Source organism: uncultured Cellulomonas sp. (assembly GCF_963527515.1).
In the GTDB taxonomy this organism is placed as follows: Bacteria; Actinomycetota; Actinomycetes; order Actinomycetales; family Cellulomonadaceae; genus Cellulomonas.
In genome coordinates this window covers 57,224-170,893 of sequence record NZ_CAURTV010000001.1, presented here as the reverse complement: position 1 = coordinate 170,893, position 113,670 = coordinate 57,224, and the positions used below count along the sequence as shown (strand labels likewise).

Genomic DNA, 113,670 nt, shown 5'->3' with positions numbered 1-113,670 from the left:
GCGAGGAGCAGCGGTCGGTGCGCGGTGGCCAGCGCCGCGGCGATCTCCCGCACGACGCCGTCGGCGAAGGCCCCCCGCACCTCGAGCGGCGCGGGCAGGCGCGGGGTCACGGACGGCGGCACCGGGCCGGTGTCGAGCGTCGCCACGTCGTACGGGATCGCGAGCACGGTCGGCACGCGGTAGGTCAGCGCGTGCTCGACGGCGATGACGGTCGTCGCGGCGGCATCGGTGCGGCCCACGGTGTACGTGCGGGCACCGACGGCCGCGGCCATGGCGATCTGGTCGACGTCCCACGGGCGTGGACCCGACGTCGGCTCGTCGCCGACGACGAGCACGAGCGGCACGTGGGCCTGCACCGCCTCCGCGAGGGCGGTCAGGGTGTTGGTGAACCCGGCTCCGTAGGTGGTCGTCGCGGCGGCGAGCCTGCCGGACGCGCGGTGGAAGGCGTCGGCGGCGACCACCGCACCGGCCTCGTGCCGCACCGGGACGAAGCGGGCGTCGGTCTGACGGTTCAAGGCGTCGAGGAAGTACGCGTTGCCGTTGCCCATGACCCCGAAGACGTGGTCGACGTGCGCGGCGAGCGTGACCGCGACGTGAGCGGAAACCGTCGGCATCGAAGAGGGCCTCCCGGACCGGGTCGACCGCGTCGTTGCGGTCTCGCAGGGATAATATACGATCCATCGCACCTCGACATCGGCGTCAGGGGAGTCGGTCCATGCAGTTCCACCACCACGGCTACGTGTCAGGCGATCCCCGCGTGCAGCCCGCGGCGGGCGTCGGCCTCGACCGGCCCGCCGAGCTCCCCGACGAGGTGGACGTCCTCATCGTCGGCGCCGGGCCAGCGGGGATGATCGCGGCCGCGCAGCTCTCCCACTTCCCCCAGGTCGTCACGCGCATCGTCGACCAGCGCCCGGGTCGGCTCGCGATCGGGCAGGCGGACGGCATCCAGGCGCGCAGCGTCGAGACGTTCCAGGCGTTCGGGTTCGCGGGCCGGATCGCCGAGGAGGCCTACCGCATCACCGAGATGTGCTTCTGGCACCCGGACCCGCACGACGCGTCGCGCATCGTCCGGGGCGAGCGGCCGGCCGACGACCCCGGCGGCATCAGCGAGTTCCCGCACCTCATCGTCAACCAGGCGCGGGTGTTGGACTACTTCGCCGAGTACATGGCGCACTCACCCAGCCGCACGGCGCCGGACTACGGCTACGAGTTCCGGGGCCTGGAGCGATCGGAGGACCACGTCACGGTCACGCTCGAGCGGGCCGGCCAGGAGAAGGTGGTGCGGGCGAAGTACGTCCTGGGTGCCGACGGCGCCCGCAGCCGGGTGCGCGCCGCGATCGGCTGCACCATGGAGGGCACCTCGGCGTTCCACGCGTGGGGCGTCATGGACGTCCTGGCCGTGACCGACTTCCCGGACATCCGCCTCAAGTGCGCGATCCAGTCCGGTGCGGGCGGCAGCATCCTGCTCATCCCGCGGGAGGGCGGCCACCTCTTCCGCATGTACGTCGACCTCGGGGAGGTGGATCCCGACGCCCACCACGAGGTGCGCAGCACGACGATCGAGCAGATCGTCGCCCGGGCGAACGAGATCCTGCACCCGTACACGCTCGACGTCCGGCACGTCGCCTGGCACAGCGTCTACGAGGTGGGTCACCGGCTGACCGACCGGTTCGACGACGTCCCTCGCGAGGAGGTCGGCACGCGCGCTCCCCGCATCTTCATCGCGGGCGACGCCTGCCACACCCACAGCGCCAAGGCGGGCCAGGGCATGAACGTCTCCATGCAGGACGGGTTCAACCTGGCGTGGAAGCTCGGCTACGTCCTGACCGGTCGCAGCCCCGAGAGCCTGCTCGCCACCTACTCCGCGGAGCGTCAGGTCGTGGCGCAGCACCTCATCGACTTCGACAAGGAGTGGTCCTCGCTCATGGCGAAGACCCCTGAGGAGCTGGGCGACCCCGGGCGGCTGGCCGACTTCTACGTGCGCACGACGGAGTTCCTCTTCGGGTTCATGACGCAGTACGCACCCTCGATGGTCGTCGCCGAGCCGATCCACCAGGCCCTGGCCACGGGCTTCCCGGTGGGCAAGCGGTTCAGGTCCGCCCCCGTGGTCCGCGTCGCGGACGCCAACCCGCTGCACCTCGGGCACCAGCACCGCGCCGACGGCCGCTGGCGCGTGTACGCGTTCGCCGACCGGGACGCCTCCGCGCTCACGGCCTGGGCCGAGCGGGTGGCCGGCTCAGAGGTGCGGGAGGACGTCCTCGACGTCAAGGTCGTCTACCAGCAGCGGCACGTCGACGTGGACATCGCGGACGTGCCGGAGCTCTTCCTGCCCCGGACGGGGCCCTTCCGGCTCGTCGACCACGAGAACGTCTTCGCGGCGCATCCCGACGAGGACATCTTCGAGGTGCGGGGCGTCGACCGTGCCGGGTGCGTCGTCGTCGTCCGGCCCGACCAGTACGTCGCGGCGGTCCTGCCGCTGGGTGCCACGGACGAGCTGGCGGCGTTCTTCCGGCAGCACCTGCTGTAGAGAGCTACGCGGCGTCGTGCGCGAGCCGCGCAGGCGTCTCGTCGTCGAACTCCGCGAAGAAGCCGGCCACCCGGTCGGTCAGCTCACCCATGCCGTCGCAGGCGAACAGGATCGGCTGGTAGTGGCTGATGTCGTACGCCAGCGTTGCCATCTGGTGGAAGTCGACCGGGCGGATGTCGGCGCCCCGGAACTCATCGATCTCGCCGTAGGACGAGAGCAGGCCGGCGCCGTAGGCCCGCAGCTCGCCGTCCTCGTACATCACGCCGAACTCGATGGTGAACCAGAAGACGTCGGCGACGTACTGCAGCCCCTCGGGGGTCTCGCACCGCCGAGCGGCCTCCCCGGCGCGACGCTTGACCTCGGCGATCGCGGGGTTGGCCAGCAGGTTGCAGTGCCCCACGACCTCGTGGATCACGTCCGGCTCCGGCGTGTACAGCGGCTGGGACGGGTGCCGGAGGTACTGGGTCGAGTGGAACACCCCGTCCGCGAGCGACCCGTAGAAGACGTCGAGGGGGACCAGCCCCGCGGCCGGGTGGAGCCGGAAGCCGCTCAGCGGGTCCAGGCCGGCACTGACCTCGTCGAGCTGCGGCACGTGGTCGGTGGGCAGGGCGAGCGCCTCCTTGCCCTCGAGGTAGCCGCGGATCGCGAGCCGCTCGTGCTTGGGCGCCAGCTCGCGGCACACGGTCCGCCAGATGTCGTTCTCGGAGTCCGTGTACTCGACGCGCGGCACGGGGTCCCCGGGCTGCCACCCCAGCGCCGGGCCGGCGATCTCCTCCCGGCGGCGGCGGTACTCCTGGTCCTGCGCACCGGGATGGTCGTCCGCCAGGTGCACCGTGACCTTGCCGTCCTCGTCGGCGGTGACGGGGGCGTAGAGCTGTCCTTCGTCGAACATGCGACCCGTTCTACGCCTGAACGGCCCGCGACGCATCCCCCCGCCCGGCAGCCTGATCGGCCAGGCTGCCGGACGGGGGTCAGCGGGTCAGAGGGCGGTCAGAGGAACCACTGCTGGTTCGCCCCGCCGTGGCAGTCCCACAGGTTCACACGCTGCCCGTCGTGGACGGGTGTGCCGCCCACGGCGTCGAGGCAACGACCGGACTGCGGGTTCTTCAGCGCGCGGCTCCCCGAGTCGTACGCCCACTTCTGGGCGCCGGTGCCGTTGCACGTCCAGAGCTGCACGACGGTCCCGTTGGCGGTACCACCGCCGCTCACGTCGAGGCACTTGCCCAGCGCGCGGACCGTGCCGTCGGAGCCGCGGGTCCACTGCTGGGCGGCGTTGCCGTTGCAGCCGACGACCTGGATCGGGTTGCCGTCGTGCGTCTGCGCCCAGGGCACGTCGAGGCAGAGCGAGTTCGCGACGCGGAGGGTGCCTGTCCCGGTGGGCAGCGAACCGCCGCCCCCGCCGCCGCCGGTGCCCGAGCCGTTGTCGTAGACGCGGACGTAGTCGACCTTCATCTGCTGCGGGAACTGGGTCGAGCCGTCCGGGTAGCCGGGCCACTGGCCGCCCACGGCCACGTTGAGGATGAGGAAGTAGGCCTTGTCGAACACCCAGGCGTTGCCGCCGACGCTGGCGCGCGTGACCTGGTGGAAGACGTTCCCGTCGACCGACCACGTGATCGAGCCGGGCTTCCAGTCCACGGCGTACGTGTGGAAGGTGTCGGCGAACGACCAGTTCTGCGGGTGCTGGTAGGCGCCGGTGATGCCGCCGCCGCCCGAGTAGCCGGGTCCGTGCACCGTGCCGTAGATGCGGTGCGGCTCCTTGCCGACGTTCTCCATGATGTCGATCTCGCCGGAGGACGGCCACGACGTCTGCGGGAAGTCGGCGCCGAGCATCCAGAACGCCGGCCAGATGCCCTGGCCGCGGGGGATCTGCATCCGTGCCTCGACGCGGCCGTACTTCACCTCGACCTTGTCGTTGCTCTGCAGCCGCGCGGACGTGTAGGACCCGTCGCCCTCGCGCCGGGCCGTGATGACCAGGTTGCCCTGCCCGTCGAGCGCGGAGTTGTTCCGCGACGTCGTGTAGTTCTGCAGCTCGGCGTTGCCCCAGCCGCCGGCCCCGGTGTCGTAGCTCCAGACGGCGGAGTCGGGTGCGCTGCCGGCGGACCCGTTGAACTCCTGCGACCAGATGACGTCGCCGATCGCCGCCTCGGCCGTGGTGGCCGTCGAGGCCACGAGCCCCGCGGCGACCAGGGCGGCGGCGCCGAGTGCTGCGGCCAGTCCTCGCGCGCGATGGGTGGCGGTGCGTGGGTGTGCGTGGTGCATCGTTGCCTCCTGGAAGCCGGTCGGCGATCGGACACGGCCGTGGTCGGCGCCCGCCCGATGACACGTGTCACGACGCTGCGCACGTGGGGGGCGACATGTCCGTTTGGGGCCGACAGTAACGGCGATTGTTACTGACTGGCAAGTAACTCTTACGGGCGACGGTCACCCGAACGAGGCGTCAAGTTCCGGGCCCGCATGGTCGAAGTCAGAAGATGGCCTTCGGTCCGACCCAGAACTACGACGACGCGAGCCTGGGCGTCTGGAAGGGTCACCCGGTCCTGGCGGCAGCCATCCGGATGCTGATCTCCTCGGTTCCCGTCGTCCTGTCGGTCGGGCTCGGGCTGGTGGCCGTGCACTGGTTCCCGCCGCGCCGGCTCGGCGTGAACCCGTGGATCTGGCTGCTCGTCGAGCTCTGCTGCGCGACCGCGGTCCTGCTCCTGGCGACGCGGCTGGCTCGCCGGTTCCTGCCGTTGGCGACCCTGCTGCGCCTCACGCTGTACTTCCCGGACCGTGCACCGTCGCGGCTCGCGGTGGCCATGAGCCACTACTCGCCCAACGCGCTGCAGGCGCGGTTGGTGGCGTCCCGGCGCCCGCGCGGTCTGCGGCCGGACGACGAGCACGCCGCGCGCATCCTGCGCCTCGTCGCCGCCATCAGCGATCACGACCGGCTCACCCGCGGGCACAGCGAGCGCGTCCAGGCGTACTCGGCGCTGATCGGCAGGGAGCTCGGCCTCTCGGGGCCGGAGGCCGCCAAGCTCAGCTGGGCCGCCCTGCTGCACGACGTCGGCAAGCTGCGGGTCCCCGCGACCCTCCTGAGCAAGCCGGGCGAGCCCACGACGTCGGAGTGGGCCGTGCTCGCCGGCCACCCCGAGGCCGGCATGGAGATCGCCCAGCCGCTGGCCGAGTGGCTCGGTCCGTGGCTGGACGTGATCGGCCAGCACCACGAGCGCTGGGACGGCGACGGCTACCCGAGCGGGCTGGCCGGCACCGCGATCAGCCGGGGCGCCCGGATCGTCGCGGTCGCCGACGCCTACGACGTGATCACCACGGCGCGCTCCTACAAGCGCGCCCTGCCCGCGGCCGCGGCCCGCGCCGAGCTGGCGCGGTGCGCCGGCGAGCAGTTCGATCCCCAGGTGGTCCGGGCGTTCCTCGCCATCGGTCTGGGCCGGCTCCGCCGGGTCGCCGGGCCCCTGAGCATCCTCTCGGTCCTGCCCGGCGTCCCCACCTTCGCCGCCGACCTGCCCTCCGTCGTGCAGAGGTTCACCACGGTGGGCGCACTCAAGAGCACCGGAGCGATCGGTCTGGTGCTGTCGGTCTCCACGGCGACCGCGGGAGGGACCCTCGCCGACGCCCTGCGCCCGTCCGAGCCGGTCGCGTCGATCCCGGCCGGTACGTCCGCCGTCGCACCGGTGGCGGACGAGAGCGTCGCGACGGACTTGCCCACCTCCATCGCCGTGGCCGACGAGCCGCCGGCCACCCCGACCGACCCGGAAGCGACGGAACTTGTGCCGGAGGTGGTGGTCGCGGAACCCCCGGTCCTTTCGCCGCTCGACCAGGTCGCCGAAGGCGTCGAGGGCACGTCGCCGACGGACGACTCCGAGGGCCGGGCCGCCAAGCGGCAGAACGTCGAGAAGGCGAAGAAGACCGAGCAGGAGCTGGAGCGGGCCGAGCAGGCCGAGGGGAGCTAGCGGGGCTCAGGGTCGGCACTGCGGTGTGCTGGTCCCTCGTCAGGGTCCCGGCTGCACCAGCGTGACGACCCGGGCGGCGAACCAGTCCGCCTCGGCGAGGTCGTGGGTGATGAGGAGGGTGGTCCGCCCGGCGCACCTCTCGCGGACCCACGTCATGACCTGGATCCTGCCTCCGGTGTCGAGACCGGTGAACGGCTCGTCCAGGACGAGGAGCTCCGCGTCGGCCAGCAGCGCCCGGACGATGGTGACCCGGCGTCGTTGCCCGCCCGACAGCTCGCGCACCGGCTTGGTGAGATCGGTGCCGTCCAGGCCCACGCGGCGGAGCGCGTCGGTGATCGCGCCGGGCGAGGTGGAGCGGGGCAGCACCAGGCGCACGTTGGCGACGGCCGAGAGCTGCTCGCAGAGCCGGTCCTCCTGGAAGACGGCGGCGCGGCGGCGGCCGTCCATCCCCAGGACCTCCCCGGAGCAGGGGACGGTGAGGCCGAGCAGGACACGCGAGAGCGTCGTCTTGCCGGACCCGTTGGGACCGGTGAGCGCGGTGACGCGGCCCTCGTCCAGCTCGAGGTCGACCGCGTCGAGCACCACCTCGGAGCCGAACCGGTGGCTGACGCCGCGCAGCGCGATCACGCGAGGGACCTTTCCGCCCACCGCAGGCCCGCCACGAGGAGCTTCTCGACGCCGAAGCTCACCGCGACGATCACGGCGGTCCACGCGAACAGGTCCGCGCTGCTGAGCAGGATCTTCGCCTCGTAGAGCCGCTCGCCGATGCTGCCGTCGGCGAGGCCGATGACCTCGGCGGCGATGCCGCTCTTCCAGGCCAGACCGACCCCGGTGCGGCAGGCGGCGGTGAAGAACGGCAGGACGGCGGGGACGTCCATGGCGGGCAGCCGCCGCAGCCGGGGCACCCCGAACACGTCGGCGACCTCCAGCAGGGCGCGGTCGCGGTGCCGGATGCCCTCCAGGACGTTGGTGTAGATGATCGGCAGGACCATGAGGAAGCTGATGACCAGCGCGAGCTGGTCGCTGCTCACCCAGATCAGCACCAGGATGATGAAGCTCACCACGGGGGTGCTGCGGACGGCGGCGAGCGCCGGGGTCACCAGCGCGTCGACGATCCGCGACGAGGCGGCGAAGGTCGCGCCGAGCACGCCGAGCACGGAGGCCGCCACGAAGCCCCCGGCGATGCGGGCGAACGAGGTCCAGATGGTGCCCCAGAAGTCCGCGGTCAGGCTCAGCTCGCCGAGCCGGACGACGACGCTCGCCGGCGAGGCGAGCAGCACCTCGTGGCCGACGGCGAGCGCGGACACCTGCCAGACGACGACCCAGAAGGCGACGACCGCCAGGGGGCGCACGGCGCCCCGGGCGAGGGTCGCCGTGCCCTCAGCGGCGGAGGTAGAAGTCATCCTCGGGCACGTTCCCGCCGACGGAGGCCGGGTCGGCGTCGAACAGGACCTGCAGGTAGCCACCCAGGAGGGTCTTCAGCTCGGCACCGTCGACGAAGGTGATGTGGGACGCGGGGATGGCGGCCTGGGCGATGGGCGCCGACGGGGCGATGCCGGCGGCCGCCACCAGGACGGCCGCCTCGGCGGCATGCTCGTTGGTGAACCGCGTGGACGCCTCGTAGTCGGTGAGGAAGTCCGCGACCGCGTCCGGGTGCTCCTCGGCGAAGGCGGTCCGGACGACCACGACACCGGTGACCAGCTCGGAGTCCGGGTGGACCTCGGCCCACTCGTCCGTGAGGTCCAGCGCGGTGCGGATGGTCGGGTCCTTCGTCGTCACGACGGTCGCGAACGGCTGCGGGAGCATCGCGATCGCACCCGGCGTCGTCGCCAGCAGGGCAGCGACCTCGGTGTGCTCGCTGCGGTACTCGATCGTCAGATCGGTCGCCGGGTCCAGCCCGTGGCTGGTCAGCAGGTGCTCCAGCACGTACTGCGGCGAGGCGCCCTTCCCGGAGGCGTACACGGTCCTGCCGGCCAGGTCGGCGATGCTGTGCACCGTGTCACCGGCCTCGACGATGTCCAGGACACCCAGGGTGCTGATCGCGGCGACCTGGATCGTGGCGGCGTCGTCGTCGAGCGTCCGGTTGTACAGGACGGCAGCGAGGTTCGACGGGAGCAGGGCGACGTCGACCCCGCCCTGCACGACCAGAGGGACGACCTCGTCCGGCGATCCGTACATCGTCACGCGGTAGTCCTGCGCGCCCTCGCCCGCCTCCGCCTCGCTCATCAGGTGGACCAGGCCCATGGTGGTGGGGCCCTTGAGCGACGCGATGCGGATGGTGATCGGCTCTGCCGTGGGAGCTGCCGTGGGAGCTGCCGTCAGGACGGCCGTGGGGGCGGCCGCCGGCGCGGTGCCGCCGCAGCCCGCGAGCAGGCCGAACGCGCACAGCACGGCGGCTGCGACCGCTGCGGGTCGCGTCATCGGATCAGCCCTCCGTGGTCACTGCCGCGTCCCGGAACGGGGCGTAGCTGGTGTGCAGGAGGTGGTGGGCGGTCTCGGAGTTGGGTTCGCCGTAGAACTCGTCGTACAGCCGGAGCACGTCGGGGTTCTCGTGGGACTTGCGCAGGTGGGAGGCGCGGTCGATGTTGACCAGCACCTTCTGCCGGGCCGCCATCTCGCCGACCTTGCCGGGGACGGGGTGCCCGGCACCGTTGATGCACCCGCCCGGGCAGGCCATGACCTCGATGAGGTCGTAGCCCACGTCCTCGCCTGCGGCGATGCGCCGGGCGAGCGGCTCGATGTTGTTCAGGCCGGAGACCACCGCGACGCGCACGGTCACGCCACCGCCGGTCACGGTCGTCTCCTTGATGCCCTCGAAGCCGCGGACCTCCTCGAAGTCGAGCCTGTCGAGCAGCGGCTCCCCGGTGAGCTTCTCGACGGCCATCCGCAGCGTGGCCTCCGCCACCCCGCCCGAGGCGCCGAACAGGATGCCGGCTCCGGTGACCCGCTTGTAGGGCTCGTCGAACTCCGCGGGCGTGATGTCGGCCGGCTCGAGGCGCAGCATCTCGATCATCTCGAGGAACTCGGTGGTGGTGAGCACGGCGTCGACGTCGCGGATGCCGTCTGGGGCGAACTCCGGCCGGGCGGCCTCGTACTTCTTGGCCAGGCACGGGACGATCGACACCACGTACAGCTCGTCGAGGCTGACACCGGCCTGCTGGGCGAAGTGGTTCTTGACCGTCGCGCCCATCATCTGCTGCGGGGACCTGCAGCTGGACAGGTGGGGGATCAGGTCGGGGAAACGGCGCTCGACGAGGTTGACCCAGCCGGGGCAGCACGACGTGAAGTGCGGCATCACGCCGCCGGAGGAGACTCGGCCGAGGAACTCGGTCGTCTCCTCCATGATCGTGAGGTCGGCGGCGAAGGTGAAGTCGAACACCTTGTCGAAGCCGATCTTGCGCATGAGCCCGGCGATGAAGGCCGACGCCGCGTCGAACGGCAGGCCGAAGTGCTCGGCGACCACGGTGCGCACGGCCGGGGCGACGAAGCCGACGACGACCTTCGTCGGGTCGTTGATGGCTGTGAACACGTCACCGCGCTCGCGCACGTAGTCCAGCGCGCCGCACGGGCACGCCCGGACGCACTGGCCGCACGAGACGCAGTCCGTCAGGCCGAGGGGCTGGCCGTTGTGGGTGCCGACGGTCAGCCGGCCCTCGTGGAACTGGAACGCCAGGACGCCCGGTCCCTCGATCTCGGCGCAGGCGGCGACGCACAGCCCGCACGAGATGCACTTGTTGTCGTCGCGGATGATGAAGGGGTGGTCCTGGGTGAGCGGGACGTACGGGCGCACGTGCAGGGGGGTGGCGAAGACGACGTCGTGGGCGCTGGCCTCCTGCCGCAGCGAGCAGGCGTTCTGCGTGGCGCAGCCGCAGCGCAGGCAGCGGGCGGCCTCGGCCCTGGCCTGCTCCTCCGTCAGCCCCAGCTCGACCTCGACGAAGCTGCCGGTCCGCTGCGAGGGCACGAGCGAGGGCATGGTGGCGCGGACGAGCCGGGGGAGGTCCTCGAACTCCGCGCGGGGCAGGTCCTCGAGCGACCCGCGGCTGCAGGTGTAGTCCTCGTGGCTGGGCAGCACCGACCCGCGCGTGACGAACTCGTCCATGGCGCGGGCCGCACGACGCCCGGCAGCGACCGCCTGGATCACGGTCGCCGGTCCCGTCACGCAGTCGCCGCCGGAGAAGATCTTCCCCTCGCTCGTCTGCATGGTGTGGCCGTCGATGTCGACGTCGCCCCACTTGTTCAGCCGGACGGGGAGGTCGTTGAACAGGAAGCCGGTGTCGGTGCTCTGGCCGATGGCCCCGATGACGGTGTCGGCCGCGATGACGAAGTCGCTGCCCTCGACGGCGACCGGCCGGCGGCGACCCGACCGGTCGGGATCGCCCAGCGCCATGGTCAGGCAGTGCAGCTGCAGGCCCGTCTCGCCCGCGCTGATCTTCGTCGGCGCGGTCAGGGCGACCAGCTCGATGCCCTCGTGCAGCGCCTCCTCGACCTCGAACGGCTCGGCCGGCATCTCGTCCCGGGTGCGCCGGTAGACGATCCGGACGTTCGTGGCTCCCTGACGCAGCGCGGTCCGGGCGCAGTCGATCGCGGTGTTCCCGCCGCCGAGCACCACGACATCGTCGCCGAGCGTGACCTCGACACCCTTGGTGACCTGCTCGAGGTAGTGGATGCCGAGCCAGACGCCGTCGAGGTTCTCGCCGTCGACCCGCAGCGGTGACGCCCGCCAGGACCCGATGGCCAGGTAGACCGCGTCGAAGTCGCGCTGCAGGTCCTCCAGCCGCAGGTGGGTGCCGAGCGCCTGACCGGTGACGATCTGGACGCCCATGGCCTGGATGACGCCGATCTCCTGATCGAGCGTGGTCTTGGGCAGCCGGTAGGCGGGGATGCCGTACCGCGTCATGCCGCCGGCGTGGTCCTGCTTCTCGTAGACCGTGACGGCATGCCCGTCGAGCGCGCTGTAGTAGGCGGCGGACAGCCCCGAGGGACCGGCTCCGACGACGGCGATCCGCTTGCCGGTCGGTTCGGCGACGCGCGGGATCCACGGCGTCTCGCGGGCCATGTCCCAGTCGGACGCGAACCGCTTGACGGCGTTGATGGCCACCGGCTCGTCGGTGAGGTTGCGCCGGCACTCCGACTCGCACGGGTGGGGGCACACGCGGCCGCACACCGACGGGAACGGGTTGCGGTCCCGGATCACGCGGATGGCAGCCTCGTAGTTGCCGTCCGCCACGTGGCTCAGGTAGGTCTGGATGTCGATGTTCCCCGGGCACGCGACGACGCACGGCGCCACGCAGTCGGCGTTGTGGTCGCACAGCAGCTGCTCGAGACGCACCTTGCGGTAGGCCTCGAGGCGGGGCGAGTGCGTGGTGATCACCATGCCGGCCGTGACGGGGGTGAGGCACGCCTTCACGTCCCGCGGGGCGTCCGTGCCGAGCTCGACCACGCACAGGCCGCAGCTGCCGTTCGACCGCTTGAGCCGGATGTCGTGGCAGAGGGACGGGACGTCGATCCCCTCGTTGGTCAGCGCCTGGAGGATCGTCAGCCCGCCGAGGACTTCGATGTCGCGGTCGTTGACCGTGACCGTGAACCGCTCGCTGTCCGAGATCTCGCGCACGCCAGCCCTCCAGGGGTGTGACTCAGTGCAACGAGGGCAGGGTGCCGACGCTGGCACGGTGTCCACCGGTCGTCCTCGACGATGGATACAGGGCGGACACTAGGTCCGCGCCGCGGCCCCACCCCGGGACCTTCTGCCCAGGTCAGGGCCGGGCACGCTCCGGTATCGGCGTGATCAGCGCCAGCCCTCGGGCAGCTGCTGCGTGTCGGTGCACAGGATCTCGCCGTCCATCGGGTTGTTCACCCACACGGCAGGGAGCCCGTCGTCGGTGGCCTCCACCTCGACGTCCCCGGCCTCGCCCACCTCGATGCAGAACCGCCACCGCTCGGCGTCGGCGGGCACCTCGTCCAGGCCGACCGGTTCGATGTCGAAGCCGATGCCGACCACCTGGAGCGGGAACGGCGTGACGCCGACGCCGCTGACCGAGTCCCCGGGTGCCAGGCGGGTGCCCTGGAGCTCCCACGGGCTCTCGAGCGTGACGTCGTCGGGGGTCGCGTAGGACCGCTTGGACAGCTCGACCACCCCGTCGGCGTAGGCGTCCACGGTCACGCGCTCGTCGTCGACGACGTATGCCGAGGAGAAGCTGCCCTCCCCGGGCATGCGGTCCAGGACGGTCACCGGGACGTCACCGTCGTTGGTCACGGTGTACTCGACCCGCAGACCCTGCGCCTCGCTGAGCGTCGCCTCGAGCCGCACGCCGTCGACCTCGGCCGCACGGTCCGGCGACTGCGGCCCGGCCGGTGAGCAGCCGCCGACGAACGCCAGCACGACGCACGCGGAGCCGATCACACCGGCGGCTGGAGTCATGCCTCGCTGCGCCACGGTGGTCAGTACCTCTCCCGGTCGGGGATGCCCAGCTCGTCACGGAAGGCGTTCTCGGTGATCAACGGGTCGGGCTGGATGTCCTCGGGGTCGACCCCGCTGGTGTCGAACGGCAGGCCCACGTTCTGGCGCTCGCCGTTGTTGACCATGTCCGGCGGCTCACCGGGCCCCGCCTGGTTGTACTCGCCGTCCGGCCAGCTGCCGTCACCGAACTGGAAGATGTGCCCCAGCTCGTGGTAGAGCACCACCACCGGGGTCTTCTCGTCGCCCGAGCTGCTGAGGAAGTAGTCCGGGTTGTACTCGATCGCGTAGCCGTCGTCGTTCAGGTCGTTGCCGTCGCGGTACGCGGTGCCGTTGCGCTCGTCGAACTCGTGGATCTCCAGGCCGGTCTTGCTGTCCCACGCCCACCACGGCAGGTCGCTGTCCTCGTACTGCTGACCGAGGGTGTTCAGGGCGTGCTGGCCCGTCGGGCTCGAGCGCATCATCTCCAGGTCAGCCTGGACGCGGGCGACGAACTCCGGTGAGCCGATGACCTCGATGTGCTCGCCTGCGGTCGGGCTGTACTCGACCACCACGACGTGCCCCGACCCGGTGGTGTCGTCCTTGCCGACGAACAGGTCGTCGTACCCGCCCTGTCCGTGCACCTCGTCCACGCCGTCGCCGCCGAACAGGACGTCCGCGCCGGTGCCACCGAGGAGCACGTCGTCGCCGCCACCTCCAGAGACGGTGTCGTTGCCACCACCGCCGACCACGCGGTCGTCACCCTGGGCGCCTTCGAGGTAGTCGTTGCCCTCGCCGCCCTCGAGCTGGTCAGCGCCGTCCATGCCGTACACGACGTCGTTGCCGTGGCCACCCGAGAGACGGTCGTCACCGCGCCGACCGTCGAGGTAGTCGCGTCCGGCACCACCGGACAGGAAGTCGTTGCCGGCACCGGCCTCGATGGAGTCCTCGCCCTGGCCGCCGAAGTAGTCGTTGGGCCCCAGCGAGGACCCACCGTCGATGCGGTCGTCACCGGCGCCGCCGAGGAAGCGCAGGTGGACCGTGGTGCCCTCGGGGACGGTGATCCGGTCCTGGCCGGCACCGGCGTTGAGCACCACAGCCTGTCCCCGGGGGACCCGGTACACCGTGTCCGGCTCGATGGTCACGATCGTCTCGCCCGTGGCGGGGTCGATGGTCACGGTGATGACGTCGTTGCCGTGGGTGCCGGTGATGAGCGTGGTGTCGCCGAGGCTGATCATCGACGACTCCCGGTTCCACGAGCTGTCCGGCGCGTCCCACCCGGGGGTGCTCGACGACGCGATGCTCGACCACGGGAGGCGGAGCGCGGCCACCGCCGACGTGGTGCTGCGGATCGCCGTCCTGGCCTCCTGCACAGCCGCGACCGCCCGGCGCTTCAGCAGGCCGGCCTGCGCGACCTCCTCCGCGATCCGGGCCTTGTCGTCGGTCCCCTCCTCGGGGGTGAACAGCACCGTCGGGCCGAGGTCGAGCACCGCCATGCGGCCGCGCAGCCGCCCGAGCGAGGCGGACAGGTCCCGTTGGATCCCCTCCACGTCGGTCACGAGCCCGTCCACCGTCGAGGACGTCGCCTCGCACATGGCGGCCACCTCGCGCAGCGCACCCACCAGCGAGGGCGCGTACTGCAGGTAGCTGGTGGCCATGGGTGTGGACCAGGACTCGGTGACGGTGGTGATGCCGCGCTCGAGGTCGACGGCCGTGGTGCGCAACGCGGTGCGCAGACCGAGCCAGGCGGTCGACGAGTCGACCAGCGAGCCCGTGCTGAGGTCCAGGTCCCAGACGTCCCGCCGGAACTCGATCACGGGCGCGGCCCGTCCGGCGCGTCACCCGTGTTGGCGTCCACGTTCTGCGCGGCCACCAGCAGCAGGGCCTCGCCGTCGACCTCCAGGGTCGAGGCGAGGTCGGCGACGAGGGCGGTCACGTCCCCGACCAGGCCGTCCAGCATCGTCGCCAGCGACCCGCTGTCGTCCGCCTCGCCGAGCGCGTCGCTGCCGATCGCCACGGAGGCGAGCGTCGTCCGCGGGGAGGACAGCCCGATGGCAGCGGTGAGCTGGCCGTTGCCGAACGTCGCGACGACGGCGGGGTCGATCGTGATCATCCGGGCAGCCTAGTCAGCAGGTGGGCGCGAGACGCTCCGATCGGGATCGGCGGCCGTCGCCCGGAACAGCACGAGCAACAGCGGGGCGGGCAGCACGTACGTCGGAGGATCCGGCACGTGGACCGGCAGGTCCTGAAGTCGCGCGGCCGGACGAGAGCAAATGCCCACGAAGGCCGCAACGAGCCTGCTACTTTCACGCGAACCGCCAGTGTCGGCGGCCTGCGGACAGGGGTGCTCGGTGCACACAAGATGGCGACGAACGTGTCTGGTACTCGCGACTTCCGGCGCCGTGGGGGTCACGCTCCTCGCCTCGCCGGGCACGGCATCCCCTGGGGCTGCACCGCCCGTCCCGCCATCGGACGAACCGACCGTGGTGGAGGTGGAACGCACGCGGCCGACGGGCCGCGTCGCAATTGAGGCTCCACTCGCAGCGGACCTGCGAACCATCGCCGCCGAGCGTGGGCTCAGCTATGCACGGGCGGTCGCGCTGTACGCGTGGCAGAACGACTTCGCTCGGTTGATCGAAGAAGCGCGCACCACGTTCCCGGACACGTATGTCTCCGCCGAGATCACGCACGACAAGGCCGCGCCCGCGTGGATCGCCTTCACCCACGTCCCGACGGAATGGGTGCACGAACGTCTGTCGACGCTGCCCGTGGCGGTCGACGTGCGGCAAGTAGACGCTCTCACCGAGATTGAGCAGAACGTCCGCGTGCAGCAGGTCCACTACGCCGTCCGCGCACTTCCCGGGGTCGCCGAGGTGACCTCGTCGATCGAGCCGCTCACGGGTGATGTGGCCGTGACGTACTCCCGCTCTGCGGCGACCTCGCGCCAGGCGACAGTCCCTGACTCCCTCGCCGCGAGCCTGCCCGACGAGATTCTCGCCGAGGTCTCCCTCGAGGAGGTTGCAGGGCCGATCCGAGGAGAAGAAGCCACCCTCTACGGTGGCGCCCAGCTCACGAGAAGCGGCGCCAACTGGTGCACGTCCGGATTCACCGTGTCGAAGAATGGCGTCCGGGGCATTCTCACCGCCGCGCACTGCGACACGCCGTTGAACTACGGTGCATCGATCCCGCTCTACCCGCAGCAGTCGACCACGGGTTCGCAGGGCGACCTGCGGTGGCTGAGCACGTCCGAGTCGGTGACGAACCGGGTGTACATCTCCGCGACAGCGTCCGTGGCGATCTCTTCGACCGGGTCGCCGGTGGTGGGCCAGACGCTCTCGTTCTATGGCCGGAAGACGGGCGCCAGCACGGACGAGGTGTACAAGCTCAACGAGTGCTCGGGAAGCTACTGCAACATGACGATGATGCACCGGCACAAGACGGATGGCGGAGACAGCGGGGGCCCGTGGCGCAGCGGCAGCACCGCGTACGGCGTCCACCACGGCTATAAGAGCTACCTGGCCATCGGGCGGTCGCTGTTCAGCCGCGTCGGCCTAGCGAACGTTCACCTCGGGGTAGCGATCCGGACCTCGCCATGAGGGCTGGGACCCTCCTGACGTTCGCGCTGCTGATCCTGGTCGCAGGAGTAGCGGGCTGCTCGAGAGGAGCCGACGTCGTGGAGGGTCCGGACGGCACCCGGCTGCTCGTCGCATCCGGTGAGGCGCCACGAATGGAGGCGCTCGGCACGGGGAGGTTGACGCGTGGCGAGGACGGCTGCCTCTATCTGGCCGGCGACGGCTACCAGGACCTGCTCGTCTGGCCCGCGGGGACCCGGCTGGCCGACGACGAGGCGGCGGTGCACGTCCCTGGAGCAGAGCCCGTGGTGATCGGGTCGGATGTCGAGCTTGTCGGGGGAGGGGTGGCGGCCGACGAGCGAACACTCCCGGAGCTGCCTGGTGAGTGCATGGCGGACACGGTCTTCCTCGTCAGTTCGGTGGACGCCGGCTGAGGGGCCCGGGTGCCTGGCACGACGATCCTCGCGACACGCCTTACGCGGATCAAGCCGACGCTGCGTGCTTGGCCTGTGGGCCATGCGGCGCAAAACAGCAGTTCAGAAGCAAATTTCCTGGGTGCCCCGAGTGGGATTCGAACCCACACACGCAGGCGGAATCGTGATGCACGGCGATGAACCGAGAGCGTGATTTCGGACGTTGACCTGCAACGATACCGAGCCTCACTCGGAACTATGGTGAACCGCGGGTACCGTTCTCTATGACACGCCTATGACACGCGAAGCGGTTGAACCACACCTATGACGACCAACCGGAACGGCTTCGGCTCCATCACGAGACTCCCTTCCAAGCGCTACCGCGCGCGCTACACGGTTCCCGGAACGTTCCCTCAGGTGTGGGCCAGCGCACCCGAGACGTTTACGCGGAAGGTCGACGCCGAGGTCTGGTTGGCCCGGCAGCGCACAGCGCTCGAGGACGGTGTCGTCAGGCCGAAGGCGATCGCCACGCGGCTGACTCTTCGTGAGTACGCCGAGACGTGGGTGCAGGACCGACGCAACGGGTCGGGCGAACCGCTCCGCGGGTCAACGCGCCGCGTCTACGAGCACTACCTCACGCAGCACGTCTACCCGGCTCTGGGGACGAAGCGTCTCGCTGAACTAACGGGGGAGACGATCGCGAGCTGGTACCGGCAGTTGCTCCCGGATCGGCCGACCCTCCGGGCGCGCACCTACGCGTTGCTCAGAGGCATCCTCGCAACGGCTGTCCAGGACGACCTCATCGCCGAGAATCCCTGTCGCATCCGTGGCGCCGGGAGGTCAAAGCCAGCGGCGAAGAAGCACGTCGCTTCTCCTGCGCAGATCGCTGAGCTCGTAGCCGCCATGCCGGACCGCCTCGCACTGTCGGTCCTTCTCGGCGCATGGTGTCAGCTTCGGAATGGCGAGGTGCTTGAGCTTCGCAGGAAGGACATCACCCCGAAAGTCGTGCTGGTCACCCGCGGACTTACCTGGGTCGACGGCCAGCCGATCGTTGGTCCGCCCAAGACCGACGCGGGCATCCGTGGCATCAGCGTTCCTCCACACATCGCCGCGGCGGTAGCACACCATCTGGACGCTCATACCGCCCGAGAAGCCGATGCTTTGCTCTTCCCCGGTCGGAGCGAGGGGACTCAGCAGATGCACTCATCGACATACGCCTACTATTTCAAGCAGGCGGTAAGGAAGACCACAGTCCCGGCCGACTTCCGCTTCCACTGGCTCCGCCACACGGGACTGACGCTGGCCGCGCAGTCCGGTGCCACGCTCGCGGAGTTGCAGGCTCGTGCGGGTCATTCGACGCCGTCGACGGTCATGCTCTACCAGCACGCCACCACGGTTCGCGACCAAGCACTGGCAGCTGCACTCTCCGAACTTGCGCAACAGTAGGTGCAGTTCCGGCCGGCCCTCGCTTCACGCCACGATCGGCTCACGCCGGGCACTGACGACAAAGACGCCGCATCGAGAGCTTGTTCACTCTCCCGTGTCGCGAGTATGTGCCACGCTTTGAGGCGATGCGACGGGGCATCGGATCCCGCGCCTGACGAGAGGTGCGAGCATGGCGCCGAATAGGAATGTCGTCCCCAATCCAGAGGGTGGTTGGGACGTCACAGGTGCGGGCAAGCGGGCCTCGGCTCACACTGAGACACAGGCCGAGGCGATCGCGAGGGCGAAGCAAATCGTCGGTAACGCGGGCGGTGGCGAGGTCAGCATCCACGGTCGAGACGGGAAGGTGCGCGAGAAGGACACTGTCGAGCCGGGCAACGACCCCCGAGACATCCCAGGCTGAGCATCGCAGATCGGTCGCAACTCGAAGAACGCCTCTGACCACCAGGTGGCGGGGGAGCCGAAAGACGGAGGCCGGGTCAGTTGACCTCTTGCGTCAATGACCGTCTGCGCAAGTCATGGGGGCGCGCGACCACGCGCGACGCCAGCGCAGACATCGCCGGACGCGGACGGGTTGCCGGCACGGCGCGGGTGCCGGGGACTGGCGCGTCGCCGTGCCAGGGACGTCGGCGCGCCGCCCGAGGTCCCTGCCGCGCCTCCCTCACCCGCCCCTGCGCCATCAGCCGCGCCTGCGGCCCCTGTTCCACGCCGCGGTCTGGGCCACCGCGACGACAGCCAAGTCCGCCGGCCAGCGCTGGGCCGAGCACCACCCGCGGATCTTCACCGAGTCCAAGGTCGAGCAGCGCGCACACCTGGCGACTCGGTAAATGCTGGCGCGACGGTTCTTCTGGGTCGGTCTGCCGGGCGGCCAGGTCGTCATCTACCGCCCCGCTGCGCCCGAGCGCGGACCGATACGCGACCGCGCCTGGAGAATCGAGATGGACCTGGGCAGGTCGGTCGCTGCTGCTCAGGAGCTCGACCAGTGACCGGCCCCGACCTACCTGGGACCAGTGGGCACTCGGCCCGGCGGTCGCGGTCGCCACCTGGGCGGACTGCACCCGCCGCAGGTCGGCGCCGTCGTTCTGTCTCCGGACCACCGCGTCCTGGCTACCGGCTACAGCGGGTACCCCCCGGCGCGCCGGATGCTTGAGCGCCGGAGCGTGCCCACGCGGGGAGTTCTCCTACGACGAGATCCCCGCCTCGCGTGCGTACGTCGGCGTGCCATCACCCCGCAGCGCCCTGCACGCCGAGGAGAACGCCATCGTGCACGTCGGCGGGACTGACCGGCTCGGAGCGACCGTCTACGTGACCGACGAGCCCTGCTCGAACTGCCGTCGTTTCCGCGCGGGAGCGGGCGTCGCGCGGGTCGTGTGGCCCGACGGCGACATCAGATACCTGGGGGACCAGTGAGCACCACGACGGCGCGCGCGCGAGGTCGTCAGCGACTGACCCGCATCACCGTCGCCATGACCCTTGTCGCGCTCGTGGCGACCCGGGCCGTACCAGCGCTGACCGCCGCGCTCTAGACCTGCGGTCGCCCAACCGGCCGGCCCGTGCCAGTGCTGGAGTCACGGGCCGACCCGCTCTCCAGCAGCCACGGCAGCATGAGTTCGTCGGAACGGCGTGAGACGAGATCGAGCAGCTGCGGGTCGTCGATGACGTGAGCGAGGACCGACAGCGCGAGCAGCGAGGACATCGCTGCGGCGTGCAGCACCTGGTAGTTCACCTCCGCCGACACACGGCGCTCTGGAAGCAGCTCGAACTGCTCAGAGCTCCCGTCGAGGTAGCCGGTCACGGACCTGAACGTCACGTGCGTCGCCTGGGACAGCAACGAGTAGATCAGCTCGAGGAACTCCTCGTGGTCGACCGCCCTCATCATCTTGCCGAAGTTCGGCCGACCGTGGACCTTCGGCGGAGTGCTCAGCTCGAGATGATCCATCCACACATGGTCGCCCGCACGCTGCGCGAACCGAACTTGAAAGTCGTGCATGCTCGCACGCACGCCTGCGCTCAGAAGCGCGTGACCACCGGGCGTCAGGTAGACCCACTGCGCGGTCACGGCGTGCTCGAACGCGGCACGGACGAGCGGGACTGCCTCGTGCTCGAACCCACTGGCGGCGGTGGCCGAGTAGGCCTCGGCGTACCTGATGGCCTGCCGGCAGACGCTATAGACGGTCAGGAACAGTCGATCGTTCTCCACCGGCACCCGGATCTGCTCAGGCGGCACGGCGAGCAGGGCAGCCTCCGCGATCCAGGCTTTGAGCGCTCGGGTCGTCGGCTTCATAGGCGAAGCCTGCCATCACACCGTCAGGCGAGCGGCAAACCGCACATCTACATGGCATGAGCCCGGAGCCGCGCCGCGGTGTCGAGGTGGCCGAGGCGATCCGCCGCTGTCGGACGTGCCCGGCCTGGCGATGTGTCCCGGTCGCCGGGCAGGTGCACCCTCGGTTGGGGATCTAGGGCGGGCGGAAGTATGGCGACCCGCCGCGTCGGCACAGACGGACCTCGCGCGCTGGTACTACTGGTGCGTGCACGAAGAGGACATCGACGGCGTAGCTGCTCTGACCCGCGCGGGCGCAGCTGGGTTCGTCGCCCTGTCAGCCTTGTACGACCCTGCGCTCGGCGTGATCGCCGCCGCCGCGTTGCCCGCCGTCGATTCCGCGATCGACCGTGTCCGGACGTTCAAGCGCGCGGTCTGCGGGTACACGATCCAAGTCGGAGCGGACGCAGCGGGAGTTACGCCGGACGATCTGGTCGCGCAGCTCGTCGAGACGCCGACGCGTCTCCTGCTGCTCGGCTCGGCGATGGAAGCTGCCGCCGAGTCCGCCTGGCAACACAAGTTCCGCGTTCTGGGTCGCGGCCTGGCGACTGGTGCCGTGCTCGACGACGACGCCCGGGTGATGGAAGAAGTTGCGTGGGTCCGCATCATGCGGAGCATTGAGGCGCCGCATCTGCGCATTCTGCAGTACCTGAGTCGGCAGGACCCGGAGCACCCGGGGCACATCATCGCGGCAAACCGATCCGAGCTACAGACGAGATCCGGGTTTCGCGAACTCATCATGCCCACGCTCGCAGCGTTGGAGAGAGACAGCTTGATCAAACCGACGGACGGGTCGGAGTTCGATTCTCATTTCCGAGCGCGGTGGGGCCTGACTGCCGGACGTGATCGCTCGGCTTATGTCCGGGGCGAGCTGCTGCTGCCGTGCCTTGCCCGGTTTCGCGCTGCCGGGGCCGAGGACACCTAGCGCATGCCCGCCGTGGGGTCGCTGGTGACCCGTGGGTGCTCTGGGGCCGCCGGGCCGGTCTAGCAGCGGAACGCTGGCAACGGCGCTCGGAATGGCAGAGGGAGGATTCGTCACCCCGCGCCCGGGCGGGTCGCCCGGTGGGACCGCAGCGCGCTGCCATGCTCCGAGCCATGAAGCCTCCGTGGGTGCTCGTCGGCGTGCTGGCCGTGCTGCTGGTCGGCTACGTCGTGAACGATCGGATCATGGCGTGGGACGACGACCAGAAGTGGCAGCACTGTTCCGAACTGCGAGCGCAAGAGGGGGCGGACTGGATCGACTGCCTGGGCGATCCCGCTAACGACCGCTGGCCTGTCGAGTTCTAGGCGCACCAACCATGGCGGCTCCCTACGTTGACGACCACACGCTGCGCGCGCACGCCGTCGTCTACGCACGCCGCGCTCGAGCGCAGGTCGAGGCGTTCGCTGAAGCCGACCAACGACAGAGCACGGCGTTCATGCACACTAAGCACCGCGAGTCGATCGGCACGTTGGACCCAGGCGACGCGACCACACGTTTCACCTATGGGCGCGTGTGGGATCTCGGGACCGAGCACTACCTCGCGTTCGTTCTGCTCGCGCAGGTCGCTAGGGCAGTCGACCGCCTCGGCCTCGACGTCCCCGCGTACCCGGGACCGTTGCCCATCAAGCTGCTGCGCAACCTCGACGAGCACTGGGACGAGATCGACGGGTCGGCGCTGCGAGCGCTGCGGGATCTCGAACCGACGGTTGCGAGGGGGCAAGTTTGGTTCGGCGGCGGCCTGGTGAAGATCGGTCACGCGACCACCGAGGAACTGCTCGCCTGGTTGGACGGCGTCGACAGCATCGTGCGTGCGGCGGCCGAGCGCGCCGGGAAGCCAATGCCGAGCGACGACGACGACGTCGACCTGTCGTCGCAGTGAGCCGTAACGTCGCGCGCACCCGGTCGGCGGGCACCCGCGCGAGCAAGTACCGGTCGTGCCGTACTGCCCAGTACGGGCGGCGGCTGACAGTGGAGCGGGCGCCCATGCCCATAGGTGTCTACGGGTGGCACCTCAGGTGCGAGGTAGCACATACGTGGCACGGCACAAGAAGACCGACCCGAAAATTGTCTGACCTGCGGTACTGATAGTGGGCGATACTGGGATCGAACCAGTGACCTCTTCCGTGTCAGAGATCGGGAGGGGGTCCGCGAGCATCCGCTGACGTCCATCCGTGCAGGTCAGAGCGTTACGGTGCAGTCGGTGGACGCCGCCGGACACCCCCGAACGCGTGCTGGTTGGCGTACGCAGTTGGCGTACGGCTCAAGTCGGGGCGGCCATGTGTCGTGCCGCCGTCTCGGAGGTGCGGATTCGGCAGAACAACGCCGTCACGAGCTGGCAATGCCCATTGCCTCATCGGAGAGATCACCAGACTCGCTGACGTTTACGCGATGCAGCGGGGCACCTGACGTTCAGCGTTCGCATCGCTCTTCCAGGAGCTGGCTGGGGATGCGCGCGTGCGCGGTGGCGGGCACAGCACACTCGTGATGTCCTCGATGCAGTCAGCAGCCAGGAAGGTGTCACCATGCAGTACCGCACGCTCGGCAACAGCGGAACGATCGTCTCGGCGCAGTGCCTTGGCACCATGACGTTCGGCGCCGAGGCGGACGAGCGGACGTCCGGCGAGATCTTGACGACTTTCGTCGAGCGCGGCGGGACGTTCGTCGACACCGCCGATGTCTACTCGCGCGGCGGCTCTGAGGAGATCCTCGGACGCTGGCTCGCCTCCCACCCCACGGACGCACGGCAGCTCGTCGTGGCTACCAAGGGGCGGTTCGCGATGGGAGACGGGCCGAACGACCTGGGCCTGTCTCGTCGCCATCTTCGCCAGGCGCTCGACGCGTCACTGCGTCGGCTCGGTGTCGAGCACATTGACCTCTACCAGATGCACGCCTGGGACGCGCTCACCCCTGTGGAGGAGACGCTCGGGTTCCTCGACGAGGCCGTCGTCGCGGGCAAGATCTCGTACTACGGATTCTCCAACTACCTCGGATGGCAGCTCACGAAGGCTGTCCACGTCGCGCGTTCGCACCACTGGTCGTCGCCCGTCACGCTGCAGCCGCAGTACAACCTGCTGGTACGCGACATCGAGCACGAGGTCGTTCCCGCAGCGCTCGACGCCGGGCTCGGGCTGTTGCCGTGGTCGCCGTTGGCCGGCGGCTGGCTCTCCGGGAAGTACGCGCGGGATGTCCCCCCGCAGGGCGCGACCCGGCTGGGCGAGGATCCCGCCCGAGGCATGGAAGCGTGGGAGGCACGCAACGCCGACGACAGGACGTGGCGTGTCATCGACGCCGTCCGGGAGGTCGCCGACGCCCGCGAGGTGACCATGTCCCAGGTCGCCTTGGCATGGCTCGCGGGCCGCCCGGCGGTCACCTCGGTCATCATCGGAGCCCGCACCAGCGAGCAGCTTGGCGACAACCTGGTCGCCGCCGATCTGCTGCTCACCGACGACGAGCTCAAGCGGCTGACCGAGGTCAGCGCCCCCAGGGTCGACGACTACCCCTACGGCGCCGCAGGCGTGGCGCAACGGCACCGGGGTGGGTTCTGATCCACTCAGCTCGCCCACGACTCAGAGCGCACCGTGATCGGGTTGGGAGGCCGGCCCTGCCGACGGCGCTCGCGCGACGGTCCGACGCCCCGGCGGGCACGCCCCGCGCTAAGGGAGGAATCGGTCGATCCAGCGCAGTGCCGGGCCGACGACGGGGCGCTCGTGCCACCCGCCTGCGATCGCGAACTCCCGTGCCCGTCGCAGGATCGATCGCCCACGTGTCGCGGCTGTCGGGTGCGTGCGATGGTGCTGGTCTCTCGCGCGTCGGTGCAGATCGCGGGCACAGGCACCGCAGACGGTCACCTCGTGGTGGTCGCCGAGCCTGACGAGCTCGTCGTCGGGAAACGCGGAGCCGCAGCACCAACAGCGGGGCTCGTCTGCTCCGGCCAGGTCGGGCCGGGTCATCGCAGCACAGACGACAGCTGCTCCACGGTGGGCGATCCCGCAAGCCCGTCCGGCGTGCCGAAGAGGCGGCACGACAGACCGCCGAGCGTCGCGCCCGGTGCTCGGAACGGGTCGCGACCGTTCACCAGGATCGTCGGTGACCCTGCGAACCCGGACACCGCGGCGCCCTCGGCCGTGTCCACCTGCACGTAGGAGATCGGCTGATCTGCACGCCCGACCGCAGTCAGCGCCTCTCGCAGCCGCTCGTCGGCGAGTCGCCAGTGCGGGCACTGATAGAAGTACAGCAGCTCCACATCCACGGCGTCATCGTCCCACCCCGAGGCGACGGTGGGACCGCTCACGCGTTGACCCCCAACTCTCCGGGCGCCAGGCGAGCTCACCGATGCTGGGCTGCCCGCCGTGCCATTGCGACCCAGGATGCGTCGGGCCCCCTTCGTCGACAGGAGCCACGCGGCCAGCATCGCGAGCGGCGATTTCAACGAACCTTGATGCGATGACAACGGGGGACAGCTGGCGGTGGGGCGACCCTAGGCCTGCGGGCGTGCCTACCGCGCTCGTCTTCCTGTGCCCCGCCTGAGGCCCCCGACCCGGGCGGGGCACAGGTATAGACCTCGCCAGTGGCCGCCCCCGGAGCTCCGGCGCGGAGCGCATGCTGCTCTGGGAACAGACCAGAGGCGCTGTCTGCCCGAGGAGGTGCCGCGACCGCAGACGGTCTGCAGGACGTCTGCGATCTCCGGACTCTCCGCGCCGCGTCGTCGATGCCTAGGACAGCGCAGTGGGCGTGGACAGCCAACCGGACGCTCGGGAAGTCGTTGGAGGGTCGCCAGGGAGTAGTCGCTGCACGCGAGGGACGCCCAGGATGACGGCGTCTTGCGGGGTGCGATTGGGCTACATCGTCGATGAAGTTTCGATGGAGGTTGCTCCCCAGGACCTACAGGTCCCAGGTGTGCGGGCCTGCGGACGTCGACAGTTCTGACGGAACCGTCTTCGAGGAGCTCACATGCACCCCACCCTTGTCCGTCTGCCCGCCGTCGTGGCGCTTGCTGCGTCGCTCACCGTCGTTCCCGCAGCTGCGTTCGCGACGGCGCCCGACGCGGTGCAGCAGGGCACCAGTTCGGGCTCCGAGGCGGGTGCAGAACCCCAGGAGTCTGCGACAGGGTCCTCCACCCACGACATGGAAGAGATGGAGGGTGCGGACGGCGTGGACGACATGGAGGGCATGCCGGACATGGAGGGGATGGACCACGGCGGCGCCGCCGTGGAGACCGGCGACGAGCCGGCCGGCGAGCACAGCGAGCACAACCCGAGCACTGAGGACGGCGGTGGCCACGCAGACGCGGCCCCGCCGACGTCCCGCCCGCGCGTGGCCGTGCTGTCGGCCTTCGCCGGCGTGAACGCGGTTGTGCTGGGTGCCGCAGCGGTACTGCGGCGACGTGACCGCGACCGGCCACGCCACCGGCCCCGCCCGGCCGCCACCCCCGCCGCTGCCTAACCCTCGCGAAGGACACCACGATGACCACGCTCACTCCGCCGCCCGAGGTCGACGTCGTCGACGAGGACGTTACGCTCGGCCCGGATCTGACCCCGCCGCCGGTGGGCCGCAACCTCATGACGATCCCGTGGATCGCCCGCTCGCTGCGCTCCGGCTGGTACCCGAAGATCTTCCAGATCCCCGTCGCTGCGGTCTTCGGACTGGTCGCCTACCAGCTGCTGGTCGGCCCCGACGTGGCCCACGAGAACGCCGGCACTGCCCTGATGTGGGTGCTGTGGTGGCCGGTCATCCCGATCGTATTCGTGCTGCTCGGCCGCTTCTGGTGCGCCGTGTGCCCCTTCGGCGCGATCTCCGACTTCGCGCAGAAGTGGGTCGGCGTCAACCGGCCGGTTCCCAACTTCTTGAAGAACTACGGCATCTGGATCATCGACGCGTCATTCCTGGCGATCACCTGGGCCGACCACGTCTGGGGCGTCGTGGAGTCCCCGTGGGGTTCCGGGGTCCTCCTCCTGCTGCTGACCACCGCCGTGATCGCCTCCGGTGCCCTGTTCCAGCGACGCACGTTCTGCCGGTACCTGTGCTTCCTCGGCGGCCTGTCGGGCAACTACGCCCGCACCGGCATGGTCGAGCTGCGTGCCGACTCCGACATCTGCAGGACCTGCAAGGCCAAAGCCGTCTGCTACAACGGCAACGACAAGGTGGCCGGGTGCCCGCTGTTCACCTTCCCTCGCACGATGGAGGACTCGGCGAACTGCAACCTGTGCGCGAACTGCATCAAGTCCTGCCCCAACGACGCGATCCAGGTCCGGCTGCGCAAGCCCACCAGCGAGCTGTGGTTCATCACGAAGCCCAAGATCGAGCAGTCGATGCTCGCCATGGCGATCATGGGCATCGTCCTGATCCAAAACGTCACCATGCTCGAGGTCTGGAACAGCGTCCTTGCCGAGATCGAGGCGCTCACGGGGATCACCAGCTACGCCGTGATCTTCACCGTGGCGTTCGCCGTCGCTGTGTCGGTGCCCGTCGGCCTGCTTGCCCTCGCATCTCGCATCGCAGCCGGCCGCAACCTCGAAGACACCAAGATGAACTTCGCTCGCTTCGGGTACGCGCTCATCCCCCTGGACGTGGCCGCGCACCTCGCGCACAACCTGTTCCACCTGCTCGCCGAGGGCGGCTCGGTCTACTACACGGTCGCCAACCTGTTCGGTGCCGGCGTCAGCGGTGACCCGGCACTGATGAGCACGGGCACCATCCAGGTGCTGCAGTTCGCGCTCCTGGCCCTCGGGATCGCCGGCTCCATCTACACCGCGAAGCGGATCTCCTACCGCCGGTACCGCACCGCCGCCCGCAGGCGCTCCACGCTGACGCCCTACGTCGCGATCATCGCGCTGCTCGGCGCGATCAACGTGTGGATGTTCCTCCTGCCCATGGCCCACCGCATGTGAGCAGTGGGCACCGCCTTCCCGATCATCACCCTCTCACCGCGACCCCAGGAGGCCGACCCATGCCTGCGCCCCGCTCGACGGCACACGAGACGACCACGGACCCATCCACACCCACAGCGCTCCGAGTCGCCATCGTCGGCGCCGGCCCGGCCGGCATCTACGCCGCCGACATCCTGTCCAAGGCCGGCCTTGACGTCAGCATCGACCTCTTCGAGCGGCTGCCGGCGCCGTTCGGCCTGGTGCGCTACGGCGTCGCGCCCGACCACCCGCGGATCAAGCAGATCATCGTCGCCCTGCACAAGATCCTCGACCGCGGCGACATCCGCCTGCTGGCGAACGTGGACTACGGCACGGACGTGACCCTGGACGACCTGCGCCGGTTCTACGACGCGGTCATCTTCTCCACGGGCTCCATCCGGGACGCCGCACTGCCGGTCCCGGGGATCGACCTCGAGGGCTCCTACGGCGCCGCGGACTTCGTGTCCTGGTACGACGGGCACCCGGACGTCCCGCGCACGTGGCCGCTGAACTCCCAGCACGTCGCCGTCCTCGGCGCGGGCAACGTGGCGCTCGACGTGGCTCGCATCCTGGCCAAGCACGCCGACGACCTGCTGCCCACAGAGATTCCCGCGAACGTCTACGACCAGCTGAAGGCGTCGCCCGTCACGGACGTGCACGTGTTCGCTCGGCGTGGCCCCGCGCAGGTCAAGTTCTCGCCCCTGGAGCTCCGCGAGCTCGGCCACGTCCCGGACGTCGACGTCATCGTCTACCCCGAGGACTTCGACTTCGACGAGGGCTCGATGGCCGCCATCCACTCCTCGAACCAGACCAAGCAGGTGGTCAAGACCCTGACGGACTGGACGCTGAAGGAGGCAGAGGAGAACACCGCCAGCCGGCGCATCCACCTGCACTTCCTGCACAAGCCGGTCGAGGTCCTCGGCGAAGACGGCAAGGTCATCGCGCTGCGCACCGAGCGCACCGCCCTGAACGGGGACGGCAACGTGTCCGGCACCGGCGAGCTGCACGACTGGCCCGTCCAGGCCGTCTACCGCGCGGTCGGGTACTTCGGCTCGCCGCTGGCGGACATCCCCTTCGACGACGTCGCCGGCGTGATCCCCAACCGTGAGGGCCGCGTCGTTGACGCTGACGGTCAGCACCTCCCGGGCGTCTATGCCACGGGCTGGATCAAGCGCGGACCGGTCGGTCTCATCGGGCACACGAAGTCCGATGCGTCCGAGACGATCAAGCACCTCGTCTCGGACGTCGACCGCCTGCAGCGACCCGAGCACCCTGACCCCCGGGCACTCACGGCACTGCTCATCGAACGCGGCATCGACCCCATCGAGTGGTCCGGCTGGCAGCTTCTCGACGCCTACGAGCAGTCGCTCGGAGCGGCGCACGGCCGCGAGCGCATCAAGGTCGTTCCCCGAGAGGAAATGGTTGCTGTCAGCCGCCGTCAGCCGTGAGCGTGAGCTTGGGCGGTGGGGGCTGAGCCGCGGGCTGTGCGCCGGGTCCGTGGTTTCACCACGGCCGAGCTGCGCCGTAGCGCGGTCCAGGCTCCCGCCGCCAGTACGGCGAGCCAGCCAAGACCCAGCACGAGGTATCCGGCCTCGTCGAATGTCGACGTGAGCGCGGCGTCGGTCAGGACTCGGATCCCGCCGTAGCCAGGCAGGACCTCCGCCCACCCCGGGGGCGCACCTCGGAGCATCGGGCTCTGAGCAATGCCCAGGTCCATGAAAGGCAGCAGGAACGCGACGAAGACACCGCTCACCCGGCCCAGAACGGGCCCGATGATCACTCCGAGGAAGGCGTACGTCAACGCCACCAGGAGGTTCGCCATGCCGTAGAGCACCCACTGGTGCGCATCGAAGACCAGCGCCGTCACGGCGAGCGAGGCCACCGTGGCCAGGGTCGCCGCCATCGAGACCACCGTGAGCCGAGCACTCGCCAAAGTGCTGGAACGCATGCCGGCAAGGGTCAGCCGCTGATCGCCGGAGCGGGCGTCGAGTGCGAGGAACAGTCCCGCCAGGGTGGCCAGGGACGCCACGGCGATCGGTGCCATCGTGCCGGCGTGCATGTGCGCGGGGTCCATCGCCCGGGTCACGAGCGTGCCGCCCTCGTTGAGGACGACGGGCGTCGAGCCGGAGGGTGTGATCGCGTCGGCGAGCAGGACGAACACCGCCGGCACGACCGCGAGAAGCACCCACAGCACCGGGTTGCGACGCCACTCCCGCAGGCCGGTGCCGAGCGCTGCGCGCAGCTGGTCCGGCCGGGAGCCGGCGGCGAGCGTTCGCCGCGCGGCCGCCTGGCCCGGTGGCCGAAGAACCACGAGCGCGACCGTCGCGGATGCGGCGGTCCACGCGAGTGCCCACCCGAGATCCCCTATTCGGCCCTCGTGCCCGGACGGGACGCCGACCATCCACAAGGACACGAAGTGCGTCGGTAGCGCGCGGGAGATCGGTTGCGTCGACCCGCTCAGCGTCGGACCGAAGAAGACGTCCAGGATCCAGATGAATAGGATCAGCACCGTGCCGTTCACCGGGTTGCGCACCCGGGACCCGACCGCCGCGCCGATGCCGAGATAGATCACTGAGAACATCACGGTCCCCGCGACCACGCGGCCCGGGTCCTCCAGGCCTGACGTTGCGACGAGTGCCAGCAGCGCGGCCGCGGACGCGAGCGACGCGATGATCAGGCCGCACAGGACGCGTGCCTGTGCGAGCCGGCGACCGGGCAGCCCGGCGAGCACGAGGCGACGGTCGGTGTCCCGACCGGCCGAGACCTGGAAGTACATGGCGAGTGCGGAGATGAAGGCCGAGGCCCATCCCGCGGTCACCGCCTCGATGGCGGGCGCGCCCCCCTGCCCACCCAAGAGGCGAGCCGCGTCGGCGAGCGCAGGAGCCGCGGCGACGACGAAGGCCACAGGCACGAGGACGAGCACCAGCAGGTTCGTCCTGTTGCGTGCGTAGTCGGCAAGGAACCCGCGGACGAGTGCAGGGATCATCGTGGCACCGCCCGTCCATCGCGCAGGTCCAGGATGCGGTCGAAACGCTCCTCGTCGGCGACGAAGTGACTGATGATGAGGACGCTTCGCCCGGCGATCCTGCGATCTGCGACGAGGTCCCAGAAGCGTAGGTACGTATCCCAGTCGAAGCCGGCGTAAGGCTCGTCGAGCAGGAGGACCTCGGGGTCGGCGAGCAGCGCGAGACCCAGGTTGAGCTTGGCGGTCGTGCCTCCAGATAGCTGACTCACGCGCGCTCGTGCGTATCGCTCAAAGCCGAGCGCCGCGTAGATCGAGGCTCGTGACTCACGTTCCACCCGGCCGGCGATCCCGTAGGCATGGCCGAAGAGCTCAAAGTGCTCGTCGCACGTCAGTCGCTCGTAAAGCTGAGGAACCTGCGGGCAGTAGCCGAGCCGCGTCGCGCGCTCGACCTCGCCGGCGTCAGGAGCGAGGGCGCCCACGAGGATCTTCATCAGCGTGGACTTGCCCGATCCGTTCTCACCGACGAGACCCACGACTTCTCCCTTGTGCATGGAGAAGTTGACGCCCGCGAGGACGGGGACGGCTCGCCGCGCGGGCCACGAGCCGCGCCTGTACGCCTTGTCGATGCCGTGCGCGGCGAGAACGACACCTCCGGATCCGGTCAACTGCGACGAAGCGTCCATGACCGTGACTCCTTCCATACCCCCTGGGGGTATGCGAGTCACGCTAGCACTCCGACGAGCGAGCGGATGCGGCCGGGGCGATGAAGATCTAGTCAAGGTCCGGTGCGATCCGCGGCACCGCAGATTCGTCGGATCCGTCGGATCCGTCGACCGAGGATCACCGAGATGAGATCGCCCGTCGGCTGGGCTGACCTTGGGTGTGCACGTGCCGCCGCCCCACAACCTTTATGGAGCGTTGATCGTTCCTCCACGAGACACCTGCTCGCCTCGCGAATGCTTAGGCTATGGACTCCGTGAAGGAACAGCCGCTCGTCGTACCGAGCGCTTCAGCGACAGATCACCCCTCCGGTGTGCGCACCCTGTGGACAGCGCTCAACGGCGCCCTCGGTGCCGTCTCTGGCGTGGCGCCGCACATCCTGCACCACGTCGGTCCGCTGGTGGGCACAGCGCTGGTGGCAGGAGCGGGGGGCACGCTCGTCTTCGGCGTGCTGGGGCTGGCGTTGTCCGTGCCATTCCTGATCCGGCTCCACAGGCGATTCTCGAGCTGGTGGGCGCCCGCCCTGGCTCTCGCGCTGTTCGCAGGGATGTTCGCACTGTCGACGTTCGTCGTCGGCCCTCGCCTGAGCGGCGTCGATTCGCCCCCACAGGACGTCTCGCCAACGGAGCACGCGGGCCACCACGAGTCGCCCTCGGACAACTGAGTCTCAGACAGGGGCATCAGTCGGGTGCGCCGGGCCATGCTCCCGTCGGATAGGCGCATGCCGGCGCGCGACGTCCCAGAGCCGGCGGGAGCGTGACCGTCAGCGCACCGGGACCGCCGCGACCCGCTGGGACACGGTGCTGGTGGCCCGGGGGTTCTCCTCGAGCGAGACAGCCTGGAAGTTCCGCAGGCGCAAGCTGTTGGTGACTACGAAGACCGACGAGAACGCCATGGCCGCCCCCGCGATCAGCGGGTTGAGCAACCCGGAGATGGCGAGGGGGATCGCGGCCACGTTGTACGCGAACGCCCAGAAGAGGTTGCCCTTGATCGTGGACAGCGTCCTACGCGACAGACGCACGGCGTCGACCGCAGCCCGAAGATCACCCCGAACGAGCGTCAGGTCGCTCGCCTCGATGGCGACGTCCGTTCCAGTGCCCATCGCGATACCCAGGTCCGACTGAGCGAGGGCTGCGGCGTCATTCACCCCGTCGCCCACCATCGCGACGACCCGTCCGCTCTCCTGCATCTCGCGCACTACGCGGACCTTGTCCTCCGGCAGAACTTCGGCGACGACCTCGTCGATCCCGACCTCGGCGCCGACCGCCCTGGCCGCCCGGTAGTTGTCACCGGTCAGCAGAACCGGTCGCAGGCCGAGCGCCTTGAGCTCGGCGACCGCCTGACGGGACGTCGGCTTGAGCGTGTCGGACACGATGAGTAGACCGCGAAGTGCGCCGTCCCATCCGACGGCCACAACGGTGCGCCCGGCCGACTCAGCAGCCTCGAGAATCGGTCCCAGCTCGGAGTCGAGGTGGAGGCCCCACTGCTTCGCCATCCACGACACCCGCCCTGCAGCGACAGCATGCCCGTCGACGACCCCGGAGACGCCCAGACCTTGGGTGTTCGCGAACTGTTCCACGGTAGGCAGGATGCTCACTTCGCTTCGCGCCCCTGCTGTGATGGCCCGCGCGATCGGGTGCTCGGAAGCGTCCTCGAGCGCTCCGGCGATGCGCAGCACCTCGTCGCGCGTGGAGGTGCCGGCGGGTCGTACCTCCACGAGCTGCATCTGCCCGCTCGTCACGGTTCCCGTCTTGTCCAGGACGATCGTGTCGACCTGGCGGGTGGACTCCAGCACCTCGGGTCCCTTGATCAGGATGCCCAGCTGGGCGCCCCGGCCGGTACCCACCATGAGAGCGGTGGGCGTGGCCAGGCCGAGCGCGCAGGGGCAGGCGATGATGAGCACGGCCACGGCGGCGGTGAACGCAGCCTCCGCCCCAGCGCCTGCCCCGAGCCAGAACCCGAGCGTGGCGACCGCGAGGCCGATCACGATCGGCACGAACACCGCAGAGATCCTGTCCGCGAGACGTTGCACCGGCGCCTTTCCGGTCTGCGCCTCCTCCACCAGGCGAGCCATCTGGGCGAGTTCGGTGTCGGCTCCGACCCGAGTTGCGCGGACGAGGAGCCTGCCACCGGCGTTCACTGTGGCGCCCACGACGGTGTCACCCGGTCCGACCTCCACCGGCACCGGCTCGCCGGTGAGCATCGACGCGTCGACGGCCGACGCACCCTCGACGACCATGCCGTCGGTCGCGACCTTCTCCCCGGGCCGAACGACGAAGATGTCACCGACGACCAGGTCAGTCACGGCTATCCGCACCTCGGTCCCGCCGCGCACGACTCCGACGTCTTTGGCTCCGAGCTCCATGAGCGCGCGAAGTGCCGCGCCCGAGCGCTTCTTGGCGCCTGCCTCGAAGTAGCGCCCGAGGAGGATGAAGACCGTGACGGCTGCCGCGACCTCGAGGTAGATCTCGTGGCCTCCGCCACCGCGGTCCGGCACGATGTCGAACGCCATGCGCATTCCCGGCCTGCCGGCTGCCCCGAGGAACAGCGCGTACAGGGACCACCCGAAGGCTGCCAGGACCCCGACACTGATGAGGGTGTCCATGGTCGCCGCCGCGTGCCGGGCGTTCGCCCAGGCGGCGCGGTGGAACGGCCACGCTCCCCAGACGACGACGGGTGCGGCGAGGGTCAGCGACAGCCACTGCCAGTTGTCGAACTGCAGCGGCTCGACCATCGAGAGAATCAGGACGGGCGCGGTGAGGACGGCCGAGAGCGTGAGCCGGTGCCGTAGGGCCGCCGTCTCGTCTTCGACCTCGGCGTCCGGACCAGCAGCCGGCTCGGATCGGTTGGTCTCACGAGGGCGGGCGCTGTAGCCCGTCGCCTCGACGACAGCGACGGCCTCGTCGATCGTGGTGCCTTCAGGCAGCGTGAGCGTGGCCTTCTCGGTCGCGTAGTTGACGCTCGCCTCGACGCCAGGCATGCGGTTGAGCCGCTTCTCGATCCGTGCGGCGCAGGACGAGCAGGTCATCCCGCCGATCTCGAGCTCAATGGCCCGGGTCACCGGGCCTCCGTTCTGGTGGTCACTCGTGGTCGGCCGGCATGTCAGCGGGCTGGTCTACCGAGGACGGTGACGGGTTGATGTCGATCGGCCCGATGGTGGCCCCGACGCCGAGTCCGACGCCGAGGGCCGCCGCCAGAACGAGCCCGAATCCTGCAAGCCGTCCCGCATCGTTCACGCCGATTCGCCGACGAGCTCGTATCCCGCCTCGTCCACGGCAGCGCGGACATCGTCCAGAGAGAGCTCTGCGTCGCTGCTGACGACGACGCGGGATGTGCCGTCGTGCACCAGGGCGATGTCGACGCTCTGAACGCCGGGGAGCTTGGTGATCTCGGTTGTGACCGACGAGACGCAGTGTCCGCAGGTCATTCCGGCGACCTCGTAGTTGGTGGTGCTCATGGCGTTCTCCTCTGAGTGGGTGTGTGCTGACGAGGATCAATGATACCCCCTGGGGGTATCGGCAGTTGTCGTCGATCGTGAGCCGCGCGGATGACCCGCACCGAGCGGGGAAGGGGGTGCTAGGAGGTGTGGTGGTGGCCGACGGGCTCGTCCCTATCGCCGTAGGGGGCGTCGGACGCCTCATCGCTGCCCTTGCTGCCGTGCCCGGAGTGCCCGGAATGACCGCCCAACATCATGGCGACCATCATGAGCGGGCACGAGAGGAGGACTGCGTACCGCAGGGCTTCCCCGGCCGAGTTCCCGAAGAGCAGCAAGACACCAAACAATCCCGCCGCGATTAGCGCCATCCACTTCACATGCGCGAGCCCGCCGTGGTTCATCGTCATCCAACCCTTCGATACACCGGTCCGCTGTCTGCCGTCGGTCCCGCATGGAGCCCGGCTGCCTGCGGGAGAACCCGCTGCCTGAAAGCGTGCGTCGAGAGGCACGCATGTACGGCTGAGGCCGCGTCAAGAACCGCTGAAGAAGCCGCTCTGGTCAACTTCTCTGAATGCGCCATCGGTGGTCAGAGAGAAGAAGAGGTGGCTACCGAGTGCAGCGCATCGGCGGGCGCGATCGCTCCGGGCCGGTGCTGCTCTGCTCGTCGGCCGGCTCGCACTATTGCGACAGACCCGATTGCTATGCCGATTAGCGCCCAGAGTTGGGGCTGCGTCAGCCCACCGAGCGCCGGGGAGTTGATGCGCAGGAACTCCACCAGGAACCGGGACACGCCGGAGAGCACGAGGTAGGCCCCGAATACTCCGATCGGTGCCAGGCGGCGCTCGAGGCGCCAGAGGATCACGGCGATCAGTACGGCGGCGAGCGTCTCGTACAGCTGCGTCGGGTGCACGGGAACGGTCGATGGAACGACGCCGTCCGGGAAGGCGACGCCCCACGGCAGCGTGGTGGGTGTGCCGTAGGTGCCGTCTCCGGACAGGAAGCAGCCGATCCGACCGATGCCGTAGGCGAGGGCGAGCGGCGCTGCCGCGGCGCCCGCCACCTCGGCCGTGGGTAGCCCGTGGCGCCGGATGACCACGAGTGCCGCGATGACACCGCCGATCAGACCGCCGTACCAGGTGAAGCCCATGCCGCCCAGGTGGTGCAGGCTGAAGTCGGACAGGTGCTCCAAGACGTAGTAAGCCTTGGCGCCGACGAATCCCCAGATGGTGGCCCACAGCACCAGCGAGGTGGCGGAATCCTTGGGGAGTCCGAGGCGGGCGAAAGCCCGGCCGAGAAGCCAGATCGCGACGATCGCGGCGACGGCTTTGCTGACGCCGTAGCTCTGCACTTGGAAACTGCCGATCGAGAACAGCACCGGTAGCACGTGTGTCTCCCCCTTCTGGACCCGGCGGCTGTGCCGTCGGCCGATGGCGCGACGAGGCGCCCGACGACCACGCTGGGCCCTGATCTCCTCGGGTCCGGCTGTCGTGCGATCAACGTTCGATGAAAGCCACTCGAGCACTGACGACCGGCCAGCGGCGGCAGGTGCGCGCACTCCCGGGCACCGGAACATGTCGGGGGAGATGTCGCGACGGCCTTGGCCTGCGATCTTCAGCACCTCTTCATCGATTGCCGCTCGGTTCTTGATGACGGCTGGCGAGAGTGGGCACTAGGCGCCGAGCGGCGCCCGATCGAACGGCAGGAGATCGCCATGGTTCCGTGGTGCGCGCAGATGGGTGCGGCTGGCTGGGTGTCGATGGTCGCGTTCTGGTTGGTCGTCGTCGGGCTCGCGGTGTGGTCAGTGAGCCGCCTGTTCCCCGCACAGGTCGCCAGCGATCCTCGGGCGATCCTTGAGAGCCGACTTGCGTCGGGGGAGATCTCGCCGGAGACCTATAGGTCCCTCATCGGCGAGCTCGACGGGCCATCGCTGGCAGGAAAAGAGGGGTTCTGATGAAGGGTCACACGAGGTACATGGTCATCGCTGGGGCCGCGGGCCTGGTGGGACTCCTCCTGTTCGGTGTGAGCGTGACGGAGGCGCTCCTCTGGGCGTTCGTGCTGGTCTGCCCGGTGATGTTGATCGTGATGCTCTTCACGATGCGTGCGGAGGAACACCAGCATGGCCCTGCGGATCGGGAGAGCGGCGCACACGGGAACAGGACACCGGAGCACAAGACCTTCGGCCCGCGGTACCCGCACGGGCGTCTGCGCGGCTGACACCAGATCGGGTTCGGCGTGTCGGGCTGCGCCTACGGGGATGTCGTCAGGCAGCGATCAGGAAGCTGCCGGCGGCAGGTCGATGTCGAATGACGATCCGTGACCCAGGCCCGCGCTGTGAGCCGCGACCGTCCCGCCGTGCGCGACCACGATCGCGCGAACGATCGCGAGGCCGATCCCCGAACCGCCGCGATCCCGGTCGCGTGCCGTGTCCACCCGGTAGAAGCGTTCGAACACGAGGCTGAGCTGACTGGGGTCGATGCCCTCCCCGGTGTCGGCGACCGTAAGCCGGACGAGACCCGTCTCGGTCAGGTGCGCGCCGAGGCACACGGATCCGCCGCGGGGTGTGTGTCGTAGGGCGTTGTCGAGCAGGTTGCCCAGCACCTGGCTCATCCGGTCGGCGTCGACCGCGAGAGGAGGCAGCCCGGGCTGGACATCAAGGGTGAGTTCGACGCCGGCGGTGGCGAATCGGCTTCTCGCGGCGTCGAACGCCGTGGTCAGGAGTGCGTCCGCGGAGGTTGGTGCGAGAACAAGGTTGCGTGCCCCCTGCTCCGCCTTCGTCACTGCCGCGAGGTCGGCGGCGAGGCGCGCCAGTCGAGCGCCCTGGTCGCGCAGCACCCTCACGGTCTGCGGCGTCATCGTGGCCACTCCGTCCTCGATCCCCTCCAGGTAGGCGCCGATGACCGCGACGGGGGTGCGGACCTCGTGTGCGACGTCGGCGAGCAGCCGTTTCCGGAGGGCGTCGCTGTCCTCGAGCTGGCGCGCCATGTCGTTGAAGGCGTCGGCGAGCTGGTCGAACTCGACACCGAGCGACGGGCGGGCAACGCGGGAGTCGAGATGTCCCGCCGCGATACGGGTCGCTGCCGCGGACAGGGTGCCGAGGGAGGCCGCGATGCGCCGGGTCAGGAACACGCTCACGGCGAGCGATGCGACCACGGATGCTGCGAGGGCGATGGCCAAGGCCAGTGCGCTGGCTGACTGGAAGGCCTCTTCGGCGTGCAGCACGGCCATGGGTTCTGCCTCGACGCCCGCCTCGACCATGTGCCGGTGGAAGACCACGGGTCCGACCGCCCCAGCGACGATCCACGCGGTGACGCCACCGGCCAGGACGACGAGGGTCATGGCCGCCAGGAGCCTGCCGGCGAGCCCCCATCTAGGCGACCTCATCCGCCGGTTCCGATGCGGTAGCCGACACCCCGGACGGTGCGGACGTAGCGCTGCGCGTCGGCCGTGTCGCCGAGCTTCTGCCGCACGTGCAGCACGTGGACGTCGACCAGGTGCTCGTCGCCGACCCAGTTGTCGCCCCACACGGCCTCGATCAGGACGCGGCGGCTGAAAACGATGTGCGGGCTGCCGGCAAGCGCGGCCAGCACATTGAACTCTGTCCGAGTGAGCGGCACGGGGTCGCCGTCCAGGAGGACCTCGCGGCCGGGCAGGTCGATCGAGAGGGCGCCGATGCGCAGCGGCTCGCTCGCTGCTGTGGGGCCGTCGGCGGCGCGTCGCGGTCTGCGGAGCAGAGCGGCGATGCGTGCCTGTAGCTCGCGCGGGCTGAACGGCTTGGTCATGTAGTCATCGGCGCCGACCGACAGGCCGATCAAGGTGTCGATCTCCTCGCTGCGTGCGGTGAGCATCACCACGTAGCAGTCGGAGAACGTGCGCAGCTGGCGGCAGACCTCCACGCCGTCCATCCCGGGAAGTCCGAGGTCCAGCACCACGACGTCCGGATCGACCGAGCGGGCAGCGGTGAGGCCCTCGGGTCCGTCATGGGCCAGGTGCACCTCGAAGCCGTCCCGTTCGAGGTAGCCGGCGACGAGCGCGGCCAGGGCCTTCTCGTCGTCAATCACTAGGGCGCGTCGGGGGGACGGCATCTGCTGGGCCATGGAGCCCATTGTGGACGGAGCCGTCGGCCGTCTCGCGGGACCACCTAGCCCGGCTCGACGTCTTCATCAAACGCTCATGAAACCGCGACGGCAGCACAGCACGAGTCAGAGACCGTGGAGCCAGCACCGCAGCCCATCACCCGTTGGAGACTCCGTGAACGACCAGACATCGACGCCACCGGTACCGGTAGTCGTCGTCCACGCCGAGGCGTGCCACCTCTGTGACGACGCTGTCGAGGCGCTCACCGACCTGTCCAGGACGCTGCCCCTCGAGGTGCGGGTCGTCGAGTTGGAGTCCGCGGAGGGGGCGTCGCTGGTGGCTGTCCACCGTCCCGCGATGAACCCTCTCGTGCTGGTCGACGGCGCGTACTTCAGCGCCGGGCGGCTGCCGCGCAAGAAGCTGGCCAAGGTGCTCGAGCGGCGTACCTCCCAGCACAACTCATCCGTGGGGGCATGAGGTGGGCGCCGAGCTCTTGACCACGGGCAGCATCCTGGCCGCGTTCTTCGCCGGCGGTGTGGCTCTGTTCGCGCCGTGCTGCATCGTGTTCCTGGCACCCAGCTACCTGGCCGGTGCGATCAAGAACCGCCGGTGGCGCCTGCTGCCGCTGACCTTCATCTTCGCCGCGGGCCTGGCCCTGGTGCTGGTGCCGATCACGCTCGGCATGAGCCTGCTCTCCGGTGCGATCGCGAGGTACCACGGCCCGCTGTACTGGGCGGGCGGGCTGCTCATGATCGCCCTGGCCGTGCTCGCGCTATCGGGGAAGATGTGGTCGCTGCCGAGCTTCCTGCGCGCCCCGGACACCAGCCGCGGCGACTCGGCCAGCTTCTTCGCGCTCGGTGTCTTCTCCGGCGTGGCCTCCAGCTGCTGCGCTCCCGTCCTCGCCGGTGTCATGACCCTGTCCGCGCTGTCCGGCTCCGCTATCGGCGGGCTGACGCTGGGACTGGCCTACGTCTTCGGCATGGTCTTCCCGCTCTTCGTGATGGCGCTGATCTGGGACAAGGCGAGGCTGGGGGAGCGCAAGCTCCTGCGCGCCAGGCTGGTGCGCATCCGCATCGCCGGCCGCGTCATCGTGACCAACACGCTCAACATCGCGGTGGCCGTCGGCTTCGTCGTGATGGGCGTGTTCATCATCGCCCTGGCCGGCGACGCGAACATGACCGGCGGCACGCAGGCCCAGGACACGGCCGCGAGCACGCTCACCGACGTCTTCCTGGCGGTGCAGCGGTTCGTGAGCCCGGTCCCGGAACCCATCCTGGGGGCCGGGCTGTTGGCCCTCGTCGGCCTGTTCGTCGTGGCGATGCTCTCCGAACGTCGCCGCCGAGCCGGCCGAGCGCCCGACGGCGCCACGTCCCAGGTGCCACCTGAGCCCGTCGACGGGCACCCGTCGCTGGGCGATGCGGCGAACGACGCCGGAGTCCCGTCCTGTCACTCCACGCCCACCACCACGCCTACACAGCAAGGAACAGCGCGATGACCTCCGGAACCGCCAGCCGTCGCCAGGCCGAGCACCAGCACAGGCTCGAGGAGCTCAGGCAGAACGAGACCCGAACCAAGCGCCGCCGTCGACGCTTCGGCCTGGCCGCGTGGGCCGCAGGCTTCCTGGTCGTCGCGACGCTGGTCACTGTGGCGTTGCTCAGCTCCCGCCCGGTCGTCTCGGCGGAGACGCGCCAAGCTCCTGGGTTCACCCTCCCGACCTCGGACGGGCAGACGGTCTCGCTCTCGTCGTTCCTCGGTGAACCCGTGATCCTCTACTTCAACGAGGGTGCTGGGTGCGATGCGTGCCTGCAGCAGATGGCTGAGATCGAGAAGGAGCCCGGCTTCGCGGCGGCTGGCATCACTGTGCTGCCGATCGTCATGAACACCGCCGAGCAGATCAACGCCGATCGCGACCGGCTCGGCGTGGCCACCCCGTTCCTGCTGGACGACGGCAAGATCTCGAAGGCCTACGGAACCCTCGGCACCGGCATGCACGAGGGCCTTCCGGGCCACGGGTTCGTCCTCATCGACGCCGACGGCGTCCAGCAGTGGTACGGGAACTACCCCTCCATGTGGCTCGAGCCCAAGGAGCTGCTCGACGAGGCCACGAGCCGGCTCTAGGCAGAACCCCTCCCTCGCCCGACCAACCCGAGACAACGGAGAACGACATGACCGCTTGCTGCAAAGAGAACGGCACCGCCGACCAGTGCTGCCGCGAGGAGTCCGCGGGGCGCGATGACGCCGCGGCACAGCCAGCGCAGGATCACGCGTGCGCCGGTCACCACCAGATGGAGACACGCACGCAGCCCTGACCCTGTCGGCGTCGCCGCCGGGGGACGACCGGCGGCGACGCATGACCTAGTCCCTCCACGCGACCGACTTCATGAGACCTTCAGAGTTGAACGGGATGTTTCCTGCAGTCGCCCGCGTTGTGCCAGGCATTGGGTACCCCCTAGGGGTATGCACCGCAGGTGGCCCGACGAGACGTAGGAGCGGTCATGAAGGTCGAGACGACAGTCCTGGAAGTGGGGGGCCTGCACTGGGCAACCTCCGAGCCCATCGTTGAGCGGGCGTTAGCCCGGCGCCCCGGCGTCCTGAATGTGGAGGCCAACGCGCTGGCCCAGACAGCGAACGTCACCTACGACGCCGACGAGACCTCCCTGGCCCAGCTCGTCGGCTGGGTCACCGAGTGCGGCTACCACTGCGAGGGGCGCTCGGTCCCGCAGCACATCTGCGAGCCGATGGACGACCCCGCCAGCAGGACGCCCGCGTCCAGCGCTGATCACGCCACGCCGTCCCACGACGCCGGGTCCGCGCACGAGCACCATGGAGGCCACGGTGCGCCCGCGCCGATGTCGGTGCAGGACACGATGGGCCACGGCGGTCACCACGGTGGCGGCTCGATGGCGGACATGGTCCGCGACATGCGCAACCGCTTCCTGGTCGCGCTGCTGCTGTCGATCCCGATCCTGCTGTGGTCGCCGATCGGTCGCGAGCTGCTCGGGTTCTCGGCCGGCACCCCGTTCGGCCTGCGCGACGACGTGTTCAGCCTGCTGCTCTCGCTGCCGGTGATCTTCTACTCGGCCTGGATCTTCTTCGACGGCGCCTACCGGGCGCTGCGAGCGCGGACGCTCGACATGATGGTCCTGGTCGCGGTCGGTGTCGGCACCGGGTGGCTCTACAGCCTGTGGATCACCCTGACCGGCGGCGGTGAGGTCTTCTACGAGGCCGCCACCGTCCTGACAACGTTCGTCCTGCTGGGCCACTGGGTCGAGATGCGAGCCCGGGGCGGCGCGAACGACGCCGTCCGGACACTGCTCGAGCTCGCTCCCGACACAGCCGTCGTGCTGCGCGACGGATCCGAGGTCGAGGTGCCCACGGCTGACGTGGTCGTCGGAGACCTGGTCCTCGTGCGGCCCGGAGCGAAGGTCCCCGTGGACGCAGTCGTCGAAGCGGGGGAGTCCGAGGTCGACGAGTCGATGGTTACCGGCGAGAGCCTGCCGGTGCCGAAGGCTCCCGGGTCGCAGGTCATCGGTGCATCGATCAACACCACCGGGACCCTCCGCGTGCGGGCCGCCAAGGTCGGCTCGGACACAGCCCTGGCGCAGATCGTCGCCATGGTCCAGGAGGCGCAGAACTCCAAGGCGCCGGGACAGCGCCTGGCCGATCGCGCAGCGTTCTGGCTCGTGCTCGTCGCGCTGGTCGGGGGGACCGTCACGTTCCTCGCCTGGACCCTCGCCGGGGCCAGCGTGCCCACCGCGATGCTGTTCGCCATCACCGTGGTCGTGATCACCTGCCCCGACGCCCTGGGCCTTGCCACACCAACCGCCATCATGGTCGGCACCGGCCTGGGCGCCCGCCGCGGCGTCCTGTTCAAGAACGCGACCGCACTGGAGACCTCGGCACGCATCGACACCGTCGTGATGGACAAGACCGGCACCCTGACCAAGGGCGAGCCCGAGGTCACGGACCTGATCGTCGACCACCTTCCCGAGCTGGAAGTCCTCGCACTGGCGGCCGCCGTAGAACGCGAGTCGGAACACCCACTGGCACGCGCCGTCGTCGAGCATGCCGTACACCTCGGTGCCGCGGTGCTCACCGCCGACGACTTCCGGAACGTCCCCGGTCACGGCGCCGGCGCCACGGTGAACGGTCACCGAGTGCTGGTCGGCAACCAGAGACTGATGTCCGCCGAGGGTGTGACGCTCGGGGACCTGTCCACCCGGCGCGACGCGCTCGCGCAGTCGGGCAGGACCGCCGTGCTCGTCGCGGTCGACGGACGCCTGGTCGGCGTCATCGCCCTGGCCGACGCCGTCCGCGAGACCGCCGCCGCAGCCGTGGCCGCCTTGCACGAGGCGCGCATCGAGGTCGTCATGCTGACCGGGGACAACGAAGCGACCGCCCGCCGCATCGCCGGCCAGCTCGGCATCGACACCGTCGTGGCCGAAGTGCTGCCGGGCGACAAGGCCGACCAGGTCGCCCGCCTGCAGGCCGCCGGCCGGAAGGTCGCGATGGTGGGCGACGGCGTCAACGACGCCCCCGCCCTGGCCAAGGCCGACCTCGGGATCGCGATCGGCGCCGGCACGGACGTCGCCATCGAGACCGCGGACGTCGTCCTGATGCGATCCGACCCGCTCGACGTGGCGATCGCGCTGCGGATCGGCAGGGGCACGTTGCGCAAGATGCGGCAGAACCTGGGCTGGGCGATCGGCTACAACGCCCTCGCGCTCCCCATCGCCGCAGGCGTGCTCTACCCGTCGCTCGGCGTGTCGCTGAGCCCCGAGATCGCCGCTCTCACGATGTCCGGATCCTCGGTGATCGTCGCCGTCAACGCCCTCCTGCTCAAGCGGCTGCCGCTCCCCGCGGCACCGGGGACCCGCGAGCTCACGCCCACGATCGTGACGGAAGCCCTCAGCGAGGCAGCAGGACGGTGAAGGCGCTCCCCCTGCCGGGGCCGGGGCTCGCGGCGGTGATCGTGCCGCCGTGGGCATGGGTCAGGGCCAGGGAGATGGCCAGCCCGATGCCCGAACCGCCGTGCCCGCGATCGCGGGCCGTGTCGACCCGGTAGAAGCGCTCGAAGACATGCGGGAGATGCTCGGCGGCGATCCCGTCACCGGTATCGGACACGGTGAAGCGAACCCCGCCGTCCGACGTACGCCCCGCCGCGACCGTCACACGCCCGCCCGCGGGCGTGTGACGGATCGCGTTGCTGACAAGATTGTCGAGGACCTGACCCATGCGCAGCGGGTCGACCTCCAGGTCGGGCAGGTTCTGCTGGACGTCCCCGTCGAGGTGGACCGCGCTTTCGCTGGCCCTCTCCCGGCCCGCGCCGACGGCGGAGCTCACCAGGTCGACCGGCGCGGTGGCGCAGAGCTCGAGATGCAGGTCACCGCTCTCGGCCTGGGTGACCGCGGCCAGGTCTTCGGCGATCCGAGTCAGACGCAAGGCCTGCTCCCGAAGCAGCTCGATAGTCGTGGCATCGAGAGGGCGAACGCCGTCCTCCACCGCCTCGAGGTAGGCCGTGATCGTGGCGACGGGGGTGCGGACCTCGTGCGCCACATCAGCTAACAGGCGCTCGCGCAGTCGATCGCTGTCCTGGAGCCGCTCGGCCATGTGGTTGAACGAGACGGCGACCTCGTCGAGCTCCGGCCCCATCTCCGGTGGTGCGACTCGGGCGTCGTAGCGACCAGAGCCGACGCGCGCCGCCGCGTCCGACAGCGACGACAGAGACCGGCCGATCCGGCGCGTGAAGACCAGACTCACCGCGATCGATGCGAGCGCGGCCGCTGCGATGGCGACGGCGAGTGCGATGGCGCTGGCGTATCGAAACGCCTCCTCCGCGTGCAGGATCGCTTCGTCCTGGTCCCGCAGGTCGGCGTGCATCAGGTGCTCGTGGAACAGAGGAGGGCCGACGAGGGCGACGATCGTGGCCGCCGTGAGCGCACCGACCGTGAGGACGAGCACGCTTCCGACCTGGAGGCGAGTGGCCAGGCTCCACCGAGCCGCCCGGCGCGGGACCTCGCGATTCATGTGCCCGCACCGATGCGGTAACCAACGCCGCGGACCGTGCGGATGAACCGTTGTCGCTCCGCCTCGCCGCCGAGCTTCTTGCGGACGTGGAGCACATGCACGTCGACCAGGTGCTCGTCGCCCACCCACCCCGGGCCCCAGACCTCGTCGATCAGCGACCTCCTGCTCAGCACGGTCTTCGGGCGGCGCGCGAGGGCCGCGAGCACGTCGAACTCCGTGCGCGTCAACAGGATCTGCTCAGTGCCGACGCGAACCTCGCGGCTCTCCGGATCGACGGTGAGCGATCCGATCACGATGACGGGGGACGCCTCGATGACGGGCGCCGGAACGCGTCGTGGCCGCCGCAGAAGCGTGTTCGCTCGCGCCACGAGCTCGCGGGGGCTGAACGGTTTGGTCATGTAGTCGTCCGCCCCGACCCTGAGCCCGCGCAGCGTGTCGACCTCCTTGGCGCGCGCGGTCAACATGATGACGTAGCAGTCCGAGAACGTCCGCAGCTGTTGGCACACCTCGACACCATCCAGACCCGGGAGACCGAGGTCGAGGACGACCAGATCCGGGTCGATCTCCCGCAGCAGTGGGACAGCCTCGGCACCGTCGTGCACCTGGTGCACCTCAAAGCCGTCGCGCTCCAGGTAGCCGGTGATGACATTGGCGAGCGGCTCTTCGTCGTCGACGACCACGACGCGGCGTACTGCCACGCTCTGTGCTGGGCTGATCACCAGGCCCATTGTTACGGAGCGCACACCTCGATCGTCGACCTTCATCAAACCTTGATGCAACGACGACGCTAGCGACAGGGTCACGAGCGAAGGTAGATGGCCTACATGTTTCGCAACCGCTCGAGGGAGACCTGACCGATGAACCCGATGCGCCGCCGATTGACCGCCGCGGCCACAGCTGTCGCCCTCTCCGTCGCCCTGGCAGCCTGCTCCAGCAGCACGGACTCGGGCGACTCCCCGACCAACGGAGAGAGCGCGCAGAGCGCGGCGGCGACTCACAACGACGCAGACACGCAGTTCGCGCAGCTGATGATCCTCCACCACGAGGGCGCCGTCGAGATGGCTGAGGTCGCCGTCGAACGCGCTTCGACGCCAGAGGTGAAGGCGCTCGCCGAGCGGATCCAGGCCGCACAGGGCCCCGAGATCGACCTGATGACCGGCTGGCTCACCAGCTGGGGCGAAGAGACCGGGCACGACACGGACATGGGTGGCATGGACATGGGCGGGATGGACATGGATGGCATGAGCCAGTCCGAGGTCATGGAGGAGCTCGACGCACTCGAGGGTGCCGAGTTCGACCGAGCATTCCTCGAGCGCATGGTGGCGCACCACCGCGGCGCCATCGAGATGTCCGAGCAGGAGAAGGCCGAGGGCTCGAACCCCGACGCGATGGCCCTCGCCGGCACCATCATCGACGCCCAGACAGCGGAGATCACGGAGATGCAGAACCTGCTGGCCGGTCTCTGACGGAGCTCGGGACGTTCGCCCCTACGTGGACAGGTCGGGCCGGCGCAGCGTGGAACGAGGAGGTCGGTGCTCGCGCCTGGCCTCACGACCGAGAGGTGGTTCGTCATGATGTGGTGGGGACACGGCGGATGGGGCGCTGGTGGTTGGGTGACGATGGCGCTGATGATGCTGGTCTTCTGGGGCTTGGTCGCGGCGCTCGTCGTCTGGATCGTGCGCAGCGCCTCCGGCACCCAGCAGGTTCCGGGGGGCTCTGATCGAACGCTCCCGAGTCCCGACAGCGTGCTTGCGGACCGGTTCGCTCGCGGTGAGATCGACGAGGCCGAGTTCACCAGCCGGCGAGCCGCGCTGCATGGACCGGGGACGCGGCAGCCACGGGATCAGTGAGGGAAGCAAGCCTGCGTCCGCGTACGGCATAGCGTCTGGCCGTTCGTCCTGCGCTCATGAAGGTTTCATGAAGTCAGGCGGGTGACGGCCGGACGCGACCGGATCGATGCCTACCATCGTCGGAGCCGGGACACCCCTGGCACGGTCTTCTGGTGGGCGCCGAGCCCTGCCACCGCCCGAAGACTCCGCAGATCATCGATGGCAGGGACGGGGGAACCAAGATCGTGGACGCTCCAGCAGCGTCCTTGGGGTGAAGCCAGCACCACTGGCCGGGCGACTCTCTCCCGAACCCGACAGCTCACCTCGCAGGCGTCCGAGAGGACACCCATGCCCGCACGCCACCGCGCCGCCCGCCGCCCGCTGACTGCCCTCGACGACCTCGCCGCGGCATCCGCCGACGGCATGGCGACGGCCGGCAGACGATCAGCAGCCGCCGTCATCACCTCCGGTCTCGTCATGTCGATGTCCGGCACCCCCGCCTTCGCGGCGCGCACCTCGGAAGCCGGCTCGCTCAGCGGCTCGGTGGACACCGCGCGACTGACGCAGGACGCCCGCGCGGTTCTCGAGCAGCAGGTGGTTGCGCCCTCGAACGTCGAATGGACATTCGAGGCGCCCGCCGTGACCGCCGTTGCGCCGGCCCCCGCGCCGGAGCCGGAGCCGGAGCCGGAGCCGCAGGTTTCTCGGTCCCGTGAGCGCGCAGCCGCACCGGCCGCGGCGACAGCGACCGCCGAGCCCACGGTCGCCGTGCCGGCGAGCGCCAACGGCAACGCGATCGTCGAGATCGCCGCCCGCTACGTCGGGGTGCCCTACGTCTACGGCGGCTCGACCCCCGACGGCTTCGACTGCTCCGGCTTCACGTCCTACGTCTTCGCGCAGGTCGGCATCTCGCTGCCGCGCACCTCCTCCGCGCAGCGCAACGTCGGCACCGTCGTCTCGCGCGCCGACGCGCAGCCCGGCGATCTGATCTGGTCCCCGGGCCACATCGCGATCTACGCGGGTGACGGCCTCCAGGTCGACGCCCCCCGCCCCGGCAAGACGATCCAGATCAGGGAGATCTGGCAGTCCAGCCCGATCTTCATCCGAGTGGGCTGACGGTCCGTTGCCCGGCAATCCCGACACTTCACTGCGGCCTGTACTTCCCGGTGGAAGTGGCACTGCGGCTCGGCCGTCCAAGCCCGGCCTGACAGCGTGCTCCCTATGCGTGGGCGAGACTCTGGGCGACTCTGACGAGCGTGCAGGCGGCCAGCTCGCTCGCCTCCGCGAGCTCGACTCGCTCGGCGTCGCGCGTCTGACGTTGGCCGAGTGCCTCGACGAGTGCAATCGAGGCGACGTCATCGTCGCCCGTTCTGCGCGATCAGGGCGGCGCCGATCGGGCCGCCCTGTGTGGCTGGAGCGGGTCGCTGGCGATGAGTTGACCGGCGCGCTGGCGAACTGGCTCGACCAGGGCGGACCTGGACGCGCGCCCATGCCCGCCAGCCTCGAGCCGCTCGTCATCGACAGGTCGAAGGAGCATGCGGGCCAGGTGTCGCCCTAGTCGTCCCGCCAGCATCAGTTGGTGATACTCCTCGGCCGCTTCCCAGCGCCGCGAGAAACACGTCAGGCGGAGGCGGAGGCGGTCGCGGGAGCGCTTCGCCGACCCCCAGATGCGGCTCCGATGGGGCATCTTCATGGAACCTTGACGGCGTCGCAGGCAGGAGTTCGTCATCCACGCCGATGATCGAAGAGGCGCGACGGTCGCGCACGGCCGCTACGGCCGATCCCTGTGAAGAGACAGGCGGGCCATGACGACCACGAAGCGCTGGCCGGACATCGATGACGTCACCGCTTCGGCCCGACGGACGGCCGCGTGAGCTCGTCGCTCAGGGAAGGACCGCTCCCCACGCGGCGCTCTCTGCGCCACGAGGACCGTAGATCTGTTGGAACGCGGGTCGCTCGGAACCGAAACCCTGCGTCGCTGGTGAGGGCCGGATTGCTCGCGACGATGGTGGCTGTGTTCGTTGCACTGCAACCGTGGGGGGATCCGGGTCCTGCCCAAGCGTCCGCTCCGGTGGTCACGGGACCCACGACCGTGCAGGTGCTGAGCGCTCCAGACTCTCCGACTCCGCCGGCGTCCTTGCTGAGCGCTGAGAACCCTCGCGAAGGCGGGGTCGTCGCGTCGCGGATGGCCGACCGCGCCGAGCTGCCGGACTGCACCGGGATCTTCAGCGGCCGCGGGAGCAACGGGCGCCTGGCCAAGTCCGACCTGTGCGACCTGTGGCAGAAGCCGTACAGGGACCGTGCGGACGCGGTCGCGACCATCACCGACCTGAACTCCGCCTACACCGCCCGGTTCGGCGAGCCGATCTGCCTGTCGTCCGGGTATCGCACCATCGAGGAACAAGCAGCGCTTCGCTCCCAGAAGGGTGGCCTGGCGGCACCTGCCGGCCAGAGCAACCACGGGTGGGGCCTCGCGGTCGACCTGTGCCCCGAGGCATACGCCGGAGAGCGGGGGAGGTGGCTTCATGACGTCGGTCCCGTCTACGGGTGGGCGAACCCCGACTGGGCGCACCGCGGCGGAGACGGCCCATACGAGCCCTGGCACTGGGAGTTCGTCCCTGGAGTCGAGGCACTGGCCGACGGCTTCTGAGCGTGGCAGGCGTCCGCCGGCCGGGGACCTTGACGCGGGTTGCCAGGGCGGCCCGAATCCCGAGCGCACTGCTCGCCCTGAATGCCGCACGCCAACTCCGTGCAGGCCTGCGCGAGCAGGAGTTCCGTCGGGACGCGCGTCTTCAGCAAATCTTCGTCGTTCGGCAAGCGAAAACGCCTTGCCGATAGCCCATCGTGGGCAAGCCCGACCCCCGGTGCCGGTTCGGGAAGACCCGAACGCGTCTGGCGCGGGCCTCGAAGCACAACACCTAGGAGCCCACGTGAGCCCAGACGGCAAGCGTTCGAACGACCGAGCAGCCCGCAAGGAACGCCTGCTGCAGCTCCAGGCCGCCCAGAAGCGCGCGGAGCGCCGTCGGACGGTGCTCATCGTCGGGATCGTGGCCGCAACGCTGCTCGCACTGATCATTCCCACGGTCGTCATCCTCACCAACGAGCAGCGGCGCAATGATGCCGTCGAGGCCGTGGCGAGCGCCCCCATCGAGGGTGAGCAGGAACTCCCGGTGTCGGCGGCCACGCACGTCGAAGGAGACGTGCAGTACGCGGACGTCACCCAGCCGACCGCCGAGCCCACGCCCGCACTCGAGGACCTGGCCGAGCAGGGCACGCTGCTGCCCCCCGTCGGCGGGGACCACGACCCGCTCCCGCAGACTTGCGGGTTCTACAGCGAGCCGATCCGAGACGAGAATGCCGTGCACTCCCTCGAGCACGGCGCGGTGTGGATCGCCTACCGGCCAGGCCTCGGCGACGCCGGAGCGGAGAGACTGCGCGTACTGGCTGACGAGAACCCCTACCTGCTGGTCAGCCCCTACGAAGGACTGGCGGCACCGCTGGTCGCCACGGCCTGGGGCGTCCGACTGGAGCTTCCTTCTGTCGACGACGCGCGACTGGAGCCGTTCCTCACCCGCTACCTCCAGGGAGAGCAAGCCCCCGAGCCCGGCGCCTCGTGCGAGGGCGTCGGTGGGTAGAGCCACGAAGGGCGAGGCGCGTGTCACGCCCGAGGGGCGAGAGGCCAGGACCGAGATCAGGAGCACCCAGTTCCCGCCTGATCGGGAGCGATCGGATGCAGGCCGGGGTGAACCAGAGGTCGCGGTCGCGTGTCACGCCCTCGGGGCGCGACGTCACGCACGTAGCCTGCGGGCGGCCGCGCCTGACACCCTGCTCCCGATCCCGGCCACCCCGCACATGTCGACGCGCTTTCGCGGTACGCCGCCGCCCCCTTCCGCCGTGTCCACCCGTCGCCTCAGGCGGCGGGTGGGTGCGGTTCTCCTCGCCGCCGTGATCGCACTGATGGGTACCGGAGGGGCGAGCTACGCCGACGGCATCGACGACCGCCGTGCAGAAGCGGAGCGCCGCAGTGCCGCCGCCGAGCGACGCGCCGAGGAGCTGGAGGCGTCCATCGAGGGACTCAGCAGCGAGCTGAGTCAGGCGGCCCTCGACCTCCAGGCCACCGAAGCACGCCTTCCCGAGGCAAAGGCCGAGCTGGAAGCTGCCCGCGCCGCCCTGGAGGCCACCCAGCGTGAGGCAGCCATGGTCGCCAGCCGACTGCAGGACGCGACCGACCTTCGAGGCAGCCTGACGGCCACCATCGCTGCTGACCGTGCCGACGAGGCCGAGCTTCGTGACGCCCTGGGTGCGATGGCGCGCGAGGCGTACCGCGGCGGACCCGGTCTCTCCGCCCTGGACGTCATGCTCGACGCCGAGAACGCCACCGACTTCCTCGACAACGCCCGCCTCGTCGACGCGGCCCTGGCGAGTCAGTCGCGGATCCTGAACGAGCTGCGCGAGGTGGACGCCACCAATCGCAACAGCGAGGCCCGCCTGAGTGCCGTCACCGACCGCGTGGCCGTGCTCAAGCAGCAGGCCGAAGCCAAGGTTGTCGCCGCCGACGAGGCCCGGAGCGTCGCGCAGGCGCACGAGGACGAGATCACCCAGCTCATCGCGGACCAGAGCGCCAAGCGGGACGTGATCGCGGCGCTCAAGTCCCAGGCCGAGACCGAGCAGGCTGAGATCGACGCCCAGCAGGCGGCCATCGAGCGCGACCTCGTCGCGATCATCGCCGAGCAACGGGCCGCCCGCGAGGCTGCCGAGGCAGCGGCACGGGCCGCCGCCGAGGCTGCCGCGAGAGCCGCCGCAGAAGCGGCCGGCCGAGAGCCACCACCCCCACCTCCGCCGACGCCGGTGCAACCGCCGTCGGGGTCCGTCTCTGGAGCTCTGTTCGGCAACCCGACCGCGATCAACCCGATGTACGTCACGTCGGAGTACGGGATGCGGCTGCACCCAATTCTTGGGTACGTGCGCCTACACGCCGGCATCGACCTGCGGACCGGGTGCAACACCGCTCTGTACGCGCCGCGCGCCGGGACCGTGCTCTGGTCGCAGTGGCGCAACGGCTTCGGCAACCAGGTGATGCTCGACTACGGGACGGTCCAGGGGAACGCGGTGATGAGCAGCTCCAACCACCTCACCCGCTCGGTTGTCAAAGCCGGACAGAGCGTCGCCAAGGGCCAGCTCATCGGCTACTCCGGCAACACCGGGTTGTCCGGCGCCTGCCACCTGCACTTCGAGGTGTACGTCAACGGCTCGACTGTGAACCCACGACCATTGCTGGGCCTCTAGCTGGCGTCATCGCACTCGCCCACTAGCCATGTCGATCGTTGGTCAACCCGACGACGCGGCAGGCCCCAAGAACCGGATCACCGGCGAGGTCGCGAGGACGGTTTCATGAAACCTTGATCGAACCTCGAGCAGTGGCTCGCAGACCGTGGGTGACACTGGGTGGATCAGCGAGAGGCAAGGGAGTGCCCGTGTATGTTCCACCCCGTCCACTTGTGCGGATCACCCTTGTGCAGACGTCTGCGTGCCACCTCTGTGACGAGGCGAGCACGATCCTGGCTGAGCTTGCCAAGGACCACCCGATCGAGGTCGACGTGCTGGGCGCTCGCTCCGACGTCGGGCGGTACCTCGTCGAACGACACCGTCCGCCACTCGCACCATTGGTCCTCGTCGACGACGTGTACTTCTCCGCCGGCCGGCTCCCGCGCCGCAAGCTCGAGCGGACGCTTACGGCGCTGTCCACTCGCGACGCGAGAGTCGCAGGCTGAGGGGCCGCTCGGCTGCGAAGTCGGATCCGTCTCGCACGCCCACTTCACGCCGGCCGAGGGTCTCGACGAGAGCAACCGCGGTGACATCTTCGCCCGGTCAGCGCGATCCGTACGGCATCGATCAAGTCGGCCGGTGTGGCTCGAGCGGGTGGCCGGCGAGGAGTCGACCGACGCCCTGGCGACGTGGCTCACTTGAGGCAGGCCTGGACAGGAGCACCTCCCTAGCGCTCACGAGCAGCATGTAATCGACAGACCGAAAGGTTGAAATGATGCCTCTTGAACTCACCTGCCACGCATGCGACGTCGTCTTGAGCGCCGGGTCCGAGGACGAACTCGTCGACCTTGCCACCGAACACGCGTCGAGCGTCCACGGACATACACCTCCACGTGAGCACGTCGTCACCCGCATCCGGCGGCACAACCCCTAGATCAGGGCCGTCGTCGGGCGTCCGACCGAGCACGTTTCAGCGTCGCGTGGGAGTGCCCTGCGGCTAGTCGGTCAGTGGCACGGCGGCCCGGATCGAGGTGACGACGTCAAGGATCGCTCGGGTGGTGGCGTCTGCTCCGTTCTCGTCGGCGATCATCCCGAGGTGGTCGACGTCGTCAATGACGCGGTGGGCGCTGGCGGTGGACAGAGTTGCCAAAGCATCCTGCGCGACCAACGCGTCGGCGTCATGGCCGATGCCCGCGGTCAAGACGACCAACGGCTTGCCGGCGAAGTCACGCAGCGATGCCGCTTCCCGGGTGGAGGAGCCGCCCTGGCCGTACTCCTCGATCGTGCTGCGCACGTCACTCGGAGTCGGCTGGTCGATCAGGCGGGTGAGGCCGAGACGGGCTGAGGTAGAGACCAGCGTGACAGCACGGTTGGCGAGATCGGAAGAACCCCCGTCGTCTGCCGCTGTCGCCGTCGCGTCCGCTTCGGATGCCGGGGCCGTGGAGTCCACCAGCACCATGCCGGCGACCTCGTCGGGGTAGCGCGCGGCGAAGGTCAGGACGTAGAGGCCGCCGAAGGAGTGACCTGCCAGCAGATACGGTCCCGGGACGTGAGCGCGCTCCAGCAGGGTGTGCAGGTCGGTGGCGATCTGCGTCGCGTCCTGGCGGGTCTCAGCGGGCCCGCTCCAGCCGCGCCCCGCCCGGTCGTAGACGCAGACCCGGGTCTCGTGAGCAACGGTGGGTGTGATGAGGCCGAGCTGCGCGGAGACCATGCCGGCACCTGGTTCGAGGACGACTGTCGGGCTGCCGGAGCCGGTGCAGCTCAGGTGCAGGCTGTGCCCGCCGACGTCGAAGAGCTGACCAGGCATGGCGTTGGCGCTCGCCTCCACGGCCGCGCGCACGGTCTGGTAGCCGCCGCCGAGCGAGGCGAGCGCCAGGACGGCGAGCACGGGGTAGACCAGCCAGCGTCGGCTCGGGCTGTGCAGGTGTCGACGGGCGCAGACGAGCATCCAGGCGGCCAAGGACAGCATGACGGGAGGCCACACCCAGCTGAGGAACTCGAGGACCGAGGAGCCGAACGCGATCAGGACGAGGCCGCTCAGCCCCATGACCAGGGCAGGAGCCGCGGCCCACCTCTGTGGCTGGTCGGTGAAGCGCGTCGAGAGCACGGCCAACAGCGCCCAGCCCAGCGCCAGCCCGCACAGGACCGCACCGGTGAGCCCAGCCTCGGTCGGTGGGATGAACGGGGCAGCCACGAGGAGTGCAGCCGCAAGGAGGCCGGCGGCGAACGTGCCAGCCACGATCCAGCCGATGTGCCCCCTAGACGCACGGGGCCGGACGACTGGGGGGCTCATCCGAGTCGTGGACGGCGCGGCCTCGGGAGCGGGAGGAGTGGCGATGGTGGTCATGGCTGCCTTCTTCCGACGTCGAGCGGCGGACGTCGTGGCTCGGTGGTAGGTGGGTCAGGGAGACGATGTCTCCTCTCCAGCGTGGGGCGGGAGCAGCCTGGCCACCAGGACGCGTTGTTGACGATTTCGGCCACCGCGCCCGCGGCGTACGGTCGGCAGATGGAGTCCCGATGACCGGGTCGACGGACCCGCACTTGCGCGAGCCGGCGGTCGCCCCGGCCGTCGCACGAGGCGTCGTCATCGTGACCTTCGACGGAGCCCAGATACTCGATGTCACAGGTCCGCTAGAGGTGTTCTCGACCGCGTCTCGACTCTTGCCCGCCGCCCGGTACCGCGGGCAGGTCGTGACCACCCGAGGCGGCGCGGTCCGTCCCAGCTGCGGTTTGGAGTTCGCGTCCACCCCGGTCGGCGACGTCACCGGTCCAATCGACACCCTCGTCGTCGCCGGCGGCGCCGACATGGGCACCGTCGTCACGGACGCCGAGCTTCTCGGCGAGGTCCGACGGCTCGCCACCGACGCCCGTCGCGTGACGTCCGTCTGCTCCGGCGCGTTCGTGCTCGCGGCAGCCGGCCTGCTAGCGGGACGACGTGCCACCACCCACTGGGCCGAGTGCGGACTACTCGGCGACACCTACGCGGACGTCACCGTCGACCGCGACGCCATCTACGTGCACGACGGCAACGTGTGGACCTCCGCGGGCGTCACCGCCGGCATCGACCTGGCGCTCGCGCTGGTTGCCGACGACCACGGCCATCAGGCTGCGGCCACCGTCGCACGGCAGTTGGTCGTCTACCTGCAGCGCTCCGGTGGGCAGGCGCAGTTCTCCGCTCTGCTGGCCGGACAGACCGCCGACACGGAACCGGTCCGTGACCTCCTGGCGTGGATCCGCGACCACCTGGCCGACGACCTCTCGGTCCCCGCGCTGGCCCGTCACGTCAACCTCTCCGAACGGCAGTTCACCCGTGTCTTCAAGTCAGAGGTGGGGGAGACGGCGGCGTCGCACGTCGAAGCTGTTCGGCTCGAGTCCGCCTGCCGTCTGCTCGAGACCACCAGCAGGACCATCGAGCAGATCGCCAAGGCGTGCGGTTTCGGAACACCCGAGTCCATGAACCGGAGCTTTCAGCGACGGCTCGGTACGACGCCAGGCGCACATCGCCACCACTTCCGTGAGACAGCCTCGGACCGCGGTCGTTGACCTGGTGCGCTCGTTAAGACAGCACACCTGCCTGCGGCGAAGTCCAGGTCGCACGTCGCGGAGCAGCGGCACGACCGATCGAAATGAGCGGGAGAAGCGCGGTTCGTGGCGTCGACGCGCATTGACCTCTTGAGTGTCAGGCAGAAGAACGGCGTCCGTCTGCGTCCGCCAGCGATCGTTTGCGCAGGTCGTGAGCCATCGCGGACCCTGACGAACGCCAGCGAACGCGAGCGAACGCAAACGGGTTGCTACACGATCCAAGGTCCTGTCAGAGCCGTTCTCAGCCTTGAGCTGATGCATGGCCATGCATGCAGCGTGTGAGCCCTCAGTCGAGTCGTGGTTCAGAGGCCCCGACCGGTCTCCCGGTCAAGTTCGGCTAAGACTCGCTGAGGCGTGAGAAGCAAGCTCATGAGCCCCACGACGTACCGGGCCCACGCTTCCGGCTGTTGACTGTCGTCGAACGCGGCTGCCGCTTCGAACTGCCGCCGCAGGTTCACGGGCAGTCGCTGCGCGAGAGGCGCGGCCAGTTCACGCGCTCTTCCCCTCTTCGGGGACGCTGTGCCGCGCCCCCAAGTGGGGCGAGACCCGGCAGGAGACGGCGACGTCGCGGCAGCAAGCTCGAGCTCATCCACGGCGACATCGGCCCAACCGGAATCATCGCCGGACAGCGATGGGATCGCGATCTGCTGTGTGGAGGCTATTGCGGACCGGCCGAGCGCGAGTGAGAGTGCGCCAGGGTCCTCGTGGTAGTTGAGGTAGCGGGCAACATCGACTCCAGGTGGACAGACTTCGCCCAAGACAACGTCGCCGACAAAATCGCTCGGGTCGATGAGCCATCCTTCCCGCACCGTGATGCTGGGCACGAGGCGGACGCGGTAAAGGTAGAACTGGCTGCCGTGATCCGCCTGGTGGTCGATGCGTCGCAGCATGTTGTGGATGGCTGCTTCGTAGGTGCCGACATGCAGCGCCTTGGCTCTCTGCCGTTCGGCCCAGGCGGCGACGTGATGGTCCCCGCCCATCCTTAACCGGGTCTCCTGAGTCAGTTCCGCCGCGGGATTGAAGTCGTGCTTCGGCCAATCCGATTGAGTACTGGTGTGATACCAGACGAGTTCGGCGACGACTTCGTCCGCCAAGGCGGGATCGTCCGGGTCGACCGTCACGCGTGGCGCAGTCGCCACTTCGCAGGTGACGCCGCAACCTGGACAGAATTCCCGGGCTTGTTCCCACCGATCGATCCAGTCGAGATCGACAACCCACCGGCGACCGCATTGCCCGCAGAGCAGGTAGCGGCCGCGGGAGAAGTCAATCGGTCGTTCCACGTCTCATTCTCTCCCGAACGCCGGTGCCGATGCTTGGACGTCGAGTGTGTTTAGGATGATGGGTACGGTCGACGAACTCGATCGGCGGCCCATTCCCGGTGCGCTATCCGGCAGGTGAGTGCTGTTCTGACTCCATCTCCACAGCGCAGCCCTTGGGGTGCGAGGTCGACATCGACGCCTCGTAGCCACCGGTCGACCGACCCGTGCGTGTCCGCCACGCTGGACACATGGACGTCACGGACCCCGCCGAGTGCCGCCGCCGCTTCGGGTCCGGCCGGCGAGCCGTCCTGGCTTCAACCGGGGCCGACGACCAGCCGCACCTCGTGCCGGTGACATTCGCACTCCTCGACGACACCGTCCTCGTCCACGCCGTCGACCACAAACCCAAGCGGACTACTGCCCTGCGACGGCTCCGCACCATTGCCGAGAACCCGCGGGTCGCGTTCCTGGTGGACCGATACGACGACGACTGGGCTCGGATGTGGTGGGTCCGGGCGGACGCTGAAGCCACCGTCATCAGGGACGGCGACCGACATGGTCGCGCACTGGCCGCGCTGGCCGCCCGCTACCAGCAGTACACCGAGATCGAGCCGACCGCGCCCGTTGTGTGGGCGACGGTGCACCGCTGGACGGGCTGGTCGGCCACGGGGGCCTGAGAAGAACCCGCCCGCTGCACATTTCGCACCCTTGCCAGGTGTCGGGGAGGTCGGTCTACTGAGCTGGGACAGGAGCTAGCCACATTCACCGGTCGTCACGGGCTGCAGCTCGAGCGCGCCAAACCGGTGGACCGTTGTCGGCCCCACCGATGCCTCGGTGTCCGTGTAGTCCCGTCGGGTAGTTCGCTGCTCTCGTCATCTTCGGAGTCCACGCTCTCGATCCCGCCGTCGTAGCGATCTCAACCCGCGCCGGCCGCATCGGTGAACATGACGGTGGAGAAGACGTAGCCGGCATCGGGCTGGACGGGGACCGTCGCCGTCGTGCACGTCACAGGTCGTCTTCGAGGCTCCAGGCTGCAGGAGCCCTTGAGCCCGGAAGCACGAGGGGATCTACTCTCCGCGTGACCTCTTCTCCCCAGACGCCGAGCACGCGCGATCAGCTCGAGGCTGCGATTCAACTTGGGGTCCCGGTAGACGCGCTTGACGCACTCGCGGGTTTGGCATTCCTGGGTGGACCGTTCGCTGAACTGGCCGAACTACGCGAGCAGTACGAGCTACTTGTTGGGGGAGCTGCGGCGAACCTCGACGTGCTCAGTGCACGCGGCTGGAGCATTGGATCGATGCCGACGCGGGTGTTGGCTCAGGCGACGGCGCTTAGTGATGCCGGTAAGGGCGAAGAGGGTGACCTGTTGCTCGCGGACCTGTGGGACGACGACACACGGACCGGGCGTGTTGTAGCGCGGGTTGGAAGCCTCGGGGCGGCCGACAATCACATGCGCGAGATGTCACAGCATCGGCGACGCCTTCTTCTGAAGGCTCGCGCGCATCATCATTCAGGCTCGTACGAGGCGTCAGTGCCGCTCCTCTTGGCCCAGGTGGAGGGAATCACCGCCGACGTGGCCGAAGGGCGCTTGTTCTTCTCTACGAGTAAGCAGCGGATGGCTGATGTGGAGGATTCCGCGCGACTGGTGTCTCTTCCCGCGGCGCTACCCGCCCAACGAGTCCCGTTCGTCGCCGGTCTTCATGAGACACAGGCGCGGGGATCGCTGTCGCGGCACGGGATCTTGCACGGTCGCGAGCTGGCCTACGACACCAAGGTGATCAGTGCCAAGTGCTGGTCGCTGCTCGACGCAATCTGCGAGTGGGCGATGCCGCTCGCAAGCGCCATCGCTGTCGAGCGGAGGGCCGCAGCTCAGGGAGAGCGAGCCGGCAGCGGTGACGTGAACGAGCAGGGCCAACGACTCGACGATCGTGAGTTCAAGGAGACACGCGAAGCGCTGCGGTGGGTCTCGACATGCCAAATGGGTCACCACCGGAAGGACGGACGATTCCACGCTCGGATCCTGGCGAAGCTGCTCGGGCCGAAGGACTTCGTGCGCCATGGTCTTGCCGAAGAACACGGGTTGCGTAGTCAGGTCGACTTGAATGGCCAGGAATGGTGGGGATGGCGCACCACGGTCAGTGGCTGGGTCTTGGCACTGGCACTTGTGGCGCTAGACGGCAACTACCTGGAGTACCAGTACGCCGGCGCGCGCGAACCAGCACAGGGGCCCGGAGCCGATCCGGCCACTTGGGGTGACCTCTGGGGCAACTCGCCCGACTGGAGGAGTCTGGAGGGCGTCTGACGTCTCGGCCGAGAACTTCGCGCCCGTCTGCCGACTGTCGTGAAGTTTGGGCGCTTGTCGACGGGTTCCCGAGCAGGGGTTATGCCCCGCGGTGGCCGTGACCGTCCTGACCCCAACCCAAGCATGCGCGACGGCAACCTCGCGCGCCGCATCGGCCACCCACCGGGTCGCTTGAGCCGATTGCCGGCGGCTGGGTCTGAACACCCCGTCGACGTCGGGGCGGCACATCGCCACCTCACCCGAGCACTCGAGGGCCAAGTACTGCTCCTGACCGGGCATCAGGGTCGCCCGGCTACTCCTTGAGGCGCCGGGCCACCTCGCGTGGCACGACATCGAACGCGCGCTCTGCGAACCCTTCGCGACGCAGGTGCAGCCTGTGTAGCTGCGGTTCCTTCGTGCCGAACTCACGCACCCGGGACATATCTTCGTCGTGGCGCCCGACGCCGTACACGTCGAGCAGCCCGAACCGCCTTAGCATCCGGTGTGCGTCGAACGTGTCCCGGCTCAGCCCGTACCGGGCCAGACGCGTGCTTGCAGGGATGGCAACCCACCCTGGCTGGAGCCCGGGCACAGTGAGGGACCCTAAGCCGCACGCGGCCATCAGCAGCAGGGCGATCTCGCTGTCCTCGAGCAGGTGGACCCACCCGTTGCTGATGAACGTATAGGGCAGCGACATCGGGTTGTTCTTCGCGGTGGGCACCGTGTACCGCACGGCGGCTGGCACGAGGAGCCCACCTTCGCGCAGCGGGACGAATCCTTCGTAGGTGCCCTTCGGCTTTCCGTCGTTGGGCAACTCGATCAGGCCCGCGGCCTGCAGAGAGCGCAGCGCGGCGTGCACTGTGCGCAGCCGGTCGTCACGGTCGCTGGCTGCCATCCGCGGAGCACCCTGCTTCTTGAGGCGACCCGCGACCAAGTCGACCCACCCCAAGTCGCCCATCAGCGGTAGGTCGGTCGCGGGCGTCGCTGTCCGCCGCACGGCCTTGTGCGCTACGGCGAGGATCGTCAGGTACAGCCGCAGCGCCGCCCCGCGCGAGTCCAGGATGCGTGTCGCGGACGGCCGGTGTTCCCGTCCGGGAGGCTTGCGGTCGCTGATCGGCACCGCGGGGTCGGTCGATCGCCAGGAGAACTCGCGTCGGATGAGCAGGTCAGCGGGAACTACACCGGCCAGCCGCTCGAGGTTGTCGGTGGCCCACTGCGCCGACAGGAGCCACCCTTCGCCGGAACTGGTAGCCGAGGACCGGACCGCGAGGCGTCGCGCGCGCTTGGCCAGTAGGGCCCGTTCGGTGCTCCCGGGGCTAGGCGTGAGGTCGAAGTCGGCCAGGATGCCCACGAGTTCTCCCGTATCGAACCGAACCGATCAACCCGCCTGACTACGACTTCGTTGCTTCGAAGCGATGACTCTTCGCCTGGCGGGTTGTCCTGCGGTGCAAGTGTAGTTGACCGGGTCCAGAAACAGGGCCATACCTGTCACCAGAACGTCACGACTCACCGACAGGGAGCACCACGATGGCCGCCAAGACCCCCACCGCCTCTTCACCTGCGACTCCTGCAGCTGCGAGCTCGACGTACTTACTGACGGTACGTTCGGCGGTGATCTGGGCCATTGCGCTTCTGTGCGGCGCGGCCGCGGCCGCCGTCGCGGTGTGGTCGGTGCACGACGCGCACGTCGCCGTCCAGGTCCTCGTCGGCCTCGGAACCGGTGTCGGCGGCGCATTGGGAGCGGCTGCGACGCTGAACCAGCTCATCGCACCGGGGGACCCGTAGGTGTGAGCAGCGACGCCGTCACTTGGTGGGCGATCGGAGACGCGGGAAGCCTGAACCGGTTTCTGGACAGTTGCGCCGACGTGATCCAGGTAGCGGCGGCCGTGGCAGCGCAACGGGGATGTGGTTCACGGTCGTGAGACGTGGGCGTAGCCAGCGTCGACCGAGGACCCGGAACTGGGGTCCGGTCGTCGAGTGAGTGTCGCCGGGTGTTAGGCGCTCGCACGAGAGAACTGTGGGGCGGGTTCGCCGGGCTCGGCGAAGAGTCACCGATGGGGCCGCCTGCAGTAGGACGGGCGACGTCCTGAGGGTTACTTCCTGTACTCGAGGTCGCAAGTTGGATTAGGCGCCGGTGCCCCCGTGGCGGCCTCGCACGGGGGCGGCGGTCAACCGACCGCATCTCGCGGGCAAGGCGTCCATGTCGGTATCGCGCGTTGACCGGCGTCGGAGGTGACGCGCCCACTAACGTGCTGGTTGAAGCACTAATCCGACGGTCGTCAAGCTGGAGACGAGAATGCTCGAGGTCGACGCGCGGCTCGCCGAGGCCGTTCTTGACGCCGTCGCAGGATGGAGCGAATGGTGCTATCGGCGAGTCGAGAGTGTCCATCCAATGGAAGGTGAGAGGGGGAGGATTAGGCACTCAATGGACTGTTCGCCTCCGCCCGATCCAAGACTCGCGTACGTACGGCGAGATCGAGGCAAGCGCCGAATCTCGCGCGTCACCGGAGCGGTCTTGGTACCGATGACCTTCGTTGCCAAGGGGCCTCTCCGCGAATTCGACACCAAGACGGCGGATGGCCTTCCGATTCCGATTCTCACCATGGGCGAGAACGCGGCGCTCGCCAAGGCGGTCGTCGAACTTGCCTTCGAGCTGAGCCGCGTCGACGTGACGGACGAGCTGAGGTCCGCGATCGAGATCCTTGTCGGCCCTGTGTCCCACCATGGCTCAACAGATGCCGAGTCGGCCGACCGTCTCATTGCAACCGGAACGGTCGACGGCCGTCGACTGTGGAGCGAGGACTCGCCACCGACGATTGCACTTGCTCTCTTGAACGACTTTCGTCGCGGTTTTCTACTCGTTGGCCTGCTGCCGGCGAAGCGCGCTGGTGAGCGACAGGTGCTGAAGTTCTCGTTCCATTGGGGTGTCACGCCGGCCGGCAAGGGCAGTTTTCTTGGCCGCGTCGCCGCGGGATTCGGGCTGCGCAGTCGCACGCTTGAGCTCCGGACGACTGGCGCGAGCGACACGAGCTCGTACCACCTGGAGTTTCACACGCCGCCGCAGATCGATTGCCAACGCCTCGAGCTTCCTCCATGCCCGGGGAGGCCCGATGGGTCTCAAAAGGATGACCGCACCCTGATCTCCGTCGCGCACGCGCATGACAGCTACGACCGGCCGCCGGAGTCGCCAGCCACCGTCGAGTTGTCTGTTGCTCGTTCCCGCGTCTGGACCACTGCTCTACTGTCCGCGGCTACTACCGCGATCATGGTCTGGCTTGCGATCTTCCTTCCCGGCGCCAAAGGTGCCCTGCTCGAGTCCTCCGACGGGGCGGCGGCTCTCCTCCTCGCGGTTCCGGCAGTGGTGATTGGGTTCGCGGCTGGCGGCACAGAGAGCGCGCTGGCTGTCTGGCTGCTCGGGCCGCTGAGGTTGGCGATGATCGGATGCGCGGCGGGGCTCATGTCGGTTGCCGGCAGTATCGTCGGCGAACTGCACGAGTCGTTCATCTCAGTCCTGTGGTGGACAGTGGCAGTCGCGGCAACTGTGCTGGTTGGGCTGATGGTGATCGGGCCATCCGTGGCGCGGGAGCGAACCTGAACCATCACTCGTTCGCCGCAGGACTCGTATGCTGAAGATGTTGGTAGAGGAGGAATCGCGATGAGTGAGCGAGACGTCAACGCGGCGGCAACGACGCCGAGGGCCGATGCCCGCCGTCCCGATCTGCTGCCTACTGTCAAGGGCGGCGAGATCACGACGATCGCCCTAGCTCGCACGCCGACGGACGGCGGTCGCGCCGCATACCGAGTGTTCCGTAGCCGGTCTTCAAAGATCGGTCACGATCGCAGCAAGTAGACGCCGCGCAAGTTGAGAACGGGAGCGCTGCAGGCTGCGACTCGAGGCCGCCTGCCTCAGCGACCTGTGCGTCCATGCGATGGTGCGCACGTGGACACGGAAGTCGGGCCCGTCGTGTGGTTCCTCGACGTCGACGGCGTGCTCAACGCGTCGCCAGCCGACCCTGCGACGGAAGGTTCAAAGGTCATCTGGGTCGACAGCACATTGGTGCGTTTTCTTTGAGCCCGCAGACGCAGGTGAGTGACGCGCTCGAAGGTGGTCGGCGATCGCGGGCTGTCGCTCGCCCCACCGCGGGCTCAGAAAGCCCATCCCTGCACCTGCATAAGGGTAAACACCGCCGTGACGACTGCCAGCAGACCACCGCCTATGACCGCCCACCGTCGGTAAGGCGAAGGCGGCGATGCCCCCGCACCAGTGTTCGTGATCGAACTCCCGCGGTCCGCATTGTTGATTGTGAGGTTCTTGATCTTGCTCCGGTCGCCGTAGATCACGACCGACACTGAGTCGGATGTGGCCTCCGACGAAGGCACGATCGCGTCCGGGGCCTTGATGAGCTCCATCTGAGCAGTCAGGGACACAAGCGACGTGCGAACGCCCTCCACGATGCCTATGAAGACGACCGGCGAAGCAGCCCAGTAGATGCGTTCGACATGGCCGTTCCAGTTCCCCATGTCGTTCATGTAGACGACGAGATCGTCGGCACCGGGCGGCGCGAGTCGGACCACGTCGCCGCGCGGAGTGACCTTCGCGAGGTGCTCGATCTCAGAGATGGACATCCGGAGGTCCAGCTCGTTTGTCACATGATCGCGTGCGAAGTCCGGAAGCCGAAACGGAGCTAGGGCCTGCCCTTTCACGTGCGCGTTGTGCGTAACACCGTCCATCAGCAGCGGGACGGAGACTCGTCGGTACCCTGGCAGTGAGTCGTCACGGCCGTACCCGTCCAGTTCTCGCCTAGCCCAGTCCACGAGCTCCTGAGATCCGGTCTGCCCGCCTAGGACGAGCACTTCGCGCAGAAGAGCCGTGAGCGAGTTGCTGTCATTCAGCGCACGCTTCTGGAGCTTCCGAATCGGGTTGCCATGCCGGCTCTTGTACACGGGAGACAAGGTAGTCATCGGCGCGGATGTGGCCTGAGACGCCACGCCCTTCGAGCGTGTGCCTAGACGTCTGACGACGGCGTGACGGATCCGTGGGTGGCGGAGTCTCCCGTCGCGACCGTCTCGTCGGCGGTGGCGCCTCAAGCATCTAGTGGTATGTCAAGGCTGACAGTGGACGGCGCACTGTCGCCAATGACGTTCGCCCTCATCGCAGTGCAGGACGACACCCGCCGGCGAAGGCAGAGAGCGAATGCCAGATTCTGCTCCGGCCAGGCGGCTCGGCGTCCGCCGCAGCGTGAGGTACCAGCTCCGGCGCTCGGTCAGACCCAGTCGGCGTGCTTCACATGGAGTGAGCGCGGCTGATCACTAACGCTCCCGGCGTGGACGCTAGTGCCGATGCGGTATTGGAGTGGCCGGATCCAACGGTGATTCGCTCCGCGGCATCGCGGTAGTGGACAAGTGCACGCTCGTGGAGCGCTGGTGTGACGGCAACGCTCGTCCCTCGCAGTTTTGCGGCGGCGAGCTCGGGAGAGTCGGTGATCTGTTCGCCGGTGAGGTTGGCAGCCCGGATCCGGACGTGGCCCGAGCGAGCGAGGCGGTTGTAGGTCATCGAGTTCCAGGCGGCGATCTGGCTCATCGTCTCGACAGCCCCGTTGACCACTGCACCCACAGCGCGACGATCAAGTTCGTGGCTCGCCACCAGACCAAGAGAAGACCCGGTCAGTGGTGCCGTCTGAGCGAGGAGATGGCGCACGGCGAGTGCATCGGCGCGAACCGTCGGGTCACCCGGGCCGGGCGAGATGACGTCGTGGAGATCGCCGAGTACGCGCTGCCATGCTCGAGCGCGGACGATCTGCGGCACCTGGGCGAGCGCTGGGTCGTCGGCTACCTGTCGCAGATCGACACCGTAGAAGGCGGCACAGTGGGCGTTGACCGCGAGCCCGACGCCGGCGAAGTCGTGCAGTGTCGTGACGGAGAAGTCCGGATGGGAAAGGGCGCCCCAGGCCGATCGGCGGAGCCGGCCGATTCGATCGGCGAGCTCGAGGAGCTCGTTGGCCCTGCGGATGGACGGGTTGGCCAGGCCGATTTCGTCGAGAGGGCCGGCCCCGGTCCGATCCTTCGCCTGGTGCACTGCATCGGCTGCCCATGCGCGTGCTTCGTCGAAGGCTGGGATCCAGCGCCGCACACTTGACCAATGCGTTCCGGCCTGTCCGACGCGCAAGCCGAGAGTGTCCGCTCCGCTCAGCACGGCCCCCGTCAAGTCCGCGACGCGGCCAAGTGCTCGTCGGCGGGCGGCGAAGTCCCACACGAGAGGACCGTCGGGGGAGCGCGACGACCCGGCTGCGTCGGTGTGCGTCGCGAGCAGGTCAACCGCCGCGCCGAGCGCCCTGGCTGCGTCGGACCAAGGGTGGTCGATCGGCTGCGGGATCGGGGGCAGGCGGTGGTCCTTGTCTTCGAGCGTCGGGATAGCGGTGACCATACGCAATGCGGCGTACTCGACGGGGTCTGTGCCCTGCGGGGGTGCGCTGGTGCCGTAAATCGTCGTCGCTCTCGCGGGGTTGACCAGGTGCCAGACGTGCCGCTCTATCGCGTCGAGTAGACCGTGGAACGACGCAACAGCGAGGTGGGCGTCTCGGAGGTCGTTGAATCGGTGGGCCGCGGTCTGGGAGGCGCCGGCGTGGATGTGTCGCGCGGCTTGCTCCATCAGCGCGCCATACGTGGTCACGGCCGGACGCCAGCGATCTTCGCGTGGGCGGTTCGTAGGCGGTGCTCGACGCGAGTGAGGCATGAGAGCTCGGCGCCGTCGACGCTCCGCTCCGCGAGGAGGTGGCTGACGTCGAGCGCGAGGTCGATGAGCCTCTGAACGACGTCGCGCGCCGCCTGGTGATCTTCGCCCGGCCGGAGGGGGCCGAGATCCATCGCCGGCGCGTCGGCGGCGAGGCCTTCGTGCAGCCACTCCAGCTCGTCGCGAGCTTCGCGCAGGTCCATCGCGATGTAGGCAAGCTCGACTCCGTCAGCGAAGTACGCGACGAGGCTTAGGCGAAGTGTTGAGTGGCCGGCCGTGTAGAGCAGCGACCAGAGTCCTGACCACGTCGCGGGCGTCTGCTCGAGCAGTGCTCCTGCGGGTGCAATCCATCCGACAGACATCGTTCCTCCGGGGAGTCCTCGTTCGGCGCCCGTACTCAATTGCGACTTTGGTGCCAGCCGCCCAGCGTCCGAGCGATCAGTGCCCGGGCTGTGGACAACCAGTCGCGTTCCGGCCCGTGTGATCGATCGACGGGGATGTTGATGACGACGGATCACAGATGTAGGTGCGCCAACGGGCGCGTAACACGCGAGGTCGAGCAGCGACGAGCTCGAAGAGGGTCGCGTGGATGGAAATGGGCCATGACACCTCTGGCACCACGGGTCGATCACATGAGCTCGGGCTCGCGTGTTACGCACCGCCGGGCGCACTACACGGCATGGGAGTCGCCGTTCCAACGCCGATCGGTGCCGCGTCGTGGTGATGACGTTGCATCGACTGACCGCCGGGGCGGGCTATCAGTACCTGTTGCGGCACACGGCGTCGGGGGACTGCGACCGTTCGGGGGCGACGTCGCTGACGGACTACTACACCGCGTCCGGGAACCCGGCCGGCCGGTGGCTGGGGTCGGGACTGCCGGGTGTCGGAGGAGCGGAGGGCATCGGACTCGAGGTTGGTGATGTGGTGGAGGAGCAGCCCATGGCTCGGTTGTTCGGGCAGGGGTGTGACCCGGCGACCGGCACCCCGCTGGGGCGCGCCCACGTGATCGGCGATCCGGTGGCCAAGCGGGTCGACGCGCAGGTCAAGGCGTTGGCGGAGGGCATGGATGCTGCAGCGCGGAGGGCGGCGATCGATGCGATCACCCGGGTGGAGCTGGCCCGGGGTGCGCCGAAGGCGGTGGCGGGGTTCGACATGACGTTCACTCCGCCGAAGTCGGTCTCGACGTTGTGGGCGGTCGCCGACGACCGCATCCAGGCCACGGTGCTGGCCGCCCACCGGGCCGCGGTCAGCCAGTCGTTGGGGTTCCTGGAGGACCGGGCGTTGTTCACGCGCACGGGGCACGCTGGGTGCCGGCAGGAGTCGACTCTGGGTGCGATCGCGGCCGGGTTCGACCATTGGGACTCCCGGGCCGGTGACCCGAACCTGCACACCCATCTGGTGGTCGCGAACAAGGTGCAGGGCGCCGACGGGGCGTGGCGGTCGCTGGATTCCCGGGCGTTGCACCACGCGACGGTCGCGATTTCGGAGGTGTACGACGCGTTGATGGCTGACGAGCTGGCCCGGCGACTGCCGGTGCGGTGGGGGTGGCGGCACCGCGGTGCGCGCCGCAGCCCCCGCCTGGAGATCGACGGCGTCGAGGACGCGTTGATGGGGGAGTTCTCGACTCGGTCGCGTCGCATCGATGAGGCGATGACCGATGAGGTCGCCCGGTTCGCCGCCAGCCACGGCCGAACGCCGAACCGGATCGAGATCACGCGGCTCCGTCAAACGGTCACCCGTGCGACTCGACCCAGCAAGCACGTCCGCCCCCTCGGGGAGCTGCTGACGGCATGGCGCCGACGCGCCACCACCCTCACCGGACGCACCCCGGAGGAACTCACCGAGGCGGTCCTGCAGCGCGGCCGGGCCGTTCCCTTGCACGCAGCCCGGATCCCCAGCGCGGTGGTGGACCGGGTCGCGCAGGTGGTGCTGGCGGGTGTGATGGAGCGCCGCTCGACCTGGACGCGGTGGAACGTACTGGCCGAATCCGCGCGGGTGACCCGCGGGTTCGTGATGGCCAGCCCGAGTGACCGGTTCGCCCTGCTCGATGCCGTCACCACCGCCGCACTGCGCGACGCGATCTCGACCGCGCCGCCCGCGTTGTTCGTGTCCGGGTCGCGCTACCGGCGCGGGGACGGCTCATCGGTCTTCGAACGCTCCGATGAGGATCGGTTCACCGACCGGCGGGTCTTGGACGCCGAAGCGCGGTTGCTCGCGGCCGCCGAAGCCAACGATGCCCCAGCGACGACTGCGGCCGCGGTGGTCGTGGCTGCCGCGGACGGCAGCACCAGGCTCGCCCCTGATCAGAGGGACGTCGTGGACCAGGTCACGAGGTCCGGGCGGCGTTTGGACGTACTTGTAGGACCGGCGGGCTCGGGCAAGACGACCACCTTGCGCGGGGTTCGCCGCGCCTGGGAGCACACCTACGGGCGCGGCTCCGTGATGGGGCTCGCGCCCTCCGCCTCGGCGGCGGCCGAGCTGGCCCGAGCGTTGGGCATTGGGTGTGAGAACACGGCGAAGTGGATCTTCGAGTCCGCAGGTGACGGTTCCCAGCGGCGCAACGCCCTGACCGAACGACTGACTACCGCCCGCGAGGCCGCCGCACGTGACGGCATCGTGCAGGTGCAGCGCACTATCTCTACGGTTCTTGCCGCGCAGGCCGCGGAGGCGGCGCGGTGGTCTCTGCGGCCTGGGCAGCTGGTGATCGTTGACGAAGCCTCCCTGGCGGGGACGTTCGCCTTGGACATCATCGTCACTCAGGCGGGCCGCGCGGACGCCAAGGTGCTGCTCGTCGGAGACCATGGGCAGCTGTCCGCGATCGACGCCGGTGGGGCGTTCGCGCTGCTCGCCGACCGCACCCGCGCCGCCCGGCTCACCTCGCTGTGGCGGTTCAGCCACCCCTGGGAAGCCGCCGCCAGCCTCGGCCTGCGTGACGGCGACACCAGCGTCCTCCAGGACTACGCCGACCACGACCGGGTCCACGCCGGCGCAGCCGAAGCGATGCTCGAGGACGCCTACACCGCCTGGGCCGACGACCTCGACGACGGCATCGACTCCATCCTGCTCGCCCCCGACGCACGCACCGTTGCCGCCCTCAATGCTCGCGCCCACCGCGACCGCGTGGCTGATGGTCTGGTCGCCGCGACCGGCGTGGCGTCCGCGGCGGGGGAGGAGCTCGGTGTGGGGGATCGGATCGTCACCCGCCGTAACGAGCGCACCCTTCGCCCGCTGGGCGCCGGGCGTCACGCTTACGTGCGCAACGGTGACCTGTGGACCATCACTCATACCCACCCCGACGGATCCCTCACCGCGACCCGGACGCGCTCCGCCATCAGCGCGGGATCCAGCTCGGTGCTCCTGCCAGCGCAGTATGTCGCCCAGGACGTGGACCTCGGGTACGCCAGCACGACCCACCGCGCCCAGGGCATCACCGTCGACCACGCCCACGTGCTGGCCCACCCCGGGATGGCCCGCGAGAACCTGTACGTCGCGATGACCCGCGGCCGACACGCCAACCACGTCTACGTCGCCCTGGACGGGGTCGACCCCGACTGCGACGACCTTCCCGATGCCCCGACCAACAGCACCGGAGGCGACGTCCTAGCCGCGATCATCGGCACGACGAGCGCCGGGCAGTCCGCAACCACGCAGATCGCCGCCGAACAGAACGCTGCAGGCTCGTTGCACAGGCTCGAGCCCATCCGGCGCACCCTGCTCGCCGAAGCATCTCGGAACCGCTGGACCGCGATGCTGGCCAGGGCCGGACTCAGCGCAGAGACCGTGCAGGCCCTGCAGGCTTCCCCCGAGTCCGGGGCGCTGTTCGCAACGCTTGACCGCGTTGCCACGCTCACCGCCAAGCCCGCCTCCGTTGCCAGCGAACTGGTCGCTTCGGCGGCCGCCGACCCCTCCGTCGATGCGCTAACCCGCGAGGCCCGCCGCTGGATACACGCCCACGCCGAGCACCCACAAGATGTCCCCGCCACGGTCAGTACGGCTGGCCTCGACGACCATGGCCTCGCCCTGGCGGCCACCATCCAGGACCTGATCAGCCAGCGAGCCGCCGCCCTGACCGACGCCGTCCTCGACGAGAAGCCCGCCTGGCTCGACCAACTCGGACCCGAACCTCGCGACGCCCACGCGCGAGCCGCGTGGCTCGCCCAAATCACCGCCTCCGTCGCCCACCTCGACCTGCAGCGGCCGCATGAACTCCGCAGCCAGTCGAGGGTGCCGAGCGCCGCGGCGGCCCCTGCTGTTCGCGAAGGAGTGTCGATCTGATGGCCCGACCACGCCGCGGGACGTCCGCTGCCCAACAGGCGTTCTTTCCCCGGCGCGTCCTGATGGCACCTATCGGACCGCCGACGCCGATCGTGTGGTGCGCGTTCAGCGAGACCGACCAAGAGCTCTTACTCGAGGATCTCGACGTCTGGGTGACGTGGCTGACAGAGCGCTACCGGCTCGACCACCGGACCGTGCCCCCGTGCTGGACCCGGCACCCCGAACTCATCGAGGAACTGTCTGCACTCCAGCTCGCATGGCAGGGCGCGTACTCCATGAGCGCGCTCCCCGACGCGCCGCTGAACTGGCACGAGCGCTTCGCTGCCGCCCGACTTCGAATCAGCGACTGGGTGTCCCGCGCCGGATGCCGGCCAGACGCACACCGCGAGATGTAGCCAACCATTGCGCCGCTCTCCGCCGGGCCGCCGAGTCACCGATCGCGTTGCAGGGCTACCGCTCGCGGTCGGTCAACAGACGCCCGCGCTCCGCCGTTGCTGTCGAGATGCATGTCGAGATGCAAGATAGTTTGAAAATCGGGCCCGAATACTTTAAGTACGGCCAGGTCTGGGGCTTGCGGTAGTTTCGCGCCCGCGGCGTGGGCGGGTTGCTTCCGGGCGAGTGGACTGGGTCCTCGTTCCGTGCCTCGATGCGCGGTGCTCAGCCTGGGTCGGCGGAGGTCAGCAGGAGCTGCATCGCGTAGACGTCGGCGAAGTTCGACGGTCCGTTGCGTGTCGACTCGTACAGGGAGTTGGCACGGAAGTAGCTCATGTTGACCGCGAGGGGGTCACCCGAGAGCGTCACGCTGTACGCCGACCCACCGCGCAGGTGCACCGGGAGGAAGCTCGACCCGTTGATGGCCGACCAGCTCCCGGTGTGCGACATGACCAGTACTCCCTCGGCCACAAGATCGCCCGTTGCCTCATCACGGATTCGCGCCATCGTCACGCCGCTGCTGACGCCCGAGGTCAGCGAGCCCCCGACGGCCGCCTGGACCTGGAACAGGTAGTCGCCCGTGGCCTGCGGTCGGAAGTGCGCAGTGAGCGCGTCCCCGGCTCGGGTGCCCCAGTCGCGGTAGTAGACACCGTTCGCGTTCTCGGTCCGGACACCCCCGGTCGCTTCGAAGTCCACACCGGTGCGCTTCTCGACCCGTGAGTAGTCCTGGCCCCAGTAGCACTGCGGTTTCGCGTGCTGGGAGGTGGTGCCGCTGGATCGGTAGCGCAGCCGGACGCTGTAGCAGTACGACTCGCGCGTCAGGCCGGTGGACGTCTGGTCGAGCCAGGCGAAGGAATCTTCTGAGGCCTCCAGGTCCGAAGCCACAATCTCCCCGTCGCGCAGTACGTCCAGCCGGACGCGTGCCGGGTCCTCACCGGCAAGGTCGATGCCCACCTCGAGGCGGTCGCCTGTCGAGGACGGGGCGACCCACGACACGGCGGGCGTTCGTGGGCCGTAGAGCGCTTCGGGGTCCGTGGCATCGACGACTACGAGCGTTTCGGCGTGCTGAGTCGGCTGACCGAGGCGAACCTCGAGGGTCGAGGTTCCCTCGTCCAGCATCTCCGCTGTGATCGCTGTCCCGGTAGCGAGTTCCTGGCCGTCCAGTGCCATTCCTGTGACGGTGTATGCGCCGGTTGCGGTGTCGCTTGCGGGGAGCTGCAGGTTGACGTCGAGCTGGTGTCCCTGGTACTCGACGCCGGAAAGTGTCAGGCGGTCAGACCCGGGCAGGTGGCGCTGGCGCAGCTGGGCGGGGAAGAACGGTGCGACATGCAACCCGTCAGGGCGCGCGTCGATACCGAAGGTGGTGTGTTGCACGAGCGACAGCATTCCTGCCACGCTCCAGAGCTGGCGTTCGGAGTTGATGGGCGTCTCCGTGCCGCCGGTCAGGACGTTCATGTTCTCCAGGTTCGAACCGAACAGGGCGGCGCTGCGGATCATCGACTCGGCGGAAGCCGCCACGGCAGCGTCGTTGTGGGTCTGTGCTGCGGCCCTCGCCAAGTAGGCGCTGACGAAGGGCCAGATGCCGAGGTTGTGGTATGCCCCGATGCCCTGCTGCTGGGGCCACAGGACCGGCGGCCCGTACGGCGTGAACGGGTATCCCTGGACGGCCTGCTGTGCCTGATCGGGTGTTGCGATGCCCGTCACCACGGCGAGGGACGTGCCGAGGGCGTCGAAACGGTCGACAGGTGACTGGTCCAGCGTCGTTGTCAGCATCTGGGAGAACTGTCCGTGGCCCGGCAGCCAGAGCCGCTCGCGCACGGCCGCCAGCAGGTCGTCGGCCCATCCGCGGTAGCGTGCCGCCGCCTCGCCGTGCCCGGCATCACGGGCGAGCAGCGCAGCCGCGTCGAGCGCGATCCAGTGCACGACGTTTGTGGACAGGGACTCCGACATCGCGATGTCGGCCACGTCGTCTGCCGTCCACGCCGGGTAGCTCTGCTCACGCCAGTCGAGGAACGACTGCTCCCCGCGGTAGAGGCCCGTCTTCGGGTCGTGGATGACCCGGCGGTCGTGCTCGACGGTGTTCACGATGGCCTCGTACGCCTGGGCGGCGAACGCCTGACGTTCGCTGTCGGGCAACCAGTCGAGCACCTCGAGCGCGCCCATGACCCAGGTGACGCGGTCGGTGGAGTTCGGGTAGCTGCCACCGGTCCCGGTGTCCTGGACGATCTGGGTTCCGCCCGACCCGTCGCGCCGCTCGCTCAGCTTGAACAGCAGGGTGTCGCGCATGCGCTCGGGGTCGAGCGCGGCCAGGCCGAGGTCGGCGGAGTACGCGACGTCGCGGGTCCAGACGTAGCTCCAGTCCTTGCCGGTCTGGTAGCAGCCGTTCCCGCAGGCGATGGGCGCGCCACCGTCGTACGCCGGGTCGGAGACCACGTCGACTTCGTTGGCCCGTGCCTCGTCGACCGCTAGGGCGTACAGCCCGTCGAGTAGCACCGAGCCTGAACGCAGGGTCGGCTTGCCGGCGACCTCGGTGAACCGGCGCGTGTCTGTGCGGGACGTCTCGAGCCGGTAACTGCGCCGGCAGTCGTCGCTCACGTGTGTCACGGTCATGACCGCGGTGCCCGTCGCGTCCGCGTAGCTCCCCGACGTGAGGGCCGGGTCGCAGCCGGTCCCAACGTCCGTCGAGGCGAAGGCTGCGGACGGCGCACCGGACAGGCCCACAACCAATGCCACGATTGCGGCGAGCTTCACCGCTACCGGCCGTCGGCAGGTCTCACGACGTGCGAGTCCGAGCAGGTCCAAGTGTTGAGCGATTGCCGTCACGGCGCGCCTTTCCGCACGCCACCTCATCGTGGCGCGCCACCACAGCCCCCCTGGCGCGGCGATGACACTTTTCTAACACACGGCACATCGAGTACGTGATGGGCGATGCCGAAGCTCGCGCCCGGCGCCGACCGCGAGCAAAAAGAGGAAGGCTCCACCGACCAGATGTGACGGCGGCCGGGGCGCGCACTCAGGTTCCTGGGGCAAGTCATACCAAGTGCTCACAACGTCGCGGGAGCGTTTGACACGTCTCACAGCGCGTACATAGATTCGCCACTGCCGGATCTTCAGACGCGCAGGGGCGTCCTCCAGCCGGCGGGGGACCTGGGGGTGCGCGTCAGGTCGTGAAGCGTCGACCGTTCAGGGCCGAGCGGGACGCTCCACCTCTCACGCGTGGCCTCGTCATCCGCGCGTCGGTACACGACGGCACCGCAATCCTTGGTGGCTCCCATGCCTGTTCTTCGTCATGCCCGCGGCACGTCATTCACGCGTCCTGGCGCTCCACCCACTCGTCGGCGGTCCACCGTGCTGGTGGCGTTGGGCACCGGCGCTGTCCTGATGTTGGCTCCGGCAGGTCCCGCGCTCGCCGCGCCCGACGATCCCGATGCCCAGCGCGGCGCGGAGATCGAGCAGCTCCAGCGTGAACGTCAGGAACGGGCGAAGACGGGAGGTGACCAGCAGGGCACGTTGGACCAGCCCTTGGCGGCTGAGGCGAAGGAGTGGCCGGACCCGACCGGTGCGCTGCCGCACCCGGAGAACCCCCTCGACAAGGACGCTTTGCCGACGCTGACCGTCAGCGGCGTCACGCCGACTGCTGACGGTGCGCTGTTCGACCTCGGCGGGTTCGTCGGCCAGGTCCGGCTCTTCACGGACGACCTGGCCAAGGTCTCGGTCCGGGCCAAGGACAAGGAGGAGTTCTTCTCCCCAGGCATCGTCAAGCGTGACTGGGCCCCGGTGGAGTTCACCGTGGAGGACTCGGCCACGACATATCGGATCGTCACGTCCGACCTGACGGTCGAGGTGCTCAAGGAGCGCTTCGGTGTCCGCATGCTCGACGCCGCCGGCAACGTCATCAACGAGGACGACATGCGGTACGGCTCCGGGTATGAGAACGGCAAGCCGTACGTGGTCAAGAAGACCGACCCGGACGAGGACTTCTATGGGTTCGGGGAGCAGACCCGCGGACTGAACAAGCGCGGCGAGAGCATGCGCATGTGGAACACCGACAACTACTCGTTCCCGGTCACAGCCCCGTACGTGTACGCCACGATCCCGTTCTTCTACGGCCTCAAGGGTGACGACCACGCCTACGGGATCTTCTTCGACAACACGCACCGCTCGTACTACGAGATGGCCAGCGAGGCCGACGACTACTACTACTTCTACGCCGACGGCGGGGACCTGACGTACTACTTCTTCAACGGTCCGTCGATCGCCGACATCCTGACGCGCTACACCGAGCTCACCGGTCGCCAGCCCTTGCCTGCCGAGTGGACGATGGGGTGGCAGCAGAGCAAGTGGGGCTACGTCCCCGGCCAGCGGTTGGTCGAGGTCGCGCAGGAGTACCGCGACCGCAAGATCCCGCTGGACGCCGTGAACTTCGACATCGACTACATGGACGGCTGGCGCGTCTTCACCTGGAACGAGGAGGACTTCCCGCCCGAGGAGCTAGACGCCCAGCTCGAGGCCCTCGGCGTCAAGACCGTGGTGATCAACGACCCGGGCGTGAAGGTCGACGACAACTACGACGTCTACCTGCAAGGGAACGACCTGGACGCCTGGGTGACCGGTCCGAACTTCACCGACTACATCGGTGACGTCTGGGCCGGGTCGTCGAAGTTCCCCGACTTCACGCGCTCGGACGTGCGCGACTGGTGGGCCGGGCTGCACGGAAACCTCCTCGACCGCGGCGTCGAAGGACTGTGGCTCGACATGAACGAGCCGGCCGTCTTCAGCGAGCCGTACCACACCGCCCCGATCGACGTGGAGTTCAACCACGGCACCCTCCAGCACACCGAGGTGCACAACATCTACGGGTTCCTCGAGACGCAGTCGACCGTGCAGGGATACAACCAGTTCAAGCCCGGCGTTCGGCCGTTCGTCCTGACCCGTGACACCTACGCCGGTGGCCAGCGCTACGCGGCGCTGTGGACCGGGGACAACGTGTCCAGCTGGGAGCACCTCGCGCTGACCATCCCGCAGAACTCCAACATCGGGATCTCGGGTATCGCGCAGGTCGGCAACGACATCGGCGGGTTCGCCGGGACCACCACCCCCGAGCTGATGGCCCGGTGGATGCAGGTCGGAGCCTTCATCCCGTTCTCCCGCGTGCACTACGACAACACCTTCCAGGAGGACCAGCCAGGCCAGGAGCCCTGGGCGTTCGGCCCGCAGGTGGAAGCGATCGGCAAGCGGTACATCGAGCTTCGCTACCGCCTCCTGCCGTACCTCTACAACGCCTACCGTGACGCCGAGCTGAGCGGCGAGCCCGTGCAGCAGCCGCTGATCTACCAGTTCCAGGACGACGCGAACGTGCGGGACATCGACGACCAGTACATGTTCGGCGAGAACCTCATGGTCGCCCCGGTGGTCACCGAGGGGCAGCGCTCCCGGTCGGTGTACCTGCCGGCCGGCAGCAGGTGGACAGACTGGTGGACCGGCTCGACGTTCAACGGTGGCCAGACCATCACCCGGGTGGCGCCCCTGGGCACCATGCCGCTGTACGTGCGGTCCGACTCGATCGTGCCGATGCGGGAGGTGCAGCAGCACACCGGTGAGAAGCCGCTGACCGACCTCGAGGTGCACGCCTGGGTCGACGGCTCGGCCAGCACCCTGTTCTACGAGGACGACGGCTGGACGCAGGACAAGACGCAGGGCGAGTACGACGAGACACGGTTCACCGCGACCCGGTCTGCGGGGGGCTCCGTGCGGCTGCAGCAGGAGGTGGTGCACGACGGGTACGACTCGGCGATCACCACGGTCACGCTCAAGGTGCACGACGTGCCGCGCCCGCTGTCGACGGCGGTCGTCGGCAAGGTCACCCAGTCCCGTCCCGGCGTCATGCGACCCGACGGTGGCATCACCGCCGAGACGCTGCCCGTCACCTACGACGCCGACAAGCGCGTCGCCACCGTCACCATCCCGGCCACGACCACGGAGCCCGTCACGCTGCAGTTCAGCGGACGCTCCGGGGCCCTTCGCTGAGCAGGAGCCAGACCATGAATGTTCGACACCGAAGCACACGGCGTGCGGCCCTGGTGCTGGCAGTCGGCGCGGCAGTCGTCGCGTACCCCGCGCCGGCGCTCGCCGTCCCGCCGCCACCGGTCGGGCCCAGTCCTGCCGCTGTGGCGGGCCCGAGCCTGCGCGCCGCGCTCACGAACGAGCGGATCTACTCGCTCATGACGGACCGGTTCGCCAACGGCGACCCGTCCAATGACACCGGCGGGGTTCCGGGCGGTCCGCTCGACAACGGGTACGACCCGACCAGCCGCGCCTACTACAACGGCGGAGACCTGAAGGGGGTCACCTCCAAGCTGGACTACATCCAGTCGCTCGGGATGACCTCCATCTGGATCACCCCACCGATGTACAACGACTGGATCTTCGGTGAAGCGCCGAACCAGACCGCGTCGTATCACGGGTACTGGATCACCAAGTTCGACCAGGTCGACCCGCACGTCGGCACCGAGCAGGATCTGCGCGACCTCGTCGACGCCGCCCACGCCAAGGGCATGAAGGTGTTCTTCGACATCGTCGCCAACCACACCGGCGACGTCATCACCTACGAAGAGGGCGAGTCCCAGCCGTACATCCCGAAGTCCGAGGTGCCGTACAAGGACGCGGCGGGCGAGCCGTTCGACGACCGGGACTACGCCCAGCAGCCGGACTTCCCGGCACTCGACCCGCAGGTGAGCTTCCCGTACACCCCGACCTTCCGGCAGCCGGGGGACGAGGTGGCCAAGTCACCGGCCTGGCTCAACGACGTGACGATGTACCACAACCGTGGGGAGACGACCTTCGAGGGGGAGAACTCGCTGTACGGCGACTTCTTCGGCCTGGACGACCTGTTCACCGAGCGCCCGGAGGTCTCCGAAGGGTTCGTGCAGATCTACCGCAAGTGGATCGACGACTACGGCATCGACGGCTACCGCATCGACACCACCCGTCACGTCAACGGCGAGTTCTGGCAGGCGTTCAACGACGGGATCCTCGACTACGCCCGCGCCAACGGGAAGCCGGAGTTCTTCATGTTCGGCGAAGCCGCCGTGGAGGACGAGGTCGAGCTGTCCATGTACACAACCAGGGACAAGTACCAGTCGGTGTTGGACTTCTCGTTCCAAGGCCAGGCGCGTGCGTTCGCGTCCCAGTCGACTGCTCCGGCATCGTCGCTGCGCGAGCTGTTCGCGAACGACGACTGGTTCACCGACCACGACTCGAACGCCTACCAGCTCACCACGTTCGTGGACAACCACGACCGCGGCCGGATCGGCTGGATGATCCGGGCCGACAACCCGGGCAGCTCCGACTGGGAGCAGCTACGCCGCATGGAGCTGGCCCACGAGCTGCTGTTCCTGGCCCGCGGCAACCCGGTCGTCTACTACGGCGACGAGCAGGGCTTCGCCTCCGAAGGTGACCAGGACGGCATGGACCAATTCGCCCGGCAGAGCATGTTCGCCTCGCAGGTGCCCGAGTACCTCGACGACGACCTCATCGGGACGATCTCGACGATGGCGCAGGACAACTGGGACACCCGGCACCCGATGTTCCGGTACATCCAGCGGCTCAGCAACGTCACCGAGGCCCACCCGGCTCTGCGCAACGGCACCCAGGTGGAGCGGTACGCCTCGGGCGAAGCGGGCGTGTACGCGTTCAGCCGCATCGGCGCCACCGAGCAGGTCGAGTACGTCGTCGCGCTGAACAACAGCACCGAGGACAAGACGGTGGCGATCCCGACCTACTCGGCCGAGATGCCGTTTGCTCGGGTGTACCCGGCAGGGAACACGACGCTGCAGACCGCAGCCGACTCGACCCTGACCGTCACCGTGCCTCGCCTGTCCGCGCAGGTGTTCAAGGCATCCGTGCCCGTGGCAGCCAGTCAGGCGGCACCGACGGTCCGGATCACCAACCTGCCCGTCGGGCCCGGGGTCAGCGGACGCCAGCAGATCGAGGCGACCGTGACGGGCAACGGGTACGCGACGGTGTCCTTTGCCGTCCGGGTCGCCGGAACCCAGGAATGGACCCTCATCGGCTCCGACGACAACCCGAACTACTCGGTCTACTACGACGTCACCGCGCACCCGCTCGGCACACGCCTGCAGTTCGCCGCCGTGGTGACCGACAACTCCGGCCACACCAGTACCTCACCCACCGTCACCCGGGTGGTCCGTAACCCGGCCTGACCCAAGCGTCGCTGACCGCACCCCCCCGTCCCGAAGTGGGGGTGCGGTCACGCGCGACCGCTCATGCCGCAGCTCGGGCACGCACGTGACCCACGATCCCTGCCGGACCCCCTGCGTCTTGAGCCCCACTGGGACGTGCATCCCCCGCGCCCGGAGGACGCGAAGTGCGCGCGGTCGTCCATACAGAACGTCTCGGGCAACCCGGTCACGCGTGGTCGTCATCGCGTTGTTCCGCAGCTCACAGCACCCCGGTGCCGGACGTCCCGAAGCCCTGGGCACACAGGAGGGCCGGGCCGCGAGCCGTGCACCGGCCGGGGCAACGGCCCAGGGTGCGTCAGCGCTGACATCCGGCGCCTCGAAGTCGCGGCGCCGCAGCTCGTAGTTTGACCGCAAGCAGCTGCGGAGGCGGCTTTCAGCAAAGTAGGACGCTCACCGTCGGTCAATCAGCCCCGCATCTCGACAATGCAAGTGTCGAGATGCAGATAGTTTGAAAATCGGGCCTCCTTACTTCAAATACGGCTTGGCCCGACGGTCGACGCGTCAGCCACGTCGGCGAACGCCTCGCGCGGGTCCGGCGTTTCGTCCGTGGCCTTGACCCACTCGGCGTCGATGTGGTCAAGCCATCGGACTTCGGCTTCCGCCTGGTGTCGTCGACGCCTGAAGACTGATCAGGGATCGACGGCTGAAATCTGACCACCTTGCCGCGATCCTGCGGAGGGTGATCGGTGTGGAGGACTGGGCAGAGGTCCGTCGGCTGCGTCGCGTCGAGGGCATGGCGATCTCGGCGATCGCGCGCCGGCTCGGGATCGCGCGGAACACGGTCAAGAAGGCGCTCGCCTCTGATCGTCCGCCGAAGTACGAGCGGCCAGCGCGCGGGTCGCTGGCCGATCCGGTCGAGGCGCAGGTCCGTGAGCTGTTAGTCGCGTGCCCGACGATGCCGGCGACGGTGATCGCGCAGCGGATCGGCTGGGAGCACTCGCTGACCGTGCTCAAGGACCGGGTGCGGGTGCTGCGGCCGTACTATCTGCCGCCGGACCCGGCCACGCGCACCAGCTACGACCCGGGCGCTCGGGTCCAGTGCGATCTGTGGTTCCCGCCGGTCGACGTGCCGCTCGGGGCGGGGCAGGTCGGCTCACCGCCGGTGCTGGTGATGGTCGCGGGCTACTCGCGGATGACCTTCGCGACGATGCTGCCCTCCCGCCAGGCGCCCGATCTGATCGCTGGGCACTGGTCGTTGCTGCAGCTCATGGGTGCGGTCCCTAAGGAGTTGGTCTGGGACAACGAGGCCGCGGTCGGGTCCTGGCGGGCCGGCAAGCCGAAGCTCACGGACGACTTCGAGGCGTTCCGCGGGATCTTGGGGATCGGGGTCCATCAGTGTCGGCCGCGTGACCCGGAGTCCAAGGGTCTGGTGGAACGCGCGAACGGCTACTTGGAGACCTCGTTCCTGCCCGGGCGCACCTTCACCGGCCCGGACGACTTCAACACCCAGCTGCTCGACTGGCTGAGGCTGGCCAACGCGCGCAAGCATCGGGTGCTCGGCTGCCGGCCGGAGCAGCGGTGGGAGGCGGACCGGGCAGCGATGCTCGCCCTGCCGCCGGTGACCCCTCAGCTGGGCTGGCGCACGAGGGTGCGGTTGCCGCGAGACCACTACGTCCGGTTGGGCTCCAACGACTACTCGGTCGACCCGGTCGCGGTCGGCCGGTTCGTCGAGGTCCACGCCGACCTCGAGCAGGTCACCGTGCGCCTCGGCACCAAGACCGTGTCGTCCCATCCGCGCTGCTGGGCGCGTTGGCAGACCATCACCGACCCGGCCCACCGCGACGCTGCGCTGGCGATGGCCCAGGTCGCAGCCCACCGGCCGGCCGCTGCACCCGCCGACGACGTCGAGCAACGTGACCTGAGCGCCTACGACGCGGCGTTCGGCTTGACGGACGTGGCCTGATGGGCGCCGCGACCAAGACCAACACCCGCGACGTGTCCGCCGAGCTCGCGTTCCTCACCCGCGCGTTGAAGGCACCGACCCTGCGTGAAGCGGTCGACCGGCTCGCTGAACGCGCCCGGGCCGAGTCCTGGACCCACGAGGAGTTCCTCGCGGCCTGCCTGCAACGCGAGGTCGCCGCCCGCGAAGCCCACGGCGGCGAAGGGCGCATCCGCGCCGCACGGTTCCCGGGGCGCAAGTCGTTGGAGGACTTCGACTACGAGCACGCCCGCGGCCTGCCCCGCGACCAGATCGCCCACCTGGGCACCCTGGACTTCGTGGCCGCCCGGGAGAACGTCGTGTTCCTCGGCCCGCCCGGCACCGGCAAGACCCACCTCGCGACCGGGATCGCGATCCGCGCCTGCCAAGCCGGGCACCGGGTCCTGTTCGCGACCGCCTCCGAGTGGGTCGACCGGCTCGCGACGGCCCACCACGACGGACGCCTGCAAGACGAGCTCCGCCGCCTGGGCCGCTACCCGCTGCTGGTCATCGACGAGGTCGGCTACATCCCGTTCGAACCCGAAGCAGCGAACCTGTTCTTCCAACTCGTCTCCGCCCGCTACGAACGCGCCTCGCTGATCGTCACGAGCAACAAGCCGTTCGGCCGCTGGGGCGAGGTCTTCGGCGACGACACCGTCGCCGCCGCGATGATCGACCGCCTCGTCCATCACGCCGACGTCATCGCCCTGAAGGGCGACTCCTACCGGCTCAAGAACCGCGACCTCGGCCGCCCACCCGCGGCCAGCACGACCGACTGAACAACCAGGCGAGGTGGTCAACTTTCGCCCGTCGATCCCTGATCAGTTTTCAACCGTCGTTGACACCTGGAGGATCAGTCGCTCGAGAACCAACCCGGGACCGAGCCCACCTCCAGCCGATTGAGCGGAGAGCTCTTCGGCCTCCTCACTCCTGAGCAACTGCAGGCGGCGTTCAGAACGGAGACGAGATCACCCACAAACAAGCAATTCCGGGTGAGGGCCCGCTGCTAGCGTCCGACTCAGCCGGGCGCCCCAGTTCCCCCTGATGCTCGCAGCGACGAGGAGGAACGGTGTCGGCTCGTGGTCGCACGTTGGCGCTAGCACTCGCGGCGGTCGGTTCGCTGCTCGCCCTAGCAATCCCCACAGGTGCATCGTTGGCCGCAGACGGGGCAGCTCGATCCCGCCTGGAAAGCGTGCTCGCAACGAGCGAGGCGAAGGCCCCACCACAGGATCCCACACCGCCAGTGGCGCAGACCGCCGAAGCAACAGCGCCATCCACGGCGCCGGCCGCCGTAAGCGAGGCGCTCGGAGTGCCGGACCTGCCTCTGCTCTCGGACTCGGCGCGAGAGCTGGACGCGTCGGTGGGCGAGTACGAGGCCGTCGAGCAGCGCGGCACGGCCTTGTTCGGTGCGGACTGGCAGCAGATCGTCGACGCCGCCGACTTCGTCCAACCCGAGGGCGACCAGTACCCGTACGTGCACGACGGGGTCGACGGGCCAGTGTCTGCCGTTCTGGGGTCCGCCTCGACGGAGGACGTCTTGGACCTCGCGGGTCTGATTCTGTTGCGCGGGTCGGACGCACCCGGCGCAGTGATCGCGTTCAGTCTGTTGCAGGGGCTCGCCCAGCAGAGGCCGTCGACCTGCGACTCGGCGTTGGCTCTCGCTCACGCCCAGTCCCTGTTGTTCGCCTATGTCAGCCCGGGCGACGGGCAGCTGTGGCAGGACGCGAAAGCCACGTGCGGTGACGATCCGGCTATCCGGTATGTGATCGCCATGAATGAGCTGCTCGGAACCTACGACAGCACCTGCGGGGACGACGGGCAGCCGGACCCTGACCGCACCCCGATGCTGGAGGAGTTCCGGGCGCTGCAGAAGGACCACCCGCAGAGCGCGCTCGGCTTCCTTGGAGAGGCCGACGTACTGCTGGCGGAGGCCCTGGTAGACCTCAACGACGGGGTGCAGCCGTTCACCGCCCGGGCGGCCCTGGAGCGTGCCACAGCGGCGCTCGACGCCGCCGCACAGCGGACCACGGACCCGGCGGTCGAGCAGGAGCGGGTCAGGATCCTGCTCGCACAAGGTGAGGTGCAGCGTGCCTCTGAGATCACTGCGACCTGGCCCACCGACGCGGTGCCCCCGTCCATGCTGGCTCTCGCCGCCGCGGTCAATGCTCGCAACGGCGACTTCGCGGGTGCCCAGATGTCCGCGGCCCTGGCTCAGGGATTCCCACCTGAGGCTGTGCTGCCGAGCGTCGTGTACCCCGACCACCTGGATCAGATTCCGGGCTTCTCGCGGGCTCGGGGGGATAGCTTCTTCACCAACTGCGGCGGTGCGTCGACCGTCGTGGACGGCGCGTTCGTGCCGACCTTCCGCCACGACTTTGCAGGGTGGCTTCTGTCGGCTTACGGCAGCGGATACCACGGCGACGACGCACCCAACCTGTACGGAGCCCTGGCAGACCCTCACGGGGCGATCGAGTCCGGCACCGTGGACGACTTCGGCGGCTACGAGTGGCTGCAGAACGGGCTGCGGATGTGGGGGAGCGTCGAGGAAGCACGCGCCGTCGCCGAGGCGTGGCTCGAGCGGTCACCCGACAATCCCGCCGCACTCGACCGGCTCGGCGAAGCGCACTACCTGCTGGGCGACTACGACGCGGCGGCGCAAGCATTCTCCGCCTCACTCGACGCCTGGCCGATGAACGAGCCCGAGGATGACGGCACCTACTTCGCCGAGTCCGCCAACGGACCGGCGTGGGACAGCCTGCGTCTCGGCGCGGCCTTGGCGCAGCTGGGCCGAGACGACCAGGCCAGGCAAGCGTTGGAGGCCGCTCAAGCGGCACCGCTGATCATCCCGCTCGAGCAGGTCCCCGACCGGCAGGTCGAGTTCTACGCCCTCTCGCAACTGGCGCGCCTCGACCACGAAGCCGGTGACGACACGGCAGCGATGGTCAAGCTCGACTCGGCCGTCGCCCTGGCCGAGCAGTACCAGGAGGAGGGCCACGGAGTGCTGCTTCGCGGAGCCGAGGACCAGCTGGGCGTGATCGTCGAGCTCGCCCTCGACGATCCCGCCGCAGCGCAGCAATGGGCCACCGCTGCCGTCTCGCGGGACCCTGCGAACCCGCTGTTCATCGAAGCGAAGGCCGAGGCTGACCGAGCCGCAGGAGCCGCACCCGCAGAGAGCAGCCCGTCGGAGCCGAGCGCGCCGAGCAGCGCGACAGCCACCGGGGACGGCAGGGAGTCGGCGACCACATCCGACGGGCAGGACGACGACCTCGTCACCGCCTACCAGGCAGCGGTCGACGCGGACGGCTCACTGTTCTCCTCGTGGAACAACCTCGGGGTCGCCCTGTGGCACACCGGCGACCGCGAAGAAGCGGTGAACGCCTTCGCCCACGCCGTCGACGCCCGTCCCAACTACGCGCTGGGCTGGTTCAACCTGGGCTCCGCCTGGGCGGACGAACCCGGGGTGGCCGCCGCAGTCGCAGCACAAGGCGCGCTCGGGCACGCGGCTCGCCTCAATGACGACCTCCGCAACGCCGAACCCCAAATCGCGTACGACGACACGGTCTACGAGACCAACCTGGATGTCTCACGGCCGGTGCCTACGGACTGGGCTCAGTCCGACAGCCTCACTACCGGAGGAAACCCGCTGACGATCGGCCTCATCCTCGTCGTGCTCCTGCGCGCTGCCTCCGTGCTCGGCGCTGACGCGTTCTTCAGCAACCTGACGGAGTCCGCGCTGCGTACCGGCACAGGAGGTGACCCGAACTCGGGACCCCCGACCGGCGGTCGCTGGGGCGTGCTTCGCCGAATCAGAGACGTGCGGCCCGCCTGGTACTGGATGGCGGGACTGGGCGTAGCAGCGGCATGGTGGCTGTCGGACACCTACGGCTGGTGGGTGCAGGTCCTTGCCCTGGCGTTGATCCTCGGACTGTTCGGCACCCACATGGTCGTCTCACGTATCGCCGGCGGACGACAGGACCCCATCGTCCGCTCGACCTCCGTTCCAGCCACCACGCTGGCCGGGCTCCTGACCGCGGTGGGGGTCGGATTCACACCGCCACCCGTCGTCCAGGACGGCATCGCACGGGTGCGCGCGGTGCGCGTCGCAGCCGCCGCCCTCGGCCTCATCGCCGTGCTGAGCTTCGTCGTGTCACGCACGACGGGTGCACCCCTGGCGAGCGTCGCGGCCGGCGCCAGCCTCCTGGTCGCGTCCAGCACCCTGGTCCCGGTGAACCCGATCGATGGTGCCCTGCTCGGGCTCGGCAAGTGGCGCGAAGCGGCCATCACCCTCGTGCTGGCCGTGGGCACCGTCATCCTCGCGTTCCACCTGGTGTAGCCATGAGCGTCAAGGGACCCGAAGCAGCCGATCCTGCTGCCGAGCCGACCGGCTCGACCAGGAAACGGCCACGCGATCGGCGCGTGCTCGCCGCGCTCGTCGGCTCCGCCGTGCTCACCGTGGTCGCAGCCTTCCTCGCCGGGGCCGCCTTGGGGTGGGGCGCGAACGCGCGTGCCATGGCCGGCCGCGATCTCGGCGCAGCTGACCCGACTGCGAGTGGGATCGACGTGGCCGCGGACTTGACCGCCACCGTGCTAACCCCGGACGTGCGCGGCCTGAGCGAGAACGACGCCCGCCAGGTCCTCGCAGACGCAGGAGTGGCGACAGGAGCCGTCACGACCACCACCCGCGAAGCGGCTGGCCCCGCCGGGCGGGTCATCGCCCAAGACCCCGTGTTCGGCACCGCAGACCCCGCGACGGTCTTCCTGACCGTGTCCACGACGGCGAAGGTCCCCGACGTCGCAGGCAAAGACGGCCAGGCCATCGCCGCGGCCCTGGCCCAACTCGGCGCCGAGGTCACCCTTCGACGCACCTACCTGGCCGGCACCCCAGCAGGGGTCGGCATCTCGATCGAACCGGCACCCGGAACCGACCTGCCCGCACAGGTGACGCTCGTCCTCGCCGACGGTGCGACATCGCTGTACCTCACAGACCTCGACACCGTCACCGGCGGCTGCTCAGATGGCCGGGAGTCCGTCAACGGTGTCCAGCTCGACAACACCTTGACCTGCCCAGCACGCGCGAGTGCGAGCGAAACCTCGTGGATCATCGGCCACGCGATCGACACCCTGGACGCGACGCTCGGCATCCCGGACGACGTCGACCCCTCTGCCCGAGTTCGGGTCGAGGTGCTCGCTGATGGGGTACCGAAAGCGGACCTGACCGTCACCTATGGAACCTCGACCCCGCTGCACGTCGACACGACGGGTGCCCTGCGTCTCACGGTGCGGATCTCGAACCTGACCCCGGCGGAGCAACGCATCGACGCCGCCGTCGCCATCGCGGACGCGAAGGTCTCCGGCGGCACCGACGCCGTCACCGCCTGGAACACCCCAGCACCGTGACCGCTGCCCTGCATCGCCTCGGCGCCACATGCCTCGCCGTCATGATTGCCAGCTGGTCGTTCGCGGCGTCTCGCACGGCGGCCGAACCCGCGCACCCGCACCTGCCAGCAGCACTGGTCACCGGCACGAGCAGCTCACTTGTCGGAGACCCGCTGCTCGTCGTGGTCGACCTGTCCGGCTCGATGAACGAGACCGCCTCAGGAGGTGCGGATGGCGTCAGCAAGCTCGACGCCGCCAAGACGGCGCTGCGCACCGTCGTGCACCAGCAACCTCCTGGATCTCAGATCGGGTTGTGGACCTACCCGAGCGGGGGCGACTGCGGAGCGGGTGGCTACGTGCCCGCAGGCAAAATCGGCGCCGCGACCGACACTGCGGCCCTCGAAGCGCAGATCAACGCCCTGCAAGCTGACGGCAACACCCCGACAGCCTCAGCCCTGGCCGCGGCCGTCGCATCCGTGAAAGCCCAAGGCATCAACTCCGCGAACGTCCTGCTCGTCTCAGACGGCGAGAGCAACTGCGAAGGCGATCCGTGCGCGGCCGCCAAAAGCATCGTCGAGCAGGGGTTCCACGTCACGGTCCAAGCCATGGGCTTCGACATCTCCGCGGCCGGCCGCACGGAGCTGTCGTGCATCGCGAACGCGACCGGCGGCACCTACTACGACGTCGCCGACGGCACACAGCTCAACAAGCTCATGGGCGACATCGCGATCGGACGCCTGCGAGCCGACGTCACCGCATCGAGCCCCGTCGTCGGCGGTGTCGTAGGCAGGGTCGGCGTCACCGTGACGAACCCCTCCGCCCAGACAGCGACCGACGTCACCGTCGCCCTGTCGTTCGTCGACCGTGGTGAAGGGTCCGTGTTCCCTCCGGCCATCCCACCGACATACCGGCTCGGCAACATCCCGCCCGGCGCGAGCGTCCACCGAGAGTGGACATTCTCGACGGCCGCACACACGCTGGGCACCGCGAACTGGAAGGTCACGACCACAGCACCGAAACTGGGCTCGGTGACCAACACCGGGACCGTCACGATCGTCGCGAAGAACCTCACGCTCGCGGACGGCGGGCCTGTCCTGAACAGAGTTGGGGACGGAAAGGTCGTCATCCTGGGCGACTCCTACTCGGCCGGGGAAGGCACGCGCGACTACCTCCCGCTCGCCAACGCCAAGCAGACCTCGTGCCACCGCAGCAACCAGACCTACGCCGTGGCCCTCTACGGCACGGACAACGTCGCGAACTTCGCGTGCTCGGGGGCTGTCCTAGCCGACTTCACAAACCGCAGCGACGGCAAGGACCAGCCGTCACAGCTCGAGCAGATGACCACCACCCTCCAAGACCACCCCTCACTGGTCCTGATGACGATGGCCGGCAACGACATCCACTTCGGAGACCTCATCCGCCGATGCGTCTACAGCGGATTTCAGCCCTTCGGGGTGCCCGTCGTCGACCCGACCAACGACTGCGTGACCGACCTGGCGTTCGTCATGGAAGTCGCCGGCTACATCGAAGCGCTCCACGAAGTCGTCCCCCTCTTCTCCGGGTCCGAAGAGACGCGCCCAAAGCTCGAACTGGCCTACGAGCAGGTCTGGGACGCCGTGAACCCGTCAACCCGCACGGGCTCTCCGGCAGCCGTGATCGTCCTTGCCTATCCGCAGGTCCTTCCGCAATGGCAACGCGCATCCTGTACCGGCTTCACCGCGAACGAGGTCCAGTTCGGCAACAAAGTCGTCGTCGCCCTGAACGCGGAAGTCAAGCGCGCGGTCGACGCACTCGCCGCCAAGGGGAAGTCGATCTACTTCGCCGCTCCTGTCCAGGACGCGGTCCTTCCCGACCACACCGCGTGCTCCGCGGACCCATTCATCCAACCCGTGACCGCCTCGGGCGGGTACCTCCGGGGCGTGGACGACGCCGTCAAGAAGACCGAGACGACGCAGGAACTCATGCACCCGACCGTCGCCGGGTACACGGCCGAGACGAACGCGCTGGTCTCGTGGTCCAAGAAGGTGACAACCATCGAGGGCAAGGTCAGCTCCGCCGGCCCCTACGTCCAGGCCAAGAGCCCGCCTTCTGCACCGAAGGCAACGTTGGGACCGAAATCCGTGCTCTCACCCCTACGAGTCGGCAGCGGGACGGCCCTCGACCTGACGGTGCACGGGGCGGCACCCTTGTCACCGCTGACCGTCACGGTGCACTCGACTGCGCAGGTCCTGGCGGTGCTCGAGTCGGACCAGGACGGGGTCGCGCGCAACGTTGTGTACCTTCCCGCCAACCTGCCGCCCGGTCGGCACACAATCGAGGCGAGCGGCGTCGGCGTTGACGGGAAGACGTTCACGTACAGCCGACCGCTGCTCGTCTCGCCGCGCGCGCCCGCCTGGCTGGCGTTCGCATGGGTCGGCGCTGGCCTGGCAGCCTCCGGCGCGCTCCTGCTGGTGGCGTTCGTACGCCTACGCCGGCGAGGGCTTGACTGACCGGCGAATTGCTTGACGCGACGAGCCCCTGCCCGGCACCAGTGAGATTCTTCCTCCGTTGAGCGTCACCGCCCGAAGCTGTTGGCGGCAAGGCTCAGCGGACCCTTCCTGCGGCCTTCTTCAGATTTCCTGTCTGGGCTAGATGACGATCTCTCGCGGGGCGCCGGTCCTCAGCGCAGCGTCCGCCGGTACCCGAACGGGACCGAGGACTCGTTGTGTCCGGCCTCGCTGCTGGGCTCCACGGGATCGTCACGGAGCGCGGCGTCGATGTCCGTGGGCCGGAACCTGCGGTGCCCTCCCGCGGTGTGCTCCGCGGGGAGCCGTCCCGTGTCGGCCCATCGCCGGACGGTGCGCGGGTCGGCCCCAAGCCGCGCAGCCGCGTCGTCTACGCCCAGAAGCTTGCCGGTCATGCCGAGATCGTGTCAGCCTTCGATCGGCTGGATAAGGTCTGGCCGGTCATTGCGGACGTTGCCGACGTCGTAGCCGATCTTGCGCGGCACGAGCTGAGGTTCGGGCACGGAGGCGACCAGCTGGCGTACTTGCTCGGGGTCGGTGAGGGACGGGTCGAGCCAGGTGTCGACCATGTCTGCCGGTAGTAGTAGTGGCGCGCGGTCGTGGATGTGCCCGGTCGAGTCCGTGGCTGTGGTGGTGATGACCGTGTACGTCCAGAGCCACCGGCCCGGGTCGTCCTCGGGCGTGGATGGGTCGGGCCACAGCTCGTAGAGGCCGGCAGCCGCCAATGGGGCCGCGTCGGGGCCGGTCAGGTAGTACGGCGTCTTTCGCTTCTCCCCAGGGTGCCTCTGCCACTCGAAGTAGCCGTCCATCGGGATGACGGCGCGCCGGGAGGTGGCCGCTTTGCGGAACGCCGGCTTCTGGGTGATCGTCTCGGCCCGGGCGTTGATGAGCCGCGCGCCGCCGGCCGGGTCCTTCATCCAGCTGGGCGTCAGTCCCCCGCGCGCTGGGCGTAGCTGGCGCACGACCTTGTCGTCTTCGACCCGTTCGAGCACGACGGGCATCACCGTGGTGGGCGCGACGTTCCAGGAGGGCCGGCCGGCGTCGACGAGTATCTGCTGCACGGCGAAGTCGCGGGCAAGCTTGTCGTCGGCTCGGGTCTGGGCGTATCGGCCGCACATGGCCACAGTGTGCGGGACGCGTTCACCATGGACGAGCGCAGCGTTCTGGCCCGCCTCCGGGACGAGCTACAGGTGGTCCAGTCCGTCGGCGCGCGCCGGAGCGAAGTCGCGGTAGTCGCCCAGCACCAGGTCGGGTATGCCGGGGCCGGGTCTGCTGTCAGGTTCGTCGGGAGCGCCGATCGAGCGTGCCGCGATCAGCACCTGTGTGGCGGATTCTCGTAGCAGGTCGAGGCGTCCCTGACTCCAGCCGGCGATGTAGGGCAGGGAGTAGTTCGTGGTGTCGAGGCCGGCGGTGGCGGCGACGAGGTAGGCGATGGATTCGGCTTCGACTTCGGCGCGTCCGCGGCACTGCGTATTGCTGGCGTAGTTCGGGAAGCGGTGTTCGTGGTCGGCCCGGATGTGTCCGAGCTCGTGGGCCAGTGTCTTGGTCGCTTGTGCCGGTTCGACGTCGTCGCGGATGCGCACGGTGTTGGCGCGGTAGGCGGTGTAGCCGTTGGCGCCTGGGGGGCAGGGGCCGCGCTCGAGGGTGAAGCCGTCGTCGGCGACGGTCCCGGCCAGGTGCGCCCAGAGGCGCTGCGGGGCATCGCCGGTCAGCAGGCGCGGCTCGACCTCGGGGAGGGGTGGGCCGTCGGTCTGGCTGATGTCGAACACGTGCACTACACGGAAGCCGCGCAGCTCACGCATCGAGACCGGGTCCGCGTCCTTCTGACGCGCCGCGGCCGGCTCGGCCTCGCTGCCTGCTGACTCAGCGTCGGTCGCCGTGGATCGGTAGGTGCAGGGGGCGAGGATTGCGATGCCGCGTTCGCCCTTGACGACGCGTCGCCCGAGGTTGTTCCAGGTGCGGATGCCGCCGACCCGGGTCGCGTCGGGTCGTTGTGCGGCGATGAGCAGCACATTGGAGGGGGAGTAGGCCGGGAACCGGGCGGCGGTGGTGAGCATCTGCCGCCAGCGGTCGGAGTGGACGAGGTCGGCGACCGCGGTGATGAGCTTGTCGTGCAGTGCGGCGAGGCGTTCGTCGCTGGACGGTGTTGTGCGACCGGTCATGGCTACCGCCCGGAGGGTGCGGGGTGGGTGGTTCCTGCGGGGAGCAGTGCGCCTTTGCAGACCGGGTCCGACCAGCCGAGGTACCCGTTGCCGTGCAGGTACATCGCGGACAGGCGGGCGAAGCTGATCAGGTAGACCCCGCCTTGGTTGCCGGTGGCGGAGTCGAACACCTCGTTGGCGGTGAGCAGGATCTTGGTGGGGTCGCAGCCGGGGTCGGTCTGCACGACCAGGGAGGCGTGGCCGAAGGGGCGTCCGGTGTTCCAGAACGTGAAGGCGCCCAGGGGTGGGCAGGCGTCTCCGGGGTGGGCGTGCCCGGTGGTGACCATCTCGGTCCAATGGGCTTTGGCTGAGGTGTATCCGGAGCCGACGTACCCGTAGGCGCGGCAGGCGAGCCGGTCGCACAGCTGGCGCCACCCGGAGGTGACCCCGACGTAGGCCAGGCCGTTGCGCACGGCCGTCGCGACATCGGCCGGCGTACCGGCCGGAACGACGACCTTGCCTCTCCCCAGTTGAGGCGTGCACCCGCTCGCCGACGACTCCTCGCCAGGTGAGGCGGCAACGGGCTGGACCGGGTTCGCGTCCTCCTGGACGGCGCCCGAGACGCCGTCGGCGGTCCAAGCTGCCATCCGTTCGTTCATGTTGGCGATGAACCGGGCGGTGACAGCCGGGATGGCAGGGTAGCTGCGCAGCCGGGATTCGCCCGCGTTGTGGGCGATGACTAGGGCGTCCAGGATCGGGATGCTGGAGGAGGCCCAGTCGGGGTGGTCGGCGCGGATCTGCCTCACACCGCCCAGGCGGGCGCACAGGTAGGTACCGCCGACGGCGGCGTGGATGTCGGGGTCCTCGATGTCCGGAGCGCCGTTGCGGTTGAGGTCGGCGGTCGCTGGGTGGCCGTAGTGCGCCCGCCAGATATAGGCGTTCATCTGCAGCAGTCCCCAGGTGCCACCGTTGGAGTCTTCAGCGTGCGCAGCGGGTCGAAACCCGGACTCCTGGGCCATCACGGCGGCGATCCACGTCTCCGGCAGGTCGGGGCAGGTGCCCTTCGTCTCGGCAATCCAGGTCCGCGCGACAGCGGGGATGGGTGCGTCGTCGGCGAGCGGCCCGCCGGCGGAGGAGGCGATGCAGGCGCTGGCCGTCCCCCCGACGGTGAGCGCGGTGATGATCGCTAGGGCCGGGACGGACAGGAACGCGAGTGTGCCGAGCGCGAGCTTGATCATGCCGGCACCGCCGTGCCGGTCGCGGTGGCGTGTTCGACGGCCCTCTGATCGGTCCGCAGCACTGCTGCGTCGCGTCGGCCGGTCCACGCGGCCAAATCGATCACGGTGGGCTTGGTCTGGCGCAGCAGCAGGACTGCGGTGCCGAACGGCAGCGTGCGCAGCACGGACGCCGGCATGACCGGAATGGTGCGCACCGAGGTGGACGAAGAGCGGTCACCTGCGCGGCCGCGGGAGCGGGTCTCGGTGAGCTCGTCCACCTCGCCGACGAGGCGGGCCACGTCGTCCAGGTCCCGGTACTTGGCCAGGCCGCCCAGGACGATCTTGACAGTGGCGGCGTCCCAGATCGCGTCGGCGGCGTGTTCGCCCCAGCGGGCGCGGGCTTGGGCCAACGATTGCAGCACGGCCAGGGTGGTGATGCCCGAGCCGCCGCCTTCGGCCATCAGGGAGGGCAGGGAGGGTAGTGGGGTGAGGTTGGCGATCTCGTCCAGGGCCAGGAGCAGTGGTGGGTCGAGGCGTGCGCCGGGGGAGCGGGCGGCCAGGGCGCGGGCGGTCTCGGTGATGTCCTCGACGAACGCGGCTACCAGTGGCGCGCAGGACCCGGAGGCGACGGCGGAGGCCAAGAGGTACAGCGTTCCGGACTCGCGCAAGAACGCCGCCGGGTCGAAGGACTCGCCTGCCTTGGGCTCGACGGCGGCCAGGACGTCGGGGTCGGCCAGGGCGGCTAGGGATTGGCGGACGCCGAGCCAGATGGAGTCGCGGGTGCGGGGGTCGGAGTGGATGGAGGCGTCCAGGGCGTCGGCCCATCCATCGGCCGCGGTGGTGCTGCGGTTGAGGATGGTGACGGCGTCCTCGGCCAAGGTGGGGTTCAGGGACCAGCGGTACAGGTCGACGGCGCGGCGGTTGTCCAGGGCGGCGGCGTGCAGCAGGCAGCGCAGGGCGGTCTCGGTTTGCCCGGCCCAGAAGTCGGAGTCCGAGACGGCGCGCCCGAACCCGGCTCCGGCAGCCAGGCCGCGGGCACGGACCAGGGCCGTGCGGGGAGTCTCGCAGCCGCGCACGGGTGACCACGTCAGGCCGCCGGGCAGCCCGGCGAGGCGTTGCGGGTCGAAGATCGCGACCGGTCCACGAGCGCGTCGAGCGCGCAGGGTGACGGCGAGGGTGTCCGGGCGGGTGGAGGTGGCCACGACGGGGCCGGGTGCGTCCAGGACCCACGGGATGACCACGTGCAGGCCCTTGCCCATGCGGGGTGGTCCGACGAGCAGGGCGGAGTCCTCCACGGTGCACCACAGGTCCCGGCCGCGTAGCTGCCCGAGGCGGAAGCCGACCTGGTGTGGTGCGGCGGACCGGTCCAGGGAGGGGCGCACGACGGGTGCGCGGGCGCGCAGGCTGCGCTGGCCCGCGACCGCGTGCACGTCGCTGGGCGCGGCCATCCCCGGAAGATTCCGCACCTGCCCGGTGTGCCGGGGGTCGTTCGTGGCCACGCGTCGCCAGACACACCAGATGCCCCAGGTCACGCCCACCCAGGCGCCGGCGGCCAGGGCGGTCCCGGTCCAGTACGCCACGGGTCCGGGCATCGCGGGCGGGTGCGGCCACACCGATGCGGGGTTGGCCGGGTGAGCGATCGCGCTCAGCGCGGTCAGGAGTCCGGCCGTCGGGGGAGTGCGCCCGGTCAGGAGGCAGGCGAGGGCCGCTCCGGTCCATAGGACCGCAGCCAGGACGAGGACTGTTGACCCAACGGCCATTGCCACCGTGGTCATGTCTGAGCCACCCGCGCCATACGGGTGCGTAGTTCGAGTCGTGGGCCTCATCGCGAGACCGACTCGATCTGCTGGGTGCGCACCACCGGGGCCGCCGCAGCGGAGTGCGCCGGCTCGATCGGCAGGGCCGCGGCCGTGCGGCGCAGCGCGCTGGTCAGGAGGTGCCCGGTGTCGACCAGGTCGGTGATGAGCACGCCGGGGTTCGTGGCGCCGGCGACGAGCTGCGCGGCGCCGGCGTCAGCCAGGTGGCGCACTTGATCGCCGGCGACGGCTTGGATCGCTGGCCTGAGCTGCCGGGACCAACCGTCGTCCACGGCGGCCCGAAGCTGCGACAGTCCGGGCAGTCCCGGCTGATGGTGGGCGTGGGCGTGGGCGTGGGCGCGGGTGGCCCAGGCGACGGTGACGATGTCGATGTGCTGCCCGAGCTCGGCGAGCTCGACGAGGGTGCCGTAGACGGCGCGCCACCCGGGATCGGTGATCCGTGCAGGCGCCAGCCACTTGGCGACCTCTGGGACGTGGTCGGGTTGGGCGATCAGCGCGCCGATCAGGGCGATGACGTTGCGGCGTTCGGAGCCGGCGTCGCGGCCGGGGTGGGCGCTCAGGTATTTGTCGGCGCCCATGCGCGCCTCCGTGTTCCGCATGACGGCACGCAGCGCGAGGGGGACGACGACCTCGTCGTGAGGCTGGCCGGTGGCCTTCGCCCAGCGTGCCTCGGCACAGTCCATCGCGGCGTCCACGACATTGCAGGTCGCGAAGATCGGACGGGACATGCGATCGGATGCGCACCGGACGGCGGCGGCCCGTAGGAGTACGCCGGCGCCGGCGATCTCTCGACGCAGCCCGCCGTCCAGGACCATCCGCGCATACGTCACGGCGTGGGGATGTGGCGGGGTCACGTGTAGCAGGTCCGCGAGCCGCGGCAGGTTGGCCCGGCGTGTCCCGAGCCGTTCGGTGAGCGCGTCGGCCATTCGTTGGGGGTCGATGGGCTCGTGGGCGGCGTGCCGTTCGAGCATGGTGGTGAAGACCTCGGAGTGCCAGGTGTCGGCGAAGTCGCCTGCGCGCAGCCACCGCTGGATGTCGTCCAGGGCCGTGGGCTGCAGCAGGACGGAGCCGAGGGTGGCTTGCTCGGCGAGTCGGATGATGTCGTCGTCGTTCATGGTGATCACCGGTCCTCGTGTTCGGTGTGGTCGCGCATGGCGGAGTCGGTGTCGACGACGTCGACCTCGGCGGGGTGCAGGACGTGGTGCACGACGTGCGTGCGGTGCGGCATCTTCCACAGCCCCGTCCCGCGGGGCAGGACCGGGAGCAGGTCCCGTTCCGGTCGGGTCAGGCCGAGTGCGCCTGCGGTGCCGGAGAGCTGGTCGGACTCCTGGCGGTAGATGACGCGGGTGGAGCAGTCCGCCAGCAGTCCCTGCGCCAGAGAGCGGGCCTCGGAGCCCTGGGGGCCGATGGCGTCCAGGTCGGACAGGCGGTGCAGCACCATGAGGTTGGCGATGCCGTGGGCGCGCGAGAGCTTCCACTGCGACTGCATCCGGCGCACCAGCGCGACGTGTCGCAGGACCCGCCAGGCTTCGTCGTAGATGACCCACCGCTTCGCGGTCGATGCCAGCAGCGCCCCCTCGAGCCACGCGGATGCGCACGTCATCGCTAGGGCCAGCGCGTCCTCGTCGGAGCCGAGGCGCGACAGGTCCAGGACGAGCATCGGGGCGTGCGGATCGAGCCGTTCGGTCGAGGGACCGTCGAAGAGCCCGGCGAGGTCACCGCGCACGAGGCGTCGCAACCCGTGGGCGAGATCTCGGCCGTCCTGAGAGCGATCCTCAACGCGGACGCCGTCGCAGCGGGCCGACGAGGCGTCGGGAGAAGCCAGCGCGTCAAGGACGTCGCCGATCGTCGGTGTGCTGCGCCGATGCTCGGCCGAGGTGAGGGCTGCGTCCAGGGCGCCATGCTCTGCGGGGCCAAGCTCTCGGTGGACCGTCAGGGCTGCGACGGCAGCCAGCAGGCGGCTCCGTGGCCCGTGGGGCTCCGTGCCGTCCGGGGCGTCCAGGGGGTTGAGCCGGGCCGGCAGTCCCGCGCCGAGGCGCAGCACCGTGCCACCGGCCGCCTGGGCGACCGGTGCCCACTCGCCCTTCGGGTCGCCCGGCACGTAGACGGCACGTCCGGCCGTGATGGACCGCATCGCCAGGGACTTGGCCAGTGCTGACTTGCCCTGCCCGATCACGCCGGCCAGGAGCAGGTTGGGGTTCGTCAGGTCGCCTGCGCTGTACAGCGCCCAGGGGTCGAAGCAGAACGGCCCGCCCGTCAAAGCGTCTTGCCCCACAGGCACGCCGATGTCGCACGGCGGTGGCACCAGGAATGGGTACGCACCGGCCAAGGTCGCCGAGGACGCCCGGTGGGCCGGCAACCGCAGTCGAGGGCCGCTGCGGTATCGCCCCGCAGTGCGGCGGAACGTCGACGTGCGCGCGCCGCTCACAGCACACCCCGCGCCAACGGCAGTGCTGCGGCCAGGTGCGCTTGACCCTGCTGACCGAACAGCCGCCGCACCTCGCACATCGCCTGTGCGGCGGCCGTCTCCAGTGCGACGCACCGCTCCTCAAGCTCGGCCTCGCTGGTCGCGGAGACGGTGACCAGCCCGGTGAACCGCAGGTCCCCGTGACCGGCGACGAGCTCGACCTCACGGCGTTCGAGATCGTCGACTTCCGCTCGCGTACTCTCGGCCTCGACCTGGCCGATGCGGGCGCGCTGAGCGGCGTCGGCGATGTGCTCAGCCTTGCTGCGGCGGATCTCACGCAGCGCCCGCGCGGTCGCCAGCGGCTCGGCGATCACGGTGACGGTCCGCAGCGTTGCCTCCCCGAGCAGCAAGGACTGCAGGAACGCGGGGTGGACTTCGCTGCGCGGCCACTCCGCCACCCAGTACGTCGCGTGCACCGCGCCGTCCGCGCGCAGCATCGACCACAGCTCGTGCACACCCATCGGACCGGCCAAGCTCACCGCCGCGTCCTCGGAGCGTGCGGCGGTCTGCGGGTCGTAGCCGGAACGCACCACAGCGGCAAGGTCGTCACGGCCGAGCCATCCGGCGGACGTCAGACTCGCACCGACCAGCGACGACGCGACCGCCTCCAGGTGCTTCGTCACGACCGCGATGTCGCCGGCGGTGACGGCTCGATGACGGCGTGGCGCACGCAGCGCCACGGCGAGGAGTGTGTCGCGGGCATGGGGCTGGACGAACCCGCCGTCGAGCAGCCCGGCCAGCGCGATCGACAGCTCGGTCGTGGGGGAGGCGCAGTGATCGCGCCACCACCGACGCGCAGGGGCCAGGCCACCGGGGACTGTGCGGGCAAGCAGCTGGACGCGCACGATCGCCGGCTGCTGGCACAATCCCGCCAGCACCCGCCCCCACCCGGCCACCTTGAGCTCCTGGGCCGCGGCGTCGTCCAGGACGAACCCCGCGCCGGTGACGCGCAGCACCCCGCAGATCACGCCCGCGTGCCGATCGAGGATGAGGCTCGCACCGAGCGCATCGCACCGGACCAGATCAAGGCGACCGGCCAGACCCGGCAGGACGAGGGCGTCGGGCGCCCTCTTGGTCCCGGCGGGGGTGACCGCTGTGGTCGCCCGGGACAGCTTGCGCACGTGCCACTGCGCCAGGAGCGGCACCCATCCGACGACCGGTCGCCCAGTGACGCTGACCGTCCCTACGACGAGCAGGGTCAACCAGACCGGCGCCATGACCGCGAACCCGGCCGCGCCCCCGGAGAACAAAGCGGCAACTGCAACGGTGAACGCGACACCCACGACGGCGAGCTGCGCCATCGACAGCCCCAACAGCACCCCGCGCTGCTCGAGGCGACCGAACCGCACGGTCGAGGCGACCGGGCCGGTCTCGGTCGAGGTCATCGCGCGCCGCCTCGGTCAGGGACCGGGGGCGGTGGGGAAGGCGTGGGCTGGGGTGGTTCACCCGCTGCAGGGCCCCGTGAGGCAGCCGTTGCCCCACCGGCGCCACGGACTGCCGCGCCCATCCCCCCGGTCACCGTCGACATCACGACCTGCTGAGCGGCGTACCGGGTGGTCGTTGCCGCACCACGTGCTGTCTTGCTGATCGGGTTCGCTGCGACGTTGGCGTGCATAACTCCGGCCGCTTCCATGCCCGACCAGTGCACGAACCGCCAGGTCAGCCACGGCGCCCACACGGCGATCGCGAGCAGCAAGATCCCCACCAGTGCGTCCGAGAGCCCGGCGACGCCGTCTGCCGCTTCGGTCGCGGGTACCCCGGGCCCGGTCGGGCCCGAGCCGGTGAACGCGGAGGCGCCGACCACGAACGCCACGACGATCACGATCTTGGAGAACACCAACGCGGCCACGATCTCCAGCCAGCGACGCGTCCACACCCGGCTCTGATCCCACGTCGACCCAGCGAACGCGATCGGAGCAAACACAGCGACGAGAACCAGCGCGGCCTTGCGGAACAGCAGGACGCCCCACAACAGGACGAAGCCGAGCATCAGGGCCAAACCGAGGAGGATCTGCAGCGCAGGGGAGATGGACGCGAGCGCGTAGAAGTCGAAGAACTGAGAGGCCGCCTCCGTCACGGTCAGCCGGGCCGCGGAAGCGATGTACTCGCAGATCCCGTCTACGGCGGTCAGCGCGAACTGGGTGACGCCAAGGGCCAGCGCGGCGCCGAGCATCGCCTTGGCGACGCCAACGACAGCGCGGACCAGCCCGCCAGCCTCGTGGCGCAGGACGGACGTCAGAACCTGGACGACGAACAGCCCCACGACGACTGGCAGGGCGATGGCAGCGATGACGGCAACGTTCGAGCGGAACCAGCCGACGCCCAGGTCGATCGAGGTGCTCGCGTTCAGCGCGGCTAGCGCGAGCTGGCTGATCTGCTCCGCGCCCCCGACGAACGCCCCCCCGAGCCCGCCGAGCACGTAGTCGGATGCGGCACCTTGCGCGGACTGGCAGATGGCTGCCGCAGGCCCGATGCAGGGATCGAGTGCCGGGACCGGCATCTCAGATCATCCCGCCGAGACCGGAGAAGAACGCCACGATCGCGTTCGCCCCGCCGATCAGCAGGGCGCCGGCGGCGGCGATCAACACGCCGGTCCTCCCGCCCGAGGCGGCGCCATAGTTGCCCTGCTGGCGAGCCACGGCCCACACGATCACGGAGATGACCAGGCCCGCGACGCAGGCCACCAGCCCCCAGGTCAGCAGCGCCCCGACCACCCGCTTCACGACGGCCAGGCCTGGCAGACCGTCCTCGTTCGGGCTGATGCCCGGATCGGCCGCGATGACCTTGCTGACGACGATCGACGCGTGTCCCATAACGCACCCCGCGGATCCACGGGCACCGACCGGTCGTCAGCACCGCCTGGTCCTAAGTGCGCCAGCGCATGCGCAACCCGCGAGGTAAGGGAACCCACGTCGCTGCATCACTGCCGCCTAGTGACCACGCCCATGCGACCGGTCACCTGTTGCACGGACTAGCCGGGACGGGCAGCTGGTCTACACGCTGGAGGCCGACGAGCTGCGCTGGGTGGATGCGCAGGCGCAGGCAGTCGCCCGATGAGTCCATGCAATGTCACTCCTCAGCGGCCACAGGTCGCCAGTTGCAGGTGCCGCCCCAGCAGAAGGTCTAGAGTGCATCCTCGCCGAGAGGTCATCCCGTTGACGTCGGTCATGGCGATGAACACGTGGATGCCGGCCCGCGACTGGAGGACCCCGGGCGGTGAGCCCACGGGGAGGCGCCGCGTGTGATGTTCAGGCCGCGCTCGCTGATGAGGTCCAGGACCCAGGAGAACGCTTCGAGGATGCCGCGCTGCTCGTGAGTGGCGCCGAATGTCCCGACCAGGAAGTCCTGGGCCGCCTTGCGTTCGGGCAGCCAACCCTGCGCGGTCTGGAACTGGATGACGTGGTCGCGGCGGCAGTCGTAGGAGATGGCCGTGACGGCGGCCCCGGTCGCGGTCATCGCGTCGCACGGGTCCCGCTCGAGGTTCGAGATGGGCAGGAGATGTGCGGCAGGGCGCGCCAGCGCACCAAACGACACACGGTCGGCCGACCAGACCCCCACACTGGGTCCGAGATCACGCTGTTGAGTTCGGAGAGGATCGCGACATGGGGTTTCGTGCTCGCAAGTCGTTCAAGGTAATGCCTGGTGTCCGCATGACGGTCACACCACGAGGCGTCTCAACGTCTGTGGGCGTCAAGGGCGCGCGGGTGAGCGCCCACTCGTCCGGGCGCGTCACCCGGACCGTCGGCATTCCAGGCTCCGGGATCTCCCACACGACCACGACCGGCGGGCACTCCAAGTCGACGGCCAAGCAGGCAGCACCCAAAGCTGCCACCGCACCTGCCCCCGTGGCGCCGAAGGGTCCACCCAAGCCGGGGATGCTCGCCCCGAAGTGGGAGAAGGCGCTGCACACCGCAGCGATCCAGCAGCGCGACCCGGCCGCGATCCTGCGGGTCGCGAGCGAGCACCCCGAGGCCCAGAAGTCCGGTGCCCTGCTCGAAGCGCTCCTCGGCGCACTTCCCTCTGGGGATGGTCCGCGGCTCGTGGCGTTGCTCGGCTGGCTGTGGGGCACCGGTTACGACCCGGCCGCCGACCCGTTCGTCAGCAAGTACCTGCCCTCCGCTGGCCTGACCCTGGAGGTGGCGCCTGGCATCACCGCGCAGATGCCGCTGACCCGCGACACGATCGGCCTCGCATTGGCCGAAGCGCATCAAGCCGCGGGTGACGGTGCGGCAGCGTCCGACATCGTCGAGCAGGTCACGCCGACGACGATCGCTGCGGTGTCCCTCGCTGAGCTCTACTCCGAGCAGTCCCGCTGGGGCGAGGTCATCGCGATGACTGACGGCATTACCAACGAGGACGAAGCGTCGGTGTTCCTGCTCGTCCAGCGCGCCGTGGCGTTGCGTGAGCAGGGGTCTCCGGGCGCCGCCCGTGAGGCATTGAAGGAGGCGCTGCGGATCCGGTCGCGGCCGGCCGCCCTGCGACACCTCGCCCTGGTTGAGCGCGCGTATACGTACCTAGCCGAAGGCAAGAAGGCGATGGCCCGCAAGGACCTCGAAAAGGTCATGGCGGAGAACTCGGCGTACCCGGGGCTCGCCGCGGCCGTCGCGGAGCTGCCGCAGGACTGAGCACGCCGCCGGCAGTGGGGCCTGGTCCGCAGACCGGCGACGTCGACGCGTGGCAGGTGAACTCCCCAGCGATCGGTCGGTCGTGCACCGAGCGGCGGGGGGCCGTCCTGCCCGCGGGCCGGAGAAGCCGCGCCGTGGAGCCCCTGCCCGCTGGCCGCCGAATGCACAGGACGTTTCGCACGTTTACGCAGGTCAGTGACGTATTACCTGCAACCTCCCGGTACCGTGATCCTGGCTTCGCCACGCTGTTTCGCCCCCGGGCACGGTCCGGCGGCGCGGCCCCCTGACGGCGGTCGCCGACTCCTTCGACGGCACTTGCGGCTACAGCACGTGCGGCTGGCGCGGCGGTGGCGATCGGAGGCGCGAAGGTTGCGACCCGGCCGATCGCCGATGGCTTACAGCTCCGCGTCCGGGTCGAGTTCGGCGAGTCGAGATGCGAACCTGGCGCGCAGTCGGCTGGACTCCTCGTGGTCCCCTCGGGCGTCCGCGGCATCGATGGCGTCTCGTTGCAGGAGGGCCGAGAGCGGTTCAGCTCGTAGGCCGTGGGTGGCGACCTGGATCGCTTCGGCGTAGCGGCCGGCCTCGTGGTGGATGCGGGCGAGGAGGTGGGCGGTGTCTGCGATGGCGCTGACCATGACCTGGATGTCGTTCTCGGCCCAGCCGTAGTGTGCGTCGTCGATTCCGAGGAACGGGCGGCCGCGTACGAGTTCCATCGCTGCGGTGAGGTTCTCTAGTCGTTCGTCGTCGGTTGCTAGAGCCGCGGCGGTCAGTTCTTGGAAGATGGCCCAGTCCGTCGTGACGTCGTCGGTTACCCGCAGCGGTTCGCCGCGGCTGATGGTTGGCAAGGCGTCGTCGCCGATGAGTTGGCGCGTGCGGTAGACGAAGGTGTTGCGGGTGCCGGTGACATCGCGTTTGCCGGGCCAGAAGACTTCGTCGAGCTCGTGGCCTGTCGCGGTGCGGCGCAGCGCCAGGTAGACGAGCAGCTCGGTGGCGCGTGGCGGTGGGGTCGACTCTGGTTTGGCGAGTCCGTCGATCTGGATGGGTCCCAGGACGTTGACGCGGATCCTTCCTTCGAGTGGCTGGATGGTCCTCTCGTGGGCGCTTGACGCCTCACGCATGGCCTGGGCGGTGTCGTGGGCATCGGGTGCGTTCGTGCTGCGGCCTTCCGGTCGCTGGGATGTACCGAGGCCGGCTACGACGGGGGGCTGTGCGGTCAGGAGCAGAAACGTCACGTGCTCGAGGTCGCCGGCGCTGAGGCGCTGTGCGCGCAGCGTGATGCTCAGGGGGTCGAGGACGGCTGTGCCGTCAGAGTTGACGGTCAGCGTCCAGCCCTCGGTCGACGCGCGCGTGATCAGCGCGGACCCGGTCCATGGCTGGCTCGTCGGCAACGGACTGGGTGCCTGTTCGAGGTAGATAACGGGCAACCAGGTGTCTTCCAGGATCCGGTCCGAACGAGCCTCGAGGGTGTCTGCCAGGCCGCTGTCCTCCAACGCGGCCGCGATGGCCTCGGCGCGAGCCTTTCGTGGTCGGGTGTGGTCGGGCGTGCTGTGCATGCGTGCGGGTTCGAACGCCGCGGCCAGCTCGGCGAAGGCCTCGTCGGCGACCAGGGCGATGCGCCCGGTCAGGTCGCTCGTGATGATCTCGACAACCAGTGCGCGCAGGACATCGTCTGCCGCCTGGTCGTCGCCGACGATGCTCAGGGTCCCTGCGGCTTCGAGGTTGAGCAGCACCGTCGCGTCCTCGGTGTGACCGAGGGGGACGAGTGCGGGGTAGGGCTCGGATCGGTGGGAGTCCTCGATCAGCGCATCGTCAGCAATCTCACTGGTCGCGGCGGTCCACCGGCTGCCGTCGGCGGCGAACGGTGGGACGGGCTCGGGGTCGTCGCCTTGCAGGTGGAGTGTCAGGGTGTGCTCGTCGAGGCTGATCGCGGTGATTCTGGGCAGGTCGCGTTCGGCGGTGTAGCAGCGGGTGTCGATGTTCTGCAGCGCCACTTTCAGTTGGGCCAGGGTGACCGGGGTGCGGGCGTGGCGGAGCGCCTGTTCGACGGCTGCCGGGTCGCTGTCGGTGGCGGGCATGGGGATGGATTCGCCGACGCGTCGGGCGCGGTGCTGCAGGTGTCGTCGGCGGCTGAGTTCGCCGACGACGCCCGCGGCGGCCAGGGCCGTCAGGCCGACGAATAGCGGTGCCCGGCTGCTGGCGTCGGCTGAGCCACCGCCCTGGCGTCCGACGGTGTCCCTGGAGGAATCAGGTGCTTCGGTCGGCGTGGCGCTGGCCGTCGGCGGCGCGGGCTTCACGGCGGGCTCGGTCAGTGGGGCGGTTCTCGGTGTGCCGCGTTCTGGTTCCGGCGCGGCGGGCACCTCGGGCGTGACGGTCGCTGGCGTGGCGGCGGGGCTCGAGTTGTCGACCGGGAGGTCGAGTCGCCATCCGGGCTCTATCAGGTTCGGGTCGGTGAGGGCGCCACCGTCTGGTTGAGGTTTGCCGGCGTTGGCGGCGTAGAGCTCCTGGTACCGGTCGCCGTCTCCGAGGTGGTCTTCGGCGAGGGTCCACAGGTTGTCGCCCGGTTCGACGACAACCTGTCCGATCGCGGGAGCTTCTGGCGAACTTGTCGCTACCGGCTGTGCCGCGGTGAGGCCGGTGGCGTCTGCTGGGAGCAGGAGGGTCCAGCCGGGGTAGATCCAGTGCGAGTCCGTGAGGGTGCGTCCGTCGGGTTGTGGGCGTCCGAGGTTCAGCGTGCTGATCTCGGTGAAGCGCACGCCGTCGCCGAGGTGGTGTTCGGCCAGGTCCCACAGGGTGTCGCCACGCTGTACGACGACGCTGGGCAGTTCCGGGGGTGCGACCGGTTCGGGCTCGGGTGCGGGTGTGTTCGCGTGCCGGGCGTCCGGTGGCTCCGTGTTGTGCGGCTCGACCGTGCGGGGCGCGACGCTGACGGTGCCCGGTGCCGCGGCGGCTGGGGACGGGGTGGCGACCGTGGTGGTGACCGCAAGCAGTATCCCGGCCGAGGCGACCAGGCGGGACGCCGCCCATTGGGCGGACCCCAGCAGCGGGATCGTGGGGGTCGAGATCCTGCGCAGGCCGGCGACGATCTCGAGGACGACGCAGGCAGTGAAGCCTGCCCAGGCGACCCATCCGACGAGCGCCAAGACGAGCATCAGCAGCGATCCGTCATCGGGCGAGGTCAGTGCGTGACCGAGCTGGCTCCAGGTCGGGAGGGTGTCTGGCAGGTAGAGGGGCGCCAGGGCCACGAGTGCCGCGGGCGCACCCACCACGAAAACGGTCAGCAGCAACGCCGCTCCCACGGCGTGCAGCATCTCGCCCGTGCGGTGGGCGCGGGGCAGGGTTGTGGTCATGGGCCACCTCCGGTGATGTCTTCAATGAGGCGTGCTTCGCCGTGCCCGGTGACGGTCAGGGTCGAGATCCCGATCAGGGACAGGAACGCGGTGGGTGCGGTGTCGGTGACGGTGACGACCAGGCGGGCACGGTCGTCGCTGACGGTGACCGTCCCGGTGTGCCCGGCGTGGCGCAGGTAGGTCGTGGCGGCCTCGACGGCGAGGGCGCGGTCGACCCGGGTGCCGGTGCCGGCGATGGCGCCGGGGACGTCGAGTGCCTGGCCGCCGGCGCGTGCGGCCTCGGCGGCCACGGAGTCGGCACGTTGGGTGGCGCGCAGCTTGGCGCCGCCGTCGGCGACCAGCCCGATCAGCAGCAGCAGCCCCAGGACACTGATCGCCACGAACACGGTGACGGATCCGGCCTCGGGATCGGTGCCCGTGGCGGTGCGCAGGCGTCGGGTCAGGATGTTCATCGGGTGCGGTACCTGTCCAGGGGGGAGGTGGCCTGCGCGGTCATGGTGCGAACACCTGGTAGGCCGGGGACGGCGAGGTCGGCCATGGTCACCGTGCAGGTCACGGTGGCGGTGACGACGCCTTCCTGACCGACGCGCGCGGCGAACCCGGCTGTGTCCAGGCCGACCGTGGTGGCCACGCACGCGGTGTTGACCAGCTCGCGCGCGGCCGCGGCTGCTGCGGCGGCGCGGGCGGCCTCCGGGGTGCGGGCCAGGGAGGCGTCCCGGGCGGCGGACCGGGCGGCTTGCTCTACGGCACTGGCGGTGGTCTGCACCCGACCGGCGAGCACCAGGGCGGCGAGCAGCAGGATCAGCGCCGGAGTGATGATGGCCAGCTCGAGCGTGATGGACCCGCGGTCGTTGCGCTGGCGAGGGAGCGGGTTCATGGGGTCTCCGTGGTGGTGAACCGTTCGACCGGCCCGTCGGCGGACTGACGCACCGCAATGCCCGGTGCCCCCGGGAGCACCGACAGCGACCGTCCGGTGACGACGACCTGGACGTGCCCTGGTCCAGGCACGGACGCGACGGCGTCGGTGTCGGTGAGGGTGTCCGCGCCGTGGTCGCTGACGAACGCCAAGGCGGTGTCTCGACCGGCGTCGGGGGTCGAGCCGTAGGCGCGGGCGACGGCGACGCCTTCCTGGGCTGCAGCCAGGGCCAAAGACCGCGCGTGGAACCACAGGCCGTACTGGATCACAGCCGTCACCAGGAGCAGCAGGGCAGGGAAGAGGATGACCAGCTCGATGCTGGCCGACCCCGCTTCCCGACGGGTCCGCATGTCAGGTGATCTGGTCGACGCGGCGCTGCACGGCCGCGGTGATGGCCACGACCAGGATCCCGGCCACCCCGATCAGGCCCAGGATGATGATGACCAGCTCCAGGGTGGACGCGCCGGTCTCGTCGCGGACGTGTTCGCGGATGTGACGCCGGGCGGTCGTGAGGTAGGCGTTGAGGTAGGCCAGCAGCACGAGGGTGTTCATCGCGGGTGCTCCGTTCGGTGGTGGGTTCAGCTGAGCAGGATCCGCACGAAGGCGGGGTAGCCGAGCAGGGCCATGAAGCACAGGCCGAGCAGGGAGACGGGCACGACCATGTGTTCGGAGGCCGCGTTCGCTTTCGCTGTAGAAGCGGCGAGCAGCTGGGTGCGCAGCGAGGCGGCCCGGGCACGCAACGTGGCGTAGACCGCGGCGCCGTCGTGGCCGGCGATCCGCATGATGTCGGCCAGGTCGCCCAGCTCGGTCACGCCGGTGGAGGCGGCGAGGTCGGACAGGCCGGTCCAGGAGGGTTGCCCGGCGAGCTCGACACGCAGGAGGGCGTCGCGGATGCGGGCGAACTCCGCCGAGCCGCCGATGGCGGCGGCGCGGTCGAGGGCTTCGGTGGGTCCGGCGTCGGCGAGGCGTTCCATCGCGATCAGCTCGAGGAACACGCACGTTGCGGCCCGCATGGAGGCCCGGGCGGCGGTGGCTTGGGTGCGCAGGGTTAGGTCGGGCAGCAGGAAGAACACCCCACCCAGGGCAAGTCCGGCCGCGGCGGGGATGGCGAACGGCAGGCGGATGCCGGCGGCCAGCAAGAGTGCGGACATCAGGGTGGGGAAGGTGAGTCCGAGGAGGGCGTAGCCGATCTTGCGGGCGGCGAGGTCCTCGGGTTGCTGGTCGAGCACGTGCAGGTCGGCGGCGTAGCGGCGCAGCCCGAAGGTCTGCACTGCCTGGGGCAGGACCGCTCGTCGTAGGCCGTCCCAGCGGCCGGGATCGTCCTGGGCGACGGTGGCTCGAGGGGCGCCCGGGGCGGGCAGGAGCCGGTTCACTGTGGCCGCCAGGTCGGGTCGTGCCGGGGACAGGCCGGCGAGCGTGACGACCAGGCCCGCGCCGACCAGGGCGCCGACGAGCAGCACGATCCACAGCGTCATGGCGTGCTCCCGGAGTCCGGGTGGGTCAGGAATCGGGGTTCGGGTGGGGTGAGGGTCAGCGCCCGGATCCACAGCAGGCAGCTGGCGAACGCGGCGGCGATCGCGGCCAGGACGAGCTGGCCCAGGCCGTCGCCGTAGGGCTGCAGGTAGGTGCCGTTGAGCATCAGCAGTGCTGCGGCGCCGAGGGTGATGAGGGTGACCAGGCGGGCGGTGGAGCGGGGTCGGGCGCGCTCGGCCTCAACCTTGCGCCGGACGGCGACCTCGTCGGCGACCGACCCGGCGACGGCGGTCAGCACCGCGGACAGGCCCGGCCCGCGCCGCTGGGAGGCCAGCAGCAGGGAGGCGACGACGAAGTCACCCGCGGCGTCGTTCAGGTTGTCGGCGAACGCCCGCAGCGCCTGCTCGGTGGGCCACCGGGCCGAGATCCGCGCCACCAGCGCGCCGACCTCTCCGGTCAGGGGCGGCGGGCACGTCGAGGCGGAGGTGAGGATTCCTTGTTCGAGGCCGACGCCGGTGGCCAGGACGTCGGCCAGGCGGCGGGTCCATTCCTCGATGGCCTCCACCCGGTCGATCGCCGTCGCTGCGACCTTGGCGGATCCCAGCAGGTAGGGCAGTCCGACGACCGCCGCGGTCACGACGAGCCCGGCCACCGGCCACTGGGTGACCGCCCACGCCAGCACCCCGGCTCCGAGGGCCAGGACCCAACGCCATCGTGCCCACCAGCCGTCGGTCGGACGACGCGCCCTCGGCCGCTTGGACCGTGGCGGTGGCGGGTCGCTGCGGCGCAGCCCCGCGGCCACTAGGAGCAGCCCGCCGACGAGCAGGGCACCGGCCAGGGCGGCCAGGACCGGTGTCATGGTCGGCCTCCGTCCAGCGGTGCGGTCCAGGTGCCGGCCCGGTGGTCGAGCAGCGAGGGGTCGAACCCTGCCCGCACCAGGTCCGGCAGGCACACGGGGCGGTGCAGGGGGGCCGCGCGGCCGTCGGGGCCGGGGCCGAAGACGGTGGTGGTGGCGGGGCGGTTCGCTTCGCCGAGGCCGGCGATCTCCACGATCTGGGACACGAACCGGTGCCGTCGCCCGCCGGTCGCGGTGTCGTCGAGGAGCTCGAGGTGCACGAACAGGTCGACCGATCCGGCCAGCAGCCGGTAGGCGAAGGTGTCAGTCATCGAGACTCCGGCGGACAGGCACAGGGTCACGATGCGGTCGACGGCGTGCTGGGCGGATCTCGAGTGCAGCGTGCACAGCGACCCGTCGCCGGTGGACATGGCCTCGAGCATCGGCAGCACCTCGGGACCGCGGACCTCCCCGACGATGATCCGGCGCAGATTCAACCGCAACGCGTCCACCACCAGATCAGACAAGGTGATCTCCCCGGCCCGGCGACCGGTGGCGTCCTTCTCGGCGGACCCCTCGCGGGCCTCCAGGGCCACGACACGCGGGTGCCGGTCGGGCAGGTCGTGCAGGTGCAGCTCGTACTCCTTCTCGATCGTCGCGAACCGCTCCATCGGCGCGAACTCATTGGCCAGCGCCCGGATCAAGGTCGTCTTGCCGGCGTTCTGCAGCCCGGTCACCACGACGTTCTTGCCCGCTCGCACCGCCGCCCGAAGGAATCCCGTCAGGGCGAGGTCGAGGGTGCCCAGGGCGATCAGGTCGTCCAGGTCGACGTCGCGGACGCGATGGCGGCGGATCACGATGTGCGGCTTTGGGGTGGTCCAGGCGACCGCCGCGAGCCGGGACCCGTCCTCGAGCCGCAGATGCAAAGCAGGGTGAGCCGAGGAGAAGGTCCGTTCCGCGTTACCGGTGCGCGCCGCGAGCAGCTGCAAGATCTCGATCAGCTCGGCATCGGAGTCCGCGATCGGGGGATGCTGCTGGTCGCGGCCGTCGGCGTAGGACACCCAGACGTGGTCGTGCCCGTCGACCTCGATGTTCTCGATCGCCGGGTCCTCGATCAACGGCTGCAACCGGCCCAGGCCGAACAGGGCCGCCATCACCGCCCGCGACGTCACGATCTCCAGATCCAGCGGCCACGGCTCCTGCCCGCGCCGCACCCGCTCACGCCCGCGCTCGGACAGCTCCGCGGCCACCAGGGAACGGGCCAGCTCACGTCGGGCATCGGGGGAGTCCAGGTGCTGTGCCTGCAGCCGTTCGGCGAGCCGGTCGGCGACCGTACGGCGCACCTCACGCACTACCGCCACATCCGGCACCGGCAGCACCGGCCCGGCCGGGCTCACCAGGTGCGTGGCGGCGGGACCGAACCCGTTGCTCGCTCGGGTCGTCTCGTCCAGGCCGGTCACCACGTCACCGCCAGGTCGGGGCTCGGCGCGAGCTGGGCGAGGCGCTCGATCACGGCACGGACGGTGCGCAGCAGCGGCGACCGATCAAACCGCCACCCCTGGGCGCCACCGTCGGCGAACCGGCCAGCCGTCCACGCGTCGAGTGCCACCGGCAACGCGTTCCCAACACCCAGGGTGGCGGTGATCTCGCCGGGGGAGTACCCGTCCCCGATCACCAGGGCCACCGGCGGGATCCGGCCTGGGCGCTCGTCGCGCAGCCTGCGCACCGCCGCGGCAGCGGGAACCAGGGACGCAACCTCGCTGCGAGCCGTCACGGCCACGACGTCCGCGGCGTGCAGCAAGCTCGTCGGTTCCGACCGGTGCCCCAACCTTCCCGCATCGACGACCACGTCCACCGCGAACCGGCCCAGCTCACGACCGGTGTCTGCCAACGCGGTCCACGTCCCGACCAGGGGCCGGGCCTGCACCGGGTCGGCCACACCGGGAACCACCATCCGGGTCGAGTCGGTGTCGAGCGCGAGCGCGCACTCGATCGTCTGCTCCGCCGACAGCGGAGGGCGTTGTGCTGCCAAGGCGAGCACTCCGGCGGTGTCCGGTACCCCGGCGCGCAGGTACCCGGTCAGCAGCCCGGACCCGGCCGGGTCCGCGTCCAGGAGCAGCACCTTCCGGTCCGGGTGCACCACCGGCCACATCCAGGTCAGCGCCAACGACGTCGTGGTTACGCCGGGAGCTCCGTGTGCCGAGCACACCACCACGACGCTCACTTCGACCCCTGCGCCGGCAGGACCACCAGCGCGAACCGTCCAGTCGCAGCCCGCGTCGCCAGCGCCGGACCGTCCTCGACCGCCGCCACCACGTCCGCGACCACCAGGCCGTTGATGTCCGGTGCGCCGACCCGCGCCACAGTGGCAGCGATCGACTTCGGCGTCCCGTCCACGGGGTCGGCCGCATGCGGTGGTGCATCCACGACCAGCAAGGCCTCGCCCGCGGTCAGACCGCCGGCCGGCACCCGTTCGACAGGCAGCGGCAGCGGCACCAGGACCTGGCCCGGCCCGACGACGCCCGCCGAGGTCACGTCGGTCCGGGCGAGCAGCGTGCCCTTCGCCAGGAAGGCCGCGGCGACCTGGCCCACCACCTCGCGCGCGTCGCCGGCCGGGACCGTCTCGACGGCCGGGTCGACCGCCACCGCCGTCGTCGCCAGATCGTCAGCGGTGATCGGTGCGCCGTAGGGCACGTCCGCGGCCATGACCACCACGTCCACGCGGTGCCCCGAGCTGGAGACCAGCCACACCGCGGCCAGCGCACCGATGACCACCATGACGATCCCCGCCACAACGAACAACGGTCGACGCCGACCATGCGTCGCCACCACGCGCGGGGCGCGCAGCTCAGCGCGTGCGGGCGCGCCGTTCAGCGTGGACTTCTCACTCGTTGCCGTCATGGCAACCTCCCCCTGCAGGCGGGCATGCCGCCGGTCACTACTCCTGGGTGATGAGCACCTGCATCTCGCCGATGCGCACGCTCGCCGCGGACTGCCGCGTCACCGTCAGGGCACCCGAGGCACCCCCACCGGTCCACGTCACGTCCCACGTCGTCGTCGCGGTAACTGGGAACGCCTCGTTCGGCTGCCCGGCGGACGACTGCTCATAGATGTGCTGGCACGTCGGCGACGTGACACCACCCGTGTAGTACGGCGTGCCCGGGTTCTTGCACGTCTCGGTACGCCCGTCGCCCATATCCCACTCGATCAGCCGCGCCTGCGCGGTAGCGGTCACCGACAGACCCGGCACGGCTGCGGTCGCCGAGTTCGGCCCCCACGTCGTCGGACCGACCTCGGTCCACAACCACACGGGCAGGCCGACCAATCCGTGCTCGTCGCCCTCGATCGTCATCCGGATCGCTGGGCCGGTCAGCGCCAACTGTGCCAAGGCCTGCTGCGCCAGTTGGGCGGGCGTCATGGTCGTTCCGCCATATCCCGGCGGATCAGTAGGGGCCCACTCCCAGCCGTCGACGCCGTCCGGATGGGTCGCCGCGCACGCGACGGAGTAGACCGCGCCCTCGGGAAAGTGGCCTCCCCAGATGACATCGGTTCCGGGCGGTTGATGCTCGAGCTTCTTCCAGTAGCAGTCATCGCCGTCGTTGAACCAGCCGAACTGGTCATGGGAGCACGGGACGCTAGCTCCGGTCGATGACACGACGCAGGCGCGCGTTCCCGTGCCGCTGTCGCCGGGCTGGCTCGGCTGGCCGGGGTTTCCGGGTTGCTCAACTTCGATGACGCAGAACTGCTTTCCGGGGTCACACCGAACCCCGCCCGCTGCGACGGCTGCGGTTGCAAGCCCCCCGACGAGGGTGCCCGCCGCGAGGACCGTAAGCACCGCGGTCAGCACGGCTTGTCCCGGTCGACGACCGAGGTGCGAATGGTCCAGCGGCCGTCATAGAAGTACGCGGTGGAGTTGGTGAGCACCCGGGCGCTGTAGCCGGGTGCGAGCGCGGATTCTCCGGTCGCGGTGAAGATCGGTGTCCACGTTGAGGCATCAACGCAGTCCACGATCGCGGCGGTTCCTGCTTCACCGGGGACCACATTGGAGACTCGCGGAGCGAGAACCGGTCGTCCGGTGACCGCGATTCCGTCCTGTCTGAATTGGAGTACGGACGCCTGGACGTCGGTGAGAGCGGTGTCGACTGCGTAGGTCAAGAGCTCGGGTCCGGGGTCCTTTGTCGGGTCGGCCCATGCGGCAACCTTGGCGCTCCAATAGCCCTGGTACGCCTCGAGGATGGCTGCTTCGGCGGCGGCAATGGTCGGGTCGACCGACGAGGTTGGGCTGACTGTCGATGTCGGGGTAGCCGTTGAAACGGAAGGGGTTGGACTGGGTGTGGGTTCGGGTTGCGTGCACGCGCCGAGGAGGACCGCGACGACGAGCAACCCTGCGGCGGTCGCGGTCCCCTTGGTGATCTGTCGATATCTCATCGGCAAACACCCGCCCCCTGACGGCACCCGCTCGTGCGCGCACCGCTCGACGACTGCGTCGGAGCGCCCATTCCATACCCAAAGGGGTGAACCGCACTAGTCGGAACCGTCAGACGGTGCATGACTGAAGACCTCCCCATGCGCATAGGTGTGCCACACGATGCGCAACGCGCGAGGCGTGACCCGGGAATCTGTGGATGAGGCTCAGCCGGCACGGCGCTGTGGACACGCCTCGGTCGCCGCTTCCTCTGCGCGACGGGCGGCGAGGACAGGGGAGCGGTCGGAGTGCCGGCGCGTCGCCATCAGCGCCGCGCGCACGACGGACGACTCGACCACCGACGATCCTTCGGCGACGATCCGCGCCAGCACGCCCGGCCAATCGCTGGTCCCGCGCAATGCGATGGTGAGCCGACGAGCCTGCCACGCCGGAACACCCAGGGTGCTTGCCATAGCCCGCCACCCCGGGAACCGCGTGCGCTCGTCCACTCGTGTCGAGCTGTCGAGCACCGCAGCCAGGATCTTCGTCGCCATCTCTTCGTTCCACCCCACGAGCATCAGCGCCCGTCTCGCCGCATCCGCCAGCCCCGCGACCGGGATCAGCTCGGACGGGTCAGGATCCTCGGTCGTCGGCTCCCAACCGGCCTCGAGGAGCAGGTCGAGGCTCACCGCCGGTCCGGCGGCGCCGTCGCGCGACGCGAGCTCGAGCTTCCACGCCCGCCGGTCGTTGGTCGCGAACCGTGCGGCGACGATCTCGCCGAGCAGCTGCCGCCGGGCGACCTGCCCGAGGATCCCCCACGGAGAGGTCGCGGTGCGCAGCGCGGGCTTGGTGAGCTCCACCCACAGCGCCTGCCACGCGGTCGCCTCGGCCTGGGACGCCGCCGCACCGCGCAAGCCGACGCTGATCGCCAGCGGGCGAACGATCCGCTCACGCACGTAGTGCAGCAGCGCGGTACCGGTCGGTCCGTCCCAGCCCTCGATGTCGATCACGGACAGCAAGGCGAGCAGCGATGCACGATCTCGGACGATCGATACGTCGCGCCCGAGTTCGTCGCCGGCTCTGGAATCCGGTGTCGTGGTCATGCTCGCCTCCGGTGTCGTCGATGAACGCACCACAGGCTCGCGAGACGCGATAGACCGACCGATCACACGCGCGGCCCCGCGTCGATGTGATCGATCCGTCTATCGATGCGGGGATGCCTCACAGGGCGAGGCCGGAACGATCACACGCACGTGACCAGCGCGGTCACGACGGGTGAACCCTCGATCAGCTCCCGCACGCACCGTTGAGGAGCGCATGCCGGCCGCTCGACGATCACGCAAGTACTGGGGCCGTCGTCGCCGCAACGTGATCGATCGGTCTATTGCGGGGGCGCATCGTCGTGCCTGTCAGGTATGACCAGGTGCTGTCGGTGCACGGCAGCGTCACCACGAGGAGCAACCATGACGACATCGCCCATCGACGTGCAGCCGACCGAGTTCATCTCGGTGGCCGACGTCGCCGCGGAGCTGAGGGTCACGCAGAGGTTCGTTCGCCGGCTGATCGCTGACGGTGAGCTGCACGCCGTCAAGATCGGCAGCCGACTCGTCAGGATCCGGCGCGACGACCTGGAGGCGATCCTGCGCCCCGTCCCGGTTCACCGCCCGAACAGTCTCAAGCCGTGAAGCTGCGCGGTTACGCGCGGCAGCGTGAGTACACCAGAGTCCTGCGACTCGCGCCGCGCATCTCGCGCACCGCAATCGAACAACCGTTCGATACGATGGGATCGTGACGGGACGGCGAGAGGTGGCAAACCGGGAGATGCCTGCGCGCGTGCCCACCAAACCGCAGGGCAACATCGCCGTCATCGCCCGCGTGGCCTGGGCTGACGGAGCCGAGGAGTGGCGACCGGCGCGAGCCGTGCGATGGACAGACGCACACGTCATGGTGGCC

At 69.6% G+C, this 113,670-nt stretch carries 100 protein-coding genes, 1 pseudogene and 1 riboswitch; of the genes and pseudogenes, 48 read left to right on the top strand and 53 right to left on the bottom strand.

What is annotated here, in order from left to right; genetic code table 11:
- Positions 1-614, bottom strand: a 614-nt coding sequence (locus RYN42_RS00745) for a thiamine pyrophosphate-binding protein (RefSeq protein ID WP_315092876.1), incomplete at its 3' end; no start/stop codon positions are given.
- Positions 615-715: 101 nt separating this feature from the next.
- On the opposite strand from RYN42_RS00745, the gene RYN42_RS00740 reads away from it, so the two are divergent.
- On the top strand, positions 716-2,527 hold the full coding sequence (locus RYN42_RS00740; protein ID WP_315092875.1) for an FAD-dependent monooxygenase: 1,812 nt from the start codon (positions 716-718) through the stop codon (positions 2,525-2,527).
- A gap of 4 nt (positions 2,528-2,531) precedes the next feature.
- Here RYN42_RS00740 and RYN42_RS00735 read toward each other — a convergent pair whose 3' ends face one another.
- The gene (locus tag RYN42_RS00735; protein WP_315092874.1) at positions 2,532-3,419 is read right to left on the bottom strand and encodes a phenylalanine 4-monooxygenase; all 888 of its coding nucleotides are present in this window, start codon (positions 3,417-3,419) and stop codon (positions 2,532-2,534) included.
- Positions 3,420-3,517: 98 nt separating this feature from the next.
- On the bottom strand, positions 3,518-4,786 hold the full coding sequence (locus tag RYN42_RS00730; RefSeq protein WP_315092872.1) for a family 16 glycosylhydrolase: 1,269 nt from the start codon (positions 4,784-4,786) through the stop codon (positions 3,518-3,520).
- Between the two features lie 212 nt (positions 4,787-4,998).
- On the opposite strand from RYN42_RS00730, the gene RYN42_RS00725 reads away from it, so the two are divergent.
- A complete protein-coding gene (locus tag RYN42_RS00725) occupies positions 4,999-6,474 on the top strand; it encodes an HD domain-containing phosphohydrolase (RefSeq protein ID WP_315092870.1) in 1,476 nt (491 codons plus the stop codon).
- Between the two features lie 39 nt (positions 6,475-6,513).
- On the opposite strand, the gene RYN42_RS00720 is transcribed toward RYN42_RS00725, so the two are convergent.
- From RYN42_RS00720 to RYN42_RS00690, 7 genes are all read right to left on the bottom strand, one after another.
- A complete protein-coding gene (locus RYN42_RS00720; RefSeq protein ID WP_315092867.1) occupies positions 6,514-7,101 on the bottom strand; it encodes an ABC transporter ATP-binding protein in 588 nt (195 codons plus the stop codon).
- On the bottom strand, positions 7,098-7,877 hold the full coding sequence (locus RYN42_RS00715) for an ABC transporter permease subunit (RefSeq protein ID WP_315092865.1): 780 nt from the start codon (positions 7,875-7,877) through the stop codon (positions 7,098-7,100). Before RYN42_RS00715 ends, RYN42_RS00720 begins: the two co-directional genes overlap by 4 nt.
- On the bottom strand, positions 7,855-8,895 hold the full coding sequence (locus RYN42_RS00710; RefSeq protein WP_315092863.1) for a PhnD/SsuA/transferrin family substrate-binding protein: 1,041 nt from the start codon (positions 8,893-8,895) through the stop codon (positions 7,855-7,857). The genes RYN42_RS00715 and RYN42_RS00710 overlap by 23 nt, the downstream gene beginning before the upstream one ends.
- Before the next feature lie 4 nt (positions 8,896-8,899).
- The gene (locus tag RYN42_RS00705; RefSeq protein ID WP_315092862.1) at positions 8,900-12,085 is read right to left on the bottom strand and encodes an NAD(P)-binding protein; all 3,186 of its coding nucleotides are present in this window, start codon (positions 12,083-12,085) and stop codon (positions 8,900-8,902) included.
- Positions 12,086-12,259: 174 nt separating this feature from the next.
- On the bottom strand, positions 12,260-12,892 hold the full coding sequence (locus tag RYN42_RS00700) for a hypothetical protein (protein WP_315092860.1): 633 nt from the start codon (positions 12,890-12,892) through the stop codon (positions 12,260-12,262).
- 20 nt (positions 12,893-12,912) lie between these two features.
- Positions 12,913-14,724, bottom strand: a complete 1,812-nt coding sequence (locus RYN42_RS00695) for a M91 family zinc metallopeptidase (RefSeq protein WP_315092858.1) — start codon at positions 14,722-14,724, stop codon at positions 12,913-12,915.
- Positions 14,721-15,020 carry a hypothetical protein gene (locus RYN42_RS00690; RefSeq protein ID WP_315092856.1) on the bottom strand — a complete coding sequence of 100 codons (300 nt, stop codon included), beginning with the start codon at positions 15,018-15,020 and terminating at the stop codon, positions 14,721-14,723. The genes RYN42_RS00695 and RYN42_RS00690 overlap by 4 nt, the downstream gene beginning before the upstream one ends.
- A gap of 370 nt (positions 15,021-15,390) precedes the next feature.
- Between RYN42_RS00690 and RYN42_RS00685 the strand changes: the two genes are divergently transcribed.
- The 6 genes from RYN42_RS00685 to RYN42_RS00665 all read left to right on the top strand — a co-directional run bounded on the left by RYN42_RS00685 (position 15,391) and on the right by RYN42_RS00665 (position 19,745).
- A complete protein-coding gene (locus RYN42_RS00685) occupies positions 15,391-16,503 on the top strand; it encodes a S1 family peptidase (protein ID WP_315092854.1) in 1,113 nt (370 codons plus the stop codon).
- Entirely contained in the window at positions 16,500-16,913 is a 414-nt protein-coding gene (locus RYN42_RS00680) for a hypothetical protein (protein WP_315092853.1), read from the top strand. Before RYN42_RS00685 ends, RYN42_RS00680 begins: the two co-directional genes overlap by 4 nt.
- Positions 16,914-17,216: 303 nt before the next feature.
- Positions 17,217-18,338 carry a tyrosine-type recombinase/integrase gene (locus RYN42_RS00675; RefSeq protein WP_315092852.1) on the top strand — a complete coding sequence of 374 codons (1,122 nt, stop codon included), beginning with the start codon at positions 17,217-17,219 and terminating at the stop codon, positions 18,336-18,338.
- Between the two features lie 169 nt (positions 18,339-18,507).
- The gene (locus RYN42_RS20230; protein ID WP_399552355.1) at positions 18,508-18,738 is read left to right on the top strand and encodes a DUF2188 domain-containing protein; all 231 of its coding nucleotides are present in this window, start codon (positions 18,508-18,510) and stop codon (positions 18,736-18,738) included.
- Positions 18,739-19,162: 424 nt separating this feature from the next.
- Positions 19,163-19,321 (top strand): hypothetical protein, encoded by a 159-nt coding sequence (locus tag RYN42_RS00670; protein ID WP_315092850.1) that lies wholly within the window; start codon positions 19,163-19,165, stop codon positions 19,319-19,321.
- Between the two features lie 160 nt (positions 19,322-19,481).
- Entirely contained in the window at positions 19,482-19,745 is a 264-nt protein-coding gene (locus RYN42_RS00665) for a hypothetical protein (RefSeq protein ID WP_315092849.1), read from the top strand.
- A 112-nt stretch (positions 19,746-19,857) separates the two neighbouring features.
- Here RYN42_RS00665 and RYN42_RS00660 read toward each other — a convergent pair whose 3' ends face one another.
- Positions 19,858-20,619, bottom strand: a complete 762-nt coding sequence (locus RYN42_RS00660) for a DUF5677 domain-containing protein (protein ID WP_315092847.1) — start codon at positions 20,617-20,619, stop codon at positions 19,858-19,860.
- A gap of 244 nt (positions 20,620-20,863) precedes the next feature.
- On the opposite strand from RYN42_RS00660, the gene RYN42_RS00655 reads away from it, so the two are divergent.
- The 4 genes from RYN42_RS00655 to RYN42_RS00640 all read left to right on the top strand — a co-directional run bounded on the left by RYN42_RS00655 (position 20,864) and on the right by RYN42_RS00640 (position 24,183).
- The gene (locus tag RYN42_RS00655) at positions 20,864-21,580 is read left to right on the top strand and encodes a hypothetical protein (RefSeq protein WP_315092845.1); all 717 of its coding nucleotides are present in this window, start codon (positions 20,864-20,866) and stop codon (positions 21,578-21,580) included.
- Positions 21,581-21,750: 170 nt separating this feature from the next.
- Positions 21,751-21,942, top strand: coding sequence for a hypothetical protein (locus RYN42_RS00650; RefSeq protein ID WP_315092844.1), 192 nt, complete (start codon positions 21,751-21,753; stop codon positions 21,940-21,942).
- Between the two features lie 11 nt (positions 21,943-21,953).
- Positions 21,954-22,517: a hypothetical protein gene (locus RYN42_RS00645; protein ID WP_315092843.1), complete on the top strand. Its 564-nt coding sequence runs from the start codon at positions 21,954-21,956 to the stop codon at positions 22,515-22,517.
- 643 nt (positions 22,518-23,160) lie between these two features.
- A complete protein-coding gene (locus tag RYN42_RS00640; protein ID WP_315092841.1) occupies positions 23,161-24,183 on the top strand; it encodes an aldo/keto reductase in 1,023 nt (340 codons plus the stop codon).
- 401 nt (positions 24,184-24,584) lie between these two features.
- Here the strand turns inward: RYN42_RS00640 and RYN42_RS00635 are convergent, their stop codons facing one another.
- On the bottom strand, positions 24,585-24,929 hold the full coding sequence (locus RYN42_RS00635) for a thioredoxin family protein (protein ID WP_315092839.1): 345 nt from the start codon (positions 24,927-24,929) through the stop codon (positions 24,585-24,587).
- Positions 24,930-25,588: 659 nt separating this feature from the next.
- Here RYN42_RS00635 and RYN42_RS00630 point away from each other — a divergent pair.
- The 3 genes from RYN42_RS00630 to RYN42_RS00620 are packed head-to-tail and all read left to right on the top strand — an operon-like array spanning position 25,589 to position 28,991.
- A complete protein-coding gene (locus RYN42_RS00630; protein WP_315092838.1) occupies positions 25,589-26,080 on the top strand; it encodes a hypothetical protein in 492 nt (163 codons plus the stop codon).
- A 20-nt stretch (positions 26,081-26,100) separates the two neighbouring features.
- Positions 26,101-27,525, top strand: a complete 1,425-nt coding sequence (locus RYN42_RS00625) for a 4Fe-4S binding protein (RefSeq protein ID WP_315092837.1) — start codon at positions 26,101-26,103, stop codon at positions 27,523-27,525.
- A 59-nt stretch (positions 27,526-27,584) separates the two neighbouring features.
- A complete protein-coding gene (locus RYN42_RS00620; protein WP_315092836.1) occupies positions 27,585-28,991 on the top strand; it encodes an FAD-dependent oxidoreductase in 1,407 nt (468 codons plus the stop codon).
- Here the strand turns inward: RYN42_RS00620 and RYN42_RS00615 are convergent.
- The gene (locus RYN42_RS00615) at positions 28,982-30,529 is read right to left on the bottom strand and encodes an ABC transporter permease (RefSeq protein ID WP_315092835.1); all 1,548 of its coding nucleotides are present in this window, start codon (positions 30,527-30,529) and stop codon (positions 28,982-28,984) included. The genes RYN42_RS00620 and RYN42_RS00615 overlap by 10 nt on opposite strands.
- Positions 30,526-31,191: an ABC transporter ATP-binding protein gene (locus RYN42_RS00610; protein WP_315092833.1), complete on the bottom strand. Its 666-nt coding sequence runs from the start codon at positions 31,189-31,191 to the stop codon at positions 30,526-30,528. Before RYN42_RS00610 ends, RYN42_RS00615 begins: the two co-directional genes overlap by 4 nt.
- A gap of 401 nt (positions 31,192-31,592) precedes the next feature.
- Here RYN42_RS00610 and RYN42_RS00605 point away from each other — a divergent pair, with 401 nt between their 5' ends.
- A complete protein-coding gene (locus tag RYN42_RS00605; RefSeq protein WP_315092831.1) occupies positions 31,593-31,892 on the top strand; it encodes a hypothetical protein in 300 nt (99 codons plus the stop codon).
- Between the two features lie 99 nt (positions 31,893-31,991).
- Here RYN42_RS00605 and RYN42_RS00600 read toward each other — a convergent pair whose 3' ends face one another.
- The 4 genes from RYN42_RS00600 to RYN42_RS00585 all read right to left on the bottom strand — a co-directional run bounded on the left by RYN42_RS00600 (position 31,992) and on the right by RYN42_RS00585 (position 36,039).
- Complete coding sequence (locus RYN42_RS00600; protein WP_399552354.1) at positions 31,992-34,289, bottom strand: heavy metal translocating P-type ATPase; 2,298 nt, start codon at positions 34,287-34,289, stop codon at positions 31,992-31,994.
- A gap of 171 nt (positions 34,290-34,460) precedes the next feature.
- Positions 34,461-34,685 (bottom strand): heavy-metal-associated domain-containing protein, encoded by a 225-nt coding sequence (locus RYN42_RS00595; RefSeq protein WP_056091059.1) that lies wholly within the window; start codon positions 34,683-34,685, stop codon positions 34,461-34,463.
- Positions 34,686-34,804: 119 nt separating this feature from the next.
- On the bottom strand, positions 34,805-35,071 hold the full coding sequence (locus RYN42_RS00590; protein WP_056091061.1) for a DUF2933 domain-containing protein: 267 nt from the start codon (positions 35,069-35,071) through the stop codon (positions 34,805-34,807).
- A gap of 179 nt (positions 35,072-35,250) precedes the next feature.
- Complete coding sequence (locus tag RYN42_RS00585) at positions 35,251-36,039, bottom strand: prolipoprotein diacylglyceryl transferase (protein WP_315092826.1); 789 nt, start codon at positions 36,037-36,039, stop codon at positions 35,251-35,253.
- Between the two features lie 222 nt (positions 36,040-36,261).
- Here RYN42_RS00585 and RYN42_RS00580 point away from each other — a divergent pair, with 222 nt between their 5' ends.
- On the top strand, positions 36,262-36,615 hold the full coding sequence (locus RYN42_RS00580) for a hypothetical protein (RefSeq protein WP_315092825.1): 354 nt from the start codon (positions 36,262-36,264) through the stop codon (positions 36,613-36,615).
- Positions 36,616-36,635: 20 nt separating this feature from the next.
- Positions 36,636-36,878: a hypothetical protein gene (locus RYN42_RS00575; protein ID WP_315092824.1), complete on the top strand. Its 243-nt coding sequence runs from the start codon at positions 36,636-36,638 to the stop codon at positions 36,876-36,878.
- Between the two features lie 57 nt (positions 36,879-36,935).
- Here the strand turns inward: RYN42_RS00575 and RYN42_RS00570 are convergent, their stop codons facing one another.
- Both RYN42_RS00570 and RYN42_RS00565 read right to left on the bottom strand, forming a co-directional pair.
- Positions 36,936-38,000 carry an ATP-binding protein gene (locus RYN42_RS00570; protein WP_315092822.1) on the bottom strand — a complete coding sequence of 355 codons (1,065 nt, stop codon included), beginning with the start codon at positions 37,998-38,000 and terminating at the stop codon, positions 36,936-36,938.
- 41 nt (positions 38,001-38,041) lie between these two features.
- On the bottom strand, positions 38,042-38,767 hold the full coding sequence (locus RYN42_RS00565) for a response regulator transcription factor (protein ID WP_175346895.1): 726 nt from the start codon (positions 38,765-38,767) through the stop codon (positions 38,042-38,044).
- Positions 38,768-38,912: 145 nt separating this feature from the next.
- Between RYN42_RS00565 and RYN42_RS00560 the strand changes: the two genes are divergently transcribed.
- From RYN42_RS00560 to RYN42_RS00545, 4 genes are all read left to right on the top strand, one after another.
- Positions 38,913-39,215 carry a glutaredoxin gene (locus RYN42_RS00560; RefSeq protein WP_315092819.1) on the top strand — a complete coding sequence of 101 codons (303 nt, stop codon included), beginning with the start codon at positions 38,913-38,915 and terminating at the stop codon, positions 39,213-39,215.
- A 16-nt stretch (positions 39,216-39,231) separates the two neighbouring features.
- Positions 39,232-40,233, top strand: coding sequence for a cytochrome c biogenesis CcdA family protein (locus RYN42_RS00555; protein WP_315092817.1), 1,002 nt, complete (start codon positions 39,232-39,234; stop codon positions 40,231-40,233).
- Positions 40,230-40,856 carry a peroxiredoxin family protein gene (locus RYN42_RS00550; RefSeq protein WP_315092815.1) on the top strand — a complete coding sequence of 209 codons (627 nt, stop codon included), beginning with the start codon at positions 40,230-40,232 and terminating at the stop codon, positions 40,854-40,856. Before RYN42_RS00555 ends, RYN42_RS00550 begins: the two co-directional genes overlap by 4 nt.
- 377 nt (positions 40,857-41,233) lie before the next feature.
- The gene (locus RYN42_RS00545) at positions 41,234-43,669 is read left to right on the top strand and encodes a heavy metal translocating P-type ATPase (RefSeq protein ID WP_315092814.1); all 2,436 of its coding nucleotides are present in this window, start codon (positions 41,234-41,236) and stop codon (positions 43,667-43,669) included.
- Here the strand turns inward: RYN42_RS00545 and RYN42_RS00540 are convergent.
- Entirely contained in the window at positions 43,647-44,699 is a 1,053-nt protein-coding gene (locus RYN42_RS00540) for an ATP-binding protein (RefSeq protein WP_315092812.1), read from the bottom strand. The two genes, RYN42_RS00545 and RYN42_RS00540, sit on opposite strands and share 23 nt — an antisense overlap.
- 62 nt (positions 44,700-44,761) lie before the next feature.
- The gene (locus tag RYN42_RS00535; RefSeq protein WP_399552359.1) at positions 44,762-45,481 is read right to left on the bottom strand and encodes a response regulator; all 720 of its coding nucleotides are present in this window, start codon (positions 45,479-45,481) and stop codon (positions 44,762-44,764) included.
- A 141-nt stretch (positions 45,482-45,622) separates the two neighbouring features.
- Between RYN42_RS00535 and RYN42_RS00530 the strand changes: the two genes are divergently transcribed.
- The 8 genes from RYN42_RS00530 to RYN42_RS20225 all read left to right on the top strand — a co-directional run bounded on the left by RYN42_RS00530 (position 45,623) and on the right by RYN42_RS20225 (position 52,790).
- Positions 45,623-46,231 carry a DUF305 domain-containing protein gene (locus RYN42_RS00530; RefSeq protein ID WP_315092810.1) on the top strand — a complete coding sequence of 203 codons (609 nt, stop codon included), beginning with the start codon at positions 45,623-45,625 and terminating at the stop codon, positions 46,229-46,231.
- Positions 46,232-46,384: 153 nt separating this feature from the next.
- Positions 46,385-46,615, top strand: coding sequence for an SHOCT domain-containing protein (locus tag RYN42_RS00525; RefSeq protein WP_235522385.1), 231 nt, complete (start codon positions 46,385-46,387; stop codon positions 46,613-46,615).
- 147 nt (positions 46,616-46,762) lie between these two features.
- A riboswitch (cyclic di-AMP (ydaO/yuaA leader) is annotated at positions 46,763-46,940 on the top strand.
- 2 nt (positions 46,941-46,942) lie between these two features.
- Positions 46,943-47,707: a C40 family peptidase gene (locus tag RYN42_RS00520; RefSeq protein WP_315092809.1), complete on the top strand. Its 765-nt coding sequence runs from the start codon at positions 46,943-46,945 to the stop codon at positions 47,705-47,707.
- Between the two features lie 109 nt (positions 47,708-47,816).
- Positions 47,817-48,149: a hypothetical protein gene (locus RYN42_RS00515; RefSeq protein ID WP_315092808.1), complete on the top strand. Its 333-nt coding sequence runs from the start codon at positions 47,817-47,819 to the stop codon at positions 48,147-48,149.
- A 627-nt stretch (positions 48,150-48,776) separates the two neighbouring features.
- Positions 48,777-49,241 (top strand): M15 family metallopeptidase, encoded by a 465-nt coding sequence (locus RYN42_RS00510; protein ID WP_315092807.1) that lies wholly within the window; start codon positions 48,777-48,779, stop codon positions 49,239-49,241.
- A gap of 280 nt (positions 49,242-49,521) precedes the next feature.
- Positions 49,522-50,226 carry a DUF3105 domain-containing protein gene (locus RYN42_RS00505; RefSeq protein WP_315092806.1) on the top strand — a complete coding sequence of 235 codons (705 nt, stop codon included), beginning with the start codon at positions 49,522-49,524 and terminating at the stop codon, positions 50,224-50,226.
- Between the two features lie 310 nt (positions 50,227-50,536).
- On the top strand, positions 50,537-51,877 hold the full coding sequence (locus tag RYN42_RS00500) for a M23 family metallopeptidase (protein ID WP_315092805.1): 1,341 nt from the start codon (positions 50,537-50,539) through the stop codon (positions 51,875-51,877).
- A gap of 751 nt (positions 51,878-52,628) precedes the next feature.
- Complete coding sequence (locus tag RYN42_RS20225) at positions 52,629-52,790, top strand: DUF1059 domain-containing protein (RefSeq protein ID WP_399552351.1); 162 nt, start codon at positions 52,629-52,631, stop codon at positions 52,788-52,790.
- A gap of 63 nt (positions 52,791-52,853) precedes the next feature.
- On the opposite strand, the gene RYN42_RS00495 is transcribed toward RYN42_RS20225, so the two are convergent.
- A complete protein-coding gene (locus RYN42_RS00495) occupies positions 52,854-53,744 on the bottom strand; it encodes an alpha/beta hydrolase (RefSeq protein ID WP_315092803.1) in 891 nt (296 codons plus the stop codon).
- 629 nt (positions 53,745-54,373) lie between these two features.
- Between RYN42_RS00495 and RYN42_RS00490 the strand changes: the two genes are divergently transcribed.
- Positions 54,374-55,399: a GlxA family transcriptional regulator gene (locus RYN42_RS00490; RefSeq protein ID WP_315092801.1), complete on the top strand. Its 1,026-nt coding sequence runs from the start codon at positions 54,374-54,376 to the stop codon at positions 55,397-55,399.
- 341 nt (positions 55,400-55,740) lie between these two features.
- On the opposite strand, the gene RYN42_RS00485 is transcribed toward RYN42_RS00490, so the two are convergent.
- Entirely contained in the window at positions 55,741-56,718 is a 978-nt protein-coding gene (locus tag RYN42_RS00485; protein ID WP_315092799.1) for a hypothetical protein, read from the bottom strand.
- A 227-nt stretch (positions 56,719-56,945) separates the two neighbouring features.
- Between RYN42_RS00485 and RYN42_RS00480 the strand changes: the two genes are divergently transcribed.
- Entirely contained in the window at positions 56,946-57,374 is a 429-nt protein-coding gene (locus RYN42_RS00480; protein ID WP_315092797.1) for a TIGR03668 family PPOX class F420-dependent oxidoreductase, read from the top strand.
- Positions 57,375-57,775: 401 nt separating this feature from the next.
- Positions 57,776-58,999 carry a hypothetical protein gene (locus tag RYN42_RS00475; RefSeq protein ID WP_315092795.1) on the top strand — a complete coding sequence of 408 codons (1,224 nt, stop codon included), beginning with the start codon at positions 57,776-57,778 and terminating at the stop codon, positions 58,997-58,999.
- Positions 59,000-59,291: 292 nt separating this feature from the next.
- Here RYN42_RS00475 and RYN42_RS00470 read toward each other — a convergent pair whose 3' ends face one another.
- Positions 59,292-60,329, bottom strand: coding sequence for a hypothetical protein (locus tag RYN42_RS00470; protein WP_315092794.1), 1,038 nt, complete (start codon positions 60,327-60,329; stop codon positions 59,292-59,294).
- Between the two features lie 176 nt (positions 60,330-60,505).
- Between RYN42_RS00470 and RYN42_RS00465 the strand changes: the two genes are divergently transcribed.
- The 3 genes from RYN42_RS00465 (at position 60,506) to RYN42_RS00455 (ending at position 63,050) form a co-directional block, all read left to right on the top strand.
- Positions 60,506-60,763, top strand: coding sequence for a hypothetical protein (locus tag RYN42_RS00465; RefSeq protein WP_315092793.1), 258 nt, complete (start codon positions 60,506-60,508; stop codon positions 60,761-60,763).
- Positions 60,764-61,502: 739 nt separating this feature from the next.
- Complete coding sequence (locus RYN42_RS00460; RefSeq protein WP_315092792.1) at positions 61,503-62,573, top strand: hypothetical protein; 1,071 nt, start codon at positions 61,503-61,505, stop codon at positions 62,571-62,573.
- A gap of 345 nt (positions 62,574-62,918) precedes the next feature.
- Positions 62,919-63,050, top strand: coding sequence for a hypothetical protein (locus RYN42_RS00455; protein ID WP_315092791.1), 132 nt, complete (start codon positions 62,919-62,921; stop codon positions 63,048-63,050).
- A gap of 74 nt (positions 63,051-63,124) precedes the next feature.
- On the opposite strand, the gene RYN42_RS00450 is transcribed toward RYN42_RS00455, so the two are convergent.
- The 3 genes from RYN42_RS00450 to RYN42_RS00440 all read right to left on the bottom strand — a co-directional run bounded on the left by RYN42_RS00450 (position 63,125) and on the right by RYN42_RS00440 (position 65,911).
- Positions 63,125-63,922, bottom strand: a complete 798-nt coding sequence (locus RYN42_RS00450; RefSeq protein ID WP_315092789.1) for a hypothetical protein — start codon at positions 63,920-63,922, stop codon at positions 63,125-63,127.
- Positions 63,923-64,262: 340 nt separating this feature from the next.
- Entirely contained in the window at positions 64,263-65,648 is a 1,386-nt protein-coding gene (locus RYN42_RS00445) for a hypothetical protein (protein WP_315092787.1), read from the bottom strand.
- On the bottom strand, positions 65,645-65,911 hold the full coding sequence (locus RYN42_RS00440; RefSeq protein WP_315092785.1) for a hypothetical protein: 267 nt from the start codon (positions 65,909-65,911) through the stop codon (positions 65,645-65,647). The genes RYN42_RS00445 and RYN42_RS00440 overlap by 4 nt, the downstream gene beginning before the upstream one ends.
- A gap of 520 nt (positions 65,912-66,431) precedes the next feature.
- On the opposite strand from RYN42_RS00440, the gene mobF reads away from it, so the two are divergent.
- Both mobF and RYN42_RS00430 read left to right on the top strand, forming a co-directional pair.
- Complete coding sequence (gene mobF, locus RYN42_RS00435) at positions 66,432-69,983, top strand: MobF family relaxase (RefSeq protein WP_315092884.1); 3,552 nt, start codon at positions 66,432-66,434, stop codon at positions 69,981-69,983.
- Positions 69,983-70,378, top strand: coding sequence for a hypothetical protein (locus RYN42_RS00430; protein ID WP_315092783.1), 396 nt, complete (start codon positions 69,983-69,985; stop codon positions 70,376-70,378). Before mobF ends, RYN42_RS00430 begins: the two co-directional genes overlap by 1 nt.
- 262 nt (positions 70,379-70,640) lie before the next feature.
- Here the strand turns inward: RYN42_RS00430 and RYN42_RS00425 are convergent, their stop codons facing one another.
- Positions 70,641-73,217: an MGH1-like glycoside hydrolase domain-containing protein gene (locus RYN42_RS00425; RefSeq protein WP_315092781.1), complete on the bottom strand. Its 2,577-nt coding sequence runs from the start codon at positions 73,215-73,217 to the stop codon at positions 70,641-70,643.
- 579 nt (positions 73,218-73,796) lie between these two features.
- Here RYN42_RS00425 and RYN42_RS00420 point away from each other — a divergent pair.
- The 7 genes from RYN42_RS00420 (at position 73,797) to RYN42_RS00390 (ending at position 88,459) form a co-directional block, all read left to right on the top strand.
- Complete coding sequence (locus RYN42_RS00420) at positions 73,797-76,442, top strand: glycoside hydrolase family 31 protein (protein WP_315092779.1); 2,646 nt, start codon at positions 73,797-73,799, stop codon at positions 76,440-76,442.
- Positions 76,443-76,456: 14 nt separating this feature from the next.
- Positions 76,457-78,637, top strand: a complete 2,181-nt coding sequence (locus RYN42_RS00415) for an alpha-amylase family glycosyl hydrolase (protein WP_315092778.1) — start codon at positions 76,457-76,459, stop codon at positions 78,635-78,637.
- A 718-nt stretch (positions 78,638-79,355) separates the two neighbouring features.
- Positions 79,356-80,579: an IS21 family transposase gene (gene istA, locus RYN42_RS00410; protein ID WP_315092776.1), complete on the top strand. Its 1,224-nt coding sequence runs from the start codon at positions 79,356-79,358 to the stop codon at positions 80,577-80,579.
- A complete protein-coding gene (gene istB, locus RYN42_RS00405; RefSeq protein WP_315092774.1) occupies positions 80,579-81,373 on the top strand; it encodes an IS21-like element helper ATPase IstB in 795 nt (264 codons plus the stop codon). Before istA ends, istB begins: the two co-directional genes overlap by 1 nt.
- Before the next feature lie 581 nt (positions 81,374-81,954).
- Positions 81,955-84,927: a tetratricopeptide repeat protein gene (locus RYN42_RS00400; protein ID WP_315092773.1), complete on the top strand. Its 2,973-nt coding sequence runs from the start codon at positions 81,955-81,957 to the stop codon at positions 84,925-84,927.
- Complete coding sequence (locus RYN42_RS00395; protein ID WP_315092771.1) at positions 84,858-85,991, top strand: PASTA domain-containing protein; 1,134 nt, start codon at positions 84,858-84,860, stop codon at positions 85,989-85,991. The genes RYN42_RS00400 and RYN42_RS00395 overlap by 70 nt, the downstream gene beginning before the upstream one ends.
- Positions 85,988-88,459, top strand: coding sequence for a VWA domain-containing protein (locus RYN42_RS00390; protein ID WP_315092769.1), 2,472 nt, complete (start codon positions 85,988-85,990; stop codon positions 88,457-88,459). The genes RYN42_RS00395 and RYN42_RS00390 overlap by 4 nt, the downstream gene beginning before the upstream one ends.
- A 170-nt stretch (positions 88,460-88,629) precedes the next feature.
- On the opposite strand, the gene RYN42_RS00385 is transcribed toward RYN42_RS00390, so the two are convergent.
- The 11 genes from RYN42_RS00385 to RYN42_RS00335 form a co-directional block, all read right to left on the bottom strand.
- Positions 88,630-88,869, bottom strand: a complete 240-nt coding sequence (locus tag RYN42_RS00385; RefSeq protein ID WP_315092767.1) for a helix-turn-helix domain-containing protein — start codon at positions 88,867-88,869, stop codon at positions 88,630-88,632.
- Between the two features lie 12 nt (positions 88,870-88,881).
- Positions 88,882-89,592, bottom strand: coding sequence for an SOS response-associated peptidase (locus RYN42_RS00380; protein ID WP_315092765.1), 711 nt, complete (start codon positions 89,590-89,592; stop codon positions 88,882-88,884).
- Between the two features lie 66 nt (positions 89,593-89,658).
- Positions 89,659-90,636 carry an ArdC-like ssDNA-binding domain-containing protein gene (locus tag RYN42_RS00375; RefSeq protein ID WP_315092763.1) on the bottom strand — a complete coding sequence of 326 codons (978 nt, stop codon included), beginning with the start codon at positions 90,634-90,636 and terminating at the stop codon, positions 89,659-89,661.
- 2 nt (positions 90,637-90,638) lie between these two features.
- A complete protein-coding gene (locus RYN42_RS00370) occupies positions 90,639-91,853 on the bottom strand; it encodes a transglycosylase SLT domain-containing protein (RefSeq protein WP_315092762.1) in 1,215 nt (404 codons plus the stop codon).
- Positions 91,850-93,424 carry a TraM recognition domain-containing protein gene (locus RYN42_RS00365; RefSeq protein ID WP_315092761.1) on the bottom strand — a complete coding sequence of 525 codons (1,575 nt, stop codon included), beginning with the start codon at positions 93,422-93,424 and terminating at the stop codon, positions 91,850-91,852. Before RYN42_RS00365 ends, RYN42_RS00370 begins: the two co-directional genes overlap by 4 nt.
- 230 nt (positions 93,425-93,654) lie before the next feature.
- Positions 93,655-94,764, bottom strand: coding sequence for a DnaB-like helicase N-terminal domain-containing protein (locus RYN42_RS00360; protein ID WP_315092759.1), 1,110 nt, complete (start codon positions 94,762-94,764; stop codon positions 93,655-93,657).
- A 5-nt stretch (positions 94,765-94,769) separates the two neighbouring features.
- On the bottom strand, positions 94,770-95,930 hold the full coding sequence (locus tag RYN42_RS00355) for an ATP-binding protein (RefSeq protein ID WP_315092757.1): 1,161 nt from the start codon (positions 95,928-95,930) through the stop codon (positions 94,770-94,772).
- 143 nt (positions 95,931-96,073) lie between these two features.
- Positions 96,074-97,501 carry an SCO6880 family protein gene (locus RYN42_RS00350; protein ID WP_315092755.1) on the bottom strand — a complete coding sequence of 476 codons (1,428 nt, stop codon included), beginning with the start codon at positions 97,499-97,501 and terminating at the stop codon, positions 96,074-96,076.
- The gene (locus tag RYN42_RS00345) at positions 97,498-98,616 is read right to left on the bottom strand and encodes a hypothetical protein (RefSeq protein ID WP_315092754.1); all 1,119 of its coding nucleotides are present in this window, start codon (positions 98,614-98,616) and stop codon (positions 97,498-97,500) included. Before RYN42_RS00345 ends, RYN42_RS00350 begins: the two co-directional genes overlap by 4 nt.
- A gap of 1 nt (position 98,617) precedes the next feature.
- Positions 98,618-98,929, bottom strand: a complete 312-nt coding sequence (locus RYN42_RS00340) for a DUF6112 family protein (RefSeq protein WP_315092752.1) — start codon at positions 98,927-98,929, stop codon at positions 98,618-98,620.
- A 352-nt stretch (positions 98,930-99,281) separates the two neighbouring features.
- A complete protein-coding gene (locus tag RYN42_RS00335; protein ID WP_315092750.1) occupies positions 99,282-99,572 on the bottom strand; it encodes a hypothetical protein in 291 nt (96 codons plus the stop codon).
- A gap of 146 nt (positions 99,573-99,718) precedes the next feature.
- On the opposite strand from RYN42_RS00335, the pseudogene RYN42_RS20220 reads away from it, so the two are divergent.
- Both RYN42_RS20220 and RYN42_RS00330 read left to right on the top strand, forming a co-directional pair.
- Positions 99,719-99,874: pseudogene (locus RYN42_RS20220) on the top strand (DUF4236 domain-containing protein); the annotation flags it as partial.
- A gap of 117 nt (positions 99,875-99,991) precedes the next feature.
- Positions 99,992-100,741, top strand: coding sequence for a hypothetical protein (locus RYN42_RS00330; RefSeq protein WP_315092748.1), 750 nt, complete (start codon positions 99,992-99,994; stop codon positions 100,739-100,741).
- A 395-nt stretch (positions 100,742-101,136) separates the two neighbouring features.
- Here RYN42_RS00330 and RYN42_RS00325 read toward each other — a convergent pair whose 3' ends face one another.
- From RYN42_RS00325 to RYN42_RS00265, 13 genes are all read right to left on the bottom strand, one after another.
- The gene (locus RYN42_RS00325) at positions 101,137-104,088 is read right to left on the bottom strand and encodes a LysM peptidoglycan-binding domain-containing protein (RefSeq protein ID WP_315092746.1); all 2,952 of its coding nucleotides are present in this window, start codon (positions 104,086-104,088) and stop codon (positions 101,137-101,139) included.
- The gene (locus RYN42_RS00320; RefSeq protein ID WP_315092744.1) at positions 104,085-104,540 is read right to left on the bottom strand and encodes a pilus assembly protein TadG-related protein; all 456 of its coding nucleotides are present in this window, start codon (positions 104,538-104,540) and stop codon (positions 104,085-104,087) included. The genes RYN42_RS00325 and RYN42_RS00320 overlap by 4 nt, the downstream gene beginning before the upstream one ends.
- Positions 104,537-104,965, bottom strand: coding sequence for a TadE/TadG family type IV pilus assembly protein (locus tag RYN42_RS00315; RefSeq protein WP_315092743.1), 429 nt, complete (start codon positions 104,963-104,965; stop codon positions 104,537-104,539). Before RYN42_RS00315 ends, RYN42_RS00320 begins: the two co-directional genes overlap by 4 nt.
- Positions 104,962-105,354 (bottom strand): TadE/TadG family type IV pilus assembly protein, encoded by a 393-nt coding sequence (locus RYN42_RS00310; protein WP_315092741.1) that lies wholly within the window; start codon positions 105,352-105,354, stop codon positions 104,962-104,964. The genes RYN42_RS00315 and RYN42_RS00310 overlap by 4 nt, the downstream gene beginning before the upstream one ends.
- Before the next feature lies 1 nt (position 105,355).
- A complete protein-coding gene (locus RYN42_RS00305; protein ID WP_315092740.1) occupies positions 105,356-105,556 on the bottom strand; it encodes a hypothetical protein in 201 nt (66 codons plus the stop codon).
- Positions 105,557-105,582: 26 nt separating this feature from the next.
- Positions 105,583-106,479, bottom strand: coding sequence for a type II secretion system F family protein (locus RYN42_RS00300; protein ID WP_315092738.1), 897 nt, complete (start codon positions 106,477-106,479; stop codon positions 105,583-105,585).
- Positions 106,476-107,336, bottom strand: coding sequence for a type II secretion system F family protein (locus RYN42_RS00295; protein WP_315092736.1), 861 nt, complete (start codon positions 107,334-107,336; stop codon positions 106,476-106,478). Before RYN42_RS00295 ends, RYN42_RS00300 begins: the two co-directional genes overlap by 4 nt.
- Positions 107,333-108,772: a CpaF/VirB11 family protein gene (locus tag RYN42_RS00290; protein ID WP_315092734.1), complete on the bottom strand. Its 1,440-nt coding sequence runs from the start codon at positions 108,770-108,772 to the stop codon at positions 107,333-107,335. Before RYN42_RS00290 ends, RYN42_RS00295 begins: the two co-directional genes overlap by 4 nt.
- Positions 108,769-109,479 (bottom strand): hypothetical protein, encoded by a 711-nt coding sequence (locus RYN42_RS00285; RefSeq protein ID WP_315092732.1) that lies wholly within the window; start codon positions 109,477-109,479, stop codon positions 108,769-108,771. Before RYN42_RS00285 ends, RYN42_RS00290 begins: the two co-directional genes overlap by 4 nt.
- A gap of 53 nt (positions 109,480-109,532) precedes the next feature.
- On the bottom strand, positions 109,533-110,213 hold the full coding sequence (locus tag RYN42_RS00280; RefSeq protein WP_315092730.1) for an SAF domain-containing protein: 681 nt from the start codon (positions 110,211-110,213) through the stop codon (positions 109,533-109,535).
- Positions 110,214-110,250: 37 nt separating this feature from the next.
- Entirely contained in the window at positions 110,251-111,159 is a 909-nt protein-coding gene (locus tag RYN42_RS00275; protein ID WP_315092729.1) for a hypothetical protein, read from the bottom strand.
- Positions 111,153-111,740: a hypothetical protein gene (locus RYN42_RS00270; RefSeq protein ID WP_315092727.1), complete on the bottom strand. Its 588-nt coding sequence runs from the start codon at positions 111,738-111,740 to the stop codon at positions 111,153-111,155. The genes RYN42_RS00275 and RYN42_RS00270 overlap by 7 nt, the downstream gene beginning before the upstream one ends.
- Positions 111,741-111,944: 204 nt before the next feature.
- Complete coding sequence (locus tag RYN42_RS00265) at positions 111,945-112,727, bottom strand: hypothetical protein (protein ID WP_315092725.1); 783 nt, start codon at positions 112,725-112,727, stop codon at positions 111,945-111,947.
- Between the two features lie 453 nt (positions 112,728-113,180).
- On the opposite strand from RYN42_RS00265, the gene RYN42_RS00260 reads away from it, so the two are divergent.
- The gene (locus RYN42_RS00260) at positions 113,181-113,402 is read left to right on the top strand and encodes a helix-turn-helix domain-containing protein (protein ID WP_315092723.1); all 222 of its coding nucleotides are present in this window, start codon (positions 113,181-113,183) and stop codon (positions 113,400-113,402) included.
- The last annotated feature ends 268 nt before the right edge of the window (positions 113,403-113,670 follow it).

Coding starts and splice junctions, on each gene's coding strand:
- RYN42_RS00670 (WP_315092850.1), top strand. CDS start 19,163: ATGCTGGCGCGACGGTTCTTCTGGGTCGGTCTGCCGGGCGGCCAGGTC.
- RYN42_RS00715 (WP_315092865.1), bottom strand. CDS start 7,877: ATGACTTCTACCTCCGCCGCTGAGGGCACGGCGACCCTCGCCCGGGGC.
- RYN42_RS00310 (WP_315092741.1), bottom strand. CDS start 105,354: ATGCGGACCCGTCGGGAAGCGGGGTCGGCCAGCATCGAGCTGGTCATC.
- RYN42_RS00430 (WP_315092783.1), top strand. CDS start 69,983: ATGGCCCGACCACGCCGCGGGACGTCCGCTGCCCAACAGGCGTTCTTT.
- RYN42_RS00620 (WP_315092836.1), top strand. CDS start 27,585: ATGCCTGCGCCCCGCTCGACGGCACACGAGACGACCACGGACCCATCC.
- RYN42_RS00680 (WP_315092853.1), top strand. CDS start 16,500: ATGAGGGCTGGGACCCTCCTGACGTTCGCGCTGCTGATCCTGGTCGCA.
- RYN42_RS00730 (WP_315092872.1), bottom strand. CDS start 4,786: ATGCACCACGCACACCCACGCACCGCCACCCATCGCGCGCGAGGACTG.
- RYN42_RS00305 (WP_315092740.1), bottom strand. CDS start 105,556: ATGAACACCCTCGTGCTGCTGGCCTACCTCAACGCCTACCTCACGACC.
- RYN42_RS00270 (WP_315092727.1), bottom strand. CDS start 111,740: ATGAGATATCGACAGATCACCAAGGGGACCGCGACCGCCGCAGGGTTG.
- RYN42_RS00650 (WP_315092844.1), top strand. CDS start 21,751: ATGAAGCCTCCGTGGGTGCTCGTCGGCGTGCTGGCCGTGCTGCTGGTC.
- RYN42_RS00725 (WP_315092870.1), top strand. CDS start 4,999: ATGGCCTTCGGTCCGACCCAGAACTACGACGACGCGAGCCTGGGCGTC.
- RYN42_RS00385 (WP_315092767.1), bottom strand. CDS start 88,869: ATGACCGGCAAGCTTCTGGGCGTAGACGACGCGGCTGCGCGGCTTGGG.
- RYN42_RS00380 (WP_315092765.1), bottom strand. CDS start 89,592: ATGTGCGGCCGATACGCCCAGACCCGAGCCGACGACAAGCTTGCCCGC.
- RYN42_RS20230 (WP_399552355.1), top strand. CDS start 18,508: ATGGCGCCGAATAGGAATGTCGTCCCCAATCCAGAGGGTGGTTGGGAC.
- RYN42_RS00335 (WP_315092750.1), bottom strand. CDS start 99,572: ATGACCGCGACCGGGGCCGCCGTCACGGCCATCTCCTACGACTGCCGC.
- RYN42_RS00510 (WP_315092807.1), top strand. CDS start 48,777: ATGGCCGACCGCGCCGAGCTGCCGGACTGCACCGGGATCTTCAGCGGC.
- RYN42_RS00615 (WP_315092835.1), bottom strand. CDS start 30,529: ATGATCCCTGCACTCGTCCGCGGGTTCCTTGCCGACTACGCACGCAAC.
- RYN42_RS00610 (WP_315092833.1), bottom strand. CDS start 31,191: ATGGACGCTTCGTCGCAGTTGACCGGATCCGGAGGTGTCGTTCTCGCC.
- RYN42_RS00490 (WP_315092801.1), top strand. CDS start 54,374: ATGACCGGGTCGACGGACCCGCACTTGCGCGAGCCGGCGGTCGCCCCG.
- RYN42_RS00625 (WP_315092837.1), top strand. CDS start 26,101: ATGACCACGCTCACTCCGCCGCCCGAGGTCGACGTCGTCGACGAGGAC.
- istB (WP_315092774.1), top strand. CDS start 80,579: ATGGGCGCCGCGACCAAGACCAACACCCGCGACGTGTCCGCCGAGCTC.
- RYN42_RS00530 (WP_315092810.1), top strand. CDS start 45,623: ATGAACCCGATGCGCCGCCGATTGACCGCCGCGGCCACAGCTGTCGCC.
- RYN42_RS00365 (WP_315092761.1), bottom strand. CDS start 93,424: ATGCCCGGACCCGTGGCGTACTGGACCGGGACCGCCCTGGCCGCCGGC.
- RYN42_RS00700 (WP_315092860.1), bottom strand. CDS start 12,892: ATGACTCCAGCCGCCGGTGTGATCGGCTCCGCGTGCGTCGTGCTGGCG.
- RYN42_RS00570 (WP_315092822.1), bottom strand. CDS start 38,000: ATGACCCTCGTCGTCCTGGCCGGTGGCGTCACCGCGTGGATCGTCGCT.
- RYN42_RS00325 (WP_315092746.1), bottom strand. CDS start 104,088: ATGACCACAACCCTGCCCCGCGCCCACCGCACGGGCGAGATGCTGCAC.
- RYN42_RS00550 (WP_315092815.1), top strand. CDS start 40,230: ATGACCTCCGGAACCGCCAGCCGTCGCCAGGCCGAGCACCAGCACAGG.
- RYN42_RS00660 (WP_315092847.1), bottom strand. CDS start 20,619: ATGAAGCCGACGACCCGAGCGCTCAAAGCCTGGATCGCGGAGGCTGCC.
- RYN42_RS00330 (WP_315092748.1), top strand. CDS start 99,992: ATGCTCGCCCCGAAGTGGGAGAAGGCGCTGCACACCGCAGCGATCCAG.
- RYN42_RS00370 (WP_315092762.1), bottom strand. CDS start 91,853: ATGATCAAGCTCGCGCTCGGCACACTCGCGTTCCTGTCCGTCCCGGCC.
- RYN42_RS00360 (WP_315092759.1), bottom strand. CDS start 94,764: ATGAACGACGACGACATCATCCGACTCGCCGAGCAAGCCACCCTCGGC.
- RYN42_RS00645 (WP_315092843.1), top strand. CDS start 21,954: ATGGCGGCTCCCTACGTTGACGACCACACGCTGCGCGCGCACGCCGTC.
- RYN42_RS00545 (WP_315092814.1), top strand. CDS start 41,234: ATGAAGGTCGAGACGACAGTCCTGGAAGTGGGGGGCCTGCACTGGGCA.
- RYN42_RS00575 (WP_315092824.1), top strand. CDS start 36,636: ATGGTCATCGCTGGGGCCGCGGGCCTGGTGGGACTCCTCCTGTTCGGT.
- RYN42_RS00590 (WP_056091061.1), bottom strand. CDS start 35,071: ATGACGATGAACCACGGCGGGCTCGCGCATGTGAAGTGGATGGCGCTA.
- RYN42_RS00340 (WP_315092752.1), bottom strand. CDS start 98,929: ATGGGACACGCGTCGATCGTCGTCAGCAAGGTCATCGCGGCCGATCCG.
- RYN42_RS00415 (WP_315092778.1), top strand. CDS start 76,457: ATGAATGTTCGACACCGAAGCACACGGCGTGCGGCCCTGGTGCTGGCA.
- RYN42_RS00690 (WP_315092856.1), bottom strand. CDS start 15,020: ATGATCACGATCGACCCCGCCGTCGTCGCGACGTTCGGCAACGGCCAG.
- RYN42_RS00595 (WP_056091059.1), bottom strand. CDS start 34,685: ATGAGCACCACCAACTACGAGGTCGCCGGAATGACCTGCGGACACTGC.
- RYN42_RS00300 (WP_315092738.1), bottom strand. CDS start 106,479: ATGACGCTGTGGATCGTGCTGCTCGTCGGCGCCCTGGTCGGCGCGGGC.
- RYN42_RS00735 (WP_315092874.1), bottom strand. CDS start 3,419: ATGTTCGACGAAGGACAGCTCTACGCCCCCGTCACCGCCGACGAGGAC.
- RYN42_RS00420 (WP_315092779.1), top strand. CDS start 73,797: ATGTTGGCTCCGGCAGGTCCCGCGCTCGCCGCGCCCGACGATCCCGAT.
- RYN42_RS00345 (WP_315092754.1), bottom strand. CDS start 98,616: ATGCCGGTCCCGGCACTCGATCCCTGCATCGGGCCTGCGGCAGCCATC.
- mobF (WP_315092884.1), top strand. CDS start 66,432: ATGACGTTGCATCGACTGACCGCCGGGGCGGGCTATCAGTACCTGTTG.
- RYN42_RS00315 (WP_315092743.1), bottom strand. CDS start 104,965: ATGAACCCGCTCCCTCGCCAGCGCAACGACCGCGGGTCCATCACGCTC.
- RYN42_RS00280 (WP_315092730.1), bottom strand. CDS start 110,213: ATGACGGCAACGAGTGAGAAGTCCACGCTGAACGGCGCGCCCGCACGC.
- RYN42_RS00465 (WP_315092793.1), top strand. CDS start 60,506: ATGGCCGCCAAGACCCCCACCGCCTCTTCACCTGCGACTCCTGCAGCT.
- RYN42_RS00295 (WP_315092736.1), bottom strand. CDS start 107,336: ATGACACCGGTCCTGGCCGCCCTGGCCGGTGCCCTGCTCGTCGGCGGG.
- RYN42_RS00710 (WP_315092863.1), bottom strand. CDS start 8,895: ATGACGCGACCCGCAGCGGTCGCAGCCGCCGTGCTGTGCGCGTTCGGC.
- RYN42_RS00525 (WP_235522385.1), top strand. CDS start 46,385: ATGGCGCTGATGATGCTGGTCTTCTGGGGCTTGGTCGCGGCGCTCGTC.
- RYN42_RS00520 (WP_315092809.1), top strand. CDS start 46,943: ATGCCCGCACGCCACCGCGCCGCCCGCCGCCCGCTGACTGCCCTCGAC.
- RYN42_RS00675 (WP_315092852.1), top strand. CDS start 17,217: ATGACGACCAACCGGAACGGCTTCGGCTCCATCACGAGACTCCCTTCC.
- RYN42_RS00440 (WP_315092785.1), bottom strand. CDS start 65,911: ATGGACCTGCGCGAAGCTCGCGACGAGCTGGAGTGGCTGCACGAAGGC.
- RYN42_RS00640 (WP_315092841.1), top strand. CDS start 23,161: ATGCAGTACCGCACGCTCGGCAACAGCGGAACGATCGTCTCGGCGCAG.
- RYN42_RS00375 (WP_315092763.1), bottom strand. CDS start 90,636: ATGACCGGTCGCACAACACCGTCCAGCGACGAACGCCTCGCCGCACTG.
- RYN42_RS00480 (WP_315092797.1), top strand. CDS start 56,946: ATGGACGTCACGGACCCCGCCGAGTGCCGCCGCCGCTTCGGGTCCGGC.
- RYN42_RS00320 (WP_315092744.1), bottom strand. CDS start 104,540: ATGAACATCCTGACCCGACGCCTGCGCACCGCCACGGGCACCGATCCC.
- RYN42_RS00565 (WP_175346895.1), bottom strand. CDS start 38,767: ATGGGCTCCATGGCCCAGCAGATGCCGTCCCCCCGACGCGCCCTAGTG.
- RYN42_RS00630 (WP_315092838.1), top strand. CDS start 25,589: ATGCACCCCACCCTTGTCCGTCTGCCCGCCGTCGTGGCGCTTGCTGCG.
- RYN42_RS00460 (WP_315092792.1), top strand. CDS start 61,503: ATGACCTTCGTTGCCAAGGGGCCTCTCCGCGAATTCGACACCAAGACG.
- RYN42_RS20225 (WP_399552351.1), top strand. CDS start 52,629: ATGATGCCTCTTGAACTCACCTGCCACGCATGCGACGTCGTCTTGAGC.
- RYN42_RS00740 (WP_315092875.1), top strand. CDS start 716: ATGCAGTTCCACCACCACGGCTACGTGTCAGGCGATCCCCGCGTGCAG.
- RYN42_RS00350 (WP_315092755.1), bottom strand. CDS start 97,501: ATGACCTCGACCGAGACCGGCCCGGTCGCCTCGACCGTGCGGTTCGGT.
- RYN42_RS00260 (WP_315092723.1), top strand. CDS start 113,181: ATGACGACATCGCCCATCGACGTGCAGCCGACCGAGTTCATCTCGGTG.